Source organism: Nostoc foliaceum FACHB-393 (assembly GCF_014698505.1).
In the GTDB taxonomy this organism is placed as follows: domain Bacteria; phylum Cyanobacteriota; class Cyanobacteriia; order Cyanobacteriales; family Nostocaceae; genus Nostoc; species Nostoc foliaceum_A.
The window spans coordinates 57,672-170,014 of sequence record NZ_JACJTD010000013.1 but is presented as its reverse complement, the minus strand read 5'-3'; the positions used below and the strand labels follow the sequence as shown (position 1 = coordinate 170,014).

Below are 112,343 nucleotides of genomic sequence, written 5' to 3'. Positions count from 1 at the left end.
AGGTTTCTGGGACGTATTTACCGCCAAATTTTCCAAATCTGCCCAAAGAATCTGGTTGAACGGTTGCAGTTTTGATGTCTTGTATGCTTACCACTGGTTAAAATCCTTTTATGTTCAAATATTTTTTACTTTCGTTCTAAAAAGTTAGAACTTATGCCACAACTGAAATTATCTTTGCGTTTTCCTTTCCCAGGTTTCGTAGGTATAGCCCAGTTCCCTGTGATTCAAAACGTCTATAGGGCGCACCAAATCGTCAGAGTCAAAATTTGGTAATAGGGATAGTAAATCTCCTAACGCCGTAGCTTTGGGGGTAGACATACCGCCGTCCCAAGGCCACATTAGGTCTTTAAGATTGTGTCCGTAAGGCTGACCATCAACAGGATAAAAATCACTACCTTTGTGACCGTTTTCTTGCCATTCAGCCCAGAGGCGGTCTGCGTTCGCATGATGCAACCAAAACACTGGGTCATAGGGCGAACTTGGTATATTACTCATGGTACCCAGACCCTTAAACGTTATCGGTCTCGTGCTTGCGTCTATCTGTACCCCACCGACTAAACCATGAATGTAGTTGTGTAGGAATCCTCCTGGGGTGACTTTACCCTGCTCATCTACAGAGATAAATCCTTCCAAAGCAGGGCGAAATAGAGAATAGTTATTAAGGCGGAGGGTACGCTCAATATCTTTTTTGGGCAAAGGGTAATCACTGGCAGGAGGTGCTTGTAGAAAGCGGACAAGTGATGTACCTAAAGATGTTCCGGTATCTGGGTCAATGTTTAATACTGGATTAATAACCCAGCCATTTGCAGCAGAAAAAGCCCCAGGCACAGGGCCGCCTGTAAAATTTCCCTGATTTGGAGTTTTGATGGTTACTCCTTGACCGTTAGAACCAAGAAAGTCATCGTTAAAAATCACATCAAGCGCTTTGGCATCTGTCCAATCCCAGTATGGGAGAGTAACAGTTCGGTCTACTGCTTGCAGAGCCTGTTCAAATCTGCGGATATATTCTCGATGCCAAGGGAAAAATGCAGCATTTTCATGAGCCAGTTCTTGAACAGAAGCATTGGAATGCCCTTTATGGTTATGAATTAGGCGTGTTGCCCCTATATGTATGGCAACGAATTGATCGTAAATACTGAGCTTGCTACCTGCGGGTATTACAGTTTTTAAGGTTTTGATAGCTTTGACAAAGGCTGTTTTCTCTGCTGGTGTCAGGTCAGTTACGTTCTTTCTTACAGCTAATTGAGCGTATTGCCCTTGAAGATTTTCATACCTATAGTTTTTGTCTTGTCCGTAGTCAATGCGATCGTGGGCGAAGACTGTAAGTGCACAGGCGCTAACTACAAGTAAGCTATAAATTAATATTTTGACAGATTTCAGCAGGAGTTTCATTATCTTAATCAAAGTAGGGGGGCAGAGGAGCAGGAGGGCAGAAAGAGAAATAATTGATACTAATTCCCTACTTTCTATTCCCCACTCCCTAAGTCTGCGGGTGAATTTATCTCACCTCTTGAAGAGATGGACTTTCGTGCCGACTTTCTGTAATTGCTGCTTTGAGTTCCCGACAGAGTTGTTCTACAGCTTGTAATCCTTCAGTTGGGCTACCTTCAGCTAAACGTTTGACGAAGGCGCTACCAACAATCACTGCATCTGCTCCCCATTCCATTACTTGATGTGCTTGTTCTGGCCCTGAGATGCCAAAACCAACGCCGATGGGTTTATCGGTGACGCTTCGCAAGTCGGTAATTAAATCTTTTACACGGTCTTGGATTTGAGCACGGATACCTGTAACGCCTGTGACGCTTACTAGATAGATAAAACCTTGAGATTGACGAGCGATCGCTAAAATCCTATCTAGAGAACTGGTGGGAGCTACGAGCAAAATTACCTCAATTCCAAAAGATGCGGCGGTTTGGATTAATTCTTCTGCTTCTTCTAAGGGTAAGTCTGGTACTACCAATCCTTGTACCCCAGCAGCGGCAATTTGCGCCAAAAATGACTTAATACCCCGGTGCAAAATCGGATTGTAGTAAGTAAATAGAATGATTGGCGCTTTTATGCTAGGAATTACTGTGTGCAACATCTCTAGCACTTGCTCTAATTTGGTGCCTTTTTGCAAAGCGCGGGTTGCTGCTGCTTGAATTACAGGCCCATCTGCGAGAGGATCGGAATAGGGAATGCCCAACTCGATGAAGTCTGCACCGTTGCGATCTAAGATACGTATTGCCTCGGCGGTGGTTTCTAAGTCAGGATCGCCTGCTGTGATAAACGGGATTAAAGCACACTGTTGGCCAGCCTCCTGCACAGGAGCTTTGCTAACGCCTAAAGTTTTAAAGGAATCGGAGATAGAAGTCATGCTGAAAAATAGTTAATGATTGGTTAATAGTTCTGGAATAATCAACACTCAGTAATTAGCGATATCCCCGCTAGATTTTTTGTCGTCGAGTCTTTGATACTCGTGAACGAGTCTTTTATCTCCGTGAACGAGTCTTTTAGCTCCGTTAGCGAGTCTTTGATACTCGTGAACGAGTCTTTTAGCTCCGTTAGCGAGTCTTTGATACTCGTGAACGAGTCTTTTATCTCCGTTAGCGAGTCTTTGATACTCGTGAACGAGTCTTTTATCTCCGTTAGCGAGTCTTTGATACTCGTGAACGAGTCTTTTAGCTCCGTTAGCGAGTCTTTGATACTCGTGAACGAGTCTTTTAGCTCCGTTAACGAGTCTTTGATACTCGTGAATGAGTATCAGAGCTTCATTTTTTAGGTTTACCTCAGCACTCAGTACTCAAAAGACTGCGTACAGCTTGTTCTATATCGCTTTGTTTAACTAAAGACTCTCCTACTAAAACCGCACGCGCACCAGCTTCAGCGACAAGAGATAAATCAGCAGGTGTATACAGTCCAGACTCGCTGACGACAGTGATATCCAAACTTTGTAATTGTTGTTGACGCTCTGCTAAGAGTTGCTGTGTTGTTCCTAAATCAAGGGTAAAATCTTCTAAATTGCGATTGTTGATTCCGACTAAATGTAAATCCTCAAGCTTTAGCACTCGATCCAGTTCAGCCAAGGTATGAACTTCTACTAGCGCAGTCATGCCCAAATCATGAATCACTCGCAAAAAGTCTTGGAGTTCTTGGTCTGATAAAATGGCGGCAATCAACAACACTGCATCTGCGCCTGCTGTCCGTGCTAAATAAATTTGATAGGGGTCAATGATAAACTCCTTGCACAGTAGGGGTAATGCAACTTGCTGACGCACAGCCCGCAGATTATCAAAACTGCCCTGAAAAAACTTATGATCAGTGAGGACTGATAGACAAGCTGCACCACCTCTTTCATAAGCTTGAGCGATCGCTACTGGATCAAAATCTGCGCGGATAATCCCACGGCTAGGTGATGCCTTTTTTACCTCGGCAATTAAGCTAGGTTGGTTGGAGTTTTCTTGCAAAGCAGTCAAGAAATTTCGCACAGTCGGGGCTGCATTTAACCGTTGTCGCAAGGAAGATAAAGGCATTTCTTGCTGCATTTGTGCAACTTCTTGCCTTTTATGCAACACAATGTCTTCAAGAATATGGCGGGAAGTGGTAACTTGGTTAGTCATATCTTTTATTGAGCAGGGGGAGCAGGGAGCAGGGAGCAGGGAGCAGGGAGCAGGGGAAAAGAGTTTTCCCCTTTGCCCCCCGCACCCCGCCCCTCTGCCTCTTTTCAATGACCAATGACTAATGACTCTTTGGTTGTGTATGCACGCACCACATTTTTAATGATTTCCAGACCGACTTCTCCCGCTAGAGTCATGATTGATTCTGGATGAAACTGAACGGCGGCGATGGGAAGTGTCTGATGTTCAATGCCCATAATTACGTCGTCATCAGAAATCGCTGTTACTTTGAGTTCTTTTGGCAAATATTGCGGTAGGGCAAACAATGAATGGTATCTACCCACTGGAAAAGATTGTGGTAAATTCTTGAAGGTCACAGAATTAGAATCAGTGACAAAAATTCGTGAGGATTTACCATGTTGGGGATAGTTGAGAACTCCCAATTGTCCATCAAAAGCTTCGACAATGCCTTGCAGTCCCAGACAAACTCCGAAAATCGGAATTTTGCGATGAAGAAGGGCGCCGACTGTCTGGGGAACCCGAAAATCACTTGGTCTACCAGGGCCAGGAGATAAAACAACTAAGTCAGGGCGTTCTGTATCGAATAGCGATTCCGAGAAACCATGACGCAGTGTGGTGACGCTTGCACCAGTTTGGCGAATGTAATTGGCTAAGGTATGAACAAATGAGTCTTCATAGTCTATTAGTAAGATGCGTTTGCCAGTTGCCGCACTTGGGAGGATTTTAGTTGATTTTATGGAACTGGATTCATCAATTTTCTGACTCGTTTGCTTAACACGGCGAATTGTTTCAAATAAAGCAGCAGCTTTGGTGATTGTTTCTTGTTCTTCTGCTTGGGGTATGGAGTCATAAAGGACTGTAGCACCAACTCGTACTTCGGCGATGCAGTCTTTTAATCGGATTGTCCGCAGAATTAATCCAGTATTTAAATTGCCATTGAAATTTAAATAGCCGACTGCTCCACCATACCAACGGCGGGCGCTACGTTCATGCTGTTCGATAAAATCTATTGCGGCTTTTTTGGGTGCGCCGGTGACTGTAACTGCCCATGTATGCGAAAGAAAGGCATCTAAGGCATCAAATTGCGATCGCAGTGTCCCTTCAACATGATCTACTGTATGAATTAAATGGCTGTATAATTCAATTTGGCGACGACCAATCACTTGTACTGAACCAGGTTCGCAGATTCGGGATTTGTCATTGCGATCGACATCAGTACACATGGTCAACTCAGCTTCATCTTTGTGGGAGTTGAGTAACTGACGAATTTGCACCGCATCGTCAAGAGCATCTTGTCCCCGGCTAATAGTGCCACTAATTGGACAAGTTTCTACCCGTCTACCTTCAACCCGCACAAACATTTCGGGAGATGCACCAATCAAATATTCTCCACCTAAATTAAAAATAAATCCATAAGGGCTAGGATTTATTTCCTTTAAGGTGTTAAATAGTTTACTGGGTTGGTCTTCATAGCTTTCAAAAAAGTTTTGACTAGGAACCACTTCAAATAAATCGCCTCGGCGGAAATAATCGAGCGCACCCTCAACTTTTTTGGCATACTCGCCTACTTTATGGTCAGCAGTTTGATTTGGGAGAAGATGTTTTCCACGATAGTCTACAGACTCACCTGTTCGAGGAAGATTATTAGTGCTGCCATGAACTGTTTCAAATTCATATTCTAGACGAAATGCGCGTTGCTGATAGTAGTCAACAACTATCAATTCATCAGGCAGATAAAGCACTAAATCCCGCTGATCCTTAGGACGTTCTAGGCATTGGTTAATTGGTTCAAACTGAAAAACTAAGTCATAACCAAATGCACCATACAATCCTAAATGCTCGTCTTCTTGACTAGAAAAAGTATATAGAATTTCACGAATAACAGTAAACGCTGAAGGTTGTTTACTGCGTTCTTCTTCAGCAAATAGTTTTTTTGCAGGTTTAATAAAGCCGACAATATACTTCTCATCTTGGCTAATTTTCTCAAGTTGTTCTGACTGAGATAGCTGCTCTAATAGTAATGGTAAAAGAACTTCACCGCGTTCATTCAACGCTATCAAAGTAAAAGCATTTCCCTGTGTAGTCAATTCCAATGGTGGATTGACAAATCCGATCGCCCATCTCTTATATCTGCCTGGATATTCATAGCTGCTCCTTAGCAAACCTCCACGCTGAGAATTTAAGCGAAACAGAATATCTTCCAGGGCAATGTCCATCTTCACTTCGGTGATGGAGCGAGAAACACTTACACCGCCAGAGGTTTTGTAGGAACGGGAATCAAAAATCATGGGGAATTTCTCTGAAATATTTATTAGTCAAGAGCCATTAATCATTATTGATAACTATCTTCAAATTAAAAACAAATTTAGATAACTTTATGTCAAGTTAGTTCAAATTATCTAAATCTGTAGACTCGTTTATAAAGATGTAATGAAAAACTTTTCGCTTCTTATTTAAGAATACTAGATATCAAGCAAATAATACATTGAATAATTTTTCGATTAGGTGTCAATTTATTCGCTTTTTATACTGCTTTTTTAGTACATTTTCTGACAATACTGTTTGCAATTCTTCGCCTCCCTCAAAGGTAGTAGATAATCTCACAAGTTAGTAGTGAAAAATTGTCTCGCATCAAATCTACCCTGCGGGAAGGCGTACCCCTACGGGGAAGCAAGCTACGCGTAGCGTCTCCAAGAGTTGCGCCTATGCATTTAAAACTCGCGCAACAGCGATATTGCTTGCCTGTACAATAACAAATCCACCTTGTGAACTTCAATTGCTTTTCCAATGCGTTGTAAAAGCGTTAAAGTCAATTCTCCACCCAAGTGTTCGCGGAACTCGGTTAAACCCCGGAACAGACAATCAGGATGTTCCGGTTGTGATAACTTCTCAGCTAGTTCTGGCACATACAACGTAAAACCCAACGCTGATAAAGTATTTAATATCTGTTGCCACTCTGAACAATCAAGCAATCCTAATAAATAAGAATAGGTGCTATCCAAAGCAATACCGATCGCAACTGCTTCGCCATGACGCAAGCGATAATTTGTCAAATGCTCTAGTTTATGAGCCGCCCAATGTCCAAAATCCAGGGGACGAGACGAACCCATTTCAAAAGGATCGCCGCTATTGGCAATATGTTCTAAATGCAACTGGGCGCAACGATAGATAACCTGTTGCATAGTATCCATGTCTCGCCGCGCCAGGGCTGCGCTGTGAGAGTGGATAAAATCAAAAAAGTTAGCATCCTTAATTAGCGCCACTTTGACGGCTTCTGCAATCCCAGAACGCCAATCGCGATCGTCTAGAGTTGTCAAAAAGGCAGAATCATTTATAACAGCATAAGGTGGCGCAAATGTGCCGAGAAAGTTCTTTTTACCAAAGGCGTTGATGCCGTTTTTTACGCCAACCCCAGAATCATTTTGTGCTAACACTGTCGTCGGAATCCGAATTAGGCGAATTCCCCGGTGAGCAGTTGCAGCAGCATATCCTACCAAATCCAATACAGCCCCGCCCCCGATCGCTAATATGTAGGAGTGGCGACATAATCCGGCTGCTTCAATCTGCTGCTGGATTTGCTCTACTAAAGTGCGATCGTTTTTGGCAGCTTCTCCTCCTGAAATTATCATCGGTTCAGCTGCGATCGCTAGTATCTCTGCATAAAACTTGGTATACGCTACTAATTGCTTCACCAATTCCGGTTGATGCTGCAATATTCCTGCGTCTACTATCGCTACAACTTTCTTCGGCTTTGTCTCCCCATCCCCTGAAATCACTTGGGCTAAGGTAGGGTTTTTCAACTCAAATAAATTTTGGGTGAAGTAAACTTCATAGTTGAAAGTAACCGAAACACGCTGATGAATTGGTTGCAGACTGAATCTACTTTTTTGCTTAATGTCAACTACCATATTTTTGCTGATATATCTATAAGTGCGGCACGATTAAAAGCTTGAAGGAACATTTCTACCGAATGAGAACCATTTATCTTGACTTTATTATTGATGATGAAGAATGGCACACTATTGATACCATGCGGCCGAGCAAATATTGATTCAGCCACAAAGGCTTTAACCGCAGCATCATCACTCAATTGTAGTCGTAGTTCCCTAGAATCCATTTGGTAATATCTACCTATGGCAACAAGAACATCAATATCTCCGATGTTCAAACCGTCTTCAAAGTAAGCTTTATAAATGGCTTCTACGACATCGTTTTTTACCTTTGCGGGTGCAAGTGCAATCAGACGGTGCGAAAGCTTAGTATTGACAGCCAAACGGATTTTTTCAAAATCTAGCTTGACTCCAGCCGCCTCACCTGCATATTGCGTAGAATCAAACAGATATTGTAATTCTTCCGCTTTTAGTCCTTTTCTATTTAGCATAAAACTGCGAAATTCGTACCCGTCAGCAGGAACAGTATTATCGAGAATAAAAGGATGCCAGTGGATATCTACTTCTTTTTCTGGCCATTGTGCTAGTGCATCAAATAAATGCTTTTTTCCTATTCTGCACCAGGGGCAAACGGGATCGTGAAAAATGTCTATTAGCATAGTTTTTGTTCTTCAAAGGCTAATATTTATGTGCATCTGTGGTTTAAAATCTCGTTGGACTGTTGTATTTAAAGGTTGTAGAAAAGTGTTAATTTTTTGTTCAAAAAATCTTTGAGTATTTTCAAATTCTTGAATTAATGCGTCTCTATCTTTCCCCACTACCAGTTTTGCCAATCGGCTGTAAGTATTGGCTAAAAAGCTAATCGCATCACACCTTTCTTCTGTAGCTAGCATAATATCCACACATAAGTTAGAATTTTGAGAAAACAAACGTTTAACAATGTCAATTTCTTGACGGTAGTTAGGAGTTGACATTGTTAAACTCTGCTCTATATCCACTCTTGCTTGTGCTAAGAAAACGCCCAAGCTAAATCTACAGAAATGCTGCGTTGCTTGAATAATTACCATCATTTGATCATGTTCTTCAGGCGTGCAAACAATTAACTCTCCCCCTTTACTTTTGATTAAATCTAATAGCCATTGAAATGAATTATCATTTCTGCCTGGACATACCACCACCTTTTGTCCCAAAAACGATTTGATATTTGGCCCAAACATTGGATGTAAACCCATGACTGGGCCGGAATGGTATTCAAGCATTGCTTGAGTTGGCTGAGTTTTGATACTCGTTATGTCACACAAAGCTGTATTTGGGGTAAGGTACTTAGCTGCACGCTTGATAACATCAACTGTATGTTCAATAGGAACGCTGACTAATACTAATTCTGCTTGACTTAATAGTTGGTCTGCATACTCCCAATCTTCATGTTCGAGAATGCTAACATTGTGACCTACTAGCGAAAGCTGCTCTTTAAATAATCTTCCCATCCTGCCGCGTCCACCGATGATGGTAACTTGTCGGGGACTGACATGATTTATTGCAGATTTAGGAATTAGACTGACATGACAACTATTTATTACACCTGCCCAAACCGACTCAGGAATACCAGCTTGAGCGAGTAGGGGAGCGACATCAGCCAGTTGTTCATCTAAAGAAGGTTGTTCTGATGCTGCTAATAATGATATGCGATCGCTCAGTAGGGCGATTAAGCTTTCGTCGGTTTTTTTAAGCTGATCAGAATAAGAGGATTTCAAAGGCATTTTTCTTCCAATTTTCAAATATCAACAAGTGATTCCTTAGAACTCAATTCGGGCAAGATATCCAAAGTTGTTGCTTCTTTGGCAATTACATCAGAAAATAGTTCTTCATACCGATCTAGCGCTTGCTCAAAGGAATAATTTTCTACCGCAAACTTTCTTCCTTTGCGTCCTAATTGTGCTGCTAATTCCGGCTGATTATATAAATCCAACACCGCCGCAGCCAAAGCATCTGCTGACTCTGGCGCAACGATAATGCCGCCACCACTTTCTTTGATAGCTTTGGCAGCAGTACCAGCGGCGGGAACTGAACCGACAATTGGGCGACCACTGGCTAACAGCAGTGGTATTTTAGAAGGCATGTTGAAGGAAATTACATTGCTTTTTTGGACAATTAACCCGACATCTGCGGCTGCTAACATTTGCGGTAGTTTTTCTCGCGGTTGCAACGGTAGCAGCAAAACGTTATCTGCGCCACAAGCAAGACAATGTTTTTGCAACCTTTCGAGAGCTTGAGATTCACCTGCGATCGCAAAGACAATATCATTGATATGACGCAACCGCGATGCTGCTTCTATTACTGTCTCCAAACCTTGCGTCAGAGCAATATTACCTGAATAAAGCACTACAAATTTACCATCGAGTTGATGGGTAGCTCTCCAGGAGTTATTCTCCTTCGGTAAAGGGCGGATAAAATTTAGATTTACCCAATTTGGAATGCAGGCAATTTTATTAGCAGGTACACCTTTATTTATTAAATTATCTACAAAACCATCGGCAATCACGCTAATGGTATGTGCAGTTCGGTAGGCAAATTTTTCTAAAGCTTCCAGAGCTTGAATCATCAACTTATTTTTAATCAGCCCAACACGCACGGCAGCTTCAGGAAGGATATCTTGCACATTCAGCACTACTGGGCAGTTGTATAGCCAACCTATTAAGATTGCAGGTAAACAAACTAGTAACGGCGGCACTGTTAAAAGAATTACATCAGGTCGCTCACCCTTGAGCGCTTGTGGCAAACTTGTAAAAACAAAGCTCAACTCTAGCAGTAGTCTATCTATAAGGTTAGGTTTAGACTTAATCCGCAGGTAACTACGCTGAATGGTCACACCATTTTTTTGTTCAGTAACGTATAACTTACCTCGATACCCGTCGTAAATCTGACGCTGAGGATAGTTAGGCATACCTGTTATTACCCGCACTTGGTGCCCTCGCTTCACCAGCCCTTCTGCTAGTTCAGTCATCAAAGGTGCAATACCAATTGGTTCTGGATGATAGTTGTATGAATAAATCAGAATTTGCATGAACTCTTAATGTCCTGAAAGCACCTTGATCATGTTGGCTTTATTGTGTTATCCAGTTTTTATATCCCTAGTTCCGGATTTAATAACCTGAAATTTTTATAGGGTGTATTACCGCCGAGAGTACGCCACCGAGTTTATTGAGATGGTGCGCTAGCCAAGGGCATAACGCACCCTAAGAAACTTTTTAATTACGAATTAGGAATTATTTTGCAGTTCCTTCTGTAAACCGAAGACCGACTGTTGTTGCCCACGTTTTCGCAATGTGATAGTAGCAGCCCCAAGTCCAAGCAATGCTAAACCTAATGCTGAATTAGGTTCCGGCACTTGCTTTCTGCCCTCTATGTTTAGCACTTGGACACGACCTTGGAAGAAATCGCCCACATACAGCTTGTCATCTTTGAGGGTTGTACCACCCGTCCAGTTAAATCTGCCGGGAGTGAGGTCGAGGGGGTCGCCAAAAGGAGGACCAGTTAATGCTGGAGGCGGTACAAGGTTACCTGATGCATCGAGGGCTGGTTGACCGAAGGAAGTCAAGAAGTTACCGTTTTTATCGAATACCTGTACGCGGCTATTGATAGAATCAGCTACATAAATATTCTCTTGGTCGTCCACTTCGATGCCAATTGGCTGAAGAAGCTGTCCAGGTCCGCTACCTGCTGAACCAAATGCCAACAGAGGATTACCATTTGGATCGAGTACTTGAACGCGGTTGTTATACTGGTCAGCTACAAAGATATTTCCACTAACTGGGGAAATTCTTACACCTGCGACACCTTGGAATTGCCCAGGTGCAGTGCCCACACTGCCACCAATGACACCAATTGGCTGTCCGTCTGGTGTGAATTTAAGGATTCTTTCGCCGTTAAAATCACCTACGTAAACGTTGCCAGTTTTGTCAAATGTTAGACCAGATGGTCCAAAGAAAATCCTATCATTTACGCGAGGGGTAAAATCTCCGTTTGCAAAGGATCTAATAAAGTTACCCTGAGGATCGAATTGATTGATGCGGTTGTTGTAAACATCACCTGAATACAGATCCCCTGTTACGGGATTAAAGTCTACAGTTGTTGGCTCGTCAAACTGCCCAGGTCCTGTGCCGCCGGAGCCAATTGCTCCAATATACTGACCGGTTGGACTAAATTTTTCAATTTTGTTACCGAGGTTGTAGTTAGGAGTACCATCCGGGTTAACACCGCGTCCGTTAGCTATGAGGGTATTCCCTTGGCTATCCACTGCTATCCCTTGGGGTACAAACAGTTCTCCAGGGCCGAAGCCGGGGCTACCAATACTTCTGTCGTAAGTTAATGTTACAGCCTTGGCTTGGGCCGCTGTTGCCAACACGGTGAATCCGGTACCGAGAATAGCAAGTGACAAATTTTTGACTAATCCCATGAGTTTGAAGTCCTGGTTGTATGAGTTATACTCTTTCCTAGACTAATTTCGTTCCCAGTCCCAGTTTGGGAACCCTAAAATTCGGGCTGCTGCCTCTTGTTTGAAATGCAACTTTCTGTGTGAGGCAGCAGCCTATTCTGTAACCATGACCTGACTGACTGAGCCAGGTAATGAGGAGGAATTAGACTGTCTCTGCTTTGGCTAGCAACTCTTCACCCAACTTTTCTTGACGTTTGCGCTTGCCGATCGCAGCAGTTGCACCTACACTACCAAGTGCTAATAAGCCAAATATTGAAGTAGGTTCGGGGACTCTTTCTCTAACGACACCATCTACCCGAACAACCGACCCAAGTTCTGGGCCAACACCGCGCTTGGTGATGTATATATTTCCGTCAGGGCCAATATCGATTCCAGCAGACGATTCCAGCCCTTCACCGGCAGCAACCAGCGTTGTGCGAGTCAAATCTGGAGCAACTTGGATCAAAGAACCGGGAAGGAACCGCAAGTCACCCTGTAATTGAGACTCGTCGCCGAACTGCAAGACTAGTAAATTTCCTTGTTCATCAAAGGTTAAGTCAGTGATTTGTGTAAACCCATCCAGAAAAACCTCTGGGTTGCCATCTTCGCCGATGCGGAAGATCCGCGATTCACCTTCTGGATATGGAAAACCTGAATATTCAGCAACGTACAAGGCTCCATCGGGGCCAATTGTGCCACCTGTCGGTACTGATTGAATTGCGATGTTTCCTCCTGGAAGTACCTCTACTAACCCTGGAGGTAGTTCTTGTCCTGGTGGAAGGGGTGGTAATGTTGAGGCACTAAGGACTTTCTTGGGAATTGCAATTGCCTCAGACTCACTTCCGTCAAGTTTGATTTTGTAGGCGGTGTTTCCACCCCCATCAACCACATAAGCAGTATCACCACTAACGGTCAAATCAAAGGGATTGGTAACTACATCCCCACCGTCTGGGTTATTAGTAATTTCATACTTGCCGAAGTCGAAAATGCTGTCCAGTTTCCCAGTATCCAAGTCAACTTTGAAAAGTTGTGCTAAAAGCGGGGTATTTAGTACTTTATCTGGTGTGGATGGCGGGAAAGTAACAAGTTGCTGCTCTGGGATAGGGAAATTAGCACCAAGGTTAAGTGATTCTAGATCACGATTTCCTGGATAACCAGCAAACCCAGTTAGAAGATAAGCATTCCCCTGAGAGTCGAATTGTACGTCTTGAATACCAGCGCCTTGGTTGCCACTAGGTTGTTCTGCTATAGATTGAAAGTTAGTGAGGATGCGCTGTGGCTCACCACCTGGTGTAACTTTGACCAGGGAACCACTATTACCAGCACAGATAGGCTGAAACAGCGTACTCGGAGATGGTTGGCAATTTCCGTTACCTCCGATACCTGGCTCTGCTACGTAAAGTGTTCCGTCAGGGCCAAAGCTAACACCCCGTGCATTACTAATTCCATCGACAATTGTCGTTAGTGTTGCAGCTTGTACAGATGGTGTTCCACAAATAGCAGCAAAACAAAATGTTACAGATGTAAGAACAAATGACTTGAGTTTCATACCTTTAGACATTGAAAATTAAATAATTTGTTTGTGGAAACTTTTATCAAGGAAGGGGTCAACGCTCTCTTCTTGTGCAACCAAGCAATGCCTAAAACGCCGATCGCAAATACGCCTAAAGCAGAATCGGGTTCAGGGACGGATTTGGTATTCTCAATTCTGAGAACTTGTCCTTGTCCTGGGCGATCGCCTCGGTTTGTGACGTATACTGCACCGTCAGAACCAATTGTGAGGGCGCTAGGCGACTCTAATCCATTGCCACTCAGAAGAGTTGTGCGTGTCCCATCGGTAGCTATTTTGATTACAGAACCATCAAAATTACCCTTCCAGGCTGACTGATTTGCGTACTGCAAAGCATACAAATTGCCCTCAGTATCAAATTCCAAGTCTGTGAGTTGAGTAAAACCATCGGCGAAGACTGTTGGTAAGCCATCAGCGCCAACTCGATAGATTTTTGCCCCACCTTCAGGGAAGGGAAAACCTGTAAATTGGCTGACATAATAAGCACCATCAAGCCCTTTTGCCACACTTGAGGGGACTGCTTGAGCTGCAAACTGCGATTGAGGTGGTTCACCTTGAGATGGCACCTGTGACGGTTCAGTGGGTGGAGTGCCTGAAGGTGGAAAGACTGGATTAGTCAATATGTCTTGGGGAAACGCAACTATCGCCTGCACATCATTGTTTTCAGTATTAACACTTAGTAATGTGTTTGCACCTGCATCAACCGCAACTAAATTATTGCCATCTATTACAAAACCCAAGGGATTGCTACTGACATCACCACCATCGGGATTGTTGGCGAGTTCATAGTTAGCTATATCAGCAACACTCGTCCAGGAATTGGTATTAAAGTCTGGAGCGATGATTTTACCGAGGTCAGTGTAACCTAAATTGCGATCGCGAAAGACTGGATTAGCCCCATACCCAATCAGAACATAAGGTTTACCTTTAGCATCAAATTGAATATCACGAGGGCCACCGGCTCCAGTACCATTTGGTAATGCTAAGGAAGGAAGTCCTGTAAGTATCCGCTCGGTCTTACCATTCTCAATTTTGGTAACTGCGCCACTTTTGCCATAGCATAAAGCATCGCCTTGACCACTTGCTGGTGGAACACAAGCTCCACTTCCCCCTATTCCCGCCTCTGTAACATAGAGATTACCATCAGGGCCAAAGCTCAGACCACCGGCATTATATAGACCATCAGCGATTACCGAAAATGAAGCAGCTGAGGCAGCTTTCATTCCAGAAAAAGCAGTAACACAAAAGGTGAGGCAAGTAATAGTAAGTTGTTTGAGTTTCATGGTATGTCCTTTGTCATTTGTCCATTGCCTATTGTCCTTTGTTAGTTGACTAATAATCAATGACCAATGACTAATGACTAATGACTAGTGACTAGTGGTTCTTGATTTTTTGGCAAATAGCTCATTCCCCGATCAAATGATTTGAGATTGCCAGCTTTGGCTTCGAGCAAACGTTTGATGTTCATGCTCTCAGCCCCAAAGTCTTCAATCTGAAGTTTGCCGTGGGTGACAGTTCCATCTGTTTTCCAGAATGTGATTCTATGCAAGATAAAACCAGAAGCTTCGGGATCAGCAAAAGCGTAAGCGGTTGGGATAAGTAACGCTACAGAACGCTGATAATATTCGTAGTCTGGATAAAAGTGTTCTTGTTCAAGCAAGTAGTATTTACTTAGACTATGAACTCGCACAGAAACTTTTACTTTCTGGTCATATTCATCTTTGAATTCACCTGATTCAGAAGTAATATCACCATTTGGTCGCAGTAAATGTGCCCACTCATCTATGTTTTGTAAATCCTTTAAGTATTCAATGCCGATTTCAATAGGGGCATCAACATAAATGGTGTCAGTATCGATAAAGTGCCGTCCTTTTGCTGCTGCGGTAAGACCAGCCTTCCGTTCCAAGTTACCTTTGAGAGAACGACATTCGGAAGTGTGGACTGTATGAATTCCCTGCATAATCATCTGAGTCTGCCGTTTCGGATCGACAAAGCTCAACCAGTGAAAGTACACACCTTTTTCATCTGTCCCCGGCTCAATGTAGTCGGTAGGAAACAGCAAAACAGGGTAAACCTGAAAATATTTCTGATACTCTAAACCGCAGTGCCACTCAATGCCGTAGAAAAGCGGGTTTTCTAGTTTTTTAACGTGATAATAGAGATTTTTGTGATAACCGGATGCAGTTCCGAGCCAGGTATCTTCGTCAATTTGCTCTTTCATCCGGCTATAAAGCGTCCATTCGTCTAAGTTCTTTAAACTACAAAGGTAGTTAAAGGCGCTCTCTGGTGAAGTAGCAATGTAAGCTGATGTTGCAAAGGTATTTTTTTCCACTTTTTACTCCTTAAGTTAATAACAATTAAGCTGCGATCGCTTTGGTCTTGCTTCGTTTCCCATTCTGAATCCGGTCTTCTGCTAATCGTTTGGCAGCATCGTTGGTAGTAACTTCCTGCTGTTTAGCAATATCAAAAATTGCTAGTAGGGTGTCATAAATGTTATGCACTTGCTTGAAAGCTTTTTCTTCGTCATAGCCAATCATTTCGTTGTAAACATTGATTAGCCCTCCGGCATTAATTACATAATCAGGGCTGTAAAGAATTCCTTTTTTTGTAAGCATTTGGCTATGGAGTTGCTCATTCTCCAATTGATTATTAGCTGCACCAGCAATAATAGAAGCTTGTAGAAAAGGAATTGTATGACTATTAAGAATTCCTCCTAAAGCACAAGGAGAAAATATATCTACATCAAGAGCGTAAATTTCGGTTGGCTCTACAACAGTTGCGCCAAAAAGCCGTTTTGCTTCTTCCGTTTTGGCTGGATCTACATCGCTAACAAAAAGCTTGACATCATGCTCGTGTAAGTGACGGCAGAGGTTTTTACCTACATTTCCTAAGCCTTGAACTGCAACTTTCATGCCATCAAGTCTTTTGCTCTGCCAACGAGACTCTACAGCAGCTTTAATTCCGAGAAAAACTCCTAATGATGTTATGGGAGCAGGCCCACCAGATTTTTCTGATACCCCAACAACATGTTTAGTTTCTTGACTGATTGTGCGTACATCGTCAGGAGTAATATTAACATCTTGTCCGGTAATAAAACGTCCATTCAGGCTATCAACAAAACGTCCATAAGCTCTCAACAGATCATCTGTTTTATTTTCAGGATTAGCAATAATGACTGCCTTTCCGCCACCAGCCGGAATGTTTGCACAGGCAGCTTTATAGGTCATCCCTCGACTCAAACGAAGCGCATCTTTTAAAGCAGCTTCTTCGTTGACATAAGGCAAGATTCTTGTAGCTCCCATCGCTGGGCCCAATGTCGTGTCATGGATAGCAATAATTGCCTTAATTTCGGGATTTTTCCCATGACAAAAGAGAACTTGTTCGTGACCCATTTCTCTAACAGTTTCAAATAGCAGCATCTTGACCTCTCGATATTGTTTGGGATTGGTTAGAGAAAGTAATTAACATTACAAACTGTAAAGTTATAGACACAAAACTACTCTCGAATATTAAGATTAGATGGAGTTAAGAAAAGACTTAGGCTTCAAAAGTAAAAAGTTTGAAATTCCAGTTTTTTGGGTGTAGTTTTTAACTGGAATAAAGTTTTTATCGCTTCTAAATCATCCTTGATCTTTTACTGAATTGACTAATCCAAACTGCGTTGCAAATTCCGCTTTCTTGGAGTGTCTTAGTGTCTATAACAATTGAATGAGATTGCCAGCTTTTAAAATCAAACCATTGGAAATGAAACTTGCTTGGCTGAATTTTGAGCCGGACTTGATTTAACTCCTTGTGCAGCCAAACTTTTATTCCGTCCACCAGAGGGTGCTGGTCGATCAGCGTCAATCACTACATCAATGAGAAAGGGAACATTTGATGCGATCGCTTGTTCTAATGCTGCTTCGATATCTGATTCTCTGACGACTACGATCGCTTCTGCTCCCATACCACGAGCAATCATGGCGAAGTTTGTGGGTGGAAGTGTTGCATCTGCGCCCTTTAATCCCAAGATTTTCATCCCTTGATGGCACATGTTGTAACGCGCATCGTTGAGTACAATCCAGATGGCGGGAATTTTATATTTCACGGCTGTGCTGATTTCGTTATTCATCAGCATTGCTCCATCGCCGACAATCCCTACAGCCTTGCTATTGCTTGCTAGCGCTGCACCCAATACTCCTGTGACGGCGTGACCCATTGCGCCGACTCCGGTGCTGACTCGGTAACGATTGGCTTCGGAAAATTGGAGTAGATGAGTTGACCAAGTAAACGAGTTACCGCACTCTGCCATTATTACCGCATCGGTATCTTCAACAATTATCTTTTGAATTGCTGCCATCAATACTTCTGGCCGCACTGGATAATCTACGTCTGAAGCAGGTTCAATCGCTTTGTGTTCTGGACGAGGTAGCGGCAAAGTTGTGGAATCAGGTGCATCTGGTAATTGCTGCAACAACTCTTCCACAAAAGCTTTGATGTCAGACCGAACTCCGAAAGTTTCAACGTGTTGATAGGCTACACCTGGCACTTCCGGGTCAATATCTACATGGACAAAACCTCCTTTTGGAACTAGCGCCGAACTCCAGAAGGAAGTCGGTTCACCAAGGCGGGTTCCTAATACGAGTGTGCGTAGTGGAGGTTGCTGTTCCATATAAGTTAAGACGGAAGCATGACCACCTAAACCTGTAACACCGACAAACTGGGGATGATCTTCAGGGAAGATACCTTTACCACGAGGTGAACACATGACGGCTGCTCCGGTTTTTTCAGCGAGTTCAAGGATTTCCTCTGCTGCGTCACGCGCACCGAAACCAACCCAGATAGCAAAGGGGCCAGATGATAATAACTCTACAGATTTTGCGATCGCTTCTTTTGAAGCAGTCATCGGAAACGGAGTAACATCTAGTTGAGGCAAGGATATATTCTCAACTAAACTTGTCTGCACTGCGGTGGGAATACTCAAATGGGCAACAAATCCGCCTGGTTGCGCCATAGCCAAAGCCAATTTGCGGAAAATCTGCGGTAGTTGAGCCGCAGATTCAATGGTGATTGCATAGTTGAATAACGCTCCTGGGGTAAAAATTCCCCCACTGGGCAATGTGTAAGTGCTGGTTTCTTGAATTGCCCAACGTCCACGCTGCGGTGCTGAGGTGCAAGCCGACAGCAAAATCACTTTTGCACCTTCACCACGAGCCGCAAATAATCCGGTGAGAGCGTTAGTGATCCCCGGCCCTGCTGTGGTAAAAACGACAGCAGGACGACTATTGGCAAAGTAAGCTTCGGTTGCTGCAAATGCTGCTCCGGCTTCATGGCGGAAGTTCAATACCTCGATGCTGCTATTGGATAGCGCACCCCAAAGGCTGGCCATTGCGCCACCTGCGACACCAAAAGCGTAGTTTACTCCCAAATTTACCAACATTTGAGCGATCGCATCGGCAACTGAGAGCGTTGGGGGTGTTTCGTCATTTAAAAAAGGCTGAATTCCCCCGTTATTCTCCGATTCATCAAGCTGACGCGAAACGTCAGACACAGATTCTACATATCTGTTTGCTGGAAATTCCCTGTATGGCTCAGTGGTGATTAGAGGAGAGTTTGAACCAGTATAGTTTTGACTCATTGTTTCACGTAATTACATAAAGTTATACAAAAGCTTTCAGTTTACAATCACAGCAATCGCAATATTTTATACGGGCGACTCTGTTGCTTTTACAGCTATGACCTAGCCTGGTCGATTGTAGAAACGGTTAATCGCTGCTGATTGATGCTTGTGAGCGCACTACCAAAAATTTTTACCAAAAGCATACAGCAATCAAGACTGTGCTTCTTGTGACCAGAATAAAGGAGATGAAGATGGTTGTGCAATCAAAAATCCTTTGATGGGGGTGTCAAATTTTTCGCTTTTACTGTGATGATTACAGTGCTTAAGTAGGTTGGTAGGGAAAACTAAATCATCTAAAAGTATACAAATGAGTAACTAAAGCTTAATACAAGGACTTCTCATAAACTTTACAAAACTTAATTTAGTTAACTTTAATAATGCTGATTTACTTATTGAGCTACCTGGAGAGGTTCTTAACTTGTGATGATTACTATGATAAAAAGGTATCTGCAATGAAAAATATTTTGATGAAGGTGTCAATTCTTTCGCTTGTATCGTGATTGCGATATTTCTAATTTAGTCATTCTGAAAGATTGGTATGCTGCGATCGCTGGTAAGACAAATCGCCAAATTTACAATAGAAAATCTTTTGATCTGATTGTCAATTCTTTTGCTTTTCTTGCAAGTGGCTTTCCATGAGCGGGTGGCTGTTTTCTCTTTGATATGCTTTGCGTAGCAAGCTTTAAGAGTAGGACTTACGCATTGAAAACCTGAAACCTAGACCGCCAAACCCACGCCACTTGCTACAACGGGGAGGGAACTCCAAAAGCTCCCTATATTAATGAGATGGGATCATCTTTAGTGAGTAAGTAGGACGAGTGATTTAGCGTTACCCTGAAGGAGTCAACAGTCTAAAAAAAAGCTTGATTATTGATTCTTGACTCTTAAACTCGCCGTCACAAATTATCTAAATTAAAGCATCAGCTAAACTACAGACAAACTACAACTCTTTGGCGGTCTTTATATTGCCACCAAAAACTGATTGAGTCAATTATTTGTAACGATAAAGACATAGTTAGTTCAAAATTTTATCTTTCCTTTGAGAGATGACGAAAGACTAAGTACGTAATTGTTTAACAAAATTTATTGTTTTTGACGCATAATTTAATTATATTTACGTATATTTTCTGAATCAATGTTCTAGATGGGTCAAAGCTTCATAGTTTTGTACTTAAATCAACCGTGGTACTTATAATAAAAATGTATTTCTTAGGACGGATGACTAAGCATATTCATCTATAGTTAAATCCCTGAGAGAGTAGGTTAAGATAAATTAAGAAAATAAATTGATGAGTAAAATTTATTCATTTAAGTCAAGCCCAGCACTGAAAATTAATTTATGTTGAGAATCAAACGACTCTACACCAGTAGTTCGCCAAAGCCCTTGCTTAGAAAAAGGCTAAAGGAGAAAATTTTTTCTCCTTTAACCTTTCCCAGTAGAAGCTTGGCAATTTTAGGTTGGTGAACTATTACTTTGCTCTGGTGCAGAGCTAGTTTAAATGTAAAATATCTTTTCTACTTATAGTTAAGAGTTTTGAACTCTTATCTAATAAGATTGATTGACTAATTTGGATTTGATTAGTCTAAATTTCGTGTAGCTATAAAAAGCTGCTTAAGTCAATAATAAATAAATTTTAAATATTTAGTTTTTTTAGGAAAATCTGGTTTAATAATTTGCTCTTTATTGGTATGATAATTTTTGTTAACTTGATTAGTAATATTTTTTAATTTACTAACTAATTTTATTTTTCAAACAGCCAAACAGTGCGCCAAAGATTTTAGTAAGTTATGACTATTAACTCATTAATGGCTATGGTGATGATTGATTACCAGGAGGAATTATGAATATGAATTCTGGCGATTATACATTAGCTACATCAAACAATCAATGGGCGCTACAACCTGAAGTAGAGATGAAATTTGCTCACTTCCTCATAAATCACGCTGTAGATGCTGCCTTCTGCTTAGGATCAAACGCGCAGTTTCTCTACGTCAACGATGCCACTTGCCGAATGACTGAGTATTCCCGTGAGGAATTACTTTCCATGAGGCTGCATGATATAGACGTAGATTTTTCTCTACACAATTGGTCAGATATTAGCTCACAAGATTCCCTTACTTTTAAATCTCGCTACCGGACAAAAGGAGGCAGGATATTTCTGGTAGAAATATCCATTAGCTATGTAAAACAACAAGATATGGAATTTGGCTGTGCCTTTGCTCGTGAAATAAGTGATCAAATAGTAGAATTGAGCGTGCAAAAGTGGACTGATGAATTAAGGGATGCCAAAGATAATTTACAACAGGAATTTTCTCAACTCAAGGCAAAAGAAGTAGAACTAGAAAAATCTCTTTCTTTACTTCGTTCTACTCTCGAATCCACTGCCATTGGTATTGTTGCAGTTAACTTTGAGGGAGATATTCTGAGCTTGAATCAGAAGTTTATGGATATGTGGCAGATCCCAGAGTCCCTAATCTTATCTAAGAAATGCCCTCGATGCAAAGCCTTTTTTGAGAACCAACTTAAAGACCCACAAGCCTTTAGTCGGCTGATTTGGGAAGTGTCTAGCCAATCTGATTTCGAGAGCTACGACATTCTGGAGTTGAAAGATGGGAGAGTTTTTGCACACTACTCTAAGCCTCACTTGTTGGAAGGCACAATTATTGGTAGAGTCTGGAGTATTTGGGACATTACTGAATCTAAACAGACTGAAGAAGCATTACGGCTGAACGCAGCTAGATTTCGGACTTTAGCAGAAACGACAGATGCCAGCACTTTTCTGATTCAAGGCACGCGGCTTTGCTACATAAATCCAGCAGTAGAGCAACTGACTGGCTACACAAAAGAGGAACTGCTAACTGGCTTTGATCTTCGCCGACTGATTAAGAGCAAAAAACGCAGACAGATACGTAAGCAGAGTGAAGCAGCTAAGTTTGAATACCAAGAAATGAATATTCTGACAAAAAACGGCACGGAGCGCTGGCTAGCTTGCGCTGTTGTAATGCTGGATGGAGTAATGGATTTTGGTGGAAAACCAGTAGAAATGATTGCAGGCATTGATATTACCGATTACAAATATGCAGAATTAGGTCTTAACCAAGCTTTAGAACAAGCAAAACAACTTAGCGAACTTAGAGCACGTTTTCTTTCTATGGTTTGCCATCAATTCCGTACTCCGCTGAATATTGTTTCATTTTCTAATAGTTTACTAAAGGAAGAAGTAGACAAACGTACACAGAAGAAAATCCAACCACTACTGGATCACATTGAAAAAGCTACTGAACAACTCAGTCAAATGCTAGATGATATTTTGTTCTTCTCTAAGGCAGAAGCAGCAAAAATAAACTGTGAGCCAAAACCATTTGAGTTAGTTGAGTTCTGTAAAGATTTAATTGCACAAATGCAGATGAGCGTTAGGCAAATATCGATTAATTTTGTAAGTGAAGATAACTCCTTAATAGCCTGTATAGATAAAAAACTGTTGGAGCCGATTTTGAAGAATTTGCTCGATAATGCAATAAAGTATTCTCCCTCCCACATTGCAATTGATTTAAAACTTTTTTGCAAAAATGAGAAAGTAGTTTTTCAAGTCAAAGATAGGGGGATCGGTATTTCGGTACTAGATCAACAACGAATATTTGAGCCATTTTACCGTGGTAATAATATTGATAGTATCCCTGGTACTGGACTAGGACTATCAATTCTTAAAACCCTTGTAGATTTACATCACGGTCAAGTCTCTGTAGAAAGCCAAGTTGATGTGGGCACTACGTTTACTGTGATGTTGCCATTAATCAAATCAGAGTTTAGTAGTTCCGAGTTATGAATGTTGATATGAAGATAGTTATTAATTAATAGCTCAACAATCATAACTCTCGGAACGAAGTAATGAATCTCCTGACTATTTACAGACTCACCAAAGAGTCTAGTAAGCAGCTTCTACAAAAAGTTATGGTAAGACAAAATGATGCACGAATCGTCAAAGAAAATTCTCGTCATTGAAGATGATAACGTTACCCGCAATCTTTACTTAAAGGGTCTTGAGGCTAAAGGTTTTGCTACGATAGGTGCTAACAATGGTCTTGCTGGTATCCAACAAGCACAAGAGCGTATACCCGACTTAGTAATTTGCGATATCACGATGCCAGATATGGATGGTTATAGCGTTTTAACTACGTTACGCCAAGATCCCCTGACAGCAATTATTCCCTTCATTTTTCTGACTGGCAGTAGTACCAAAGCAGATGTTCGCAAAGCTATGGAATTAGGAGCAGATGACTATCTTACCAAACCCTCTACACTAGACGAATTGCTCAGAGCGATCGCTACTCGCTTGCAAAAGCAAGCTATTCTCCAATACTGGTGCACTATGAAATTCGATAAAGCTCCAAAATCAGTATTTGCAGATAATACTACTAATACTACCGCGATCGCTGGAGGTGTTGCCGTTGCTATTGAAAAAACCTCTGGTACAGAAGCCCCTGATAGAGAAGCCAACATTCCTTCTAAGTCAATCTTTCCCTGCATTCCCCAATTAAAAGAAGTTTTCGACTTTATCGAAGCCCATTATCATCAAGGAATTACTTTGTGTGATGTGGCTCTTGCTGTTGGTTACTCACCTGCTTACTTAACTAACCGAGTAGCAAGGCAGACAGGAGAGACTGTAAACTGCTGGATTGTCAAACGCCGGATGGAGGGCGCTCGTTTTTTACTCCAAAATAATAATCAGACAGTTGAGAAGATAGCGAAAGCATTGGGCTATCAAGATGTTTCTCACTTCTCCCGCCAATTTCGTCAACATCATGGTTTACCTCCCCAAGCTTGGCGCAAAGAGCATCAGCTTGGATCGCAAAAACAGGTAAAACTCTGGTGAAAGTAGATTTACAGCAATTTTCATGTAAACTACGACTGATATTATGTCCGCTTAATTAGTTATTATTCAGGGCATCTATGCAAAAATCTTAAAACTCTCTTTCCCCCTGCTCCCTGCCCCCAGCGAGAAATGCGGTCTTAATGATAAGTCTTTTACCGGACATGATATGAGATGGGTAGTAGGCTTCCGCCGAATGGGAGTAGTGTAGTTTAACAAGAAAAGTAGTATTCCTCCTGCCTCCTTCATACAAATAGTTGCGTAAACTCATATATCAAATCCACCCTGCCCTTACGTAACATGGCCGGATCTAATCTTTCAGTAGTGTTGCAAGTCATCAAGACAACTAACCGTTGCTGCATCTGAATACCAGACTCATCAATTACACTCTGATACAAAGTACCATCCAGTAAACTGAGAATGTGTTCGGTTTTGTTATTGTACTGCGCTACCTCGGAAGCACGATTTTGCGCGAGATTATCAGCTTCGTTAATAACGATACAAATACGCTCTATGTAAGTCGGTGGGACAAAGTTAGCGATCGCATCATGATCTAAAATGAAAATTACATACCCTAAAGGTACAAGAATTTCTTTTGCTACTGCCTGTGTCCACACTGTTTTACCTGTACCTGGTTGCCCATGTACAACAACCGCTAACTGGTTTTGATTCAGAATCGCTTGTTGTACAGAATCAGTAAAGTTTTGGATGTCTGCGGGAAATGTCCGAATAGAAAATTGACTATGAACTTTGCCTACACGACTTTGATATCCACTCAGCATAACTGCTAAGTCGTAAGTTGCTTTGTTAATTAGGGGCGCGAGATTTTTCGCCATTAAAGTATATTGTCGTCGCCCGCGATCGTAGGGATCAATTTGCAACCAAACGTCATACTTTGCCCAGTAAGCATAAACAGTATTGATAACGTCTAAGCGTTCCCAGCTAACAAATTTATCTATAGGAAAATAGAAATCTCTTTCTGAGTAATACTGAGTAATAATGTCAGGATTACCCAACACACCTAAAACTCGCAGTACAGTAATTTCTTGCAGTCGATTAAGAACATAATCAATGGGAATGCTACTACGACTGACAAATTGAACAATGGGCGTTTCCGTACTCAAAATATCTTTGTACCGATGATCTGGTGATTGAGGATCTGGCGTGATGTAATTCCAAAATTTTTCAACTTCGTAGCGGGTATTATCAGATACAATATTTAATAAATTAGCCCACCAAGCATAATTATTTCGTCCCAAAATATCAGCAACATTACTCGCTAAATTCAAACTTTTTTGAGTTAATTCGCGGGAGTCACTATACAACAGTTGCCACAAAAACCCCCAGTCTAATTCTCGATTAAACGGTCGCCAACCGCTAGAAAGCAAGCTTTGGCGGGTATTATTTGTAGGAGTGCCTTCATTGCTTCTAAAATAGTCAAAATCCATATTTGTTAGTTATGCAGCGTTAATCGACTTATTTTGTGTTAATTATGAGATTTTTAAAAAATTTTCTCGTAATATCAACTAATTGCGTACAAATGGTAATTTGATTTTCACCAAGGCGGCGGGAAGCCCACTTGCTTTTTGGGGTGTCCGGGATAGCCGCCCAGCCGCCGTTAACTGTTGACTGTTGACTGATGACTGTTAACCATCATCAGTATGCACGTGTTATCCCGTCCGCTTTTAAGGTTTGGAGTAGCTCAACTTACTGTACTAGTAAGGAAACCTTTTTAATCTAACTCATCTTTGTGTAATATACTGTACTACAAAAGCACTATTTGCGTCAACTTTTTTGGTAAAGCAATTGCTCGCTGGGAGTTTACTTTTAGTTTTTGATGTACCTGCACCATTTATCTATCTCTAGATGAAGATTAATATTGTCATCGTGTAACTACTAGTTTATAGTATAAATTATTACAATATTTTTAGAGAAGCCTAATACCTTTAAAAGTTCTGGAATCGCCGTTATTTCATCCGATTTATCATTCACTTTCACCTGTGCCAACACCAATCTATTTGTATTGCTCTCCCTTCTTCTAGCTAACTCTATCTTTAGAAGGTTGCGAAAAAGAAAATAATTTATATTTATAGCAGTAATCTTTAACTGTCTAATTAAACAGTTCTTCCTGGAATGGCTACTGTCTATTTACGGTTTGTTAGCAAAATGTTACTCTTGTTTACAATCAAATTGCTTATTTTTAAGCCAGCTTGATGTTAAGTTTATTGACTTGCTTGCTTATTATTCATAGCATTTTGATAAAAAAGTAATATAAAATAATCTTTTTTCAAATATTTTCTGTTTTTATTTCCTAATAATTACTACTAGCGATCGCTAGTGGTAATGTTGTACCGAAAGCCAATAAACAAGTTGCAAAAATTCATCCAAAAACGAAGTTATTTACATATAGGGGTTTTCCTAGCAACTCTTTTGAGCATTATATTGTTCAGTTGGGTAGCACTCTCGCAGCAACCAGTTATCCTCAATCTGTTAATGACTGCCCCTGATGCCCAACCTTGGAGGCAGGGTTTAATTAGAGACTTTGAGGCTGAGAACCCAGGTATTCGCATTAACCTAGTTGAAGGGCCGAATGCCACAAATTTGCTCGAAGACCTATATACCTCATCTTTTATCTTGGGTGAATCCCCTTATGACCTGATCAATATGGATGTGATCTGGACATCCAAGTTTGCTGCTGCTGGATGGTTGCTACCTTTAGGCGATCGCATTTCTAAAGAGGAGTTGGCAGCATTTTCATCCCAGGATGTAGAAGGGGGACGTTACCAAGACAAGCTGTACCGCATTCCAGTGCGTTCCGACGTAGGAATGCTCTACTACCGGGAAGATTTAATCAAACAAGCAGGATTGAAACCGCCAGAAACCTTTGATGATTTGATCCGAATTTCCCAAGTCTTGCAGAAGAAAGACGAGGTGAATTGGGGCTATGTTTGGCAGGGTCGCCAATATGAAGGACTTGTGGCGATGTTTGCAGAAGTCCTCGATGGCTTTGGTGGCTTCTGGGTTAATGCCGACACCCTCGAAGTTGGACTAGATCGACCAGAAACATTACGAGCCATTGAGTTTTTGCGTAGTACCGTTAAAGAAGGCGTTTCTCCTCCTGGAGTCACGACTTACCAGGAAGAAGATACCCGGCGCTTATTCCAAAGTGGTCAAGTAGCGTTTTTACGCAGTTGGCCTTATGCGTGGCCTTTAGCCCAGGCAGAAAATTCGCCAATCCGGGGCAAAATTGCGATTAAACCGATGGTTCACGCTCCTGGACAGACAGGAGCAGCTTGTCTAGGGGGCTGGGGTTTAGGGATTTCTAAAACCTCTAGACATCCCAAAGAGGCTTGGAAAGCAATTCAATATTTTACCAGTCGAGAAGCACAGCGCCGATTCATTTTGACCGCAGGCTATGTGCCAAGTCGCCGGGATTTGTTTACAGATCCAGAGATTGTTGCTAAATACCCACACTATCCGCAGTTATTGGAGGTCGTGGACAATGCAGTTTTACGTCCGCCGATCGCGCAATATGCCCAGACCTCAGATATTTTACAGCGTTATCTCAGCGCCGCCCTATCCGGTCGGATGAATTCTGAACGCGCAATGCAAGCTGCTGCTGCTGAAACGCGCCGACTGCTGGGAGCAGGGGGAAAGCAATTAAAAATTAAAAATTAAAAATTAAAAATTAAAAATTAAAAATTAAACAACTTGTGCTTTCTGCCTCCTCTTTGCCAATGCCCAATGACCAATGCCTTATGACAAATGACAAATTTAAATACACTCAGAAGTCGAGAACAACAGACAGCATGGATTTTATTAACACCCGCATTACTGCTGCTGTTGTTTGTATTTGCCTACCCGATTTTACGAGCATTTTGGTTAAGCGTATTTACTAGAAATCTGGGAACAGAGCTACAACCCGTATTCTCTGGTTTGGACAATTATGTGCGGATGGCGGGGGATGGTCGTTTTTGGCAGAGTTTGTGGGCGACAACCGTCTTCACAACAGCATCCGTAATCTCAGAACTACTGCTAGGACTGGGGGTTGCCCTAGTTCTCAACCAGGCGTTTTTTGGCCGGGGCATAGTGCGTACAACCGCGATTATACCTTGGGCTTTGCCTACCGCTCTAATTGGTCTGGCGTGGGCTTGGATTTTTAACGACCAGTTTGGGGTTGTGAACGATATTCTGCGGCGGTTGGGACTGATTGAAACTGGGATTAACTGGTTAGGAGATCCAACGCTGGCGATGATAGCAGTGGTTTTTGCTGATGTTTGGAAAACTACGCCATTTATCAGTATCCTGCTGCTAGCTGGCTTACAGTCGATATCACAAGACCTCTATGAAGCTTACTCGGTCGATGGGGCAACTGCTTGGCAAAGCTTCCGCAATATTACCCTGCCATTGCTGCTGCCGCAAATCTTAATTGCAGTGCTATTTCGGTTTGCTCAAGCTTTCGGAATTTTCGACTTGATTGCTGTGATGACTGGAGGTGGCCCTGGTGGCGCTACGGAAGTGGTGTCATTGTACATTTACTCGACGGTGATGCGCTACTTAGATTTTGGTTATGGAGCAGCCCTTGTAGTGGTGACATTTTTAATATTAATTGCTGCGGTGGCGATCGCTAGTTTCTTGCTTAACAAATACCGTGCCAAAACATCAGGAGCCATTTAACCCATGAGTGTAACTCCAGAAGCAGTTCCAACGATTCCAAAACGAACAGTGGGAAACAAGTTTTCTCTGAAAAAAATCTTGCTGTTCATCATAGTTGTATTAATAGTGCTATTCAGCCTAGCCCCAGCCTTATGGCAATTGCTGACCTCCTTTAAAGTGAATGAGGATATTGCCGCCGTTCCTACTGTCTATTTCCCGACACGATTCACTTTCAATCACTACATTGAATTATTCACCCGTCGTCCATTTTGGCGCTACATCTTCAACAGCGCCTTTGTGTCGATTACTTCCACAGCTGTATCTTTAGCGATCGGCGCACCTGCGGCTTATGCTCTGGCACGGTTACGCCCTTGGGGTGAAAGAGCTATCCTTGCCAGCATTCTAATTGTTACCTTATTTCCTGGAATTCTCTTGTTCTTAGGACTGTTAGAAATTATCCAGGCGCTTAGATTGGGCAACAATTATTTGGCGCTCATTATACCATATACTGCGATCAATTTACCGCTGACAATTTTGGTGCTTAGAAGCTTTTTCCAACAATTGCCAAAAGATTTGGAAGATTCCGCTAGGGTCGATGGCTACAATACTTTTCAACTACTATGGCAAATCGTTTTGCCTATGACCCTTCCCGCCTTGGTGACTACTGGAATTCTCACCTTTATTTTTGCTTGGAACGAGTTTATCTTCGCTCTCACGTTTATGACGCGTGAAGAGTTGAAGACAATTCCCGTTGCTGCGGCTCAGTTGGGTGGTGCGACAGTATTTGAAATTCCCTATGGTGCGATCGCTGCTGCAACTGTCGTGGGGACGTTACCCCTAATTTTACTAGTTTTGTTTTTCCAGCGCCGGATTGTCCAAGGTCTTACCGCTGGTGCTGTCAAAGGATAAAAATCAAAATGGCTAAACTCGAACTCAAAAACTTAAACAAAACCTATAATCCTAAAGTCGTCCCTGTCAAAGACGTTAGCTTAACTGTAGATAACGATGAGTTTCTCACTTTACTTGGCCCTTCTGGCTGTGGCAAATCCACCGTCCTACGAATGATTGCGGGTCTTGAAGAACCTACTCGCGGTCAGATCAAGATTGGGGATGTGGATGTCACCTATAAACGAGCAGCCGATCGCAATATTGCAATGGTATTTCAAAGCTATGCACTTTATCCCCACATGACGGTGTACGAAAACCTTGCTTCTGGACTCAAGCTGAAAAAAGTACCACCTACAGAAATTAAACATCGAGTGGCAGAAGTAGCAGAAGTTTTGGGATTAGCAGAGTTAATGAACCGTAAGCCTGGCCAAATGTCTGGAGGTCAACGCCAAAGGGTTGCTGTCGGTCGTGCTTTGGTGCGTAATGCCGATGTGTACCTGCTGGATGAACCTTTAAGTAACCTGGATGCACTTCTGCGGGAACGAGTCCGAGCCGATATCAAGCAAATTTTTGCAGCACAAAAAGTTCCGGTTGTCTACGTTACCCACGACCAAACCGAAGCGATGACGCTTTCCACGAAAGTTGCATTGCTCAACGATGGTTATGTCCAGCAACTTGACCCGCCTGAGCGCATCTATAACCATCCAGCTAATCTATTTGTGGCTGGATTTGTTGGTAGTCCGCAAATGAATTTGCTGACTCTACCTTGTAAGGGACAATATGCGATCGCCGGTAACTTCCAAGTACTTCTCCCCAATATACCAACAGTACCACCGCAGATTGTTTTAGGAATCCGCCCAGAAGATGTTCGCATTGCTCAACCAGGTGATACACAGACTATCCAAGGGCAAGTATTTTTAGTGGAAAACTTGGGTATGCACTATTTGGTCAGTGTTAAGATTCAGGGTTCACAAACGGAAGCGATTACGATACGTGCTTTGTTGCCAACAGACCAAAATTGGAGTGGCGAGGATATTACACTAGCATTGCCCCCTGAGGATATTCATTGGTTTGATGTTCAATCTGGCCATGCTCTTGTTAGGAGACAAATGTTAGGTATCAGGAGCGTGTAGATTAAACTAAGAATCTATTTCTGGCAACCATTGGCATCAATTGTCACAATACATCCAGACAATAATCTGGTTCTTCTTGTTAATCAAGTTGAGTATTTGCCATTAATTTCTATATAACCCTCTGAAAGATCACAACCCCATACAGTTGCAGAGGCTTCCCCAATATTGAGGCTAACATGAATATCTACTTTATCTTTGGACATAATTTGCCGCAACTGTTCTAGATTTTCATCAGTTAAGCTATTAGGATAAACTTTTACGTTATCAAAACTAATAACAACTCGTTCTGGATTTATCTGGTGTTCATTTTCGCATTTGCCTATAGCCATAGCAACTCGTCCCCAATTCGGATCTGCTCCATAAACGGCGGTTTTTACTAATGGTGAATTTACAATTGCTTTAGCTACTGTTTTAGCTTGTGTATAGTTAATCGCTGAATCTACAGTTTTTTCATTATTTTGCGTAATTCCTGTAATTATCTCATAGCATTTACAAAAATCTTTGCGACACATCAATCATCTATAGGGACGTGTCGATATACGCCTCTAGCAGCGTATATAGCGGTTCCCAATGCGGTACGTTATTATATCGCCAGGTGTAGGGGCACGGCAATGCCGTGCCCCTACGGGTGTACCTCACGTAAACGAGAACCGCTATATGTAGCAAAAATTCCATCAATTTTTAATAGAAGCTAAAAACCTATAAGTCAGTTAATGTGAGCGTGAATGTCGTCCATCCGTTACCGCTTTCTACTTGAATGTTTCCTTGCAGTTGTTCGACTAATTTCTGCACTATGGGTAAACCTAATCCCGAACCACCTTGATTCCAGATGTCTGCATTGGGGATGCGATAAAATTTCTCAAAGATTTGTGGTAACTCTGTTATCGGAATTTCTGCCGAATTACTGGTAGTAATAATAGTTTTTGCGGGCGTTTCCGAGGAATTGTGATGTACACTTAGGTTAATTTCACCACCCGCAGGTGTGTATTTACAGGCATTATTGAGCAATTCTACTAAGATCCGTTCCAAACTAATGCCATCTGAGAATAGCGGCGGGAGATTTGAAGGGAGATTTAGCTGTAAAGTTTGCTGATGTTCTTGAACACGGATTTGAAACGGCTCAATAACCCAAAGTATCCACTGTTGTAAGACTAACGCATCAGGTGTAATAACTGGATAGGATGAACTTTCCAGGCGTTGTAAGTCTAGTAAATCGTTAATTAATCCTAGTTCGCGATCGCACTCACTGTCCATCAGCTGTAGATAGCGTTGAGCTTCCTCAGTACCAGGAGATAATTGTATCATTTGAATCATCATCTTCATGTTACTCAGAGGCGATCGCAGTTCGTGGGAAACCAAATTCAAAAAATCATTTTTGAGTTGATTTATTTCCTCCCATTGGATCACAAGTTGCTCTTGCTCAATTTGCTTTTTACGCGCCTCAATCGCTCGTTTGTGCTCAGTAATATCTCGAAAAACTAACACAGCGCCTGTAATATTATCTTTATCATCTTTAATTGGTGCAGCGCTGTCATCAATTGGTCTTTCTGCACCATCTTTAGCAATCAAAATAGTTTCTGCTGGGAGACTGACTATAATACCATCTTGAAGAACTTTGATGATTGGGCTTTCAATAGGATTATGAGTTTCTGCATTGGCAATATTGAATACTTCTGATGAATTTCTGCCACAAGCTTCTTCTTGTTTCCATCCGGTTAGATTTTCAGCAACAGGATTCATAAAAATTACCAATTCTTTAAGATCGCTAGCAATCACACCATCACCGATACTTCTTAAAAGTGCATCTAGCCATTTTTGGTTGACTTTTAATTGCCTTTCTAAACCATGCTTTGTAAGAGTTATTTCAATATTTATTTGTAATTCTTTTTCTTTAAAATGTTTCAGAATGTAGCCAAACGGCTCAGTTATTTTGGCTCGTTCTAACGTCTTTTCATCTGCATAAGCAGTCAAATAAATTACTGGAATATCCAAACGCTTATAGATTTCTTGGGCAGCTTCTATCCCGTCCATTGAACCTTTTAGTTTAATATCCATTAGCACTATATCTGGGCATATTTCTACCGCTTTATTAATTGCTTCTTCTCCTGAAGAAGCGATAGCAGAAACCGTGTAACCAAATTTTATAAGTCGATGCTGTAAATCTTTAGCAACAATAGCTTCATCTTCCACAACTAAAATTTTTGCGTTTGTCATACTATAGTAATTTTATATTTAAATTAATGCAAACGTTAGATCACACTCTACTCCCCTAGCACCTTGGATATTGATATTTCCTCCAAGTTGATTGGTTAAAGCATCTACTAACTGCCAGCCTAAAGAAGCCATGTTTTTGAAATTAAAATTTGATGGTAAACCAATTCCATTATCGCTAACTACAAGTGTGGCTTCATATTCATTATTTTTTTTAATTCCGATATAAATTATACCATTTCTACCTGAAGGAAACGCATATTTCAATGAATTTGAGACAAGCTCATGGATGATTAAGCTACAAGGAATTGCTGTATCCAAGCCTAGAAATACATGATCATCGATATTTATTGTCAGAGCGATCGCATCTTCGTTTACTTCATATGCACTAAATAAACTTGCTACCAAATCTCGAATATATTCACCAAAATTAATTCTTGCCAAGTCTTGAGACTGATACAATTTTTCGTGAACTAAAGCCATTGATGCAATCCGCTGCTGGCTTTGTTTGAATATTATCAAATCGTGTTTATCTTTAATATAAGCAGATTGCAAGCTTAACAGACTAGAAATAACCTGTAAATTATTTTTGACACGATGGTAAATTTCTTTTAATAACACCTCTTTTTCTAAAAGTGATGCTTGGATTTGCTCTTCCCACTGCTTGCGATCGCGCTGCGCGGCTTGCCGTTCGCTAATGTCTTCGACCACAGAAATAAAATACTTTGGCTCCCCACTAAGTTCGCGCATTAAAGACACAGTGAGATTAACCCAAACTATGGAAGTATCTTTGCAGAAATAGCGCTTTTCCATCGAGTAAGTTTGAATATTATCTGCTAAAATATGGTCAATATATTTCAGGTCGGCGCTAAGATCATCTGGGTGAGTAATATCTTGGAAACTTAGCAACTGTAGTTCTTCGGGTGTGTAACCGAGAATATCACAAAGCCTCTGATTAACTAACAACCAACTTCCATCTATTGCTACATGGGCGATGCCAACAGCAGCTTGATGGAATGCAGCACGAAATCGCTGTTCGCTTTCTCGCAATGCTTGTTCCATTCGGTGGCGTTCAGTAATTTCTGCCTGTAGTGATTGATTAATTCTTGTTAACTCTGCTGTTCGTTGTTCAACTATGATTTCTAGTTGGTTAAGTAGATTACTCAGTGCCTCCTCTGCTTGCTTGCGCTCAGTTATGTCAGTATGTGAGCCAACCATCCGCACTACGTTACCGTCTTCATCCCACAGTGCTTGACCTCGATCCAAAATCCATTTGTAAGTGCCATCTTTACATAAAATTCGATACTCAATAGTGTAAAACGGTGTTTTCTGAGCAAAATGCTGTTGAATTGTTTGTGTCACCCAGTCAAGTTCGTCAGGATGCACTCGTGTCACGCATTCATCTAAATGGTTAGAAATTTCGTGGTCTTCATAACCAAGCATTTCCTTCCAGCGAATCGAGAAGAAAACTTCATTGGTTTTAACATTCCAGTCCCAAATTCCATCATTATTGCCACGCAAAGCTAATTGCCAGCGTTGTTCACTTTCTCTCAACACCTCCTCAGTCCGTATGCGTTCAGCAATTTCCTTTGCGAGTTGGTAGTTTGCAGCCTCTAGTTGGGCAGGACTAGGTAGAGTCAGTGCTTGTGGGATTAATGGCACAAGTTGTACAGCAGTTAATACGGAGACAAAAGCGGTGATAGCTTTGAGTAACCCTGATAGCCAATAAGTAGGATGCCAAAGCGTCCACACGTCCATCAAATGGGTTGTGCCACAAGCAACAATAAATGCGCCAAACATCAAGAATATCCAGCCGAAAGGCACATCTCGCCGTTTACGGACAAAATAAACCAACATCACTGGAATTGAATAATAAGCAAGTCCAGTTAACACATCTGAAACCAGATGCAACCACACCAATCCTGGTTTCCAGAGGTAGCAATGTCCGTGGGGAATAAACTGGCTAGTAGAGAAAAAATTATTTAAAAATTCCATCATAAAAATCTATACATTGTATAAGTCTTCACCAAAGCCCCAAAGAAGAGGTTTTTAGCCTCAAACGTCTGTAGACCCGCAGATGCCTAGAAAGTGCTTACTAGATTCGGTATTCCTCAGGGCTTTACCGTACTAGCCGTAGGCTATAATCGAGTAGCAGCTAGAGCTTCTACATTCTTTATCCGTCATCCTTTTTGAGTTTTTTAACCTGATAATGTAAGGTTTATTGAAATTAAAGTACCGCGATCGCTTTGATTTTTGTTACCGTAGATTCTCTGAAATGAACCATTTACATATATAAATGCCTTCGCTAAATCACGGTAATATTTCGCTTATATAATGTAATTCCTATAGATTCTACTAAGTAATTTTACTAAAAAAATTTTAAAATAATACAATTTTGATTATGTAGTATACAGGTACTCTCTTGACTACTGAGATTGCTGCTTGAGACTAGTATCAAGTTAAAGTATGCTAAATGTCATTGTTAGGTAAGCGATCGCTTTTAATTGGTTTTGATTGCTTCTAGAGATTAAATAGCGATCGTCACTGCACACCAAAGTAACCTAGAAGTTACGAGCAAATTAGATAAACATCAATTAATCAAAGCCGTTTTTGTCACAATTAGCTCTGAGATGTTTGAATAAACTCGGATGTCTTTGAGGCTTCAAACAAGTTTGTAAAGTTTTTCTTCAAACTGTTCCAACCATAGAGACCAATTTGCTTGGAGTATGGAGGGACGAGCCTGCTTGAGCATTTTTGCTTTAATATCTGGATTTTTAAGGATTGTTATAATCTGCTCGGCGAAATATATTGAGTTATTGGGTTCGGACAGGAAGGCGTTGAACTCAGGCAATACCTGCTTTATATTTCCTCCAGCACGAGCTGCTACAACAATGGTTGCAAATGCCAATGCCTACATAGTGCGGATCTTAGTGTATGGCATGTGAGCATAATTGGCCAACCAAGTGAAGTACCCATCAACTACCTATACTTCACTGAAAATATTACAGGAGTAGCAATAACCTGAATTGTTGTATGGATGTTGTATATATATAGACAATTATTTTTACTGAATGTTTAACTATTCATAGTCATTCTGAAAAGAAATTATATGCCTTTGTACTTTATTTCAGCAAATATCCAATAACGGAAAAATATTAATAAATCTACAGTAGAAAATAATTGTCTACTGGTTAAAAATGCATTGATGAGTATTGTTGTAAATTGCCTTATTGACATTATTTTTAGCTTATTTGTTGTGGTACATATAGCTATGTTAAGCAAGTTTTTTAAAAAACAAATAATTAGGTTTATTGTTTGTGGACTTTTTACAGCAGCTTTTAATATTTTAATTATCAATATCATTATTGAGTTTTTTAATATTGATAAACCTATATTTCGTAACATAGCTAATGTCATAACAATTGAAATATCTCTGCTGTTCAGTTTCGTTGTTTATCGTAATTGGGTTTGGTCAAAGGGTAATTGGACATTACAAGAAGTAGTGTGGCGACAAATTCCTCTATACCACTTATCATGTGCCTCGATTGTAGCAACGAGAAGCTTGATTTTATTTCCTGTATTAGATTGGCTGGGCATTAATTACTCAATTAATACCTTGCTGGGAATTTTAGTAGGTTCGTTCATTAATTATTTTATGAGCGATCGGTTAGTTTTTAAAGACAAATAAAAAAGTTGTTGGTATTTAGTAATACTATATCCAAGAGAGTAATTACAATGTCTACAGATAAAAAAAAATTAATTTCACAAAATAACGAGTATATAATTCCTCTGTTTGCTATAGTCTCCTTACTTATCTCATGTATCATTCTTTCTGAAAAAAAATATTTTTGGAACGATGAACTTTATTCATATTACTTCCTAGCTGACCAATCTTTTAGCCATATGATGGCTGCTTTCTCTGACAAAATTAATAACACACCGCCTTTGTATTTCCTGCTGGGATGGCTGTGGGCTAGAGTATTTGGTTCTACAGAAATATCACTACGCTTATTTTCTTCTTTAGGAATATGCATAGCTTATGTTCTTGTTTGGGTAACTTTACGCCGTACATATAATTTTTGGTCAACTAATATTGGCAGTTTATCTATATTTTTTACTTCAGAATTGATCATATCTCAAAATGCTGAGGCCCGAATGTATGGATTGTTCTTAGCAATTTGTGCATGGGCTTTCCTGCAATTTGATATTAATAATAGAAGTGAAAAAATTTCGTGGAGTATAATTATCTCAAATATTTGTATTCATGCAGCTTTAGTTAACACACATCTTTATGGTTTTTTCTACAGTGGAGCAATTATCTTTGCACAAATAGTTAGAGATAGATATTTTCAGATATTACGTCCGAAAATTTATTTATGTATTATTTTAAGCTGGGTATCAATTATTCCATATATTCCCGCTTTCCTTAACCAAGCTGATGCTGGCAAGCCCCGTGCATGGATTCCTATCCCTACTTTTCAAGATTTAATTAGTTTTCTCACTTTTTCTCGATCATGGTTTTCTAAGATTTTCATAATTTTGATTTTAATAATAATTTTTGTATGGCAATTTTTAATATATAAATCAGATAAAACTAGAGCTTATAAAGTTTCATTCAAAAATAATCAAAAGCTGAAGGCAGAGAAATCTCTGTTAATATTTGCCTATTCTTTTCTAGCAGTCCCTGTTCTAGTTTGGATAATTTCACAGAATTTTAAACCTATCTTTTGGGATAGGTATATGATACCTAATACCCTAAGTTGGTCAATATTACTGGCTCATTTAACTTCATGCATCTTTGTAAATTCAAAATCTAACCAAAAAAGAACTTATAAAAACTCAGTTTTCTTATTAACGCTAACTACAATATTGATTTTTACCCCCGTTATCTACGCTAAGGTTTTCCCAAAAGACCAGCTACCTGGGTTTAATGATAAAAAATATGGTCATAAAGATTTGCCTATAGTCACACAATTTTCTAATAATTTTCTTACTCGCTTACACTACTCTCCTGATCGAAATAGATATTTTTTTATTTTAGATCGGCAGGCTGCTTTAGATAAAGCTAGTGGACTGTTTGGTTCACAAGAGTATAAGCATCTAGATGCTCTGAAGCGTAACTATCCTGCATTATTTAATAACCAAATTTTAAAAAGTGAGGAATTCCTAAATATGTATAACCGTTTCTTAGTTTTAGATGATATAAATTATGACCAAAAATGCCCCTTAGAAGTAAAAGGCCTAGAAAAAGCTGATAAATGGGAGAACATGCATTGTCCAAGATGGGTAGAAATGAGGATCTTAAACAATCCTGATTACAAACTCACACATCTTGGTGATATTGATGCTAAAGCATTATTGCTAGTAGAAAAACAAAAGTTTTAAACGCACCCACCTTATAAATGCCAACAAGTCATCTTTACTAGATAACTAGGATATAAGTCAATGAGTAAAAAAGTTTTAGTTAAGAAACAACAGATACAATCTCTTGATAATACTCTGGCATTCCGTGAGCGGTATAGAGATCAGTACTGGCAAAAATGTGATTCAATCTATAAGAGTAGGTTGCTTTGGAGAGCACAATCTTTCCGGCACATAGTTCACCTTATTCCGCATCAAACAATTTTAGAAATTGGTTGCGGTCAATGTCTTTTTACTCAACAACTGCTTAAAATTTCTCGTGGCGAAAACCCTATTACTTCAGTAACATTTACTGATAATCTTCGACCCACAGACTTGCCTTCATCTGTAGAGTTTATCAATGCTTCTTCTATCGCAGATGCACTAGCAGGGAGGCATTTTGATTTTATCGTTGCAATGGATCTTTTAGACGAGCGCAATTCTCCTTGGTTGCTTCAAAATGTCTACGAATTGCTAAACCCCGGTGGTCAAGTTATTTTTTATGAAAGTAATCCTTGGAATATAGTTCTGAAAGTGCGTCGATTTATGTCGCATTATTTGGGACAAAAAGATCCACGAAGACTGCTGAATCGCTCGGAACTTTATGAGTTAATTTCTGAACTTGGTTTCATTAGGGTATTTGCAGTATACAACGATTTTGTATACGCACCACTCACACGAAACTTGATTTGGCTACTACGAAATGTCTCAATTCTATTAGAAAATGTACCAAAGATTCAAACCTTGGCTGGCTCAATTCTAATTCATGCTCAGAAGCCTCCTCGTGTGCTTGAGCGACCTCAAATTTCTTTATGTGAACATCAGCAGTTAAGAGGAGCTATTTCTGTTGTGATTCCTTGTCATAACGAAGAAATGAATATAGTACCTCTGATTACTCGGTTGAAGGAATTATTTGGTGAATATCTGCATGAAATTATCCCTATTGATGATAATAGTCGAGACAATACTCGTGAGGTAATTCAAAGACTAGCTAATGAAGATCCAATAATTAGACCTGTATTTCGTTCACCGCCAAACGGTGTTGGTAGAGCGATCGCAGATGGTTATCGAGTCGCTACAGGTCGCTATATTTTATCTATGGATTGTGATTTTCAGCATCTCTTGCCTGAAATTCGCGATTTGTTTGATGCAGCGGCAGAAGGATACGATGTTGTTGTTGGTAGCCGTTTCTCTCGTCATAGCGTGTTGCTTAATTATCCTTTTCAAAAAATATTTGTCAATCGCGGATTCCACCTTTTAGCTCAAATTTTGTTTTTACGCCACTTTCGAGATTTAACGAATAACCTGAAACTCATGCGCCGAGAAGTTGTAGAAAATCTGCAATTGACGCAACCAGGTTTTGCCGTCAATGCAGAAACAGGATTACAGCCGCTCTTGATGGGTTACTCAATAAAAGAAGTTCCGATATCGTGGATCAATCGAACTCCAGATATGGGGGTATCTTCATTCCGTTTGCTCAAAGTCGGGGGTGGTTATTGGCAGGTATTGCTTCAACTCTGGCTCAAAGTTGTATTTGGTATTGGGGGTAAATTCTCCAATACCAATTTGACTCAACCGAGGCCGCATAAATAATTTCGCTTATCTAGATTCCCGTGTGAAGACGGTAGAGTAATAGAAAATAACGGGGTGACAAGCATATGTCAGCTTGTACCATAATGCTTTTAATCCCTTTTACCTCAACACAATTTAGGTTTTATTGATACTTTGATTGAGTACTGTTTTACTAAAAATTCTCTGAATAATTTTGATTATAGATGTATCAATTGAATTCAGAAATCAATCATAACTATTGTCAAGAAACCTGCTAAGGTTGATACTTTGGCAAATAAACAAGGCTAAATTTATTGTATTACAAGACTTTAGCCTGCTTGTTATCCCGTCGCTTTTCTAAATATATCTAGTTAGTAATTTTGAAGAATGTTAAGTATCTTTCTAGGGAGAATATTTTATGAATAAAGTTGATACATATCTGAAAATACTTAAATATCATGATATTAAAAGTATAGGAATTAGTATAGCTCATCAGCTCACATCAGGGTTAATTGAATTCAATATCCGCTCAGTATTCTTGCGCTCCAGGGTGAAGCACCTGTATGGGCCACAAGAAATTGTCTATGCTCCCGACGAACTGCTTGTAATTTCTGTTGTACGCAATGGGGAACTGTATATCAAATCATTCATGGAACATTATCTCTCTATGGGGGTTAAGCACATTGTGTTCCTAGATAATGGTTCAAATGATCGTACAGTTGAGATGCTATGTTCATACGATAGGGTAACAGTGCTTCAAACCGATGCACCATATCAAAAGTATGAAAATACAATGAAAAGATATTTAGCTGAAAGGTTCTCTAAAAATAGGTGGAATCTCTGCGTTGATATTGATGAACTCTTCGATTATCCTGATTCCACAAGCCTGAGCCTACGCGATTTCCTTCAGTACCTCAATGAGAACCACTACACGGCAGTAATCGCGCAGATGCTAGATATGTTCTCAAACACACCACTAGCGGAATTGGAGAGTAACATCAACGATTCACTAAGAGAAAAATACCCTTATTACGATATCTCTGCAATATATAAGACAGAATACCTCTGGTCGAAACCGGAGAATGACAAAATCAAGATGCACTGGGGTGGAATACGTAAAACTCTGTTCGGCACGAATAACGGACTAACTAAAGCGGCACTCGTCATGATGGATAAAAAAGTGAAGACTTTTGTTGGCTGGCATCATGCTAAGAACGCTCGCATAGCGGACATTTCATGCGTTCTTAAGCACTATCCGTTCATCAGTTCCTTCTACACAAAAGTGCAAGATGCAGTACGAACGGGAAGATACGGAATGCTTACTACTGGAGAGTATCTAGCTTACTGGAACGGGCTAGAGCGTAATCCTAACCTTAACCTGAAGTTTGAAACAGCAAAGCGCTTATCAGGTATAGAGTCGTTAATTGATCAGGAGTTTCTTGCAGTATCTGACAAGTATAGGGAGTGGGTGAATACTCACACACAATTACTCCGCTCGTAGATTATAATACTAAAATTTTTAGGATTGTAGATTTAATAACTTGCAAATATTGAAGTAGTTTAGCACACTTATTAGTACAATAAAAGGCTAGGCTACTATTCAAAGTTCAGAGCTACTTTCTAAGATATAAGGGTGCATTTTTAATATGTAATGCACCCTTGCTAAAAAAATATTTTATTTAATCCACCTTCCTTAATTAAATGAATCAAAAGCGGTTACAGCTTATTTTATTATTTTTATTAAGGAAGATTTGGATTAAGATCAAAAACTAAAACTGTATGCTTCTATTTAGATCGGCTAATATTGTCTGCAAATATTTCTTTCAAAATATCTTTAATTGTGTAGTTTAGTTCCCAATTAGGATAGTGGTTCTTGAATTTCTGAATATCACTAATCCACCAGATATGGTCTCCAATACGATTAGATTCGACATAGCTCCAGTTCAGCTTTTTTTCAGCGATGGCTTCGCAATGTTGAATAGCTTCTAACATGGAACAATTACTAAAACGACTACCACCAATGTTATAAACTTCAGCTATTCGTGGAGCCTGATAAAAGTGGTAGAAAGCATTCACTAAATCGTAGCTGTGGATATTGTCACGAACCTGCTTACCTTTATAACCGTAAACTTGGTAATTGTTACCCATGATGGTACATTTCATCAAGTAAGATAAAAAGCCGTGTAGTTTAGTCCCGGAGTGACTAGGCCCAGTTAAGCATCCCCCTCGAAAACAAGCAGTTTTCATGTTGAAATAGCGACCGTATTCCTGTACCAATATATCCGCTGCAACTTTAGACGCACCAAACAACGAGTGCTTGCTGTTATCAATGCTCATAGTTTCATCAACTCCCTGGTAGTAGGGATGTTTCTGTTCAATTTCCCAGCGCTGTTCTTGCTCAACCAGTGGAAATAAATTGGGAGTATCTCCATAAACTTTGTTGGTTGAGCAAAATATAAAGACGGCTTCTGGACAATTTTGGCGGGTATTTTCAAGTAATACTAAAGTACCATTAGCATTGATGGTAAAGTCAGTATAAGGGGCGCTAGCTGCCCAATCATGGGAAGGTTGAGCGGCTGTATGAATAATTAGGCTAATATCCTTGTTATAAGTTTTAAAGATTTGGGAGATTGCCTCGTGATCACGAATATCAACGTTATGGTGTATATATTGCTCACCATATTCCTGTAAAAGGCGATCACGATTCCATTCTGTCGAGGCATCTTTACCAAAGAAAGCCTCGCGCATATTGTTATCAATACCAACAACTGTAAAGCCGCGTTCACAAAAAAATCTAACTGATTCAGAACCAATTAATCCTGCCGATCCAGTTACTAAAATGATGGACATAGTAATCTCTGAAGTTTATTTAGTAGTAGAAAAACTGAAATATCGCATTTTTAATGTCTATGATTGTGCAGCACAGTCCCTGGAAAGTAGCGCAAGTATTTAGACATGTGTGAAATAGGCGATAATTCAAATGAGCGGAACAAACGGAATTGTAAAAATGCTAGACATTCATCAAGTGCTCCAACAAAATCGTCTGCTGAACATCAGATGCAGATTTTAAATTACTTCTGGAGCTTAAATAGCGATCGCTTCCATAATAGATAGATGTGGGTTGGTTGGAAAGTAATCATTTAATCTGCGATCGCTATTGCTTTATACGTAGATTAAAAAAAACTAGTTGGTTGACGTAAAATTAGTATATTTACTAACCTCCTAACCTTGATTGAAACTGGTAATGGGTTTTATCAATTAGTAATTACCACCTATTATGGTAATAACTCAGATATTTTTACCAAAAAGCTTTTGCTTTGCTACCTTGTAGTATGTCAGGATTTTCTATGCTTCTCTTTCTGATTTGTCGCGAGGTTGAAAAGGCGATCGCTAAAATTTTTAATTTTCTAATTGCTGTATATAAATTAGCTTTTTCGTTTCCCATGACAATTTTCAGAAAATCAATGGCTTTAGTGACAGTAAACCAAGGAAAGCCGTCATGTGCTATCACTTTTATGTTATGTTCTCCATATAATAATTTCATTCCCTGATGGGTAGTATTCCATCTATAGACTTGTTCCATCCAAGCCTTTTTTGCCGGCTTATCCATTGTCATATCTGTAATACTGGGTGTTCTATTTGTAGCAACAACTTCTAGAAATATGTCACCTGTAAAGCCTGCATGTTTAGCTAAAATAGTGGTATAAGTGTCATCACTTTTAACACCTGGATAGCTTTCAGCAATAAATGCTAACAAGCTAATCATGACATCAGTTCTACCCACTGTACCTGCTGCCGGCTTACACCGAAAGCCGTTATATTTACCATACACAATATCCATAAACCATTGGATCGGTGGCAGTTCTTCACTGAAATCAGGTAGAAGAACTTCAATTCCATCTACCATACCTTTTTGGTAAACAGCAAATCTATTCCTTGTACCTAAAATATCTATTTGTGGCTGATTTTGCAGTTGGCTTACTATTAACTTTAAACCATTAGATTCTGATTCAATCTCTGAATAATTTTGCTCAACTAAAAACTGAGATTCAGCATCAAAGGCTACTAAAATGGCGGGTGGTATCCATCCATTTCCTATACTTTTCAGTAGTAATGAACCATAAATATCTCCCAAAACTCTAATTTTACCTGCTGCGTATTGCCCTTCTTTTTGATGAACAAAGAATATCCTGTGTCTGGATTCTTGAGGTTCGATGTTATTTAAATAACAGGGTTCACCTTGACACATCAGATTGTCATATATTGGCGCTGGGATATTGTTTGCCAGCTTTTCTCCAGTGTATAGATGAATGACTTGGACATTTGGCAGCAAAGTAAAACGAGCAATCACAGTCGGACATTCAAAACCATTATTCAGACCGATTACTATATCAGCCATCATCCCGATTTCAGATATTTGTTGAATGATTTTAGGGATAGTATAGGGTAAATAACTTTCGGCTCCTTTAGTAGTTGCTACTATTCCTAATATTCTGGTGTTATCCAAAGTATTATTAGTTTTAGCCTGAATCCAAGCTCTGTAATACAGAACAGAGCTTACATCTGCTTCCAAAGTTCTGTCTTGTTTTTCCCGTAATTCAACCTTTTCCTTTTTTAAAATCTTGCTGGGGCGATCAGATGTTGTTAATAAGTTATTCACAAACATTGCTTTGCTCCTTTCCAATGTTCAAATGTTCAGTTTTAACTTGGCCGTATTCCAGCTTGACAATCCGATCTGCTAGGTAAAAATATTGGTCGTCATGACTGATAACCAATACAGTTTTCCCTCTATTCTTTAGTTCTGCTAGAAGTTGAGTATAGAAAATTTCCTTGAAGACAGGATCTTGATCTGATGCCCACTCATCAAACATATAGATAGGACGGTCTTCTAAATAGGCAGTAACTAAAGCAAGGCGCTTACGTTGTCCTTGAGAAAGGTCGGTGGTAGAAAGCACTCCATTATTGACCTTAACTTTATGGTCTAGTTGCAATTGAACAAGGTACTTTCGAGTCTGAATATCCAAATCGCCACTATCCAAACCCAGGAAGCGATCAAAAAGATAAAAATCGGAAAAGACTACAGAAAACTGCTGGCGATACCACTCTAAATTATGATTATCGATGAGCTTGTCATCTAAACAAATGTTTCCTGTTTCAGGAATGTAAAGCCCAGTAATTAATTTAGCGAGTGTAGACTTACCACTACCGTTACCTCCTACTATAAAAACAATTTCTCCTGGATGGAATTTCAAGTTAATAGGCCCAAGGATAAAGTTGCTTTCTTCTCGCTCCTGATAATAGGTGTGGGTTACATTTACCAGTTCTAGGCAGTTCCAATATTTTTCTGATGCCAGCGAAACATTGTAACCAATATCGTTTGAGTAATTTGCTAATGAAAGCCCTAAAGAATCGACTTTTTTTAAAGCAACTAAGGCTCTAGTTATGCTAGGCATCATACTCATAATGTACTCTAAAGGAGATATTAAGTAGATGATAGTTAGAGCATAAGCAGATAGAATTGCAGGAGAAATTTTATTGATAGTAGGTATGATGAATAAAAGTAACCCGATAGCAACAAAAAATAGAATTTGTCCCCAACTAGCAGCAGCAGCAAAGATACTCATACCCACAACATTATGACGGCGGGATGATAAAGCAGTGGTATGAAAGTCTTCAGAGAGAAATGCTTGGCGTCGCCGACGATGCAGCTTGAGTTCCTTTGTACCTTGAGTTACGGTACGGAAATGCTTAAACAATCTATCTTCCTGCTCACGAGCCAATTTTAGAAAGGACATAGCTTTCTTCATTGGTAGTGAATAGCTGAATATTCCCAAGAACATAAAGCTAATACCTATAAGGAAGACAATTTTAGATAACCAGCTTAGATAAATCAGGCAGGCAATCACAATAGCAATGTTAATGCATACAAAAGGAACAGTAATAACTGTGTTAGAGATTGTTTGAATATCTTCAGTAAGAACGGCTAAAAGAGCATGAGCACCGATTTGCTCTAAGTGACGTAAGGGCGAGGCAAGAATACGACGAGTTAAAAGTATTCGCAGGTTAAGAATAGCTTTTTGTGAAAGCTGGATCAACAAAACTTGAGAAGTAAAATTAGCAATTAATCGCAATAAGCAAAGACAGACAAAACTCCAAATTAGTATACTTTTTGATGGCTGATTTTGACTCAAGGTCGTATTAATTAGGGCAATTAGACCAGCGGCAGTACCACCGCTGAGAATACCAGCTAAAATTGCAAAATAGAGGTGAAGAGAAGAAGTACGTAATAGCAGGCGGATTAAGTTCATAACGTAATTGATTAACAACCCACAGTATTCCGGGCACATTAGCTAGCTACTTGTCATTATTTGACTATCTGCTAACTACTGAACCAGCAGTTTTTACCTCTAGGTGCTTTGAGACTCCAACGTGTTGGTAGAGTTTATTTTCAAATTTTTCCATACATACCAACCAATCAAATTTTTGTATGTAGAGGCGAGCCTGTCGAGACATTTCTTCTTTGAGAGCCGGATTTTCTAAAATCGCAATCACCTTCATAGCGAAATCTTTGGGGTTGTTGGGTTCAGCTAGGAAGCCGTTACGACCAGAGAATATCTGCTCTGAAGTTGAAGGCGCAAGGGCTGCAACTACAGGGGTTCCAGAAGCCAGTGCTTCGTTAGTCGTGGTGCAAAAGTTTTCGGTGACGGAGGGATTGACAAATACATCTGCTCGTGCAAACCAACCCAAAAGTTCTGTGCCGTGGGACTCGCCCCAAATCGTAATACCAGATTCAAACTTCTGGGCACGCCGACGGATCTCCTTATCTTGGGGACCGCTACCAACAATCACTAGATGAACATCAGGAATTTTGGCAGCAATGTGCACAAATGCATCCAAGAGTTGCTTGATATTCTTTTCCGCACTAATGCGTCCGACAAACAACAGAGTGGGTCGTTGATCGCCAGGAATAGGGTCATAACAAATGTTTTGGGGATGAAATTTTTCGCAATCAACGCCTTGATAAGAGAGATATTCTGCACGCTGGGCTGTCATCAGTTTGTACTTAGTGAGTTGTTCTTGGGAAGAAAAGTAATTAACGTCATAAGCCTCACTAAATTGCTTAATTAGAGCGGGAATCATAGGACGAATAAATCTGAAGAACCAGTCTCCTATGTAATATCGAATATAAGCAACGATATCGGTATGGAATATAGATATTATTGGGGTACCTGTTCGCTTTGCATATTCGGTACCAATGGGGCGACCATAACCTTGCAAAAAAAGTGAGTAGTAACCGATCATTTCTGGCGCTTCTTCAACCACAATAATGTCAGGTTGAAAATTTAAGAGCAACTGGGTATCACTCCAATGCCGATGATGCAATGGTTCGGGATGAACCTTGTAGAATATCAGTGGTTTAGTTGGGTAAGCATAAGAGGAAAAGTTGGAGAAAGATTGAACTTCCTCCAGCCTTAACATGGGGCGATCGCGAACTTCTTTGGGGTATAGCTCATTGACTTCAGGATGGATCAGAAAGACTTCATGTCCCTGCTGTAGCAACCAGCGAACCCGCTGGTGTACTCCCATAGAAACCCCCGACATGAACGGAGCATATAATGCTGTAAAAATCGCAATACGAAGAGGTTGTTTATTCATGGTCAAACACTTGATATCTATGGATAATGGTTTAACAATTGATATTTATGGATGATGGTTTAACACTTGATATCTATAGATGATGGTCTAACACTTGATATTTATGGATGATGGTCTAACACTTGATTTCTATGGATGATACTTTAACACTTGGTATGAAAACTTTCTAAATCAACTACGGTGATTCAATTATCTTTTGGATGTCTGTTTTTCTCAGCCATTCCTGTATGCGCTGCATCCCCTCTTGCAAACCAATTTTTGGTTTATAATCCAAAATTGTTTCTGCTTTAGCAATAGAATAAGCATAGGGACGAGTGATGAAATCTATAGATTCTGGCAGAATATCGGCTTTCTTGCCAAATAGTTTCTGTCCTTGAGAACGTAGTTTTATCAGAAGTTTAAGTTCATCTTTTGGCAGAGAATTAGGTGTAGGTACACCTGCTATGTCTACCAAATGAGTAAAATATTCTTTCCAAGATGTTTCTTGTCCATCAGTGATATTAAATATTTCACCGTAGGTTTCTTTTTCAATCGCCAAAAAGATAGCATCAATCAAGTTATCTACGTATACATGATTGATAACTCCCCTCCCATCGTTGGCATAGACAAATTCTTTTTGGCGCATCATCAGAATGGGTCGGACTATCCAGGGAATACTTCCTGGACCATAAACATCACCTGCTCTAATGATAATGATGCCAAAATCTGGCGGGGAATTTAGTTGTAATATTGCTTCTTCAGCTTCTATTTTTGTCTGACAGTAAGGATTATTTTCGCCAGACAACGGCCCAGATTCTGTGATGCGATCGCAATAGTTGAAACCATAGACCATACCACTCGAAAGATGCACAAAGTTTTTGACACCAGCATTCTTAGCAGCTTTAGCTATATTGACAGTGCCCCTAACATTTACCTCACGAAAATGGTCAATTGACCCACCTTCTTTAGCTAGTTCAGCCGTATGTGCAACAACATCTACTCCCTGACAAGCCATTTGGGCAGTAGCTGGATTAATAACACTACCAACAATCACCTCAACACCGAGTTTTTGCGCTTTTTTAGCTTTATCTGGGGAATTTTGCAGTCCACGGACTTTCATTCCCTTTGCTATAGCTAACTCAGCAAAACGCAAGCCGATAAATCCATTAATTTCTGTGATGAGAAGAGTTTGGTTTTCGATGTTCACAGATTTAATCTACCACTGTACTATTGGTACAAATTCAGGTGTTTTATCCACTTATTACATATAGTCAAAGTGGTTTTAATACTACCTATAAATCTCATTCGCTTGTGATTTATAAGCATATTATGACAGCAAGATACTCAATTGCAACTCAAATGCAACTCATACGCAACTTGATCAATACTTGAGTAATTTTTTGTAAAAATCAAAAAGTCATCCGTATAAAAATGCTAGAGCGTTATTTCTAGCATTTTTATGCGAATGACCTAAGCTTATTAGTGATTAGATGCTTCAGCTTTGCTGTCTCATGCCCTACTCTTAAAGCTTGCTACGCGCACGTGTTCCGCAGCAAAGAGAATCATGCTTTCCAATTCTTGGTTAAACAGTGAGAATTAAAAGCCTCTTTCACAAATTTAGATTTTGCATTCTTCTAGCTTCGATTTCAGAGAAGCGAAATGTTTTCCACCTAGTTCAACTTGTCCATCTGTACACCCGGCTTTCAATCTTTCGACTAGATAATCCAAGTCATTAGCTATAAAATTTGTCCCATGATCTGGTTCTATCAAACTAACTAGAGATATGTTTCTTGCTTGTTGTTCAGCCAAACTAGAAATACCTAGAAAGTTGAATACACCAGATTCATAGGTTCCACAAGGTACTGAAGGATTATTTACCCCAACACAGTATTCATTTGGTTTAAACCAATCAAATGCTGGGTAGCCGTGGAAATGAACAATTGGCGCACCATCTTTAATTAATTCTGGTGTATATAAAGCCGCAGAAAGGCTAATCGCAAGCATGACATAAATATCATAAGAAGGTTTCATATCTGCTAATTCCGAACGAATCACTTTAGGTAGTTGCAGATATAGCTTTTCTTTCAAACCAATTCTGATAATATCGTCAGCGATATTCAAGTCTGTTTTATTTGACCCTGAACGAGAACTTACAAGCCAAATATCTGGTATTTGCCTAAATACATACTTTTCTAGGATTTTGATTTTGGCATAGCGTCTACCTTTTTCATTTTGACGAAGTTCGTTACTACTAAATCCTTTAACAGGTAATAGACCTTCCCACTCATTTTTAGTTACTTCTATATCTCCAAAATATTGTGGAGGTTCAACATAAGCAACAAAACCATAAGAGACACCTGTTCTACCATTTATGATGACGCTGACAATATCTCTATGGGATTTTCTTTTAATCACTTCATCCAACTTAAAGCCAGGAGGGAATAAGCCTGTGGATGCCAATTCCTGCCCCAATTTCACTAATTTTGCAGCATAGCTAGATTCTTGCGGATTATACTGTCCTATCTCAAATCTACTCAATAAAAGTGGAGCAATCGGCACAAAAACTTTAGGAATTAGTGATTTCAGAACAAACCGTTCTATCTCATTTTTGGAGAAAATAGAGTCTGAAAGATTCATGTTTAATATAGAAATTTTATCAGATGATACTCCAATAACAATTTCTGAGAACGTTCTGATTAAAGTGTTTAAGCCAATATTGATTTTTTGTTTATACGGAATCAAAGGGTTGATAAAGTCATGGTCTATTTCAGTAAGTACAATTACTTGGGTTTTACTAGGATTGTCAACGTACTTAGCTGCATGATCCTCAGCCCAACTGCTCAATCGAGCCATTTTTATAACAGGTATTTTTCGACCATTTAAAACAAATTTAGAATAAAATTGATAGAGAAGCTCTGCTGTAAAAATACCAAGTTTTCTTAGAATAGAGGGAGGTATTTCTACATCAATAATTGCATTAACTTCTGATTTAACTCCTTTAAATTTGAATTTTTTATTTTTGTTAATTATCGGAATTGTTAAGTCATAGTTGAATTCTGCGATCGCTTCCTCCCAAGATAAAACTTTGACCCCATAATCTCTCAACTTAACTTCCAATTCTTGGCGAAATTTCCGAATCTCTTGATTTTTGTAGCTATTAGGCAAAGGTTTAAATGTAACTATCAGCTTTTGAGCCATAACTTTAGGATCGATAATTGGCGGCTTATACTCTACAGCTGATTGCTCTGAAAATCCCCCAATTAGACGACCAATAGTCTGTAAATTGAGTCCTTGACTTAAAGGGACAGACTCTAAATCAGTAGCGACATCCATCTCGTGCAAAAATGCCACAATCTCCGCTTTGCAAGCAACTATTTCTGCTTGCATTTCTAATGTGATTATGCCTTTGGGTGAGCGAATCTTTAATTTGTCGTTATCAACCCACAAATGAACACCCTGTTGAGTAAGGTTTGCTATAATTTCTGATGCGTTCATAGTTTCAAAATCTCCTAATTGTTTCAAAATATTGATTTTTCAGAATATCAAATGAGCAATAAATATGCCTATTTTTACGTTAAAGAAGAGTTTAAATCCAAATTGCAAATTTCATGAATATAAGACATAACATTGTTCACAAGAAGCTCCATAGTATTTGGACTAATTGAAGGTTGAGAAAAAACAAAATTTAACAGCATTTTTCCTTGAAAATTTGATGCATGGATAACAAAAACACCTGCATACAAAGCATGGGAACCAGCGAAACTAATTTCTTCTAGTTCAAATTCACCGTAATGTTTGGGAATATTTACTTTACCAACATTAGAAACAGATACTGTGGCAGCTACTTGCTTGGGATAAATAAAACAAAAATCTATGAGATGCTTGGCAATCAAAATCATTTTAAAGAGATCACCGGATTTTTTACTAACTTCAAGTTTTTGTTTCACCTCACGGGCTAATTTCCAAAAAGAAGTGTTTCTCCCTATAGTATGAAATGCCATAATAGAGGAGGCTAATACAGCCATCTGATCATCACTGATTTTTGGTTCCAGATGTCTCCTCAAATCAAAATATGATAGGCAGTTAACTCGTACTTTTTTTCTATTACCTTTAATTATTTTTGTCCCTATTGTAAACATCAGCACAGCACACAAAGCACTATGCACTGTTGTATTTTCTTGCCGACAATGATTTACAAACTTTTGGGTTAGGTCTTGGTCAAGTTGTCTGTGAATAATATTGCAACTACGCTTTGCAATGGATACGTACTTTTCAAAACCTAATGTTTTTGGCCGATTCCAGATTTTTTGCAACCCAAGCTGCAATAAAAAGATCATGCTATTTATCCTACCCCTGAATCCCTTAGTCCATTGGGGCATTAGTTCTTCGATGGCTGGAAGTGGAGTTAAGCTAACAAATGGATTAATTGGTTCACCGGACACAATTTTTTGACAACAAGTCAATATTTCTGAGTGAAGTTGGATGGATGATAAACCATCTGCGATCGCATGGTGTATTGTTGTAATTAGATAACTTATATGTTCATGACCCAAGAGATGAACAAGAACAACTCGCAGCAAACCTTTGCTACTATCAATTCCGTTGTTCATTTCTTCATCAACTACTTCTTGCCACTGCTCATTGTCTAACTTTTTGACAACGCGTAAGGCAATAGTTGCTGTTTTTTGACTTTGAAAGATCAGACTATTATTATATCTGACAATTCGAGAATTTAGACGAGGGTGGCGACATTGAATCACGTCTAAAGCCTGTGTCAGAGTTTCTTCACAGATATAGCCCTTGATGCGACTAATAGTTACTATGTTCCAGGTTTTAGCACGGCTATTTAAGATTTCCATAGCTTGCTCAAGGTGTCCCAGCTTTCTGTTGTAAATCATATTTACTTTTGGTTCCCTCTAATGACTGATTATTTGCAAGCTTAGTTCTTGATTTAGGTTGTAATTATTGTTCGATAACCTGCAAAATCTTTTGATTAAGCCTTGCTAAAAACCTGGATATATTCATAGTTTCAAACTATCAAAATCTTGTGTTGCGAACTATTCAATAACAGCTTTGTTGTTCAAATCTCAAAAATCTCTGATTGCGAAGCTTTAGATTCTTCGGCTAAACGCTGGGATAGCGTTTCAATAGTGGGGTAATGCCACAATAAGATTGGAGATAGTTCAAAACCAAACAACTTCTCCGCTTTGCTAACAAGAAACATTGCCTGCGCTGACTCTAAACCGTAGCTGTCTAAAGGCTGACTAACATCTATATCCTTGGGTTCAACTCCTAGCTGCTCTGCAATATGAGATACTAGCCACGCTTGAATTTCTTCTGCGGTATAAGACTGCTTTTTAGTTGCCTCAGGAGTAGACTGACTCATTTACACACCTCTGAAGTGAAAGGAATAAGATATATGGCATTCCTAAATAGGATATGAACAGGCTATAATTTTTGTTCACAGCCTAGATAGGATTGCTGTACTGGCTAAAATTTTGAAAAGTTTAAGGTAGGAGATATTAGAAAAAAGTTTTAACTTTTGCTACTGCTGCATATCTCCTAAGCGTATATCGAGCTACGTGACATTTATCAATTAATCAGCCACCCGAATGCGAATATCACCCTGAACTACGCATTGACAGGCTAGGCGAACATTGGGATTATCTGGAGCCAACACATCAAGTAAAATCTGCTCCTCATCCATCACAGGAGTTAGATTTTCTATCCCACTTACAACTTCTATAAGACAGGTTCCGCAAGCAACACAACGACAACCAAATAAAATTGAACTAGGATGTTCATCACAAATCTTAGTTAAGCGTTGGTTTGCTTCGACTTGAAGTGTTTTTTGGTCGTCTTCAAAATGAATAGATACTATCATTTCTAAACTCACTAGTGTCAAGAAAGAGGGTTAGCAGATTTAGCAACCCTTAGGCTACTTCAACAACTTTTTGAATTTCCTTAATTGCCAAAGCATCCTTGTAACGCTCATAGCGATTACCTAGCTTACTTGTATTTAACTCCAATCCCAGTGCCTTTATCAGACGCTCTAGCTGCTGAGATTTGTATTGCCAACTCTTTTGTTCCATGTAACCAATTATATTGCGCCACTTTGAACTTACCTGTCTCCAAGAATTAACTAATTGATTTATATCTACTTGCTTATCAGCTAATTCAGGATGGTGCAGAGACATACTTAGTGAGTTCAGCCCAACTCTAATATCAGTTAGCATGATTCCTTGCACAGTGAGGTCTAATTTCTCCAAATAAGTAGTGTAACTAGCACTAATATAGTCTTCCACAATTAGCTGCATGAAATATCGAACGAAATCTTGAGCCTCTGGAGGAGCTACCCTATACAGTTCTACTCCTAAATCAAAAGATGTTGTGTAATGACGTGCTTCATCTGTTAAGTGGCCTTGATTCAATTCAAAAGCTAATGGTTCATAATCAAACTTTTCAGGTGAATCAAATAAATAGGCTTCGCTTTTTTTTAACTCCACGTTAGCCATGTACCGATACAGCAGAGTTAAGCTACCCAAGCCACTTTCTTGAACTTTTTCGGCGGGTAGCATCCTCATGGCATCCCCAATCATGAACCTTAAATTTCGGTATGTAAAATTTTGGCCTCGTTGCTGTGTCTGTTCTACAATCTTTTTAAGAAAGCTTTTCCCCTTTTGAAGATTCAACAGAGTTTCATTTAAATCTTCATCAAAAGTAAAACGGGTATCGAAACTGTCAAAATCTGATTGAGGTATTGCACCAACAGAACCATAGAAAAAACCAGGCTCATCAAAGGAGCTTTGAATTCCTATTTCTCGGCAGACCATACTATATACGGTTCTAAAAGACCAAATATGATCCATTTCTTCATTAGTTTCCTGGTGAAGAATCATAAATTCGTCCGAGTAGGAAGCAAAAACTTTTTCAGCAATACTCATATTGGACATGAGAGACTGATATTCGCTATTGGCAACATACTTGTAGAAGTTAGCAAAAAATGTCGCAGATAAAATTGACATTTGACGAGCATTAAAGGAAAGTAAATACTCACAAATCGGTACCGGTAAGGGAAGCATTCCCGGATGAGAGTAGAGTTTTTCTCCTTTAATTCCCTGCTTGCTCATGGCGATAGCGACAGGCTTTAATTCTAAAGAATGAGTATGTGCCTGCTCGAAAAGCTTATTTTGAATTTTGGGAATTCGGTTATCAATTTTAACAGTATTCATGTGATTTTCCTCCATTAATTAAAATGTAGCTGGGCGATATTCGCTGTAATAAGCGGGCATTTGTAAGCCTTGAATTTTCAAACTTTGTATCCGGTATAAAAATGCCGCTCCGGTCATAATATGGTTAGCAACATCAACAACCTGACGATTATTTGATTCAGATAAGTAAGAACCTCTAACCCAGTCATTGAAACTGCCCATAGCAGGACCACACCAGATTTGATAATCCATTTCTCTGCCTTTTTCCCCAAAGTTAGACCAACGGGATGATAATCCCAGATACCAGCGGAAAATTAGAGCCATCTTCAGTTTGGGGTTGTTAATAGCTTTAGTTAATTTATCGGGATTGCGTTGAGATAAATAAGTAACTGTCTCTTCCCAAACTGCTTCTAAGCTCTTTCTCAAAACTTGTTTTTCTAATTTCTCTCTTTCTGCTAGTGGAATATTTTCAATTGAGTCATAGTTTTTGTATAACTCAAACAATTTTTGTGCTCGTAAAGGAAAGAGAGTTCCTCTTTTGAGAACTTGGAGTTTTACCCCCATTTCAAACATATCTGCCGCCGGAGCCATCATCACATCAGCCATCTCGGCTTGAGCTAGCAACTGTTTAGTATGTTGAGAAGTTCCGGCTTCAATACAAGACTGGTTAATTGAGCCGGTTACAACATAAGCAGCCCCCATCATAAAGGCAGCTAATGCTGATTGTGGCGTAGCAATTCCTCCTGCTACTCCGACTCTGACAGGTTTTTCATAAGAAAATTTTCTTTGAATTTCATCTCTTAATTCCAAGATAGAAGGCAAAAGACAAACCAAAGGACGATTATCTGTATGACCTCCAGAATCTGCTTCGACAGTAATATCGTCAGCTACAGGAATTTTTTCAGCGAGGGTTGCTTGTAATTCGCTAATCAGACCTTGCTCAACTAATTGTTTCAAAATTTTGGTGGGAGCAGGTTGCAGAAATTTGATTGCAACTTCCCTCCGAGAAATTTTGGCAATAATTTTATTTTTGATTTCGATTTGATTCGCTGCATTTAAACCAAGTCCAGCAGCGCGGTAGTAAACAATGTTGTCAGTCAAATCGAGAAAGGCGGAAGCTTCGATTGTTCTTACCTGATATTTAAGATACAAATCAACAACACCGCGTTCAATAGCAGGTTCACTGGGACTGTGCAGTAAGTTAAATGCGTAAGGCCCTTGGGGTAAAGCTTGTTGAATACGGTTAATGGCTGCTTCGACGCGAGCAGGAGATAAGCCACCAGCACCAAATGAACTTAAGATTCTCTCTTTTCCAAGGGCAATTACCAGTTCTTCAGAAGCAATCCCTTGAGCCATTGCGCCCGTCGCATAAGCATATTTTACACCATGAAAGTTAAGAAAACTTGGATCGCCTAATTGTCTAATTGACAATGGTGGAACAGCTATTAATATTTCTGCCTGTCCAGTTATTTCTTGGTTGTAAGGATATAAATAACCTTCGTTTGTTGCACCTATTCTTCCTTCAACTCTAATAATATAACAAGGTTTTTCTAAATTTAGCAACTTAGATTTTATACCTTTTTCGTTAAATGAAACAGAATCTAAAGCACCTTGCCAAACTTGATTTTGGTGGTAAATAAAGTCTGACACTTTCAGGTAACTACCATTGTTATTTAGTATATTATCTGCGCCAATCATATTTTTAAACCTCCAGTTATATAGAAGGGTTTACCAGATAATGTTTGAATAATTTACAGGCGAATTTCTATCGTTTCCCTGTGAGGTTGCTTCTGAACAAGGGGATTTTGTCGTTACAAAGAAAATGAGATACTTGTCATTGGGCTGCGGCCTCCAGAATTAGAGGCGGCAGCCCCCCTAGTATGGATTCTCAGCCTGAGGTGAGGAACGAGCTTATGTCTACACCAGTAATTATTTGTTCAAATAATCTGGGTAGTTTGCTGCTTTAAATGATTATTATTCAAATAACTTTTGATAACAAGCTATTTGCAACTGAATTATGGCGCTAATTTGCTTTAGCGACTCCTGTCGCGCTTGTAAAAAAACAGCATGGGTTTTGGTCATGCGGGCAGCGTTCTCACTTAGCTTTTGATAGTAAGGGCTGTGTAAATTGAGAAAATAGGGTTCGTCAACAACACTGCCAGTTGTCAAACTAGGAGTCAGAACGAATTGATTATTTTCCTGTTCTGTTGCCCAAGTTTCATTAACTTGTGTTTCTACAGTTTCATTGCGCTCTTGTAGCAATAACTGAGTAGGTTCGCTGCCATTTATGAAGTTAACTTGCTCTTGGAGAGTCTCTAGATTTATGGAGGTATTTTCAAGGCTTTTGGTTGGATTTGGGAGCAAAGAAGAATTCATTTGTGCAAATTCCTTTAATTCTGATAGTTGATATTGCTTCTGATTAACAGGTTTGATGGGATCTCCAAAAGATATATCTTGAAGTATTTCTGGTTTTTTCTTCTTTAAAGGTGTGTAACTAATCTTGCTATTTTGCAAGGTTATAGTTCTCACATTAGACTGGCTTTCATTGGAAACTTCTGGTTCTTGAGAATATAATGGTGATAAATCTAGTTCAACTCTATGGCTGAGGAGTTTTGCTAAGGCTTTGATAATAGAAGCATGATCGTCTACACCTCTTTTATTAAGGGATACTGTGATCTGTTCTTTTGCCTTGAGGGTTTTATCAATCCATCTGGAACAGTTACTACCAGCACCTACTTCGAGAAATATTTTGAAGCCATCTTCATAGACACGGTTAATTAGCTGAGGAAAATTAAGCTGTTGACAGAGATTTTGAGCAATATTGTGAGCAATAGAATGGCTATCGAGGTCAATGGGTTTATACTCGGCTGCGGAATAGAAAATAGTCTCTGGTATGTTTCGAGTAGGTAATGTATTTAATCTCACCAGTTCACCGTATTCAGAACGCATTGCCTCGCAATGAATTACATGGGTGAAGGGAGCAGAAAAAGCATCACAATTTAGGTTGGCAATTACCCGTTGACAGGCTTGGATATCACCAGCGATCGCAACTTCTTCTGTAGTATTAATTAAGGGTAAATAAACGTGTTCTTCATCTTTGATGGCTTCCTGAACACGAGATACTGGACACATCAGAATATAGTTGCGCCAAAAATCTTCGCCTTGTTCATTCTGTCCTTGAGGTAATCCCCAATACTCGCGCACAGCGTTTTTAGGGCCAGATAGCCTTGTCTTCAGCAGAGATGATGAGTTAAAACCCTCACTACCTTCTTGAAACTGAGTCCAGATACCTTGAGCCAACATCATACTAATTTCGCCCAAGCTATAACCAAAAGCACATTGCGGTTTGATTTGAAAATAATTTTTCAGAATTGCTGTCATGAGTCCAGCACAGGCCATTTCTGATTCGAGTACTGCTACTGAATCTTTGAGAAATTGCTGTTCAAGGGCTTCTAATTGCCTGTTTGACAGTTTTTCTAAGCTTCGGGGATAAATAAGTTTTTCTACGTTGGCAACACGATTGTAGATGCTTCTGATGAACGGATCATCGTAAAGTTGAGGAAACAAGCGAAACAGATTTCGACCTAATCCGATATAAGCACTAAAGGCACCTGGGTAAACGAAAGCAACTTTACCTTTTTGCCCCAGCGGTTTTGCCGTAAAATAGCTACCGAGAGGACTTTGCCAGTCTTTCCCTGTCTCGAAGGCATTGGCAATACCCTTGAGGGAGTGCTGAATTTCTCGCAGCAATTCATCTTGATTGTGTCCGAGAATTGCTACTGCATAAGTTGCCTGTTGACGCTGTTGAAAAGCTGTAAAAGTCTGCCTAGCAGCGGCAGATAGCGAAGAACAATCTGCGATAGTTTCTTGAAGATTGCGGATTTCGTCTAATAGAGTTGATTGATCATCAGCTGCGATCGCAAATACATAATAACGCATTTGCTCTAAATATCTGCTGCTGTGATCTTGCTGATATAGTTCCTCTGACAAAATTAAATGTGCATAACTTCCATCTATCTCCATCCCGTTAATCGCAGCTATTCTTCTAGTGGCTCCTTTTTCTAAAAACCAGGGTTTTGATTCAGAAGCCACATAAAAAGGGCTATCTTTCCAAATTTCTGGTATTTTGGGGCCAGACCACTGGGGAACTGCGGGGATGTAACGGTGATATAGGCAAAGCGCTGCTTTAACCAGACTAACTATCCCCGATGCAGCATAAGTATGACCGATATTGGCTTTGACACTACCGATCGCACAAGTGAAATTTGGTTCAGATGTACGATAAGCTGTGAGCAAGCCTTGAATTTCTGACTCATCTTGCTGAGGAATTCCACTACCAACAACTTCCAAATAGTTGATATCTCTTGGTTTGATATCTGCTAATTGAAAAGCCTGTTGACAAACTTGTGTTACCGCTTCAGAATTTGAAGCTGTAGCAGAGTGAATTTCAGATTTAGAATTTTCCACAAGACTAAGAGCATCAATCGTTGCATATATGCGATTGTTCTCTCGTTTTGCTGTGTCGTGAAGCTTCAATACTACAGCCGCCGCACCCTCGCCTACTATCCAGCCATTGGCATTCTGGTCATAACTGAGAGTATTCACACCTGTGTTAATTTTTGCTATTTGATTTCGTTGTGAAATACTAGCGCCATCTCCAGCAAGCTCCATTGCACCAACCAAAACGGCATCTACTTCTCTGATTGCGAGTAGCTTTTGTCCAAGTTCCAAGGCTTTGAAAACAGAATTTTGTTCGGCAATTAATGTGAATGTCGGGCCAGCAAAATTCCACAGTTTGGAAATATAATCAGCCAGACTATTTTGGATGTAGGTGGGATATTCCTTGTCTTCTAGTTGCTCTTTTTCTTGATGTAGAGTTAGTTCTTTACTAGCAGCAATTATTATTGCTATTCTCGTCCCTTGATGAAGTGCTGCATCTTTCAGAGCATTATCAGCTACCTGAAGCATCAACAGTTCTTGGGGGTTAAAATTGTCTACTTCTTCTGGTGGTATTTCCAAACGGAAAGCATCAATTTCAAAATCTTTAATGTATCCACCTAATGGTGCTACCGTAGGCGTAGCCCAACCTAGGCATCGCTGAGGAGGTATGGAAATAAAATGCTGAGTTCCCTCATAAATACTGCGTTCAAAGGCATCCAATCCCTTGCAGCCGCCAGCCAAATAGCAGTCCATCCCTACAACCGCTATTTTAGGAATTTTCTTTTGTGCAAATTCTTCCATCACCTACCTCCTCAAGCTGATATATACATTTTTCAGTTGCTGATTCTCTGACTTTTCACGGTATCTGGAAAACCTCTCTCTAAATCTCTCTCCTAAAAGGAGAGAGACTTTGACTTTGTTCGCTGTGGGGTAGGAGGCTTTTCTACATGACATGAAAAGTCAGACTAATTCCTACTTAAATTTCATCTAATTGCTTGGGTAAAATAGTTCCCTTGGCACCAAGCATTCGGGTATATATCTTTCCTTGCGAATTATGGGCGATGACATCAACAAGTAAACTCGATTCTGTCTTTGATTTTATTTCGCAAGAAACGTAAAATGTTTCATCAAAGGGGACAGCTTCAAACTGTTCAAAAGTTTTGATTTCTGAAGGTAAACAAGCTACCTGATAAAAATGCTGTGCCCAAATCCAAAATGCATGAATCTGCACATCTGCAATGTAGGGATTAAATGTTTGGACTGGGAATTGTCCTTGTTGTTTTTCTCCAGGCTCTGGCAAATAGCATTCTATAGTTATCTTGTCCAGAGTAGTATTTAAGACGGATTTTACACCTTGAAAAGTAAATCCGTGAAACAAGCTAGCAGCCCCGTTTTGATAAAGTGATGAAGTCGTAGCAGTGATTATATGATCCTGGGTTAAGTTCAGAAATTCGTGTGTAGGGGAATTAGGAAGTTGCCGCTTCAGTTTCATCTGGCTACTAAAATGATAGCGGATTTTACCTTCTGGAGTTTTACTCCAAATTTTGGCATCAAAATCTATTTCAGAGATATCGTGTTTAGCAACTTCTTGCAATTCTAAAGTGTATTCAGTTGGCAAATTTTCATCAAAAATTAGTCCTTTCAAAACCTTATAATTTGTACAACTGAAGGCTTTGTAACCAGGATAGATTTGTTCGCAGGCGTTAGCAATCCATAATAGCCCACAAGTTGCTGGTAGAACTGGATACCCAGCAATTACATGGTCTTGTAAAAAGGGATTATCTGCTAATCTTAGTTGCCGCTGGATACGAAAATTTCTCAACTCGCTTGGTAACTTTTCTGGGATATACACCAGGGGGCTACCAATCACAACTTGCACAGTTTCTTGATTTGCACTAGCTAATTCATTAACTAACATTTCAGTGCCAATCTCAATCGGAATAGTTTCGATATTTCGTTCAGCAAAAGCTTGTTTTAATTCAGGAGAGACCATACCACTGTCCCAAGGGCCCCAATTAATCGCTACTACATGAGAATGGGGATGGTTCCGTTTGACAAGGTGGGCTGATTTGTTGAGAATTTCATTAGCGATCGCATAATCCGACTGTCCCACATTTCCGTAGAAACCAACTACAGAAGAAAACAGGACTAAATAATTCAATTGACTCGGTGATACACACCGCAACAGGTTTTCTAAACCTTTAACTTTGGCTGTGTAAACTGTTTCAAAATCTTGGACTGATTTTTTCTCAATCCGCTTATCAGCCAGATTACCAGCCCCGTGAATAATTCCTGTCACCGGGCCAAAACGCTTCACCGCATTAGCAACTTGTTCCTTAAGTGCGATCGCATCAGTCACATCGACATTCAAATATTCAGCTTGTCCACCCGCCTGCTTGATAGCTTGTAAGGTTGTGGCAATTTCTCGACTAGATGAAATAGCGTTAAACTTTTTCTGCACCATTGCAGGTGTGGGTTTTTCGCCTTTGGCGAAGAAATCCTCCATAATCCGCTTTTTCAAATCTGCTTCACTCAAGTAACCTTCAGTCCACACGGGTTCTGGATCGGCGGCGGAACGACCTACCAAGATAAATTTGCATTGATAACGTTGCGCTAATTTGATCACGCACTGAGCCGTTATCCCTTTGGCACCGCCACTTACGAGAAAAACCTGAGATTGGGGATTGGAGAGCGCAGACTGGGGAGTGGGAAGTAATCTCTCTAATTCATGTTCACACACTAGGGTTACTCGCCCTTGTGAACTATGTCCCACTTCAACAACTAATAGATTTGGATCGTGAAGTTCGGCGAGGATATGCTGTGCTGATGTTTCGGCATCTAAATCAGGGCTGAGGTCGATCGCTCGGCAAAATACAGATTCCCATTCCTGGTTCAAAGTTTTGGTGAGTCCAAATAATCCAGCGCCAATTGCACCAAAGTTAGTTTTTTGTCCGAGTCCGAATTCGCCATCCAGACGAGCCACAGTTACAAAACTACTACGTCCTTGAAGTGCTGCTTGATTGAGTGGTTCTTTGAGATATTTGGCGATGAGAAAGACATGGCGAAGGATAGCTTTTTCTGATTCCAAATAGCGGACATTATTGCTGGTATCTTCGTGAGTGGAGGGATTCAGATGGATAAACGCAGCGATTGGGCCATGGTTAGTAGCGATCGCTCCTAACTGTTCTTGCAAATGCTCCTCGCTCAAATCTGCAAGCACGATGCGACTAATCCCTTCAGGTAAAGCAGATTGCTTTGGAATCACGGTTGAGGGAAAAGTTAAGACAACGGTTTTCCAGCCGCGCTTTAACAGAGTTTCAGCTAGTTTCGTCGTGGCGAGAGAACCATCATCGGTAAGCAAGGCGATATGCTTATCGGGTAAGTTGAAATCTAAAAAATCAGGTTCAGGAAGATATTTGAGTCTGACAGGAGAGCGAAGAATTGAGGATTGGGGATTAGGTATTGAGTCTCCCCTGCTCCCTGCTCCCTGCTCCCCTGCTTCTTCCCCACTCCCTTGTCCCTTTTCTATATATGCAACAATTTGTCCGAGGGTAAGTAGTTGAGCTAATACTTCTGGATTTGGTTTGGGCAAATCAGGGTATAGTTCTAGCAACGCTCCTAGAATTTCCACAAGTTTGACACCATCAATTCCCAAATCTGTCTCAATATCCATTGACAAATCTAACATCGTCGTTGAATAGCCTGTCTTTTCACTAACGACGTTGAGCACAATGTTAGTAAGCTCTGGAGATGAAGGGGATGAGGGGGATATTACTGTTACTCCCCCATCTCCCTGCTCCCTGCCCCCTGCCTCATTCACCGGAGCGTTAACAAAACCCGCCGCAGGAATCGCTGCTGAGATTTCTGATGCAATTTTCCCCATATACTCAGCTATTTGACCGAGGGTGCGTAGCTGTCCCACTTCTTCTGGATTTGGCTTGGGCAAATCTGGGTATAGTTCTAGCAATGCTCCTAGAATTTCTACGCGTTTGATGGAATCAATCCCCAAATCTGCCTCAATATCCATCGTCAGCTCTAACATCTCCGTTGGATAACCTGTTTTATCACTAACAACGTTAATTAGAGTTTGGCTCAGGGCTGCTTGATCAATGATTACTGGCGCGGGTACGGGTGCTAATGGTGGTGCCGATACAATCGCTACAGTTGCAGTATTATTCTCCTTTGGTGGAGTAATATCTAGAACTGCTGTTTTTTGATGATGTACACCATTTCCATTACCATTTGTGCCATTACCATTAGTTGAAACTGGCTCAGGCTTAGTGGCAGAGCCGTTACTCGGTAAAGCAACCGGTGCAGTCTCCAGAACAGGGTTATCCTCTTGGGGTGGTGCAGCTACTGGACTAGATTGATAGCTGACTGGCGGTATCAGATTCTGTGGAGTGGTATTGCTAGAAGGCGATAGTTGATAATGTCGCTGGAGTAATTGGAAAAAGTTGTTAGTGTATTCTTGCTGATGGTTCAGATATTGCTCATGGATGCGGAGACTGTCAGTTTGATGTTCGTGAAACCGCATGATGCTGCGTTCTGAACTGGAAACTACGAGCTGCTGTGTTTGTGTTTGTGGCTCGCTGAATTTACCATTTCCCCACAACGCATGTTGTTGCTGCATGAGTTGGAAGAAAGTTTTGGTATATTCTGTCTGATGGTTCAAAGATTGTTCATGAACCTGCAAGATATCATGTTGATGGCGATTGAATTCTATTAGAGTGCACTCTAAGTTGTCTATAGCTCTTAGGTAACTCAGAGGAAGTTCTGGACTAGGTTGCAAAGACTTGATATCTAGTTGATCTGATTGTCCGTTCTGCACAGATTTTACTCCACCATTAACTGCTACCTTCTCTGCTGGATGAGAGGGATTAGCTTTATTGCCGTTAGTAATAGTAGATTGACCGTTAACTGCTACCTTCTCTACTGAATGAGATGGGTTAGCTTTATTACCATTTCCAACAAGAGATTGACCATTAACTGCTACCTTCTCTACTGAATGAGATGGGTTAGCTTTATTGCCATTTCCAACGAGAGATTGACCGTTAACTGCTACCTTCTCTGTTGAATGAGAGAAGTTAGGTTTATTGCCGTTCGCAACGGGAGATTGACCGTTAACTGCTACTTTCTCTACTGAATGATATGGGTTAGGTTTATTACCGTTTGCAGCAGTGGACTTGACTTGATGTCCATTTTGCATAGCTTTTTCAAAGGACTGCTTGGTTTTTTCTGATATATAATTGGTGCTATTTAAGCGGACATTCAAGAGTTTATTGGGAGAAGCTTCTGGGATTTTGTACTCCAGTTGATAGGGGTCTAAGTTTTGCAAAGGTAATCCAGCAACGCGCAACTGGATAACAGCTTGCCGCAAAGTGCGATCGCTATCCTTGAGATGACTGGTATTTAAAGCTACAGCTAAATGGGGGCGATCGCTAAGAATATCTTTTACTAAATTGGTGAGAACGCTTCGCGGGCCAAATTCAATGAAGCAGTAACCACCTTCAGCATAAATATTTTCAATTTCCTGCTTAAACAGCACCTGATTTTTCAGGTGTTCTTTGAGGACTTTTTGAATAACTTCCGGTTCATTTGGGTAACGCTTTCCGGTCACATTGGTGTAAACCGGGAATTGTGGCTCATTGAAAGTGACTTTCTCAATTGCTCTAGCAAAAGGTTGTTGTGCATAATCCACTAGTGGAGTGTGAAAGGCTGCGGAAACTCCCAGCAAGATGGTAGAAAATCCTTGAGTTTTCAGAGCCTCTTCTACAGTGGCAATTTCAGCTTTCGTCCCTGCTAACACCATCTGATGTGGAGAATTCAAGTTAGCAATGGTGACTTGCGGGAAATTCTGTATTAGTTCTGTAACCTGATTGACATCCCCTTTCACCGCCAGCATGGCTCCGGCATCAATCAGGGGATCTTCTGGTGCAGCCATAGCTTGACCCCTAGCTTTGACCAAGAAAAAGTAATCTTTCTCACTCAAAACCCCAGCAGCCCAAAGTGCGGTAAGTTCTCCAAAGCTATGTCCGGCGACAAAATCTGGCTTGAACCCAGCTTGTTGCAATATCTTGTACAGACCAGTGCTAAAAGCTCCAATTGCCGGCTGTGCATATTCTGTTTGCTGCAACACTTTCATCTGGGCAGTCTTTTGATCCAAATCAAACACAGGGTTAGGGAAAACAACCTCCGAAAGAGGCTGCAAACCGTCTTGGCGTAAAAGGCTGTCAATTTCAGCATAAGTCTGACCCAAGGAAGGGAAGTTAATTACGAGTTCCCGACCCATCTCTAAATATTGCGAACCTTGCCCAGAAAATAGGGCAACTACCTTCCCCTCTGTTGCTATGCCGTTTTTGCGGTAGTAAATTCCTTGGGGATGCTCCCAGGATTCTGCTTGCAGCTTGTTTCTCAGCAACTCAATACTTGTTTGCAACAAGTCGCAAGCTTGGGTGAGTGAATCAGCAACAAACCCAAGTCTGGCATTTGCGATCGGAATTTCTAAAGATTGAGAAGCCGAAATCAATTCTGTATAAAGCTGCTCTCCCGTATCGGATTGCAATTGCTGTCCAATTTCTTGAGCACGCGACAACAATTCTTCAGGCGTTGACGCAAACAGCAACACTGGCTGGGAAGGTTTGTGTAAACGATAAGGTTGCTGATGTTGACTTGTGTATTCTTCCAAAACAACGTGATAATTTGTGCCGCCAAAACCAAAAGAACTTACCCCTGCACGTCTTGGCTGGTCATCGCCGCTAATCCAAGGTCTGGTTTCGGTATTTAAATAAAATGGCGAACTATCAATATCTAATTTAGGATGCGGTTTGGTGACGTTAATCGTGGCTGGTAATACTTTGTGGTGCAAAGCCAAAGCCGTTTTAATTAAACTGGCTGCACCCGCAGCAGCTTTTGTATGTCCAATCTGTGATTTGACAGTTCCAAGGGCAATATGTTGTTTTTTGGGATTGTTTTCGCCAAAAACTTCTTTTATAGATGAGAATTCGGCTGGATCTCCAGCCATAGTGCCTGTGCCGTGTGCTTCAATCAAACCGACACTCGTAGGCGAAAATCCGGCATCTTCGTAAGCACGATGTAAGGCTCTGACTTGACCTTCTGGACGTGGTGCATAGATGCTTTTATAGCGTCCATCGCTAGAAGTACCAATGCCTTTGATGACTGCATAGATTCGGTCATTATCTCGCTGGGCATCCTCAAGGCGCTTCAGGACTAACATTCCCACACCTTCACCCAGCATCATCCCATCAGATTCGGCATCGAAAGGTTTGACATTCTCACCTTGGGAAACAGCAGGAGTTTTGCTGAAACACATGTAAGCCATAATTGAGTTGTCGGTGTCAACTCCGCCAGTGATCATCATATCGGCTCGATGCTCAATTAGCTCACTAATTGCCATTTTGAGGGCACCCAATGAACTCGCACAGGCGGCATCTACGACACAGTTAGTCCCGCCCAAATCCAGACGGTTGGCAATTCTTCCTGTAACTACATTTGCCAGCATACCGGGGAAGGCGTTCTCATCCCACTGCACATATGCACTCTTGATTTTCTCGATGATTTTTTGCGTATCCTCATCGGATAAGCCACTACCTTTAAGGACTTTTTCCCAAACCGGGTACTGCATTCTTGCAGTCAATGGAACCGCCAATTGTCTACCTAGTGCCACACCTAAGATTACGCCGGTGCGGTCGCGGCTAAACTGTCGAGATTCGCTGTAACCTGCATCTTCCATTGCTGCTTTCGCAACAATCAAACCTAGCAATTGCGAAATGTCTGTGACTTCTAGGCTGTTAGGTGGCAGTCCAAATTCCATCGGATTAAAATTGACATCCGGGATAAATCCGCCTCTTTTACAGTAGGTTTTATCAGATGCTCTGGGGTTAGGATCGTAATAATCTTCCACATTCCAACGCGAAGAGGGAATATCAGTAATACAATCAACTTTGCGAATAATTGTTTCCCAATATTCCTGTAAATTTTGCGATTGGGGAAATATAGAAGCCATCCCGATAATGGCAATATCGGTTTTTTGCTGAGGTCTATTTATTTCGCTGGTTAGTGGTGCATTCTCAACCATAACTTTTTTAACCTGTATGAGCTTGAGTAGAGCCTGTTCACAGTTGCTCACTTCTTCTTGCAACTGTGCTAAAACAGCTTCAATTCTAGAAGCAGTCATGACTTTTTCTTTACTATTAGATTCTGGAAATGTAGAGATGATGATAAATTTATTGTCTCTACAAATAGGAGGAAACCCAATTAGTTTTTAATTAAAAACTAAGGGCTATTGATGCTAAGTGATATACTTTTACTTGAAGAACAAGGAGCCATAAAAAAGACTTCAAGAGATTGTAGAGAGGATATTTTGAAGTCTAAATACAGAATTCAGACTTTTTTAATGGAGTATTTCACGCATCTAAAGAATCGCTCTAAATTAGAGATTAGCTTCAACCTTGCAACATAAGTTGTTGAGCTAGTAAGAACTTGGATAGTTTTATTCAGAAAACTTATCCTACTCCGTGTTATTTTATCAACTTGTCGCTTTACTTAATATTAGACTGTTTAATTCTCCATTACAATTGATATGCAACTTATATACAACGAGATAAGTCTTGCTAAATGAAATCTTGTTGATCATAAATTTTTAGGCAGTTGCAAATTAAGGATACTAGATTTTTGGTTGCACATTTGCGGAATATAATTAGGTAATTGAATCAGAATCTACATATAAACTTATACAGAATCTTCTTCTGAATCAGGATTGTTATTTCCTTTATTCGTTATTACCTGATGTTGAGCAGCATCTAATAGCTTTTGCTCAAGTCTACTAATACTAATCCCAAGCTCAGAAGCTTTTTTGCTTTTCCACTCTTCTAGCTCACAATCATGTTGATTGAGCCATTCACGCACCGCAACGCGGGCCATCTCAGCTTTGCGAAGAGTCTGGCGAGCTGAATGAAAAATCAGTCGCTGGTTATCAAAGCTTGGCAATGAGAGCATGAATCGCTGTAGTTTCATTTTATCTTGGGTCTTTGGGGGGCGATCGCTGTCACTCACATAACTATTAAAACTCATTTCAATTAGTATGTCATATAGCAAAAACACATTGCTAAAATTGCATACAAATTGCATATATGTTTGTTTGATTACTTATTACACATTCGATAAACTAATAAAAAAATGATTTTTAGCTAATGATGAGTTGTCCTGCTAGCCTCAACTCCAACCTCCATATATCAATACCCGGATGAGAAAATAAATAATCTCTTGATAAACCCTGTAGAGACATGCTAGTCGGCAAGAAGTGAAATTTCCCTTGATGACAGCGATTTAGATCAGGTGGGTTTAGTCATGGATAAATCTATCAGTATTTCTCCCAATATCATTGAGTTAAAAATAATTGTCGGTTGCAGAGCAACTTGCATAGGCGGGAAATACACTGGCGTTAAAGATTCAGCGAATAGTGACTCAAGCAATTTTAATTTTGGATACAAGTACGTATAATAAAATATTAAGTTCTGAGGCATTGATTTTGCTAGCTAGCTTTTACATCTATCGCTAAGTTGATTTATTTTAAAAAAGAATATGTATTAATCAATCAGTTATTTTGTTTAATTTTTATTCCAAAAGAAGGAATTCTGTTGGCAATGTAACAATAACCACTAGCAACTATATCTTAAGAATGAAAGATTCTGGCAAACAACAGATCCATTACCAAGCAAATACTTATTTTAAAATGCTGAGTAACAGCAAGGACATAATACTTTTCAAAAATTATAGGCAATTGAAATTATTGCCTATAATTTATATCGAGCATGTCGCTAGTTATTTAGCATCAAAAATGTTGCATATGGGTTGCAATTGAGTATCAATCCGTTTATCGTAAATGATTAAATAATGTAATTCAATACTGTTTGTTTAAGAAGGCGGAGAGATACATCAATAGGGAGAATATAAATATTAAATTCACCTGATTACCTGGTCACTCCATAGATTCATAAACGTACAGTATGACAATGCAATTTAATGCGATGACCCGTATTGTATGAAGCGTTCTGCATAATTGGACTGTCACGAAAATATAAGGGCTTGCTGGCATGAGACTATCTGAGCTAGATCCACTCATCCCGCTAATTGAGTTAAGAGAAGAACTCCTGAAGTTACCAAAAGGCTACTCGTTTTATGAAGAGGAACTGGTAGATTTCTTATCCCGACGAAGATGGCCTGAAAGTAATCGCCGCATTGATCGGACAACTTTCTGGCGGTGGAGGAACGATAACGGAATTGAGCATCAAAAAGTATTTAGTCGATTAGATATTTTGAAACTCTGTCAGATATGCGATCACTATCGCATAGATGGAACTCGTAGCGAATACTTAGCGATCGTTAAAAGTAAAAGAGAGGTAGTGCTAAACAAATAAAGCTTCCTCTGGCTAGATGCATAAAGTACCAAATGGATTTACAAAAAGCTGATTCTACCAACAGATTGATGGAACATCAATACGATTGAATCTGGCTTCGGAAGATCCCCCTAACCCCCCTTCTTAAGGGGGGCAAAAACCTCTTAAAGTCTCCCTGTTGTTAAGGGGATTTAGGAGGATCTACAACGATGTTGGTTTTTCACAGGGATGTGTGTAAACCGTAGCTTCAAAAGAGGGGTTTAATTCCCTCATTTGAATTAGAGTGTTCATCCAAACATGATGTAAGGTCTATTTTCATCTCTGCTGTTTCTGAATAATTCGGAAGCGCCTTGTCTTTAGACATCGCTAAATTGGAAGAGATAATTATGGTACAAAAACAAAAACAGTCATTCATAAAACCTGTAGGTTGGTGGACGGTTGTGTTAGCAACTACTATGACTGTAGCTACTGGTGCAGTCTCTTTCTATACCTTTTCACGATTTCAATCGGCCTCAAAAGTGGAGCCTATTCCAAGTAGTCCTCCTAAAATTACTGCTATTGCAGCCTTAGGACGTTTAGAACCTCAAGGAGAGGTTATTCGTCTGTCGGCCCCAGAGTCGCAAGGGGGTGTAAGAGTCACAAAACTCATGGTAAAAAAAGGAGACAAGGTGCGACAGGGGCAAGTAGTTGCAATTCTTGACAGTTACTTTCCTCGTCTTGCAGCCCTAGAAAAAGCCCAACAACAAGTCCTAGTTGCCCAAGCTAGTCTTAACCAAGTAAAAGCTGGCGCAAAAGCCGGAGATATCTCTGCACAAAAAGCAACCATTGCTCGTTTGGAAGCTGAGTTGCGTGGGGAAACTTCTGCTCAACAAGCAACGATCGCTCGCTTAGAGGCCGAGTGGCGTAATGCTGAAAGCGAAAATCAGCGATATCAGCAGTTATACAAAGACGGTGCGATTTCAGCCTCTGATTCAGATACTAGGCGTTTGCGAGTAGATACAGTTCAACAGCAACTCAATGAAGCTAAAGCTTCTCTCAACCGCACTATGGAAACTCTTCAAAAGCAGTTAACTGAGGCCAAAGCCAGACTAAAGAGTATTTCTGAGATTCGTCCTACCGATATAGCAGCAGCACAAGCTGATGTCGAAAGTGCAGTAGCTTCAGTTAATCAGGCTAAGGCAGAGTTGGATTTAAGTGTTGTGCGATCGCCTATAACCGGGCAAATCATGAAAATTAATGCTTGGCCTGGAGAAGTTATCGGCACTACGGGAATAGCTGATTTAGGTCGCACACAACAGATGTATGTGGTAGCAGAAGTCTATGAAACTGATATTAAAAAAGTGCGTATAGGTCAGTCGGCCATTATTACTAGTGATGCTTTACCAGGTAAATTACGAGGAAAAGTTGCAGATATTGGTTTGCAAGTTGGCAAACAAAATATCTTTAATAACAATCCTCAAGCAGACACAGATAACAAAATAGTTGATGTAAAAATTCGTATTGATAATCTAGAAGATAACCAGCGAGTGGCTGGTTTTACTGATTTACAAGTGGAGGTTATTATTAATATTTGAAAATTTTAAAGATAGCTTTGTTAACTCACTAAAAATCCTTGTAGTACTTAATACTATTCCTGAATTGGCTAACTTTTTCTTCTCTACCAGATGCTACGCGATCGCTAATTAGGAAGTACCTATAGATTCTTGATTTCAACAAAGCATTCTTTTTTAATTTAATCTAATTTATATCTTTGAGGTTTACTAAATGATTCTCAATATTCCCCTAGCTTGGCTACAACTAGTCCGGCAAAAAATTCGCTTTATTGTAGCTTTAGCTGGGATTGCTTTTGTTGCAGTTTTAATGTTTATGCAAATTGGTTTTCAAGCTGCCCTCTATGACAGTGCTACGCAATTGCATAAGAATCTAGATGGAGACTTATTTTTAATTAGTGCTCAATATAAATCTCTAACTTCAAATCAAAGCTTTTATCGTTCAAACTTGTATCAAATATTAGGTTTTGATAGTGTAGAATCAGTTAGTCCTTTATATGTGCAATTCGCAAAGTTTAAAAATCCTAATAACGGTCTGAAGTTCCCACTATATGTCCTAGGCTTTGATCCAGTTAAATCAATCTTTAAATTCCCTAATATCGAAGAAAAACTCAACTTAATCAGAATCCCTAATATCGTTTTATTCGACCGCGATTCTCGACCAGAATTTGGAGCGATCGCTAAAGATTTTGAGCAAGGCAAAAACATAAAAGTTGAAATATTCAGCTACACTGGATTAGTTGGCTATAAAGTTAAAATTGGTGGTTTATTTACTTTAGGGCCTTCCTTTGGAGTTGATGGTAATTTAATCGTTAGTTCTTCAACTTTCCTCCGAATATTTCAAGATCGTCCAGTACAAAAAATAGATATAGGATTAATTAAGCTCAAGCCTAATGCAAACCCCGAAAAAGTTTTGGCAGATTTATCAGCCAAGCTCCCCAAAGATGTAAAAGTAATTAGCCGCAAAGACTTTATCGCTATGGAAAAAAGCTATTGGTCTCTCAGAACACCCATTGGGTTTGTATTTAATCTGATGGTGTTAATGGGGTTTGTTGTTGGTGTGATCGTTGTTTATCAAATTCTTTATAGTAATATTTCTAGTCATTTAACTGAATATGCAACCTTAAAAGCAATGGGATTTAAAAACAAGTACCTATTAAGTGTAGTTTTTCAACAAGCTTTAATCTTAGCATCTTTAGGTTATGTTCCGGGTTTAGCTATATCTATAGCCCTATATGATGTGTCAAAAAATGCTACTAAGTTACCAGTTATCATGAGCACCGATAAAGCAATTTTAGTATTAATTTCAGCAACATTAATGTGCTTAACTTCTGGCTTTTTATCTACGAATAAACTCCGAAATGTAGATCCAGCAGATATTTTTTAATTTGACAATATTTTATACAATCATGAAAACAAAATTTATTGTTAGCATAAATGATCTGAATCATTACTTCGGCGAAAAAAAAGTACGGAGTCAAATATTATTTGATATTAATTTCAATATCAGATTTGGAGAAATTGTGATTATGACTGGGCCATCAGGTTCAGGAAAAACAACTTTACTGACTTTAATTGGTGGGTTACGCTCTGTCCAAGAAGGAAGCCTTAAATTTTTAGGTCAAGAGCTTTCTGGAGCTACTAATGAGCAATTAGTTAAAGTCCGCCGCCATATTGGCTATATTTTTCAAGCTCATAACTTATTGGATTTCTTAACAGCTAGACAGAATGTCCAAATGTCACTTGAACTGCATAAAAATATTCCTGAATCGGAAGCTCGCAGCAAAGCCGAAGCTATGCTCAATGCCGTTAATTTGGAGAATAGAGTTAATTATTACCCATCTGATCTCTCAGGTGGACAAAAACAACGGGTAGCCATTGCTCGTGCTTTAGTAAGTCATCCGAAATTAGTTTTAGCTGATGAACCTACAGCTGCTTTAGACAGTAAGACAGGTCGAGATGTTGTCACCCTGATGCAGAAACTAGCTAAAGATCAGAATTGTGCTATCTTAATGGTCACTCACGACAACAGAATTTTAGATATTGCAGATCGCATAATTCATATGGAAGATGGTTATCTGGTCAAAGAAGTTTCGTGATATACCAAATGGGTGAGAACTAAATGCTTATATATTGTAAATATATCCTTAGGAATACCATTTTAGTTTAATTTTGGTATATATTTCCAGCGGATAAGGAGAGAGAAAAGAATTTGTATCAGTAAGTTAAATCAGATAACAAACTAACTGACAATAAACATATTCCTTAAGTCTAATGTCAAAACACACCTGGAGTATGAAGTTATAAGTTTTCAGGTGAAATAGGATTGTAGAGTATTCTTAATCTAGTTTCAACCGCTAGCAGCATCTGGCTGCTTAAAATTTTTAGTAGATTTATATCTTACTAACTAAAATCTAATGCCAATAAAGTAATTAGATTTATTGAGATCAAAATCCTGTTTAACTTAGCGATCGCTTCTACTTATCAAGTAGGCAGGTGTGAATAAATAAAAGGTTTATATTGTCTCTCTTTGGGTAAGCAAGCTATGCGTCAAGTATCCTAGAGTTGGTTTTATGCCTTATTATAAACTACCTATTATGATTAGGTATTATATAATTTATTACTGCCTCCTTCGTTAATACATCTAAATAAGTAAATCAAAAATTGTGGTTTTCATTATAGATGGATAAATAGTAGGAAATTGTATGGTTGAAGATATTGTTTTTTGTCTACAAGAAGCAGCTTTATACTTGATATCAAAAAAATACCGGACACATAAAGATCCTTCTGAATGTTTTGTGAACCCTCCTTGTGGATGTGCCAATCCTGGGCATACTTTACAGTGTGAAGATTGCACTTATCTTGAAGCCTGTTTGTCTGATTGCAAGCTCCAAAAAACTTCATTATCTTCACGTTCATAAAGTAAGTTTAATGCCAAATTAATTCCTACGATAGAATTGGTTTTACCCCTATGGTAGAAGTCTGGGAAAAAACTAGCTGCTATCCTGAATAAGAATTACAAAATAATTCACAATAAGTAATTAAAAATCATAATTTAACAAGTGAATGTAATTTTTATTATAAATATTAATTATTATTCCTTGGATGTTGTGAACAAGCGGCTTTGAACCTGGGTTCCCAATTATGAATTAGTAATTACTGATTATGAATTAGTTTGATTCTGATGAATAGAAAATTGTTGTGGGAGCTTAAAATGCTTTCAATTTTTCTAAAACGAAACTAGGTAAAAGACTCCTCAATCTGTCTTGTCAAAATTTATCTGATTTAGCAGTGGATTGAGTAGGCAATATTGGTTTTGAAAATCAACCACAGAAATCTAAAACATAAAAGGAACCATAACCATGAAGCCTTTTGATTTATCTAAAGCTGTTTTGGCTACTGTCTTTGCCATCAGTTTCGCTTCTTTCTCCTTACCACCTTCTGTTTATGCCCAAAGCGGAGGCTCCGGCAGCGGAGGTTCCAGTGGTGGAACTACAGGTACTGGCACTACAGGCACTGGAACTACAGGTACTGGCACTACAGGTACTGGAACCACAGGAATTGGAACCACAGGCAGTGGAACCACAGGCACTGGAACTACAGGTACTGGAACCACAGGAATTGGAACCACAGGCACTGGAACCACAGGCACTGGAACCACAGGCACTGGAACCACAGGCACTGATCCCGCAGGAATTGGAACCACAGGTACTGGAACTACAGGCACTGGAACCACAGGCACTGGAACCACAGGCACTGGAACCACAGGCACTGATCCCGCAGGAATTGGAACCACAGGTACTGGAACTACAGGCACTGGAACCACAGGTACTGGCACTACAGGTACTGGCACTACAAGTACTGATCCCACAGGCATTGGAACCACAGGTACTGGCACTACAGGTACTGATCCCGCAGGTATTGGAACTACAGGTGATCCCACAGGCACTGGAACCACAGGCACTGATCCTACAGGCGCTGGAACTACAGGTACTAACAGGAATACAGGAATCACAACTTACCAACAAACTAGCGATCGCGGTTTCGATTGGGGATGGCTAGGTTTACTTGGTCTAGGCGGTTTAGCGGGTCTGGCTCGTAATCGTCAAAAAGTCCGGGCTTATAGGGATCCTAATGAAGTGACAAGTTCTCGTTCACTTTAGGCAATCAGGTATTAGGCATTGGCAACTAGTCACATTTTATTAGTGAGCGTGGGCTTTGCTCAGTGTCCACGCTCATTTTGGACTTTTCTAAGGAGATAGGTTTGTGCAATGTCCTAAAATTACTGATTATGCGTTGAAAATTTTCCATGCTATTTGATGCGTTTAAAAATCGTAAATCTCCTAAAATCGGATTCATCAAGACTGACCCAACCTGGCGCGTAGCTTGGGGAACAGTTGATGCAAATTATGAAAATATCGCTTGGCGAGATGAAAAAATTTCTGTAATTCTACCACGCACAGATTTTGGATTTATAACAGATAAATTAGCAATCAGTTCTGGAGAACGATTTGTTGTTGTTGGTGATGTTTGGTTAACTAACCAAGTGCAGTTGCTGCAAAAGTTAGGAATTGAACCGGATAACTTTAAAGGAAGTTCTCTGCAACTAATTGCCAAGCTTTGGGAACGATGGGGTAATGAAAGTCTTAGCCAACTTGTGGGGATATTTGCGCTAGTGGTTTGGGATAGAGAAAAACAGGTGTTGCAGTTAGTCCGCGATCGCATCGGTGTTCGTACCCTCTATTACACTACCAGTGGTTCGGTTCGTTGGATTGCGCCTCAACTGAGAACTTTATCACCCTATCGTTCATCCGATTTAGACTTGGTGGCGTTGCGAGATTATCTTTGTTGTGCCTTTGTTCCAGGAGAACGAACGCTTTGGGAACAGGTGCGGGAACTGCGACCTGGAACCGTTTTAGAATTTCCTGACTACAAAATTAAAGCATATTGGCAACTTCAAGAAAAGATTATAGGGATAGATCAACCCTTAGCATGGCATGGCGATCGCTTGCGAGAATTACTAGAGCAAGTTGTTCAAGAATATTTACCACCAGCCAATCAACCCGTCGGCGTTTTTCTTTCTGGTGGTTTGGATTCTAGCGTTATCACTGCTTTAGTAGCAAAATTCCACAAAGCACCAGTTCACACCTTCTCGATTCATTTTGGTTCTGAATGTCCCAATGAATTAGAATTTTCTAGTCTCGTCGCATCCCATTGTCAGACGCAGCACCACATTTTGGAAATTAGTTTTAAGGATATGTGGGAACGCTTACCGGAAACAATGGCCTATTTAGATGACCCCATTGGCGACCCACTGACTGTTCCCAACCTTTTGCTGGGACAACTGGCAAGAGAAAGCGTAGAAGTAGTTTTAAATGGTGAAGGTGGCGACCCCTGTTTTGGTGGCCCAAAAAATCAGCCAATGCTAATAAATAGTTTATATGGATCTGTTACCAATCAAGATGCATTGCAAGCTTATTTAATTTCCTTCCAAAAGTGCGCTGTTGACTTACCGCAACTTTTAAAACCAGAAGTTTGGACAGCAGTACAAACAGCACCTTGGGTTTTTGAAGAAGATTTATATTCCCAAGCCAACTATCTCAATCGTTTGATGGCAATGAACATCAAATTTAAAGGCGCTGACCAAATTCTGACGAAAGTCAGTAACTTAACTCAAGCCGCCCTTTTGAACGGTCGTTCTCCTCTGTTTGACCAACGAGTAGTAGACTTAAGCATGGAAATCCCTCCAGAGTATAAGCTTTCTGGGGTAGAAGAAAAGGCAGTCTTAAAACAAGCGATTACCTACGGTACGTCTTCTCTACGAAATGCTGCGCAAACGACGAACACAGATATTTTACCAGACGCAATTATTCATCGTCCCAAAAGTGGCATGATGGTGCCAGTACAGTTAGGATTTCGGAAATATTGGCAGCAAGAAGCCAAAGATTTATTGCTCAATCGAAATGCGGCTATCACTCCTTATTTGAACCAGTTGCCAATTCGCAATTGGTTAAACTATCAAGGAGATACTTGGAGTCGTTATGGTGTGAAGCTGTGGTTACTTGTGAGTTTAGAAATTTGGTTACAGGTGAATAAAAAATAATAGTACTGAAAGCAAGAAAATAATACATGTTAACTAGTTCAAGAAGGCAGAATTCAAGATAGGTTTTAACTTTTTTTAACTGGATAGTTATCGGCTGACCTGAGAGGAAGTTTGAAAAGTTATTTGTGATGTATTAAAGACTTGTAGATCCTCCTAATACCATTTCACTAAAACCCTGATACATATGATTTCGCGTAGGGGCACGGCATTGCCCATTGGTGTCAACTTAAGCTAAAAGCCTTTTCAAATCTCGTTTCCAGCAAGAGGCTGGAAATGCACTTCAATTGCGGCTCTGCCGCCAGCAAAGGAGGCGGCAGCCCCTAGGACAGCATTCCCAGTCTCCGACTGGGAACAAGACAACGAGACAATATCTAAAAGCTGCTTCTAGGATTGGTTTCACCTTAAGTTGACACGTATGGGCATTGCCGTGCCCCTACCAACCAACGTATTTGTATCATAATTAAAGTCAAACAGTATAAATCCCCCGAAAAACTGGGGGACTTTGATTCCATCCCCCCTTTTTAAGGAGAGTTAGGGGGGATCAATAAGTGTCTAAAAATACAAGCAACTACTCTTCAAACAACCTCTAAGTATTTTTATCATGTCTTTACCTAATCTTTAATTTATCAATCAGTAATCCTAGGTAAGATGTATTGAGTAAAACGCAATTTCATCTTATAGAGGCATGTAAAAAAAGTTCAATAACTAACTTGAAAATACAAAAATTGCGTGGATAGCCTAGACATAAGAGGATGTTTAAAAAGTTTTTAGCTTTAGGCTCCGTTTTATAACCAACAATAGGACTTTTACAATATCCTCTAAATATATATAAAAAATTCCAACTTGATTACGCAAGCTGTTTAAAATCTAGCTGTAATATTAAGTTTAAAAAAGTGTTTTTTAACAAAAATTGCTTTTTATTACCAATTTATATAGCTACCATGAATAATCTAGTTTATTAAAAAATATCAGCCAAATTGGAGAGAAATATAAGATGAAGAATACTTGGAGGCATTGGATTGCGATCGTTAACCTAGCTGCGATATCTACGACGGGCTACGCCTACGCACTAATGCCAACGCTAGTATTTTTAGCATTCTCTCATCGGGCAATTGCTGACGATCCAGGAGCATGTTACATGGTAACCTCCTCTGGTAAAACTGTTGGATTGGAAAGGCTTTGTGGCAATATAGCCGCTCCTTCACCTTCAGATAATAAAGTTTTTCGAGTCTCAATCAAACGCCGCTTTGGTGGAACTCCTGTAATTGATGTTACCTTCGATGACAAAAAAACCTTTGAAATGATTGTAGATACAGGTGCTAGTGGAACCGTTATCACTCAAGATATGGCGAATACACTTAAACTCCAGGCTACAGGTACAATGCAAGCCCAAATTGCCGATGGTAGCGAAGTAGAATTCCCGACCAGTAAGGTAAAATCTATTGCAGCAGGTGGAGTTACAGCCAATAATCTTCAGGTTGCGATCGCACCAAAAGCAAGCATCGGCTTACTGGGCCACGATTTCTTTGGCAGCTATGATATTAAGATTCTAGAGAAAGAGGTCGAATTTCATCACCGCTAATGTTCGCAGCTAAAAACGTAGTATCCTACATTTTGGTATCTAAAAATAAGTCCAAAATCATGAGGAGAAATCCCATCGGGTTACTAGTTAGCGGAGTGATTGTCAACTCATGACTAAGCTGATTGAATACGAAGAAGCCAGCGACGAAGTACGTGCAGTATATGACGACATCCGCGCCACACGCCAGAATGACTATATCAATAACTTTTGGAAAGCTATAGCCAATCATCCCCCTACCTTGCAACTAACTTGGCAAGCAGTGAAGGAAGTGATGACTAGCCCTGGCGAGATTGATCCACTGATGCGCGAACTAATTTACATCGCCGTGAGTGCGACGAATGGCTGTGAGTACTGCATCGCCTCGCACACAGCAGGGGCACGTGCCAAAGGTATGAATGATACCATGTTCGGGGAACTAATGGCGATCGCAGCCACTGCCAACATGACCAATCGCCTCGCCAACGGCTACCAAATTCCGGTGGACGAAAGATTTAAGACGTAGGAATGTAGGCTTGTCTCTCCCTGCTTAAAAATAAGGTTTAGTAGAATTATTGACTATGCCAAAAGTTCAGATTAACGGGATTGATTTGTTCTACGACATTAAGGGAAAGGGTGAGCCTTTGCTACTAATAGCTGGCTTCCTTTGCGATCATGCCTATTGGTCGCTGCTTATGCCATCGCTGGTTTCGCAGTATCAAGTTATTCGCTTAGACAACCGAGGTATGGGGCGAAGTTCTGCTCCTGAAAGCCAGTATAGTCTCAAACAAATGGCTAGTGACGTTGCAGCACTGCTCGACCACATTGCGATCGATAAGGTGCATCTAGCAGGTCATTCAATGGGTGGTCAGATAGCCCAAGAGTTAGTGTTAGCACATCCTGAAAAGGTACAAAGTCTGATGCTACTTTCATCCTTGGCTAAGGGTGATAGATTGTTTAACAGCATCATTGAGACTTGGAGCGAACTCTGCGGTAATGTAGACCTGAAACTTTATGAAAAAGTCGTATTACCCTGGATATTTACAGATACGTTCTACTCGATTCCTGGGATGATCGAAGGACTGATCGAATTTGCAATCAGATATCCTTTCCCGCCTGCGACTCATTCACTCAATCATCATAGCCAAGCCATGCTTGACTTTGACACAACAGATCGCCTTCAACAAATTCATTGTCCTACCCTAGTTCTAGTCGGTAAACAAGACATTCTCACCCCGCTAAAGTTTTCCCAGCAACTTGCTCAAGGCATTCCCAATGCTGAACTTTTAGTCCTCAACGGTGGAGGTCATGGCTTCTTAATTGAGTCGCCGGATACTGTGGTTTCAGCCATGCTAAACTTCTTGGGGAAGTTGAAGCCAGCTTACATAAGATAGCCTTCTACATAGCTGAAAATTTTGTAAAAATTTCGTAGTCTTTACTCAATCTACGATACCAATTAAACCAACCAAAACTACGTTCGACAACCCAACCTTTTGGCAAAAGAACAAAGCCTCTAGTATTAGCCGGACGACGTACAACCTCCAAAATCCGTTGATAAGTATCCATCACCCATCTCATAAAGCCTTCGCCTTCATACCCAGCATCAACCCAAATTAGCGCCAAACGACGCTAATTCTGTTCTTCGCTTGGGTGAATAATTTTCTTGCCCCTGCTTTGTCGGATTCATAAGCAGAGGTGACTACAACCATCAAAACCAATCCTAGAGTGTCAACTAAAAAATGCCGTTTACGTCCCTTAACGAGTTTCCCAGAATCAAAACCGACAGCAAGCGATACCATTGTTCCATTCTCTACAGATTGACAATCTACAATTGCCGCACTTGGGTTTGGTTCATGGTCTTCCAGCACATGTAGCCACTATGGCACTAATCACCGCATGTAGATCAACGCCACGGGGACGACACCCTGTATTTTCGGGAGAGATAATTATCTTTTACTAGCAGCAATTAATCTAATTTTATTCCTTAAGATAGATGACTTTTTTAATTAAAATATTGTTTTGTGAACACAGTTTTCAATTATAAATTTAATACTATTTTTATTATTTCCATAATTTTTTTCAATACCTAAAGCTCTAGTGTTAAACAGCAAATAAGATTACAATAGATTCTTAATTGCTGGTTGTAGCAATTTGTACTTGATTAAATTTGAAAGTTATTAAGTTAGGTAAACCGAAAAGTTTAAGTATGTCCTGTACCTTTTCGCTTTACCTTACCCAATAAACTTGGCGAACTATTAGGTAACAAGGAATAATGTTGAAACGTCGCGTAATACTAGTTGGTTTAAGTGTACTTAGCTTAACGTTAGCTGTGACTACTAAAGTATATGGACAGTCCACAACTGGGCCAGATGCTTGGGAGACTGTCTACAATGATGCGGTTGCTGGAGCAACAACGACAATTTCAGTGCCGCTTTTAGGCTTTTTATTATCAGCTGTCTTACGAATATTCTTCAATTTGGCAGGTTTTTGGGGCGGTTAATTATTTGTCTCATACTTAAAAAGAGTCTCAATAGAGGCTGTTGCAGTGCAATTTTTGGTAATTTATCAACCTACGTAGACGCTCTACGTCTTGTTGCCAGAAATCGCCTGAATAAATCTCTCATTCATTAACGCAGATTATCCCATAGCTAAATATTCCATAACCCGTGAGGACTTTTCTTTCTATGTTCAAACCTCGCACAATTTTTAGTGCCTTAGCTGCAATTATCCTAGCATTTGCCATCAGCACACAGATATATATACAACCCGCAGTAGCTGCTGGAGGAACGTGTAATCCAACTGTGGGAAACCTACCTATATGCCCAAGTACCGCACCTTCCGAATCAGCTAGTTTTGTTGACCCAACAGCAATAATCACCAATCCCACAAATATTATTTTGGGCGAAAAAGTCTACGTTGCTCCATTTGCTCAGTTAGATGCTACTAATGCTCCTATTAGTATTGCAGCAGATTCTAATGCTCAAGACCAAGTGAAAATCACAGCTTCAGGAACGGGAGTGCAGATTGGCGAGCGTGTCATTATGGCACACATGGCCGTTGTCAAAGGTGCAGCCAAAATTGGTACTCAAGGTTTAAGCGGACCTTTTAGTGACCCAGTGAACAATACTCAGTTCAGCAACACTATTCCAGAGACATTTCTCGCCTTCAACTGTGAAATCGATGATGCAACTGTAGAAAAAAACACAGTAGTCAACTTTCTCGCGCGAGTTGGACCTGGTGTTACCTTACCCTCTGGTAAAGTTGTCCTGCCTGGTAAAAACGTCACAACTAACCTACAAGCTACTAGCGGCAGTTTGGGGAAAGTAGTCAACCTGACACAAGCAGACGTTGCATTAATGGAAGGTATCATTGAAGTCAATGAAACATTTGCCAAAGGTTATACAGACTTAGCCAGAGCAGACTTGACAAGCGTACAAGGGATAAATTATGCTCCTGCCACCTCTTTTAACTCTGGAGGTCAGCCGAATATAGGTGGAATTCTGACTAGTGAGCCAAACTTTCGTAACCGCATTATCGGCAACATCACTTTCCAAGATTCTTTAACAACACTCAACAACAAAATAGGTAGCAGAATTTCGCTGCGTGCTGATGAGGGTGAACCTTTTAATGTTGGGTCAATTGCTGGGATGGCAAACGATGTTGTCTTTCACGCTTTAGAAACAACTAGTTTGACTCTTGGTAATGGAATTGGTTATGGGCCTCGCGCTCTGGTTCATGGCGGTAGGCAGGTTGTCAATGGTGTTGCTAATGGCCCTGAAACCAGCGTAGGTGATAACGTCGGGCTAGGCCCAAACTCCGTTATATTCCGCGCCAGCATCGGCAACAACTCAGCACTTGGGCAAAGAAGCGCAGTCTTCAACTCTACAGTAGCTCCCAGAACGCATATCCGTTCTCGCACAATCTATGCCGACAACGGCAGCCTGATTTTACCTGTGGAGTGGTAAGCAACTGACTTTTGCATCATGATGAATCGGAAAATATTGTCGGTGCAATTACAATGCCTACGATTGATTGTGCTGTTCACTTTGATATTCGGATTGATACTAGGTGTTGATGACAGTTCATCTATAGCTGCTGAAATCACCTCAAACCAGCCTCAAGTTGTACAACCTTCAGTCACCGGACTTGTCTCTACATTGTCGGATGAAGTCGAGGAATTACCCTCAGACTTAATTCGCTGGTCAACTTACTGGCAATTTTGCTGGGAACCATATCCTGAAGCTAAAGAGTACGAACTACAAACAGTGCTTGTGGAAGGGAAATCTCCAAAGTTGAAACGTCAAAGCGATCGCTGTTTTCGTATCCAAGCTGCATCTAATGAAAACCAAAAATCACAAGGATTACTCAACCGTGATTTGATCTTGCTAATGCATAAAATTCAGCTTGGTTATCGAGTGCGAGCCGTTTTAGATAACAACCGCGTCAGTGAATGGTCTCAAGTAATGGCAGTCGGTGCAACTACTACCTCTGAATTGAATGGTACTTAGAACACCTGTAATAGCTTTTGTGATACCAACGATAGCACTGAGAGTGAGTTTTTCTAATGTTTGTGGTGCAATCCCAGCGCGAACCTACCGTAGTAAAGGTGCTTGTCCTTCATAAAAGAGAGATTTTCTCTGATGAGAATAGCTTTTGCTATTTGGGAGCGCAATGGATCAATGAGATTTGCGACACTTTGCCTATCCATTCAGTTGAATAGTGGGATTTTAGCTTTTAAACTCATCATGAAAAACGAGAAGATTGATAAGAGTCCCTTGAATTAGTTCGTCACATATACTGGTGTCGTTAGTACATACACCATGAATACCTAACTCAATATACAAATCTGAGACAGTAATAGTCATGCTTCCCCTTGAACCATTGTTTTGTCCTTGTTGTACTCCAGCCATATTACATTTGCTGACTCAATCCGACCTGACTCAGCACCTACTTCAATTAAAAACGGGGTCAGTTTCTGCGGCTATCAGAAGGAATCAAAAACAGTAGCAGCGATCTCTCTATCCGTAGCAGGGAAAACGTCCAGAATGGATGGTCAAAATATCAGCACGTAAATGAAAAGCCCTCGTGGTTTGTCGTCAGTGTCACGAGAAAATCCAATACGGACGCTACGATGGTGAAGCTCTCAAACGTTTTGATTACTGGAAAGCTACGTGATACGGAAACGGTCATGCGTAGTTTGGAGGGGGGTGGTTGGAAAAGTGCCAATAATAATGGTAACTAGCTGGCTACCTACCCTACTTCATGCACGGTTTCCGATGGGAGGGGGAAACATTACTGTTACCCCTCGACCTATCTAAATATCAAACTCTATTTTAAAAACCTCGTCTTCATCACTCAAAACATCAAAAATAAAAGCGATCGCTCCTTTAAACTAAAGAGCGATGCCTGCGGTGGGCTGCGCCTACGCTAATTTTTAGATTACAAAATACAGCTTAAACAGCAACAGGTTCCAACAATTTGATATCAGAGAAGATAAATTCCTGAATAGATACTTGGCCTGCTGTCTCAGTGCGAATCTCGCGACGATTTAGGATGAAATAGTCACCAACTTTTTCATACTCATCTGTAAATTCGCTTCTACCGCCCTTTTGTTCCCCAGTCTTGGGGTCATGGTACACAGAGTCATAGCGGTGGGATAGGTAACCTTCCCCAGTGTCGTGACTGCTGAAGGTGTCAATGGTCACGAAAGTACCGTGGATTAGACGGTGAACATGGCATACTTCATTATTGCGGACTTTATATTTATCGCCCTCAGCCTTACCACCAATTAAAAGCTCAACTGCACCAGTTTCGTCAGTTTTGCCATAACTAAACGTATTGGCGCTGTGGGTGTCTTCAAAGCTGCGGCGGACGCGGTGAATTGCTATCTCCCATGCTTGACCATGAATTGCCTTCTGGGCTGGCTCATCACCTACATCTAAAACTTCGGCTTTGAGATTAGCACTGATGATTACTTTGCCTGTAAACACCTTATCATCATGCTTAAAGGTAATATTTGCAGTATAACCGGGGAAATTCTTGTCCCAAGTATAGCGGTTTTCATAAGCAGCCCGGAAAAGTTCCTGAGCAGAGAGTTGTGTAACTGTCATGTGCTTCTCCTAGTCGCTACTGTAATTAGCGTTTTAGTTTTATTGGTATTAGCATAGAAGTAATTGTTGAGGCTTGGATAGTCCCCAACTGGGTACACTTATGGTTAATTCTCTCCACGCCGTATTTCATGCGATCGCCAATGTCCAAAATGAGCAAGAATTAAGACTAGCTCTCACGGATAAAATTGGTAAGCATTTTGGTGTGCAAAATTGGGGTATTTATCTTCTAGATGAGCAACCAACGGCCCAAATCGATGTTCAGGGTATTCCGGCAGTATGCTTAGAAAGCAATCCAGTCGGGCGCTACGTGGTTGAGCGTCATGCTCCCGCCCATGAGCAGTTATTATTATCACCAGGAGACTGGAAGCATTTTTGCTCGCGTTCCGATCACGAACACGTAATGACCGGGCCGATAGTTTGCGATGGTCGTCTTGTCGGAACGCTCAACTTGGCTCGTGACAAGGGAAATCCTGCTTTTAATGGCAACGATTTAGCTGATTTGAGTGCCTTATGCATTCATTTATCAGCGAAAATGGCAACTCTACGGGCAAAACCAAAAATATCCAATTCCTTTTTAGTAAGCCCTCTAACAACGCGTGAGTTAGAAATTGCCGAGTTAGTGGCGCAGGGGTTGACGAATGCGGAAATTGGGGAAAAACTTTGGATTACGCAAAATTCCGTCAAACAAGCTTTGAAGAGGATGTTTCGTAAGCTGAAGGTTTCGGCGCGTGCAGAAATGGTAGCAAGGCTGCAAGATATACACGTTTCTTGAAGAAGAATGCAGCAATCTTTTAATGAGGGATTCAAACCCGCCACTTTCTTGTTGACCATTAAATCTGCATATTTAGTGGTTTCACTTTGTTTAACGCTACCTGTATTGGTTGCTGATACCAATTCACGAAAATCCTCATATATATCAATACAGTTCAGTTAAGCATTTCTTTCTTCTCTTTGCGTCCTTTGCGTCCTTGGCGGTTCGTTAAAAAAATTGACTTTGACAAAGAGTTTTAGCCTTAACTGAACCGTATTGTCATATATATAGATTTCTCGTCAGGACATAGTAATGCCCCTACCAGCGTATTTGTATCATTTTTAAAGTGAAATGATATGACTCCTGAATTCTTTCTTGGTAAAAGGTAATCCAGAGAAGCATAAAACGACGTATTTTTCTTAATTTGAACGATTAGAAATTTTTAGAGTACCCAAGTCCTAAAATCACTAGGGGCTTGGCAACTAAGAGGATTAAATATCTAGTTAATGCTTAAGCCTGGATTCTATTTGTTGCAATCAATCTCTTAACTGTCTTATCTGTCATTGCATTTTCTTGGTAGTGGCGAGAAAATACGAACTTGACAGGAAAAAACATTTGTCAACAATCCAATTATCTCAAGAAAGTCTATTATTTGTGAGGAGGAAAATTAATGAGTTCACTTGATCAAACCCAGACCCATATCTTAACGCAAGGTCAAGACATTCAACTGTCTGGTAATCCTCTTCAAACTAAAAATTTTTCTATTCAAAAAACCCTACGTAATGGGGGAAAAATCCGCTTCAGAATCCGTTATTCCGCCGAAATAAAGGGTTTCTGCCTGCTGGAAGTTTTTCTGATGAGAGCAGAGAATAGAACACAAATTGCTAGCATGACTATCCCCAATGGTGGTTCGACAGCTACCGCTCAAGAACAAGAGGGAGAATTTAGTATTTGGGAGCCAGGAGATTATTACTTCTTTTTCAAAATGTCTTCCAATAATGGGAAATTTACTATAGAGAATTATCAACTTTATTGGTCAGTTAGTTAATTATTTTTCGTTGATAGCAACAAAAATGTTAGTTAAACTAACAAGAATAAGCTCGATTAACGGAAATCAATATACCTGCGATCGCCTTCCTAAATCAGCCAATCTTAAATTAATCAGAATGGCGTTCAAACAATAAAGTTTGATTAGATAGTCATTGGTAATTGGTCATTAGTCATTGGTGCATACCCCGTCTCTTTTGGGCGGAAAAACTTTTTATAACGGACTAATTCAAACCACGTTAAAGAGTGAGCGTGGTATCTCAAAGACTAATGACTAATGACTAATCACTCTCGCGTTGCGGTTTGATTGACAGACTACTTTTGGCGCATCAACCCGCAGACTCATCTGCTCACAACGCACAGTTAACCAAGGCTGACCTAAACCTATTCCAGAAAAAGGACTTTCGGCGGGGATTTCTAATTTAGAACCAATCAAACCCAACAGAGACTCAAATTCAGCAGGGAATATCAGCAAATCAGCACCCTTGGCGCTGAAACCAGAGGCACTTAACCCCTGTTTCCATGCCAAGCTTTGCCGATTATATTTAAGACTACACAACTTCCGGTTTCCCTGATGCGCAGTGACATGCTTTCCTTGTTCCCAGGTAAACTCAGCTAGTTCCTTTGGTAGTCCCCAAATTTCTCGACCGCCAGCCACCGAATCAGCATTATCTACATAAATATGGGAAACCCAACCACCAATTTTTCTTTGATAATTAACCAAGGCGGGGGCAACAATTAACTCACTATACTCCAGTACCGAACCTGACCCGTAATTAGATAAATACACACTACCAAGGGTTTTACCAGGCCATACAGAAATAATTTCTAACTCTAAGGGAATCAAAGGGCGCACTCGGTCAATATTCACTAAATGCAGAGTTTGGATAGCGTAGCCTTGAAGTGTCCAAGGTGCTTGGGGATATGGCATAAGAGAGTTAGGAGTTAATAGTGAGGAGTTAGGAATAAAGTTAAGAATTAAGATTAAGAGTTACTAATATTAGTTTTACTCAAACTTCAAACTCCTGTACAGACACGATTAATCGCGTCTCTACTCCTAACTCTAACTTCAAACTCCTAACTTTTAATTCATAACTCCTAAAAAAAAATCCCCACCCAGGCATTTGCTTAGGTGGGTAATATGAGGTGGGACAAAATAATCTTCCCAAAAGAAGTAGGGAATTACTTGCTCTCTGTAAAGTCAGCGTCAATTACATCGTCGCCGCTACCAGAGCTAGATGTGGAACCACCATCTTGGGGTTCAGCACCAGGTGTAGCACCGCCACCAGCTTGTTGATAGATGTTGCTACCAACAGCGAATAGCGCTTGTTGCAATTCTGGGGTGAGCTTCTTGATTTGCTCATCATCTTCTTTAGCAACTGCTTCGCGCAGTTCTTTCACTAAGCCTTCGACTTTGGTCTTGTCAGCATCGGGAACTTTATCGCCCAATTCTTGTAGCTGCTTTTCAGCTTGGTATGCCAAGGAGTCGGCTTGGTTCTTGCGTTCAATCTTCTCACGCCGTTCTTTGTCAGATGAAGCGTTTTGTTCAGCTTCTCTCACCATCCGGTCAACATCATTTTTATCCAGGGTGGAAGCGCCAGTTATGCTGATGGACTGTTCTTTACCAGTACCTTTATCCTTAGCGGTGACGTTAAGGATACCGTTAGCATCAATATCGAACACCACTTCAATTTGAGGAACGCCACGTGGCGCAGGAGGAATACCATCGAGGCGGAAGGTTCCCAAGCTCTTGTTATCGTTAGAGAATTCGCGTTCACCTTGGAGGACGTGAATTTCTACGTTGGTTTGTCCATCCACAGCAGTGGAGAAGACTTCTGATTTCTTGGTGGGAATTGTTGTGTTGCGGGGGATAATTTTGGTCATCACGCCGCCCAATGTTTCAACACCCAAAGATAGCGGTGTCACGTCTAACAGCAAGATGCCAGTTACATCACCAGCTAGTACCCCGGCTTGAATAGCTGCACCAACTGCTACGACTTCATCAGGGTTGACGGTTTGGTTAGGGTCTTTACCCAATACCTGCTTCACAATTTGTTGCACAGCAGGAATGCGGGTAGAACCACCAACTAACACCACTTCATCAATATCACCTTTGTTTAACTTGGCATCCCGAAGGGCGTTTTCCACAGGAATACGGCAACGGTCGATTAAGTCAGAGCAAAGTTCTTCAAACTGAGCGCGAGTCAGGGTTGTATCTAGGTGCTTCGGCCCATCCTGGGTAGCGGTGATAAATGGTAAGTTGATTTCTGCTTGGGTAACGCTAGAAAGCTCAATTTTGGCTTTTTCTGCGGCTTCAGTCAGACGTTGTAAAGCTTGCTTGTCTTTCCGTAGCTCAATGCCTTCGGCTTTTTTGAACTTCTCAGCTAAGAAGTCAACTATTTTTTTATCAAAGTCGTCACCACCGAGGTGAGTATCACCAGATGTGGCTAGTACTTCAAAAACTCCATCTCCTACTTCCAGCACGGATACGTCGAAGGTACCACCACCAAGGTCAAACACGAGAATGGTTTCGTTACTCTTCTTGTCAAATCCGTATGCTAGAGAAGCAGCAGTAGGCTCGTTGATAATCCGTAGAACTTCAATACCTGCAATTTTGCCAGCGTCTTTTGTCGCTTGCCGCTGGGAGTCGTTGAAGTACGCGGGAACGGTAATTACAGCTTGGGTTACAGTTTCACCCAGGTATTTGCTGGCGTCTTCAACTAGTTTGCGAAGAACTTTTGCAGAAATTTCTTCAGGAGCAAACGGTTTACCAGCTATCGGACAATCTAATTTGACATTGCCGTTGCTGCTGAGGACTTTGTAAGAAACTTCCGTAGCTTCGTTACTCACTTCCTCGAAGCGGCGTCCGATAAAGCGTTTGACTGAGTAAAACGTATTTTCGGGGTTCATCACCGCTTGGCGCTTGGCGATTTGACCAACCAAGTTGTCGCCATTTTTCGCAAATGCGACTACTGATGGCGTTGTCCGAAAACCTTCAGCATTAGCAATTACTGTGGGTTTACCACCTTCCATCACTGCCACGCAGGAGTTCGTTGTTCCTAAGTCAATTCCAACTACTTTTGCCATTTTAGGTGCTGGCTCCGTATAACTACAAATGAATGAATGAGAATATAAAGGACTAAATTTTGAACCAATAGGGTCAATAAATCAGCCAGTTCAGCATGAATACCTTTGGTTTGGCTTTCCTGGGGTTAAAACTCCAGATATGCTGATATATATACTGAAGCTTAGTGTTAGCCAGTCCATGAAGGGTGGTTTCCCGAACCTTGCTTAGGACGGTTAAACTAACTAAATAGTTTTTTTAGTTGTTTCATGGATTGATTTGCCTTCACTCTGTCTAATGTATGAGAATTAATACTTTCAGTAATTAGGGTGAACCGTAACGGTAGAGTGGTGTTTGCCGTCTTTAGAGGTAATAAATTACAGAAACACTGAGGATAGAACAAAATTAAAAGGCGCGTAGGCTAGCAAGAACCGCAGGCATCGCTTCCGTAATTCCGTATATTCAGCAATATTTAGTATTTTTCGTGGTCGTAAATTTGCTGCCATTTTGAATCCACGGTGTGGATGACACAATCGCTGCTGCAATTACCTAGTACAACACGCCGGAAATAAACTAATCATTCCAAATCAACGAAACTCTTATGTTGTATTCATTTTTAATTTTTAATTTTTAATTCCGCATTGCGGTGGTAGCTCTTGCAACCGAAAGTTGTTGGGGATAAATGGGGAGGAGGTAAAATTTATGATTAATGCGAGGAAAAAAGAGTTTCCCAGTCAATCACAGGTGGTCTTTTTCCTTGGTTAACAATTTCAAAAATTTTCCTAGAACTACTTGGCTGGAAAAGGCATTCCACACAAGCGTTTGCTACGTCAATCCGGCTGGTATCACCCGAAAGTGTATCGCCAGTACCTACGACTACACCGTATTTACCCCCTGTTTTTGCCTTGAGGAGGGTGTTGAGGTCGTATGAAGTATAAGGTCCGTCAATGAGTCGTCCTGGGCGGATGATGGTGTGGGGTAATCCTGAATTAATAATGGACTCCTCGCCCTTCTGTTTGGCATCTAAGACACCAAAAGCATTAAGAATACTAAAAGGAAACTGATTTTTACGGAGAATTCCACAGGAAGAGACGAAAACGAATCGCTGCAAATTTCTGGGTGCTGCTGTAACTAGGTTGCTGACACCTTGGGCATCGACCTTTGCTGGGCTATTCTTTGCTTTTGCTTCACTAGATTGAGGGTTCAGGAAAGTGATTCCCCATTCAATCAAGTTCGGGGATTGGTCAAACTCCCATCGCGCAGAGGGAAAGGCGGTGGTTCCAGTACAGCAGATAATGTGGGTGACATTTTGTGTTGCGGCTGGGAGTGTAGCTGGCTGGCGGATGTCACCAACGGCAATTTCCACTCTCTGGTTGAACATTTCTTCGGCTTTTGCGGCATTGCGTGTCAGAACACGAACTTTCAAACCCTTTTCCAGTAATTTGCCTACCACTAATTGCCCTACTCCACCAGTAGCACCAGCAACTAGTACCAAATCTTCAACTGAATCAAAAGAATTCATAAACTGCCTTTGAGATGGTCTATTGTTAATCTACTCAAAAAAATGCGATCGCAATTCCTATCGGTAAAAATCAGCGCGAGTGTTTTTCAATTCATAACTGCGTAGGCGTAGCCCGTCGTAGACATCGCAGTTAGAGGGGAAATTGCGCCCGAATTGTTCGGTTCTACCCCTGTCATCAGTACACAAATAGCTATAACCTCTTAGGTAGTAGTGAGATGTCTACCCTAGACGCTGTTAGTCACTCTTGAATTAAGGGGTGAAAGCCTGTGTACAAATGGATGTTGCCAAGCCTGAGCGAAATCTTGGCTGAAAATCAATCAAGTGTGGCTGAATGTTCACCTGCTAAAGCAGAGCGGCAGTGGCGTGTCAGCCTAGCAGCGACAGAACATTTGCTATTAAATACTTTAGCAGCTGCTTCAAGAGACACAACCCAAGGATTAGTTTTAGCTGCACCAGCACCCTTATTTAGTCAGCCAAAACTAACTCAAAGCTTACAAACAGTAACTTTTACGGCAAAACCATTTAACCCCTTGGCGCTGATGCCATTTCAGATGCCAGATGCAATCGCCTCTGTCAATGAAGAAATCGCTCCCCATGAATCGGTACTTCCCTTATTACCTGCCGATCCGCTGGGGACAGAACAGTTTTGCTTAGTTTTTACAGATAAATTTAGATTAGTACTGGTTTTAGAAACCCACAAAAACGGTAAAAAAACCTTTTCATTTTCTTTTGAGCCAGAGGTAGTGCAGCAGGCTTGGCGATCGCTAGGAGCAAGGGTAATGCTGGTTAATCCAGAATTTTTTGCCCGCCTGGATGCATTGGTACAACAATATTCTCCGGTAGCACCAGACTGCCGCATCATGGTTCAGTTTAGCCAGTTGTTGCTTCAAGAATTAACAGAAGCAGAAGAGACTAAGGACTCTTTACTAGGAACTGGAGACAAGGAGGACAAAGAAAATAACTCATGCCCAATCCCCAAAGCCCAATCCCCAAATCCTGATGTAGAATTGCTCCAAGCTTTCGCTCACGAAGTCCGCACACCTTTAACAACTATTCGCACCATGACTCGCCTACTGCTGAAGCGGCGAGATTTAGATGCCAGCGTGATCCATCGCTTAAAAATTATCGATCACGAGTGTACTGAGCAAATTGACCGTATGGAGTTGCTTTTTAAGGCAGCAGAATTAGAAACTACTGCCTCGGCAAAATCGTCAAAAGCTCAACTCACACCGATGTCTTTAGATCAAGTGTTGCAGCAGAGCATTCCCCGTTGGGAACAAGCAGCGCATCGGCGGAACTTAACTTTAAATGTTGTTTTACCCCAACAACTACCAACAGTGGTAAGCAATCCCATGATGTTGGATCAGGTACTCACTGGTTTGATAGAGAATTTTACTCGCAGCTTACCTGCTGGTAGCCATATTCAAGTACAAGTTATCCCGGCGGGAGATCAATTAAAGTTACAATTATCGCCCCAATTCGGGTGCAAAGATTCAAGTAAAGCCGCCATCCCTGCAACGCCACCAATTCGCAAAGCTCTAGGCCAATTGCTGATGTTCCAACCAGAAACGGGTACGATTAGTTTGAATATCGCCGCAACCAAGCATTTGTTTCAGGCGATAGGTGGCAAACTGATTGTGCGCCAGCGTCCACACTATGGGGAAGTTTTGACGATTTTCCTCCCCTTAGAAGTTAGCAGTAAGCAGAAGTCAGGAGTTAAATGTTAGATGTCAATAGTCATTAACTATTTTTCAAAATTATAAATATTCACTCTAAATTAACGTGAGTTCAACAAACCTCTCGCTGCCTTAAACTAAAGTTCAAGTCTGTCCCTCCCGCTCGTTCCAGAGGGACAGTTTTTACTTAGTAAAACGTTTTATATTTAGAGGTTTTTTATTTGACTAAGGGACTTCCAGTTAAAACCCGTCGAACTCAGGTTAAATTAAATAGTCAGTACACAGCAGTTTGCAAATAAACACAAATAATCTATTTTCAGCAAATACACTTTTTTTAGAAATTTGTTTAAATTTTTCTGACTTGCCATCTGTAAAAATAGATGCCAAAAATGTATATAAATTCTGGCTAAGAGCCAAGTATACATTTCTACAAAAATCAAAAGGAAAATTATGGCAAGTTTTGAAATAATCGAAAAAGAAAGCTTACGTTTAGTCAAGGTAACTTTGCAAAACGAAACAGTACGGACTGAATCTGGTGCTATGTACTATATACGTGGCAACATTCAGATGCAATCTAAAGCCCCTTCAGCAGGCGGTTTTTTAAAATCCCTAGCCACGGGAGAAAACATTTTCCGTCCTACATATACAGGTACAGGTGAATTATATTTAGAACCTTCTTTATCGGGATATCACATCCTAGAATTAGACAGTAGTGAATGGATTTTAGATAGTGGTGCTTATTGGGCTAGTGATGGCACTGTAGAAGTAGGAATTGAACGAAACAAACTTGTATCAGGTTTAATGGGTGGCGAGGGCTTGTTTCAAACAAAAGTCAAAGGCAAGGGTACAGTGGTAATGGCGGCACAAGGCCCTGTAGAAGTAATAAATTTACGCAATGACCGATTAGTTGTCGATGGAAATTTTGCGTAGGCGTAGCCCGCCGCAGGCATCGCTCGCACAAGTACTTTAAATTATCGCGTTGAGAAAGCTACCAAATCTCTTTTAGGTTCGATGTCTTCTGGTGAGTTTCTCGTCAATACTTTTGAAGGAAATGGTACTGTATTGCTGGCTCCTATACCTTATTGGCAAGTCATGATGCTCCGCCAAATTACCGCCGCGATACCAAAAACTTCTAGCTAAGAATCATCAGTAAACTGGAAAAATTAAGGAATTAAAAACTAATTATTCCCAGTTCAAATAATCAGCTGTTTATTAAAATTTTAATTCCTTTTATTAACTTTATAAAGCAGATAGATTATGCCTAAATTTGTGATGTTGAACAAAGGCAAAATTGTATAGCACCACAAAGTTAACTTAGGGGATAATCATAACTCATCACTCATGTTCTGTAGCGATCGCTCTTGGGGTATCGCCAACGCTTGGCAGTTGCACTGTAAATGTGGAACCTTCATATAATTTACTTTTCACAGAAATAGAACCGCCACAGCGCACCAGCAATTGCTGTACAATTGTTAACCCCAACCCAGCACCACCATAATCTTCAGTTGCTGCTGTACGCACACGATAAAACCGATCAAAGATTTTAGAAATCTCGCTTTCGGCAATACCGATACCTGTGTCGCGGAATTCTAATTGGACATGATCGCCTTGAATTCGGGCACGTACCCATACTTCACCCCCATTCGGGGTAAACTTAATGCTGTTGTGCAGCAGATTAATCACAATCTGCCTCAGCCCACCGCTCACACACAAAATAGATGGAAGTTCAGTAGGTACGGTGTAGGCTAGCATAATCCCTTTTTCTTGGGCTACAGGTTGGTAGGTGCTGACTACTCCAGGCACAATATCTGAGAGCCGCACCGACTCCAAAGTTGTTCCCTCTAAATTACGTTCCAACTGCACTAGTTCCAACAAACCAGTAATCAGGGAATTTTGCTGATCGCACTGGGTATTTAACATCTGTAAATAACGTTGTCGCTGCGGGGGTTTAAGATTAGGGGAATTCAATAACGAAAGTGCTGTCTTCATATGAGTCAGGGGTGTACGCAGTTCCTGACATAGATTCTTCAAATATTCATCTTGGAGTTGCTCTTTGTTGTGCAATTCTTGATTTAGCTGCTGCAACTTGGTGGTGCGGACTGTGATGATTTGACGATTAATCTCATCTTGTCGCAGGAGTTGTTTTGCGAACAGCTGATTCATCAGTGCGGCTTGGGGCGCAGTTGGACAAGTAAAATCAACAGGTATTGCGGATGATTCTGGCGCAATCGCCTGTTGGATACCATCTAATACTTGCTGAATTATTCTCCCCTCAACAGTACTTATAATCAGTAACGGCTGGCTTTTATTAGTATTTACCTTCACCGATGTCTGATTTTTGCGTTTTTTAAGTGGTCGATGAGCCAAAACTAAACTGCAAAACTGGGGCGATAACACCATCAGAAAGTTTTCCCGTCGCAGTTGGCTATCTGGTGCTAAGTGAACAGGAACATAATGAGCGGATGAAGAAGATGAGGGAGATGAGGAAGATGAGGGGGTATTTTCTTCCCCTGCTTCCCCTGCTCCTTCATCTCCCCCTTTCCCACTCTCGTCAATCTGGCAAGTATAAATCAGACTAGATGCACCTACCGAGGATTGATAACGCGCTAATTCTGATTGCCAAATTTTTTCTGGTGGTAGCTTTACCCATAAAGTGGCTGCAATTTGCTGCTCAATTAGTAAGTCAATTTGCGCTCTCACCAGTGATAGCAGAGTAGCAGGACTGAGGGACAATGGTTTAGGAGGCGCTTGCACACCCATAACCAGTTGATAAACAGACAGATCCTTAGCCAGAGAAACATTCATGAGTCAAGCACAACAAGGATGAAGCAAGAAATAATTCTGTCTTCGATTTTCACCTTTATGTGTGCATTTTTTACAAAATCCCCACGGAAATAAATATTAACTATGAATTATGGGCGATTTTAGTTGTCTAGAGTACATATTTTAGGGGCGTACAGATGTGCGCCCCTAGTTGGAATTAGGCTTGTAAGTAAGTCGGCACAATAAAACCAAACTGAGTGAAGAAAAGTAAACAAGGCTCAAACCCTTTCTCGCCCAGCCCCCTGCCCCCTGCCCCCTGCCTTTTTCCAACGATAATTATTTACGCCAACCTACTTATGTTCAGCCTTTGGTGTAAAGCGTCGCGTGCGTGTTCTCGATCATCAAAATGGATTTTTTCAGTACCAAGAATTTGGTAGTCTTCGTGACCTTTACCAGCAAGCAACACTCCATCACCGGGTTGTGCTTGTAAAATAGCGGTACGAATAGCAGTAGCCCGATCGCAAATTACAGTTGGCTGAACTGTGTCAGCAATTCCCGCTAAAATATCTTGCAAAATCCGTTCTGGATCTTCAGTCCGGGGATTATCCGATGTCACCACTGCCACATCAGCTAACTCAGCAGCAATTTTACCCATTTTTGGGCGCTTAGTGCGATCGCGATCGCCTCCACAACCAAACACGCAAATCACCTTACCAGGTATAAAGGGGCGTGCAGCTTTCAGCAAATTTTCCAAACTATCAGGTGTGTGGGCATAATCCACGATCACGCTAATATCTTGGTTAGGTAGAATCTGTACCCGTTCCATTCGTCCGGGGACTCCTGGGAACTCAGGTATCACAGACGCTACTAACTGCAAATCTAGCCCTAACTGTAAAACTGCTCCTACGGCTGCTAGAAGATTTTCTAAATTATATTGTCCGACTAAAGGCGATCGAAAAGCTACGTCACCTTTTGGTGTATGTAATGTACCACTGACACCATTCGGCTGGTAACTTAAATCACTCATCCATAAATCAGCGCTGTTGTCGTTGACACTGTAACTCCAAACGCGCTCAGAATCTAACGAGGCAATTAACCGCTTTCCGTAAGAATCATCAGCATTAATTATTGCTCGTCCCTTGAGATAATCAGGGCTAAATAACAACGCTTTGGCGGCAAAGTAATCTTCCATATCGGTGTGATAATCGAGATGGTCTTGAGTAAGATTACTGAACACCGCCACATCAAATTCACAACCTAAGACTCTACCTTGGGCCAAAGCGTGGGAACTTACTTCCATCACCCCAAACTCACTACCAGCATTTACAGCCTCTGCTAGTTGCTGTTGCAGTTCCACCGCAAAGGGCGTAGTGTGGGCAGCAGTTTGCTCAAAACCTGCCCAACGAGTGTAGAGAGTTCCCATCAAAGCTGTAGCTAGATTAGCTTTGATGAGCAGAAATTCAATCAGATGAGTTGTTGTAGTTTTGCCATTTGTACCAGTCACACCCACTAGCTTGAGTTTTCGCCCTGGATAACCATAAAAAGCACTGGCTATCTGGGCACAAGCTTGAGTTATGTTACTTGCACTAATGACTACAGCCTCATTTGTGGGAGGATTTTTTTGTGCAGCTTCGGGAGAAACGATCGCAGCTACAGCCCCGGATGCGATCGCACTTTGCCAAAATTCCCCACCATCAACCCGCGTTCCTGGCATCCCAATAAACAAATCTCCCACACCACAAGCATGGGAATTGGTCTTCAAACCCCTAACTTCCACATCCTCCAAAGTCGGATGGCTAGGCAATTGTTCAACACTATCTACCGCCGTTAGTAATTCCCGCAATTTCATTTTGTGAACCTCGTCACCTTCTTGATCTTGCGCTTATTCTGCATTATTTTTTTCTAATTGGCTAAATACTTACGCAACATTTGCTCCAACTGCTGCACACTAGCACGAGGAGAAGGACGCGGCAATGGTGCTTCTATAATTTCTCCCTCCGCGCCCTTGGCGGCTTGGCGGTTCGATAAATAAAGTACCGGCACCTCATACTCATACGCCGCGAACCAATCTTCACGAGTCGTAATATCCCTAACTTCCAACTCAAAACTAAGATTTTGGATTTGTTCTAGCTTTTCTTGCAAGCCTTCACATAAATGACAGCCGGGTTTACTGTATAAAATTAATCGCATTAGTTAATTACTATGAACATTATTCTACATATCACCAAACGCGAACAATGGGAACAAGCAAAAATCCTCGGAACCTATCGGGGTGATACGTTAGACTCGGAAGGATTTATCCACTGTTCGACAGCAGCACAAGTTATCTGGGTTGCTAATCGTTTTTTTGTCAATCAAAAGGGTTTGGTAATTCTTTGCATTGATTCTGAACAAGTTAAAGCTGAAATTCGTTATGAAGCTGCGGAGGTAGATAATTTATTTCCTCATATTTATGGTGAGTTAAATATTGATGCTGTGTTTCAGGTTGTTGATTTTGAATCGGGGAAGGATGGATTTTTTATGTTGCCGAAAGAGGTTATAAGTTTAGAATAATACCAATTTGAAAAAAGAATGCGACAAATAGACCATTTGTAGAGACGCGATTCATCGCGTCTTTACCTTTACCCAAGGATGTGTTGCAATCATTAATTGAATTGGAAGGACACAAAGAAGAGATGGAAGGTTTTAATGTGGGTGAATATGTTGATCAAATGGCGTTGTTGTTAAATTTGCAGCTAAGAGATGAGTATCGAGATGGTGTGGTGGCAAATTTTGAGAGAATTAGTACGATCGCTAATCTTGTAAATTCTTTTCCTCTAGCGGAGGATATTGAAGTTGCACCAGTTTTTGAACCATGAATGATGCTGTATCAATCGCTGCTGCTGTGCGTGAAGGCAAAGTTAGCGCAGTGGAAGTTACTAAGGCTGCGATCGCACGAATAGCAGCGCGAGATCATCAACTCAACTGTTTTACGGCTGTGACTGCTGAAGCAGCTTTAACAGATGCAGCCCGCATTGATAGGGAAATTGCCCAAGGTAATAATCCCGGAACGCTTGCTGGTGTGCCTTTTGCGGTGAAAAATCTCTTTGATATCGCTGGTTTAACGACTCTGGCGGGATCGAAAATTAATGCAGAGAACCCAGCAGCTAGTCAAGATGCAACAGCAGTAGCGAAGCTGAAACAAGCGGGTGCTGTGCTGATTGGCGCTTTGAATATGGATGAGTACGCCTATGGATTTGTAACGGAAAATTCGCATTACGGTGCTACTCATAACCCCCATGATTTACAGCGAGTTGCTGGTGGTTCATCGGGTGGTTCGGCGGCGGCTGTTGCTGCTGGGTTAGTACCGTTGACGTTGGGTTCTGATACAAATGGTTCAATTCGCGTTCCGGCGGCGTTGTGTGGCGTTTTTGGTTTAAAGCCGACTTACGGAAGGTTATCTCGTGCTGGGGTAGCTTTATTTTCTAGCAGTTTTGACCACATTGGCCCTTTTGCGCGTTCGGTGCAGGATATCGCTACGGTGTTTGATGTGCTTCAGGGAGAAGACGATCGCGATCCAATTTGTACTAAGCGTCCGCCTGAATTATGTTTACCACAACTTAAACAAGATATTTCTGATATAAGAATTGCGCTCGCTGCTGATTATTTCACCAAAGGCGCAGAACCGGAAGCTTTAGCGGCAGTCCAAAAGGTAGCTGATGCAATAGAAGTCACTGAATACGTAACCATACCAGAAGCACACCGCGCCCGTGCTGCGGCGTTTGTGATTACAGCTAGCGAGGGCGCAAATCTGCATTTGGATAAATTGCGATCGCGTCCTCAAGATTTTGATTCAGCAACACGCGATCGCTTTTTGGCTGGGGCGTTAATTCCAAGTCACTGGTATCTGCAAGCACAACGCTTTAGAAAATGGTATCGCGATCGCGTTCGGGAAGTCTTTCAAAATGTGGATGTAATTCTTGCCCCAACTACACCAATTTCCGCACCGCTAATTGGTCAACAAACCATGATTTTGGATGGGGAAGAAATTCTTGTCCGTCCCCATTTAGGATTATTTACTCAACCATTATCTTTCATCGGTTTACCAGTTTTATCAGTACCAATTCAGCGCCAAAATGCTTTACCATTAGGTGTGCAATTGATAGCAGCACCATATAATGAAGCGTTAATTTTACGGGTTGCAGCTGCGTTAGAAGACAAAGGTGTAGTTTCAGCACCAGTGATTTTTAATGGCTAATTGGCAAATTGCGCTCTAAAGTTTCTTACTTTTCAAGGCTTTTAAGTTAGGGCAGAAAATTGTAAATATCTACGCAGGAATAATACTATACTCCATCAAAAGCAGCTGGATAAACAACCTTACCTTTATACTTTTCTTGATAGCCTTGCAGCGGTTTAACCATGAAGACATCCTCTGGTACTGGAAAAGGAGACTCAATTTCATAAACAACAGAAGGCTGAAAGCCAAAACGAGTATAGAAGTGCGGATGACCAAGGACAATCACTATGGCTTCTTTCTTTGCCTCTGCTATTTCTAACCCTGCTTTTATTAGTGCGCTGCCAATACCCTGTCTTTGAAACTGTGGATGAACTGCCAAAGGTGCTAAACCGAGTACTTGTAGTGTTTCTTCACCCACTAAATCAATGTAGCTGAATAAAATATGACCGACTACAACATTTTCAACCTCTGCAACCAGAGAAAGTTCTGGAATATAGCAGTCAGAACGGCGAATTTCCTCCACAAGTTTAGCCTCATTTTCCTGCCCAAAGGCTAATGTATTCACCTCAGCTATTACTGTGTAGTCAGGTAGAGTTTCACAACGGATATTGATCATTGGCAATGATTAAGCCCTCTAGGGCAAAGCTATTCAACTTTTTCATACCAGATACCTACTCTCTCAAAAGCACTATAAGCAAGCTTCAGAAAATTGATTACTCTCTGTCGCCCAATTATGCCAAATTCTTTATACTCTCTTGCCTCCGCAAAAGTCAGGCGATTTTGGTCAATTATGTTTCTTTCTCTATATGCTAACTTCGGAAAATCTATAACTTTTATCTTATATTTACTTGCTATTTTCTGAAAGTTTGAGTCGGACTCTATATGCTCCCAATCATCGCACAGCCCTAAATTCCTTACCAGAATATGAGGGATTTTCTCACCATAGGTATTCACTGACTGAGCAAACAGGTTCATGCTGTCGTATCCTCCTGTTGATACAAACCATTTGCAAAACATCACTCCCTGCAAATTCCCTAGTTCCATTAATTGATTAGAATCAATCCACCCTTGTACTGCTCTATGCGATTGTGCGGGTAAATTCACAATTACTGGCTTCTCTACCGCCCACTCAAATATTTTATCTGCCTTATCTGCCTGTCGTTCATTCTCACTAAACACAGCATACTTACATATCTCCTTATACACCTCTGCTACATCTGGATTCGACCTATCTGTGTCCACTGGTACAAACGGGATTTTCTTATCCAGACAATACTGAATCATTGTTCTGGTAAAGAGAGATTTTCCTACCCCGCCTTTTTCACCATCTACCAAATGAATTGTCGGCATTACAGCCACCTCTAATACTTATTCAAGTCTGATACATCTTTCCCTGGCTGAGAACTTTTTGGCAGTTGCCGCCTAAGCAACTTGCCCTGTATAAAAGCTACATAGAGTTTACATCCAAGATTCAACACATGATACTCTTACTTGCTGAATCGGCAAAGTATTCCCAAAACAGTTTCTGTATATGAAATTTATGTTCGTCAGTCTCTACCTGCATAATTTTAAGCAAAGTTTATGCCTTTGCTAGGTAATTGAATAAAAATCGGTATAAAGATAATTTACTTATAAGTTAATTGGTGCTAATTACAACTAGCTAATGAAATTATACCCAAGGGTGAAAGACATTATACATCATAAATTTCTGTTGCAATTAGTGCAGGGTAGAGGTAGCGTAAAGTGGGTAATTTGACAATCTTTAATACTCAAACTACTTGGCGTATAGTCATAATCTGTCCGCACGCAACAAGAACGCAAGACACTTAATATATGGTTCGAGAGCTAGAAAGAAAACGCCAGAGTGCAAAGTTTCCTGAAACTGCACCGGCTGCTAATCCCGTATTTTTTAGAACCTATAGCCGCCGCACAAAGGCAGGGTTAAGGGAAACATGGGATGAGGTATGCGATCGCACTCTCCTCGGCTTAGTCGAGTTGGGAAAGCTCACTCAAGAAGAAGCTGCCATACTGGATAAGATGCAGCGCAACTTGAAAGCTATGCCCAGTGGACGCTGGCTATGGGTTGGTGGTACAGACTGGATAACCAAGCCAAAGAATTTTTCGGGGGCATATAATTGCACCTCTACTAATCTCGAAGACTGGAGTGCCTTCGGATTAATGATGGATCTGGCAATGATGGGCTGTGGTACTGGAGCCGTCCTAGAACCACAATTTATTAACCAGTTGCCCCCCATCCGTAACCAACTGAATGTCACTGTACAAGGTGAAATTGGCAGCACTCCTGTGCAACAGCGACGTGAATATACTCAAACTCATATAGAAGGCAATAACGTCACTATTCACGTTGGAGATAGCCGTGAAGGTTGGGTTGAATCATATCAAGCCCTATTAGAACTCTCTACTGATGAACAATTTTCAGCAGAAGTTGAAGTATTAGTTGATATCAGCGATGTCCGAAAAGCGGGAGAAACTCTCAACGGCTTTGGAGGAGTTGCTAATCCTGTAAAATTGCCCGGACTTTATCAGCGTTGTGCATCTATCCTGAATAAAGCTATAGGACGACAATTAAGTTCAGTTGAATGTTGTTTATTAATCGATCAAGCTGCTGTAACAATAGTTGCAGGAAATATCCGAAGAAGTGCGGGGATGCGTCAGTTTATTGCTGACGATGAACAAGGAGCTACCGCTAAAGATAACTTATGGCAGCAAGATGAAAATGGCAACTGGCGAATCGATCCAGAGCGTGATGCACTCAGAATGGCAAACCATACCAGAGTTTTTCATCGCAAACCAACCTTAGAAGAATGTCTTAATGCCGTTCGCAAACAGTATTATAGCGGCGAGGGAGCGATTCAATGGGCTGGTGAAGCCGTAGCGCGATCGAATATTGATTTGCTGCCAACACAAGCTCTAAAAGTTGAGTTTTTACAAGCTTATGAACAAGGAACAGCAAAACAGTGGTTAGAAGAACGTTATTCAAATCTTGATGCTAATGAGTTAGAACATCGTTTAGCTCGCTATGGGCTAAATCCGTGTGGTAAGTGATTTTGCCTCACGTTAAAAACCTCGCAAAAACGGGGAAAGCTGAGATGCTAATCCCGTGGTAACCAAAGGAATTAAAAAGTCTTTGACACTGTACAGCGTAGAGAGTGAAACTAGATGACATCAGAAATTTGTGTCTAGAATATAATCTCTCCAAGAGTGCGGGGGTGGATGTGAAAAACACTTTTATTATCTGAAGTCACATCTGCAAAAGGTACGCGGAGCTACTGCAAATAATCAAGCAGTAGAACTAGGGGATAAAAAGCCTCTAGGGTAACAAAGAAAGGAAATCATCGGTAGTAACTTCCACTGCAATTTGTCTGAGGTTCACCTTAATCAAATCGACCCATATAACTACAAAGAACAAGAGGAAGCTTTCACTGCTGGGGCGTTATCTGTAGCAGCACTTTTAAATCACAAATTCCTGGAACCACGCTATCAATACAGTCGTGAATTAGACCCGATTGTAGGAGTTTCTTTTACAGGTTTATTTGATTTCTTTGTCCATGCTTTTGGTGTTGATTGGCTGCGCTGGTGGGAAGCCGGAAGACCTGCAACTCCACAAGGATTAGCTTTCAAGCGTGAGGAAGAAAAATATCTAAGTTCTTGGAGAGATATTGTACATCGTGTAGTTTGGGATTATTGCGATCGCCATAATTTCAAACGTCCAAATCGCTGTACTACAGTCCAACCCAGTGGCACGAAAGCATTATTAACTAATGCTAGTTCAGGATGGCATCCTCCAAAAGCGCAAAGATTTATTCGCCGCATCACCTTCGGCAAAAATGACCCAGTAGCCTTAGCTTGTATTGACTATGGTTACAATGTCATTCCTTCTCAATCAGACAAAGATGAACAGGGCAATTTGCTCAATGATCCCTTTGATTCACGGGTGAGTGAATGGTTAGTAGAAATCCCTGTCTCTGTATCTTGGGCTGATTTACCAGGGGCTGATGAAATTGATGTTTCTAAGTTTTCAGTCTTAGCTCAATTTGATTTTGTCCTCCAGGTTCAACGTTGGTATGTGACTCACAACACATCAGCTACTTTAGAACTTCGCTCTGATGAAATCGAACCTTTAGGACAGCGGATCTACGAAACTATCCAAAATGATGAAGGATATATTTCAGCAGCCCTTTTAGCGCGTTTTGACGATTTGCAATCATTCCCACGTTTGCCATTTGAACCAATAGACAAAATAACTTACGAGCGCTTGAATAGAGACGTGAAAGCACGGCGTAAAACAGATGATTTCTGTGCAGTCTTAAGCCGCTACGATTTAGGCGAAATGGCAGAGGCTGGCCCTAGTGGTTGTGACTCTGATAAGTGTATGTTTCCCGATCAGCAACCAAGCTCATAAGGCAAAATGACTATCAACCTGACTTTTCATGGTATCTGAAAAACCTCACTTCTATTTCTCTCTCCTAAAAGGCTACGGTTTACACACAAGTCTTCTAGAGTTGCGCCATCAGCTTTTGATCCCCCCAACCCCCCTTAAAAAGGGGGGCAAAAAGCTCTCAAAGTCACCATTTTTAAGGGGGATTTAGGGGGATCAATACACATTTTTAGATGATACTGTAGGGGCACAGCATTGCTGTTCCCTTACGAAAGATGTGGTTTTTAACCTTAATACATATTTGGTTTTTCTTGTCAATGTGTAAGTCCTAATTAAACCACTGCTTTTTCTATGAAAGCTTACGAAATCCAAAGCAACGCCGGGATTGATGCCCTCAGGTTAGCCGATCGCACTGAACCAAAACCAACTGCGGGACAAGTTCTCATTCAAGTCAAAGCAACATCCCTAAATTACCGTGATCTGCTTGTCATTGAAGGAGCTTACGGTTCTGGACAGAAATATCCTTTAATTCCCCTGTCTGACGGTGCAGGGGAAGTCGTGGCGGTGGGGGAAGGTGTGACACGCGTAAAAATAGGCGATCGCGTCGCTGGTATTTTCTTCCAAGACTGGATTTATGGCTCTTTAACCAAAGAGAAAATGAAATCCGATTTAGGAGGCGGTATTAATGGAATGCTGGCTGAGTATGTCGTATTACACCAAGATGGTTTAGTGATATTACCTGACCACCTATCTTACATTGAAGGGGCTACCTTGCCCTGTGCAGCAGTCACAGCTTGGCATGGACTGGTGACAAAAGGCAATATTCGCGCAGGTGATAGTATTTTATTACTCGGTACTGGAGGAGTTTCTATTTTTGCTCTCCAGTTTGCCAAAATACATGGTGCAAGAGCGATTATTACTTCCAGCAGTGATGAGAAATTGGTACTAGCTCAACAGCTTGGTGCTGACGAAACAATTAACTATAAAACAACGCCAGATTGGGAAAAGCAAGTTTACCAATTAACCAATCGAACGGGTGTAGATCATGTAGTTGAGGTAGGCGGTGCAGGAACTCTGCCAAAATCACTACAAGCAGTCCGCATTGGGGGACGTATTAGCTTGATTGGCGTATTATCAGGCAGAGGAAATGAAATTGACCCCATGCCAATACTTTTTAAGAGTTTAACAGTTCAGGGAATTTATGTTGGCAGCCGGGAAATGTTTGAGGCGATGAATCAGGCGATGCAACAGCATCAAATCAAACCGATTATTGATCGAGTTTTCCCATTCTCTGAAGCGCGAGAAGCTTATCATTACCTCAAAAGTGCGGCTCACTTTGGTAAAGTCGTAATTCGTAATTCGTAATTTTAAAGAGTTTAATTTATGTTTCGATTGGGGTTTAAATTTCCACTTAAAACATAATTATCAATTACGTTTAAACAGGAGAGAGAGTAGGCGCTAGGTGTTTATATAGTTCCTATTTCAACACCCTAGATAAATTCACATCTTAAGACCATGTTAATGATAGTTACAACTATGTATAGTTGAAAACTATCAAAACAAAAGACTACCACTTTGTAACCGCAAATTATATGAGTAACTTTGTTAGCAGTTCAGTTGAAGCTTTGGATAACCTGACTGTAACTTGGGAACGCTTGATTCCCCAGCGCATGGGTAAGGATTCGGCTAGTCGCAAGATCATGGAGCTACATCTTGGACGCTACGAAACTGCAACCAAGTACGTCTTAGGAAAAAGAGTTCTAGACATCGCGTGCGGCAGTGGATATGGTAGCCAAATGCTTCGTGTTGCAGGCGCAAGCAGTGTAGTTGGAGTCGATATATGCTCACAGATTGTGGAATATGCTAAGAAACACTACCAAATTCCCGGAATAAACTTCATTTGCGCTGATGCAGAGCAATTTGAGTGTTCGGAGCCTTTTGACGTTATTATCTCGTTTGAGACGATAGAACATTTAAAAAATCCGACCAATTTTTTAAAACAACTTAGTAATTATTTAACTAGCAATGGTGTATTGATGTTGTCTGTACCACTAGGGGAGACGCGTCATTTTGATCCATACCACCTTCATGCCTTCACTCACGAGCAAATATTTACGCTTCTGGAAACAACAGGTTTTTCTGTAGATTATTACCGTTGTGACCAGTGTTTTTTGAGTCGTAGTGAGTTGCTTTACTGGAAACAATTATACTCAGAATCCAGCCCATCGTTTTGGAAATTGCTGTTTACTCGTAAGGGATGGCAGGTAATACATGACCTTGTGTTTCAGGGTGGTTTTGATGCTCCTCAACTGTTGGTTACTGCTTATAAAAAATAGATAGATACACCAATACTGAGCAATATAATCTCTGATTTAGATGGGGTGCGTTCAAGCGTCATTATTTGACTAAGTTTGAGGAAGACCTTGTTTAGCTAAAACGTAAGTATTACGAGCATTTACACCCTTAAGCCTTAGGACTTCATTCTTTAGGTACTCGTAAGTCAGTGGCAGAATTTGTTTAAATTAAAAAATAGCTCAAAACATGCAACAGTTAGTAAATTTAGTTAATGACCGTAATCGAGTTTCAAAATTCACCTAATACACAACAGTATCAAAAAAGTATACTGCCCAACCTAGGGCTAGTTTGTATCACCTCTGACAAACAAGTGCGCTTTCGGACAATGACGCGCACACGATACTTAAAACTTTCCCTTAGCGATCGCAAAAGCGCCCTGAGTGAACTGTATCGGCATAACTTACATCGCTTGCATGATGCCCTCTCATTTTGCCAGCAGAATAAAATTCAGCTGTATCGGATGTCTTCTTCTTTATTTCCCCTAAGTGACTTAGAAGACAAAATCGGCGCAAGTATACTAGAGGCAATGAGCGCTGATTTAGCAACAATCGGTCAACGAGCAAATGCATTAAGCATAAGAATGGTGTTGCATCCAGATCAATATGTAGTGCTAAGTTCTGATTCTCCCGAAGTGGTACAAGCAAGTATCAATAATCTAGCAGGACATTCCCGTATACTTGACTTACTGGGCTTACCGCGTAGACGCGAAGCGGCTTGTCGTCAGACATCGCCTTGGTCATTGATGAATATTCATGGTGGCAAATCTCAACGTCCTGAACAACTAGTAAAAGTAATTTCCGAACTACCAGAAAATATCATTTGCCGCTTGACTTTAGAAAACGATGAATACGCCTATAGCGCCGATGAAATTTTAGCAGTATGTCAGCAAGCTGGCGTGCCGATGGTGTTTGATGCCCATCACCATATTTGCCACGAAAATTTAGATAGCTACGATCATCCGAGTGTCGCATCCATGTTTTACGCAGCGCGAGAAACTTGGGCCAATCCAGATTGGCAATTAGTCCATATTTCCAATGGTGAGCAAGCTTTCAATGACAGAAAACACAGCGACTTGATTACCGATATGCCCAAAGTTTACCACCAAGCACCGTGGATTGAAGTCGAAGCCAAACAAAAAGAAGAAGCGATCGCCCACTTGCGCTCTTGGTGGCTGATGAAAAATGATTGTATTTAAACTGTAATATGTTAGTCAACGATGGCTAATGTTACTCTCGCTTCTTATACGTTGGTTTCTATTTTGGTAATTGCTTCTTGAGGTGAGGCATCATCATCAATTACTAATAAAATCCCTGGTAGGTATTCATCCATCATGGTGACGTTAGTGTAAACCAAATTTTTGATTAAAGCAAAACTGAGGCGATCGCCTGCAATATCAATACTAGTTTTATAGCGAATTTCACCATCGCTAAAGTCAAGTTCAAAGTTGCCAATCATCATGGCGTAGTTGGCACGAGTGAGGAATTCAGCAATGGCTTGTCTTTTGTCTTCAGGTGCGGTGATGGGGCAAAGAGAGTAAAAGATAAATTGCTTATTTTCTTCTATGGCTTTGGCGTAACAGTTCCATTTGCCATTTTTGCCTCCGAATGCGACTTGTAAGACAGATTCTCCCTGCAATTTTCTAAAGTTCCAGTCGTCTTCAGTAAAGAAGTTAAGCATTTCCTGAAGAATTGTTCTGTCACCTGAAAAGGGTTTCCAATCTTTTGTAACTTGCTGATCAATATTTTTGACAAGTTTTTTCAATTCATCCAGATTGAAATCGGCCAAATCTCTGAAAAAATGAGCAATTCCATCAACAACTTCAGCAGTGGCTTGTTCAGTCACCGCAGATAGGTTATTCTGCGTCCAATTTTTGAAGAAGGTTCCTAGTGCATCAGAGATTGGATTAGCTGAACCGGATGCAGCAGCTTTGCTAAGGGTGGCTGGACTGAGGTAATCCCAAAGGGTACGGTAGCCAACATCACTGGATGTTTGCGGTTGTATGGCTGATACCAACAGCCAATTTTCAGTCGCAAATAGGGGATTATCAGGTTGTTCTTGGTTTAGCTTAATGAAATTACTTGATATCTCATCTAGACTGGCAATGTGTTCACTCAGATTTGGGAGAAAATCTGGCTGTAAACTAATCTCAATTTCGATATCTGTTTCAGATAAAAAATCTTCACTGGAAAGCGGGACACGAATTTCTGGTTTGAGATTGAATAGGGCTTCAGTTTCGATGCGTCGGTGAAGTTCTGCATTGATTTGAAACCTGAGACGACATTCAATCAAATCCTCTTCTAGTTTTGTCAAAGCTAGAGCTAGAGCGTGGATGGGTAAGGGGGAGATGGTGCGATCGCATAAGATTAGCTCTGCATCTAATTGATATTGATAATCTTCAGCCTTAGTTCCCATAGAGAACTTTATCCTATAAGGTCATTAATTTTTTACTGCCAAATGTTCTGGTTATCTTTATTAAAAATTGCTTCAATTATATCTTCATTGACAATAACTAGATACCCAGGTGGTAAAGCAAGAATTGGCATAAGAGCAGGACGTTGATTTAGCAGTTGGTACACATAAATAGCTTCAAAGTTATCATCAGTTTGTTCGGGCTTGTCTTCTGTAAATTCTCCGATATACCAACCTGAGTTATGGGTGTTAGCCTCAGGTGATTTACGTTCAAGATAGATATGGTTTGCCTGGAGAGACCCTTTGGCAATTACTACTTTATCTTGAAAACTTGCAGTGACTCCTTCTACGCCAACACGATTTAATAACTCTATTTGTTCAGTAATCACTCTTAGAGTGTCATCAACTACTGGTAGATAGTTTTGAAATGGATCATCACTGAAATATGGTTCACAAACGACAAGTTCATCTTCATTGCCACGCAGAGTTAAAATAGACCAACCGAACTCAACTTTAGTCCCATCTTTAAGGTTAGATTTCTGCTGATTAATCTCAGCAAGTTTATCTAATAGTGCTTGAGCTTGATGCTCAAGATCGTCAGGACAATGAGCAACTACGTTGAATGCTCCTATTTGACGTTTAAATTTCATTACGGTAATCTTGCCTCAATCGCTTTTTCTAATGCTGCTCTTGCATCTTTTTCTGCCTGAATTAGTTTTGCTTGAACTTTTGGATCAATCGCACCAAATTCTGAGTGTCCTTTAAATACTGTCCAAGAGGTATCTTGTTTTGCTGAATTCACACGGGGATCTATACCCATAATATTTTCTCTCAAGTTTGCAACCTCTAGCTGCTGTTGATATGTCAGCTTATTGAAACCTGGCATTTGTTTTATTTCCTCCAAAGGAACAATGTGATCGGGAGAAAGCCTATCCACTGGCCTTCCATAAACAGGATCGATTGGCTTGCCAGTTACAGGATCAAACTTGACTTGAGGATTGCTGGAATCATTAACCCATTTACGCAATTCATCATTGGGACTATTGTCACGAAGTTTTTTAGCAATTTCTGGTGGAACTGCTCTAGAAGCTCGAATTTCTGCTTGTATTTGTTCTTCTATGTTTTTAATCTGAGTGTTTAGCTTCGCTTTCTCTCCTGATTTCTCTGAAAGTTTATTACTAATCTTGTCCCGCCTTTTTTGCAGTTGATCTAGCTCATTTTCAGCAAGCTTTCTTTCCGCCCCTCTTTTGTCAGGGATCTTCTTAGAAGCTTCATCAACTTTCTTCTGGGCTTTTGCCGCTTCTGTTCTTAACTCATCAATTTCTTTATCTAAAGCAGCACGGTCTCCTTGAAGTTTAACTTTCTGATTTGTAAGTGCTTCTTGTTTCACTAGAGATGCTTCTTCTCTAGCGATCGCTTCAATTTGTCTAGCTTCAGTTTCCTCTAGGCTAGCCTTAGCTTTGGCCTCCTCTAAGGCTTGAAATTCTTTCTTGGCTTGCTCTGCTTGTTGCCTAGCCTTGAGTACCTCTTGTTTAGCTTGCCCTGCTTCTTGTTTAGCCTTGAGCAATTCTTGTTTGGCTTGAGCTGCTTCTTCCGTGGTACCCTCCGCATTCTTAGCTCTTGCTTCTGCTGCTTGGGCTTCTATTTCTGCCTGTTGAACTTTGGCCTCAGCCGCTTTTGCTTCTGCCTCCGTTGCTTTGACATGACTTGTCGCTTCATCAGCAGTTTTTCTGGCCTCAACTGCCTTGGCTTCTGCTTCTCTGGTTTTTGCTGATGCTTCTTTTAGCTGGGCTTCAAATTCTTTGGCTTGTGACTCCAGTTTTTTAATCTCATCAGTACTGTAGTCTGAGTCAATTTCATGGTCACTAGCAATCATATGAATAGAGTAATGGCCCGGCCGCTTTGGACGCGCTTCAAACCCCTTAATCCAAGAATACTGAGGTTTAACAGTTGATGTTAGGATTCCAAGCAGGATCGGAGCTGGTGTATCTGCGATATCATTAGTTTCCGTGATTGATTTCGCCTTAGCGATCGCAGCAGGCAATTCAGCAGCCTTTTTAGCTGTATCATCGGTTGTCTCTTTCGCACCTTTCTCGCCGCTTTCCTCAGTTCCCTCCTTCGCGCCTTTCTCAGCACCTTCTTCAAATGTCTCTTTAGTAGCTTTTTCACCAGCTTCTTCAACTACCTCCTTAGCAGCTTTTTCAGCCCCTTCTTCAGCGACCTCACTAGCTGCTCCTTTTGCTGCTCTGCCAAGCAATTCGTCAGCAAAGGTAATCAGTTTTTGCCCAATTTCACCCAGAGCATCTAGGATGACTTTTGCCGCACCACCCGCCTTACCCAAAAGCTTGCCTAATCCCTTAATACCATCCAGGATAAAGCCACCAACTTTAGCCAAGCCCTTAAATGCCAACCCCATTACCTCGCCTGTCCAGTCGAGAATCTTGGCAAAGAGCTTGAGTCCTTTCATCGCACCCTTAGCGGCTGTCCAGGAACCTGCGGTTAGAATGCCAAGAACTACTTCAAAGGCGATCGTTCCGGCTAACCAACCGACCGTTTCGCCCATCTCGCCTTCAGCACTATCCTGCAACATGAATTGACACACTTTATCCGCGAGGGTGCCGCCTGCATTCATCAGCGCCGTCTCAACACTACCCCAGGCATCACCAAGCTTCTGCATCAATTGCTCGAAGGACATAGCACCGCCGCCACTGAATACCTCCTGCACGGCTGGCATAAAGCCCTGGCTTACCTGCTCTACAGGTGGTTGCAGTTCTCCAGCCATTTGCTGCATCCGTTCACCCATTTCCACGTTGTTATTAGCAGTGGTTGCTGGCGATGCTGCTCCTTCCTGGGCTGATGCTGGCTGATCTGTCGGTGTGGGAGAAAGTGCTTGGTTCGCCACATCGTTAAGCCAGGTAACTAGATTGCCCAATCCCTTGATGGCTTCATATATCAGCACAAATGGGTCAGTGAGACCTTCCCAGATGCCCTTGAGTAAACCCTTGACAAATCCAACAATAAATGCAGGGCTGCCACCGCTAATGATTTTAGCCAACTTGTTGGCGATCGCAACCTTTTCGTGATCTGGCTTACCCTTAACTCCTTGAAGGAAACCAAGGACACCTGCCTTGATTATTGGCCAGAGCAACCCAAACATGGGTAACGACGGCGCAGCCTGCAACAGGCCAATAACAATGTC

77 protein-coding genes and 5 pseudogenes (1 of these 82 only partly in view) are annotated in these 112,343 nt (G+C 40.7%); 34 read left to right on the top strand and 48 right to left on the bottom strand.

All coding sequences use genetic code 11. From position 1 onward, the window contains the following. Positions 1-168 precede the first annotated feature (168 nt). The 14 genes from H6G92_RS13625 to scyA all read right to left on the bottom strand — a co-directional run bounded on the left by H6G92_RS13625 (position 169) and on the right by scyA (position 19,168). Entirely contained in the window at positions 169-1,392 is a 1,224-nt protein-coding gene (locus tag H6G92_RS13625; RefSeq protein WP_190894208.1) for a tyrosinase family protein, read from the bottom strand. A gap of 106 nt (positions 1,393-1,498) precedes the next feature. After that, positions 1,499-2,356, bottom strand: coding sequence for a tryptophan synthase subunit alpha (gene trpA / locus H6G92_RS13620; RefSeq protein ID WP_190894207.1), 858 nt, complete (start codon positions 2,354-2,356; stop codon positions 1,499-1,501). Between the two features lie 412 nt (positions 2,357-2,768). Beyond that, positions 2,769-3,599, bottom strand: coding sequence for an indole-3-glycerol phosphate synthase TrpC (gene trpC / locus H6G92_RS13615; protein ID WP_190894206.1), 831 nt, complete (start codon positions 3,597-3,599; stop codon positions 2,769-2,771). Between the two features lie 104 nt (positions 3,600-3,703). Next, on the bottom strand, positions 3,704-5,905 hold the full coding sequence (locus H6G92_RS13610) for an anthranilate synthase (RefSeq protein ID WP_190894205.1): 2,202 nt from the start codon (positions 5,903-5,905) through the stop codon (positions 3,704-3,706). Between the two features lie 423 nt (positions 5,906-6,328). Beyond that, a complete protein-coding gene (locus tag H6G92_RS13605) occupies positions 6,329-7,525 on the bottom strand; it encodes a 3-dehydroquinate synthase (protein ID WP_190894204.1) in 1,197 nt (398 codons plus the stop codon). Next, positions 7,519-8,166 carry a DsbA family oxidoreductase gene (locus H6G92_RS13600; RefSeq protein ID WP_190894203.1) on the bottom strand — a complete coding sequence of 216 codons (648 nt, stop codon included), beginning with the start codon at positions 8,164-8,166 and terminating at the stop codon, positions 7,519-7,521. The genes H6G92_RS13605 and H6G92_RS13600 overlap by 7 nt, the downstream gene beginning before the upstream one ends. Before the next feature lie 12 nt (positions 8,167-8,178). Further along, positions 8,179-9,267, bottom strand: a complete 1,089-nt coding sequence (tyrA, locus tag H6G92_RS13595; RefSeq protein WP_190894202.1) for a bifunctional chorismate mutase/prephenate dehydrogenase — start codon at positions 9,265-9,267, stop codon at positions 8,179-8,181. Between the two features lie 14 nt (positions 9,268-9,281). Beyond that, positions 9,282-10,571, bottom strand: coding sequence for a glycosyltransferase family 4 protein (locus H6G92_RS13590; protein ID WP_190894201.1), 1,290 nt, complete (start codon positions 10,569-10,571; stop codon positions 9,282-9,284). A gap of 195 nt (positions 10,572-10,766) precedes the next feature. Continuing rightward, positions 10,767-11,963: a scytonemin biosynthesis PEP-CTERM protein ScyF gene (gene scyF / locus H6G92_RS13585; RefSeq protein ID WP_190894200.1), complete on the bottom strand. Its 1,197-nt coding sequence runs from the start codon at positions 11,961-11,963 to the stop codon at positions 10,767-10,769. Between the two features lie 181 nt (positions 11,964-12,144). Then, entirely contained in the window at positions 12,145-13,542 is a 1,398-nt protein-coding gene (locus tag H6G92_RS13580; RefSeq protein WP_190894199.1) for a ScyD/ScyE family protein, read from the bottom strand. Beyond that, positions 13,527-14,834: a ScyD/ScyE family protein gene (locus tag H6G92_RS13575; protein WP_190894198.1), complete on the bottom strand. Its 1,308-nt coding sequence runs from the start codon at positions 14,832-14,834 to the stop codon at positions 13,527-13,529. Before H6G92_RS13575 ends, H6G92_RS13580 begins: the two co-directional genes overlap by 16 nt. A 77-nt stretch (positions 14,835-14,911) precedes the next feature. After that, entirely contained in the window at positions 14,912-15,883 is a 972-nt protein-coding gene (scyC, locus tag H6G92_RS13570; protein ID WP_190894197.1) for a scytonemin biosynthesis cyclase/decarboxylase ScyC, read from the bottom strand. Positions 15,884-15,908: 25 nt separating this feature from the next. After that, complete coding sequence (gene scyB / locus H6G92_RS13565; protein ID WP_190894196.1) at positions 15,909-16,970, bottom strand: tryptophan dehydrogenase ScyB; 1,062 nt, start codon at positions 16,968-16,970, stop codon at positions 15,909-15,911. Positions 16,971-17,281: 311 nt separating this feature from the next. Beyond that, the gene (gene scyA / locus H6G92_RS13560; protein WP_190894195.1) at positions 17,282-19,168 is read right to left on the bottom strand and encodes a scytonemin biosynthesis protein ScyA; all 1,887 of its coding nucleotides are present in this window, start codon (positions 19,166-19,168) and stop codon (positions 17,282-17,284) included. 1,889 nt (positions 19,169-21,057) lie between these two features. Between scyA and H6G92_RS13555 the strand changes: the two genes are divergently transcribed. Next, the gene (locus H6G92_RS13555; RefSeq protein ID WP_190894215.1) at positions 21,058-23,037 is read left to right on the top strand and encodes a scytonemin biosynthesis sensor histidine kinase; all 1,980 of its coding nucleotides are present in this window, start codon (positions 21,058-21,060) and stop codon (positions 23,035-23,037) included. Between the two features lie 138 nt (positions 23,038-23,175). After that, the gene (locus H6G92_RS13550) at positions 23,176-24,084 is read left to right on the top strand and encodes a response regulator transcription factor (RefSeq protein WP_190894194.1); all 909 of its coding nucleotides are present in this window, start codon (positions 23,176-23,178) and stop codon (positions 24,082-24,084) included. A gap of 242 nt (positions 24,085-24,326) precedes the next feature. On the opposite strand, the gene H6G92_RS13545 is transcribed toward H6G92_RS13550, so the two are convergent. Together H6G92_RS13545 and H6G92_RS41320 are read right to left on the bottom strand one after the other, a co-directional pair. Beyond that, positions 24,327-25,529: an AAA family ATPase gene (locus H6G92_RS13545; protein ID WP_190894193.1), complete on the bottom strand. Its 1,203-nt coding sequence runs from the start codon at positions 25,527-25,529 to the stop codon at positions 24,327-24,329. A gap of 463 nt (positions 25,530-25,992) precedes the next feature. Continuing rightward, a pseudogene (locus H6G92_RS41320) lies at positions 25,993-26,109 on the bottom strand (ISAs1-like element ISPto5 family transposase); the annotation flags it as partial. Between the two features lie 315 nt (positions 26,110-26,424). Here H6G92_RS41320 and H6G92_RS13540 point away from each other — a divergent pair. The 4 genes from H6G92_RS13540 (at position 26,425) to H6G92_RS13525 (ending at position 30,758) form a co-directional block, all read left to right on the top strand. After that, positions 26,425-27,759, top strand: a complete 1,335-nt coding sequence (locus tag H6G92_RS13540; protein WP_190894192.1) for an ABC transporter substrate-binding protein — start codon at positions 26,425-26,427, stop codon at positions 27,757-27,759. An 87-nt stretch (positions 27,760-27,846) separates the two neighbouring features. Beyond that, positions 27,847-28,758, top strand: a complete 912-nt coding sequence (locus H6G92_RS13535; protein ID WP_190894191.1) for a carbohydrate ABC transporter permease — start codon at positions 27,847-27,849, stop codon at positions 28,756-28,758. Positions 28,759-28,761: 3 nt separating this feature from the next. Further along, the gene (locus H6G92_RS13530) at positions 28,762-29,646 is read left to right on the top strand and encodes a carbohydrate ABC transporter permease (protein ID WP_190894190.1); all 885 of its coding nucleotides are present in this window, start codon (positions 28,762-28,764) and stop codon (positions 29,644-29,646) included. 8 nt (positions 29,647-29,654) lie between these two features. Continuing rightward, on the top strand, positions 29,655-30,758 hold the full coding sequence (locus H6G92_RS13525; protein WP_190894189.1) for an ABC transporter ATP-binding protein: 1,104 nt from the start codon (positions 29,655-29,657) through the stop codon (positions 30,756-30,758). Positions 30,759-30,841: 83 nt separating this feature from the next. Here H6G92_RS13525 and H6G92_RS13520 read toward each other — a convergent pair. The 4 genes and pseudogenes from H6G92_RS13520 to H6G92_RS13505 form a co-directional block, all read right to left on the bottom strand. Beyond that, positions 30,842-31,228 (bottom strand): annotated as a pseudogene (locus H6G92_RS13520) (bifunctional ornithine acetyltransferase/N-acetylglutamate synthase); the annotation flags it as partial. A gap of 229 nt (positions 31,229-31,457) precedes the next feature. Further along, positions 31,458-32,972, bottom strand: a complete 1,515-nt coding sequence (locus H6G92_RS13515; protein ID WP_190894187.1) for a hybrid sensor histidine kinase/response regulator — start codon at positions 32,970-32,972, stop codon at positions 31,458-31,460. Positions 32,973-32,990: 18 nt separating this feature from the next. Then, complete coding sequence (locus tag H6G92_RS13510) at positions 32,991-34,967, bottom strand: PAS domain S-box protein (RefSeq protein ID WP_190894186.1); 1,977 nt, start codon at positions 34,965-34,967, stop codon at positions 32,991-32,993. A 664-nt stretch (positions 34,968-35,631) separates the two neighbouring features. After that, positions 35,632-35,877 (bottom strand): glycosyltransferase, encoded by a 246-nt coding sequence (locus tag H6G92_RS13505; protein WP_190894185.1) that lies wholly within the window; start codon positions 35,875-35,877, stop codon positions 35,632-35,634. Between the two features lie 297 nt (positions 35,878-36,174). Here H6G92_RS13505 and H6G92_RS13500 point away from each other — a divergent pair, with 297 nt between their 5' ends. From H6G92_RS13500 to H6G92_RS13485, 4 genes are all read left to right on the top strand, one after another. Continuing rightward, positions 36,175-36,657 carry a GtrA family protein gene (locus H6G92_RS13500; RefSeq protein WP_199344808.1) on the top strand — a complete coding sequence of 161 codons (483 nt, stop codon included), beginning with the start codon at positions 36,175-36,177 and terminating at the stop codon, positions 36,655-36,657. A 47-nt stretch (positions 36,658-36,704) separates the two neighbouring features. Next, positions 36,705-38,354 (top strand): glycosyltransferase family 39 protein, encoded by a 1,650-nt coding sequence (locus tag H6G92_RS13495; RefSeq protein ID WP_190894184.1) that lies wholly within the window; start codon positions 36,705-36,707, stop codon positions 38,352-38,354. A 60-nt stretch (positions 38,355-38,414) separates the two neighbouring features. Beyond that, positions 38,415-39,962 carry a bifunctional class I SAM-dependent methyltransferase/glycosyltransferase family 2 protein gene (locus H6G92_RS13490; protein ID WP_190894183.1) on the top strand — a complete coding sequence of 516 codons (1,548 nt, stop codon included), beginning with the start codon at positions 38,415-38,417 and terminating at the stop codon, positions 39,960-39,962. Between the two features lie 376 nt (positions 39,963-40,338). Continuing rightward, the gene (locus H6G92_RS13485) at positions 40,339-41,421 is read left to right on the top strand and encodes a glycosyltransferase family 2 protein (protein WP_190894182.1); all 1,083 of its coding nucleotides are present in this window, start codon (positions 40,339-40,341) and stop codon (positions 41,419-41,421) included. Between the two features lie 284 nt (positions 41,422-41,705). Here the strand turns inward: H6G92_RS13485 and H6G92_RS13480 are convergent, their stop codons facing one another. The 14 genes from H6G92_RS13480 to H6G92_RS13415 form a co-directional block, all read right to left on the bottom strand. Continuing rightward, positions 41,706-42,770 carry an NAD-dependent epimerase/dehydratase family protein gene (locus H6G92_RS13480; RefSeq protein ID WP_190894181.1) on the bottom strand — a complete coding sequence of 355 codons (1,065 nt, stop codon included), beginning with the start codon at positions 42,768-42,770 and terminating at the stop codon, positions 41,706-41,708. 448 nt (positions 42,771-43,218) lie between these two features. Continuing rightward, positions 43,219-44,586: a hypothetical protein gene (locus tag H6G92_RS13475; protein WP_190894180.1), complete on the bottom strand. Its 1,368-nt coding sequence runs from the start codon at positions 44,584-44,586 to the stop codon at positions 43,219-43,221. After that, positions 44,573-46,228, bottom strand: coding sequence for a cyclic peptide export ABC transporter (locus H6G92_RS13470; RefSeq protein ID WP_190894179.1), 1,656 nt, complete (start codon positions 46,226-46,228; stop codon positions 44,573-44,575). Before H6G92_RS13470 ends, H6G92_RS13475 begins: the two co-directional genes overlap by 14 nt. Before the next feature lie 64 nt (positions 46,229-46,292). Next, positions 46,293-47,576: a glycosyltransferase gene (locus tag H6G92_RS13465; protein WP_190894178.1), complete on the bottom strand. Its 1,284-nt coding sequence runs from the start codon at positions 47,574-47,576 to the stop codon at positions 46,293-46,295. 175 nt (positions 47,577-47,751) lie between these two features. Next, entirely contained in the window at positions 47,752-48,762 is a 1,011-nt protein-coding gene (locus tag H6G92_RS13460; RefSeq protein ID WP_190894177.1) for an NAD-dependent epimerase/dehydratase family protein, read from the bottom strand. Between the two features lie 410 nt (positions 48,763-49,172). After that, positions 49,173-51,050 carry a TubC N-terminal docking domain-related protein gene (locus H6G92_RS13455; protein ID WP_190894176.1) on the bottom strand — a complete coding sequence of 626 codons (1,878 nt, stop codon included), beginning with the start codon at positions 51,048-51,050 and terminating at the stop codon, positions 49,173-49,175. 74 nt (positions 51,051-51,124) lie between these two features. Next, positions 51,125-52,453, bottom strand: coding sequence for a phthiocerol/phthiodiolone dimycocerosyl transferase family protein (locus tag H6G92_RS13450; RefSeq protein ID WP_190894175.1), 1,329 nt, complete (start codon positions 52,451-52,453; stop codon positions 51,125-51,127). 182 nt (positions 52,454-52,635) lie between these two features. Further along, the gene (locus H6G92_RS13445) at positions 52,636-52,941 is read right to left on the bottom strand and encodes a phosphopantetheine-binding protein (protein WP_114080668.1); all 306 of its coding nucleotides are present in this window, start codon (positions 52,939-52,941) and stop codon (positions 52,636-52,638) included. 210 nt (positions 52,942-53,151) lie between these two features. Continuing rightward, complete coding sequence (locus H6G92_RS13440; protein ID WP_012408027.1) at positions 53,152-53,439, bottom strand: 2Fe-2S iron-sulfur cluster-binding protein; 288 nt, start codon at positions 53,437-53,439, stop codon at positions 53,152-53,154. A gap of 49 nt (positions 53,440-53,488) precedes the next feature. Further along, the gene (locus H6G92_RS13435) at positions 53,489-54,787 is read right to left on the bottom strand and encodes a hypothetical protein (protein ID WP_190894174.1); all 1,299 of its coding nucleotides are present in this window, start codon (positions 54,785-54,787) and stop codon (positions 53,489-53,491) included. Positions 54,788-54,805: 18 nt separating this feature from the next. Beyond that, complete coding sequence (locus tag H6G92_RS13430) at positions 54,806-56,464, bottom strand: PfaD family polyunsaturated fatty acid/polyketide biosynthesis protein (protein ID WP_190894173.1); 1,659 nt, start codon at positions 56,462-56,464, stop codon at positions 54,806-54,808. A gap of 276 nt (positions 56,465-56,740) precedes the next feature. Then, positions 56,741-60,007, bottom strand: a complete 3,267-nt coding sequence (locus H6G92_RS13425; protein ID WP_190894172.1) for a PfaB family protein — start codon at positions 60,005-60,007, stop codon at positions 56,741-56,743. 175 nt (positions 60,008-60,182) lie between these two features. Beyond that, the gene (locus H6G92_RS13420; protein WP_190894171.1) at positions 60,183-67,400 is read right to left on the bottom strand and encodes a type I polyketide synthase; all 7,218 of its coding nucleotides are present in this window, start codon (positions 67,398-67,400) and stop codon (positions 60,183-60,185) included. A gap of 554 nt (positions 67,401-67,954) precedes the next feature. Further along, positions 67,955-68,353, bottom strand: coding sequence for a hypothetical protein (locus H6G92_RS13415; RefSeq protein WP_390665765.1), 399 nt, complete (start codon positions 68,351-68,353; stop codon positions 67,955-67,957). A 965-nt stretch (positions 68,354-69,318) separates the two neighbouring features. Here H6G92_RS13415 and H6G92_RS13410 point away from each other — a divergent pair. The 9 genes from H6G92_RS13410 to H6G92_RS13370 all read left to right on the top strand — a co-directional run bounded on the left by H6G92_RS13410 (position 69,319) and on the right by H6G92_RS13370 (position 80,226). Further along, entirely contained in the window at positions 69,319-69,642 is a 324-nt protein-coding gene (locus H6G92_RS13410; RefSeq protein ID WP_190894170.1) for a hypothetical protein, read from the top strand. Positions 69,643-70,007: 365 nt separating this feature from the next. After that, positions 70,008-71,195: an ABC exporter membrane fusion protein gene (locus H6G92_RS13405; protein ID WP_190894169.1), complete on the top strand. Its 1,188-nt coding sequence runs from the start codon at positions 70,008-70,010 to the stop codon at positions 71,193-71,195. Between the two features lie 190 nt (positions 71,196-71,385). Then, positions 71,386-72,558: an ABC transporter permease DevC gene (gene devC / locus H6G92_RS13400; protein ID WP_190894168.1), complete on the top strand. Its 1,173-nt coding sequence runs from the start codon at positions 71,386-71,388 to the stop codon at positions 72,556-72,558. Positions 72,559-72,580: 22 nt separating this feature from the next. Then, on the top strand, positions 72,581-73,270 hold the full coding sequence (locus tag H6G92_RS13395; RefSeq protein WP_199344807.1) for a DevA family ABC transporter ATP-binding protein: 690 nt from the start codon (positions 72,581-72,583) through the stop codon (positions 73,268-73,270). Positions 73,271-74,533: 1,263 nt separating this feature from the next. Then, positions 74,534-75,334 (top strand): WGxxGxxG-CTERM domain-containing protein, encoded by an 801-nt coding sequence (locus tag H6G92_RS41115; protein WP_190894167.1) that lies wholly within the window; start codon positions 74,534-74,536, stop codon positions 75,332-75,334. 146 nt (positions 75,335-75,480) lie between these two features. Then, positions 75,481-77,274: an asparagine synthetase B family protein gene (locus tag H6G92_RS13385; RefSeq protein ID WP_190894166.1), complete on the top strand. Its 1,794-nt coding sequence runs from the start codon at positions 75,481-75,483 to the stop codon at positions 77,272-77,274. Between the two features lie 994 nt (positions 77,275-78,268). Continuing rightward, a complete protein-coding gene (locus H6G92_RS13380) occupies positions 78,269-78,856 on the top strand; it encodes a retropepsin-like aspartic protease family protein (RefSeq protein ID WP_190894165.1) in 588 nt (195 codons plus the stop codon). 109 nt (positions 78,857-78,965) lie between these two features. Next, positions 78,966-79,358, top strand: coding sequence for a carboxymuconolactone decarboxylase family protein (locus H6G92_RS13375; protein ID WP_190894164.1), 393 nt, complete (start codon positions 78,966-78,968; stop codon positions 79,356-79,358). Positions 79,359-79,413: 55 nt separating this feature from the next. Then, complete coding sequence (locus H6G92_RS13370; RefSeq protein ID WP_190894163.1) at positions 79,414-80,226, top strand: alpha/beta fold hydrolase; 813 nt, start codon at positions 79,414-79,416, stop codon at positions 80,224-80,226. A gap of 4 nt (positions 80,227-80,230) precedes the next feature. Here the strand turns inward: H6G92_RS13370 and H6G92_RS13365 are convergent, their stop codons facing one another. Together H6G92_RS13365 and H6G92_RS13360 are read right to left on the bottom strand one after the other, a co-directional pair. Beyond that, positions 80,231-80,455 (bottom strand): transposase, encoded by a 225-nt coding sequence (locus tag H6G92_RS13365; RefSeq protein WP_190894162.1) that lies wholly within the window; start codon positions 80,453-80,455, stop codon positions 80,231-80,233. Further along, positions 80,446-80,700 carry a transposase gene (locus tag H6G92_RS13360; RefSeq protein ID WP_190894161.1) on the bottom strand — a complete coding sequence of 85 codons (255 nt, stop codon included), beginning with the start codon at positions 80,698-80,700 and terminating at the stop codon, positions 80,446-80,448. Before H6G92_RS13360 ends, H6G92_RS13365 begins: the two co-directional genes overlap by 10 nt. 404 nt (positions 80,701-81,104) lie before the next feature. On the opposite strand from H6G92_RS13360, the gene H6G92_RS13355 reads away from it, so the two are divergent. From H6G92_RS13355 to H6G92_RS13345, 3 genes are all read left to right on the top strand, one after another. After that, positions 81,105-81,332 carry a hypothetical protein gene (locus tag H6G92_RS13355; RefSeq protein WP_190894160.1) on the top strand — a complete coding sequence of 76 codons (228 nt, stop codon included), beginning with the start codon at positions 81,105-81,107 and terminating at the stop codon, positions 81,330-81,332. 184 nt (positions 81,333-81,516) lie between these two features. Further along, positions 81,517-82,797, top strand: coding sequence for an acetyltransferase (locus H6G92_RS13350; RefSeq protein ID WP_190894159.1), 1,281 nt, complete (start codon positions 81,517-81,519; stop codon positions 82,795-82,797). An 18-nt stretch (positions 82,798-82,815) separates the two neighbouring features. Next, positions 82,816-83,340 carry a hypothetical protein gene (locus H6G92_RS13345; protein ID WP_242059119.1) on the top strand — a complete coding sequence of 175 codons (525 nt, stop codon included), beginning with the start codon at positions 82,816-82,818 and terminating at the stop codon, positions 83,338-83,340. Between the two features lie 945 nt (positions 83,341-84,285). On the opposite strand, the gene H6G92_RS13340 is transcribed toward H6G92_RS13345, so the two are convergent. Beyond that, positions 84,286-84,942, bottom strand: coding sequence for a DUF3386 domain-containing protein (locus tag H6G92_RS13340; protein ID WP_190894158.1), 657 nt, complete (start codon positions 84,940-84,942; stop codon positions 84,286-84,288). A 100-nt stretch (positions 84,943-85,042) separates the two neighbouring features. Here H6G92_RS13340 and H6G92_RS13335 point away from each other — a divergent pair, with 100 nt between their 5' ends. Then, positions 85,043-85,714 carry a LuxR C-terminal-related transcriptional regulator gene (locus H6G92_RS13335; protein ID WP_190894157.1) on the top strand — a complete coding sequence of 224 codons (672 nt, stop codon included), beginning with the start codon at positions 85,043-85,045 and terminating at the stop codon, positions 85,712-85,714. Positions 85,715-86,363: 649 nt separating this feature from the next. Beyond that, positions 86,364-86,741 carry a hypothetical protein gene (locus H6G92_RS13330; protein WP_190894156.1) on the top strand — a complete coding sequence of 126 codons (378 nt, stop codon included), beginning with the start codon at positions 86,364-86,366 and terminating at the stop codon, positions 86,739-86,741. A 273-nt stretch (positions 86,742-87,014) separates the two neighbouring features. On the opposite strand, the gene H6G92_RS13325 is transcribed toward H6G92_RS13330, so the two are convergent. The 3 genes from H6G92_RS13325 to H6G92_RS13315 all read right to left on the bottom strand — a co-directional run bounded on the left by H6G92_RS13325 (position 87,015) and on the right by H6G92_RS13315 (position 91,326). Continuing rightward, the gene (locus H6G92_RS13325) at positions 87,015-87,671 is read right to left on the bottom strand and encodes an acetoacetate decarboxylase family protein (RefSeq protein WP_190894155.1); all 657 of its coding nucleotides are present in this window, start codon (positions 87,669-87,671) and stop codon (positions 87,015-87,017) included. Positions 87,672-87,922: 251 nt separating this feature from the next. Then, on the bottom strand, positions 87,923-89,827 hold the full coding sequence (gene dnaK, locus H6G92_RS13320) for a molecular chaperone DnaK (protein WP_190894154.1): 1,905 nt from the start codon (positions 89,825-89,827) through the stop codon (positions 87,923-87,925). Between the two features lie 683 nt (positions 89,828-90,510). After that, positions 90,511-91,326, bottom strand: a complete 816-nt coding sequence (locus H6G92_RS13315; protein ID WP_190894153.1) for an SDR family oxidoreductase — start codon at positions 91,324-91,326, stop codon at positions 90,511-90,513. Positions 91,327-91,592: 266 nt separating this feature from the next. Between H6G92_RS13315 and H6G92_RS13310 the strand changes: the two genes are divergently transcribed. Together H6G92_RS13310 and H6G92_RS13305 are read left to right on the top strand one after the other, a co-directional pair. After that, on the top strand, positions 91,593-93,053 hold the full coding sequence (locus tag H6G92_RS13310; protein WP_190894152.1) for a sensor histidine kinase: 1,461 nt from the start codon (positions 91,593-91,595) through the stop codon (positions 93,051-93,053). A 399-nt stretch (positions 93,054-93,452) separates the two neighbouring features. After that, positions 93,453-94,142: pseudogene (locus H6G92_RS13305) on the top strand (AIM24 family protein). 195 nt (positions 94,143-94,337) lie between these two features. Here H6G92_RS13305 and H6G92_RS13300 read toward each other — a convergent pair. The 3 genes from H6G92_RS13300 to H6G92_RS13290 all read right to left on the bottom strand — a co-directional run bounded on the left by H6G92_RS13300 (position 94,338) and on the right by H6G92_RS13290 (position 97,955). Continuing rightward, positions 94,338-95,807 carry a DICT sensory domain-containing protein gene (locus H6G92_RS13300; RefSeq protein ID WP_190894151.1) on the bottom strand — a complete coding sequence of 490 codons (1,470 nt, stop codon included), beginning with the start codon at positions 95,805-95,807 and terminating at the stop codon, positions 94,338-94,340. 298 nt (positions 95,808-96,105) lie between these two features. Next, a complete protein-coding gene (locus H6G92_RS13295) occupies positions 96,106-97,614 on the bottom strand; it encodes a UDP-N-acetylmuramoyl-L-alanyl-D-glutamate--2,6-diaminopimelate ligase (RefSeq protein ID WP_190894150.1) in 1,509 nt (502 codons plus the stop codon). A 53-nt stretch (positions 97,615-97,667) separates the two neighbouring features. After that, positions 97,668-97,955, bottom strand: a complete 288-nt coding sequence (locus H6G92_RS13290) for a glutaredoxin family protein (protein WP_190894149.1) — start codon at positions 97,953-97,955, stop codon at positions 97,668-97,670. Between the two features lie 12 nt (positions 97,956-97,967). Here H6G92_RS13290 and H6G92_RS13285 point away from each other — a divergent pair, with 12 nt between their 5' ends. From H6G92_RS13285 to H6G92_RS13275, 3 genes are all read left to right on the top strand, one after another. Beyond that, a complete protein-coding gene (locus H6G92_RS13285) occupies positions 97,968-98,318 on the top strand; it encodes a DUF952 domain-containing protein (protein ID WP_190894148.1) in 351 nt (116 codons plus the stop codon). Positions 98,319-98,440: 122 nt separating this feature from the next. Then, the gene (locus H6G92_RS13280) at positions 98,441-98,623 is read left to right on the top strand and encodes a DUF4089 domain-containing protein (RefSeq protein WP_190894210.1); all 183 of its coding nucleotides are present in this window, start codon (positions 98,441-98,443) and stop codon (positions 98,621-98,623) included. Continuing rightward, on the top strand, positions 98,620-100,002 hold the full coding sequence (locus H6G92_RS13275; protein WP_190894147.1) for an AtzE family amidohydrolase: 1,383 nt from the start codon (positions 98,620-98,622) through the stop codon (positions 100,000-100,002). Before H6G92_RS13280 ends, H6G92_RS13275 begins: the two co-directional genes overlap by 4 nt. An 85-nt stretch (positions 100,003-100,087) precedes the next feature. Here H6G92_RS13275 and H6G92_RS13270 read toward each other — a convergent pair whose 3' ends face one another. Beyond that, positions 100,088-100,597, bottom strand: a complete 510-nt coding sequence (locus H6G92_RS13270) for a GNAT family N-acetyltransferase (RefSeq protein WP_190894146.1) — start codon at positions 100,595-100,597, stop codon at positions 100,088-100,090. A 29-nt stretch (positions 100,598-100,626) separates the two neighbouring features. Continuing rightward, positions 100,627-101,331, bottom strand: a complete 705-nt coding sequence (locus H6G92_RS13265; protein WP_190894145.1) for a mobilization protein — start codon at positions 101,329-101,331, stop codon at positions 100,627-100,629. Positions 101,332-101,814: 483 nt separating this feature from the next. Between H6G92_RS13265 and nrdJ (H6G92_RS13260) the strand changes: the two are divergent. The 5 genes and pseudogenes from nrdJ (H6G92_RS13260) to uvsE form a co-directional block, all read left to right on the top strand. Next, positions 101,815-103,044 (top strand): annotated as a pseudogene (gene nrdJ, locus H6G92_RS13260) (ribonucleoside-triphosphate reductase, adenosylcobalamin-dependent); the annotation flags it as partial. Positions 103,045-103,330: 286 nt separating this feature from the next. Further along, positions 103,331-104,404 (top strand): annotated as a pseudogene (gene nrdJ / locus H6G92_RS13255) (ribonucleoside-triphosphate reductase, adenosylcobalamin-dependent); the annotation flags it as partial. Between the two features lie 327 nt (positions 104,405-104,731). Then, positions 104,732-105,745: a zinc-dependent alcohol dehydrogenase family protein gene (locus H6G92_RS13250; protein ID WP_190894144.1), complete on the top strand. Its 1,014-nt coding sequence runs from the start codon at positions 104,732-104,734 to the stop codon at positions 105,743-105,745. 227 nt (positions 105,746-105,972) lie between these two features. Then, positions 105,973-106,716 (top strand): class I SAM-dependent methyltransferase, encoded by a 744-nt coding sequence (locus tag H6G92_RS13245; protein ID WP_190894143.1) that lies wholly within the window; start codon positions 105,973-105,975, stop codon positions 106,714-106,716. A 230-nt stretch (positions 106,717-106,946) separates the two neighbouring features. Then, positions 106,947-107,930 (top strand): UV DNA damage repair endonuclease UvsE, encoded by a 984-nt coding sequence (gene uvsE, locus H6G92_RS13240; protein WP_190894142.1) that lies wholly within the window; start codon positions 106,947-106,949, stop codon positions 107,928-107,930. A 44-nt stretch (positions 107,931-107,974) separates the two neighbouring features. Here the strand turns inward: uvsE and H6G92_RS13235 are convergent, their stop codons facing one another. The 3 genes in view from H6G92_RS13235 to H6G92_RS13225 are tightly spaced (at most 32 nt apart) and all read right to left on the bottom strand, a layout consistent with a single transcriptional unit that may run on beyond the window. Next, entirely contained in the window at positions 107,975-109,147 is a 1,173-nt protein-coding gene (locus H6G92_RS13235) for a type III secretion system chaperone family protein (RefSeq protein ID WP_190894141.1), read from the bottom strand. Positions 109,148-109,179: 32 nt separating this feature from the next. Further along, positions 109,180-109,794 carry an immunity protein Imm33 domain-containing protein gene (locus H6G92_RS13230; RefSeq protein WP_190894140.1) on the bottom strand — a complete coding sequence of 205 codons (615 nt, stop codon included), beginning with the start codon at positions 109,792-109,794 and terminating at the stop codon, positions 109,180-109,182. Beyond that, positions 109,794-112,343, bottom strand: the end of a protein-coding gene (locus H6G92_RS13225; protein ID WP_190894139.1) for an eCIS core domain-containing protein. 2,907 nt of this gene lie beyond the right edge of the window; 2,550 of the gene's 5,457 nt are visible here — the last part of the coding sequence; the start codon falls outside the window, past its right edge — the gene reads right to left on this strand; its stop codon occupies positions 109,794-109,796. The genes H6G92_RS13230 and H6G92_RS13225 overlap by 1 nt, the downstream gene beginning before the upstream one ends.

Coding starts and splice junctions, on each gene's coding strand:
- H6G92_RS13405 (WP_190894169.1), top strand. CDS start 70,008: ATGGTACAAAAACAAAAACAGTCATTCATAAAACCTGTAGGTTGGTGG.
- H6G92_RS13340 (WP_190894158.1), bottom strand. CDS start 84,942: ATGACAGTTACACAACTCTCTGCTCAGGAACTTTTCCGGGCTGCTTAT.
- H6G92_RS13245 (WP_190894143.1), top strand. CDS start 105,973: ATGAGTAACTTTGTTAGCAGTTCAGTTGAAGCTTTGGATAACCTGACT.
- H6G92_RS13490 (WP_190894183.1), top strand. CDS start 38,415: ATGAGTAAAAAAGTTTTAGTTAAGAAACAACAGATACAATCTCTTGAT.
- trpC (WP_190894206.1), bottom strand. CDS start 3,599: ATGACTAACCAAGTTACCACTTCCCGCCATATTCTTGAAGACATTGTG.
- H6G92_RS13410 (WP_190894170.1), top strand. CDS start 69,319: ATGAGACTATCTGAGCTAGATCCACTCATCCCGCTAATTGAGTTAAGA.
- H6G92_RS13475 (WP_190894180.1), bottom strand. CDS start 44,586: ATGTTTGTGAATAACTTATTAACAACATCTGATCGCCCCAGCAAGATT.
- H6G92_RS13375 (WP_190894164.1), top strand. CDS start 78,966: ATGACTAAGCTGATTGAATACGAAGAAGCCAGCGACGAAGTACGTGCA.
- H6G92_RS13330 (WP_190894156.1), top strand. CDS start 86,364: ATGAGTTCACTTGATCAAACCCAGACCCATATCTTAACGCAAGGTCAA.
- H6G92_RS13515 (WP_190894187.1), bottom strand. CDS start 32,972: ATGACAAACGCAAAAATTTTAGTTGTGGAAGATGAAGCTATTGTTGCT.
- H6G92_RS13395 (WP_199344807.1), top strand. CDS start 72,581: ATGAAAACAAAATTTATTGTTAGCATAAATGATCTGAATCATTACTTC.
- H6G92_RS13295 (WP_190894150.1), bottom strand. CDS start 97,614: ATGAAATTGCGGGAATTACTAACGGCGGTAGATAGTGTTGAACAATTG.
- scyB (WP_190894196.1), bottom strand. CDS start 16,970: ATGCTGCTATTTGAAACTGTTAGAGAAATGGGTCACGAACAAGTTCTC.
- H6G92_RS13605 (WP_190894204.1), bottom strand. CDS start 7,525: ATGGTAGTTGACATTAAGCAAAAAAGTAGATTCAGTCTGCAACCAATT.
- H6G92_RS13425 (WP_190894172.1), bottom strand. CDS start 60,007: ATGGAAGAATTTGCACAAAAGAAAATTCCTAAAATAGCGGTTGTAGGG.
- H6G92_RS13280 (WP_190894210.1), top strand. CDS start 98,441: ATGGAAGGTTTTAATGTGGGTGAATATGTTGATCAAATGGCGTTGTTG.
- H6G92_RS13230 (WP_190894140.1), bottom strand. CDS start 109,794: ATGAAATTTAAACGTCAAATAGGAGCATTCAACGTAGTTGCTCATTGT.
- H6G92_RS13290 (WP_190894149.1), bottom strand. CDS start 97,955: ATGCGATTAATTTTATACAGTAAACCCGGCTGTCATTTATGTGAAGGC.
- H6G92_RS13530 (WP_190894190.1), top strand. CDS start 28,762: ATGAGTGTAACTCCAGAAGCAGTTCCAACGATTCCAAAACGAACAGTG.
- H6G92_RS13610 (WP_190894205.1), bottom strand. CDS start 5,905: ATGATTTTTGATTCCCGTTCCTACAAAACCTCTGGCGGTGTAAGTGTT.
- H6G92_RS13580 (WP_190894199.1), bottom strand. CDS start 13,542: ATGTCTAAAGGTATGAAACTCAAGTCATTTGTTCTTACATCTGTAACA.
- H6G92_RS13545 (WP_190894193.1), bottom strand. CDS start 25,529: ATGGATTTTGACTATTTTAGAAGCAATGAAGGCACTCCTACAAATAAT.
- H6G92_RS13355 (WP_190894160.1), top strand. CDS start 81,105: ATGTTGAAACGTCGCGTAATACTAGTTGGTTTAAGTGTACTTAGCTTA.
- H6G92_RS13335 (WP_190894157.1), top strand. CDS start 85,043: ATGGTTAATTCTCTCCACGCCGTATTTCATGCGATCGCCAATGTCCAA.
- trpA (WP_190894207.1), bottom strand. CDS start 2,356: ATGACTTCTATCTCCGATTCCTTTAAAACTTTAGGCGTTAGCAAAGCT.
- H6G92_RS13370 (WP_190894163.1), top strand. CDS start 79,414: ATGCCAAAAGTTCAGATTAACGGGATTGATTTGTTCTACGACATTAAG.
- tyrA (WP_190894202.1), bottom strand. CDS start 9,267: ATGCCTTTGAAATCCTCTTATTCTGATCAGCTTAAAAAAACCGACGAA.
- devC (WP_190894168.1), top strand. CDS start 71,386: ATGATTCTCAATATTCCCCTAGCTTGGCTACAACTAGTCCGGCAAAAA.
- H6G92_RS13470 (WP_190894179.1), bottom strand. CDS start 46,228: ATGAACTTAATCCGCCTGCTATTACGTACTTCTTCTCTTCACCTCTAT.
- H6G92_RS13450 (WP_190894175.1), bottom strand. CDS start 52,453: ATGATTTACAACAGAAAGCTGGGACACCTTGAGCAAGCTATGGAAATC.
- H6G92_RS13550 (WP_190894194.1), top strand. CDS start 23,176: ATGATGCACGAATCGTCAAAGAAAATTCTCGTCATTGAAGATGATAAC.
- H6G92_RS13600 (WP_190894203.1), bottom strand. CDS start 8,166: ATGCTAATAGACATTTTTCACGATCCCGTTTGCCCCTGGTGCAGAATA.
- H6G92_RS13540 (WP_190894192.1), top strand. CDS start 26,425: ATGTTGTACCGAAAGCCAATAAACAAGTTGCAAAAATTCATCCAAAAA.
- H6G92_RS13485 (WP_190894182.1), top strand. CDS start 40,339: ATGAATAAAGTTGATACATATCTGAAAATACTTAAATATCATGATATT.
- H6G92_RS13350 (WP_190894159.1), top strand. CDS start 81,517: ATGTTCAAACCTCGCACAATTTTTAGTGCCTTAGCTGCAATTATCCTA.
- H6G92_RS13535 (WP_190894191.1), top strand. CDS start 27,847: ATGACAAATTTAAATACACTCAGAAGTCGAGAACAACAGACAGCATGG.
- H6G92_RS13265 (WP_190894145.1), bottom strand. CDS start 101,331: ATGCCGACAATTCATTTGGTAGATGGTGAAAAAGGCGGGGTAGGAAAA.
- H6G92_RS13415 (WP_390665765.1), bottom strand. CDS start 68,353: ATGCAATTTGTATGCAATTTTAGCAATGTGTTTTTGCTATATGACATA.
- H6G92_RS13385 (WP_190894166.1), top strand. CDS start 75,481: ATGCTATTTGATGCGTTTAAAAATCGTAAATCTCCTAAAATCGGATTC.
- H6G92_RS13270 (WP_190894146.1), bottom strand. CDS start 100,597: ATGATCAATATCCGTTGTGAAACTCTACCTGACTACACAGTAATAGCT.
- H6G92_RS13500 (WP_199344808.1), top strand. CDS start 36,175: ATGAGTATTGTTGTAAATTGCCTTATTGACATTATTTTTAGCTTATTT.
- H6G92_RS13345 (WP_242059119.1), top strand. CDS start 82,816: ATGATGAATCGGAAAATATTGTCGGTGCAATTACAATGCCTACGATTG.
- H6G92_RS13315 (WP_190894153.1), bottom strand. CDS start 91,326: ATGAATTCTTTTGATTCAGTTGAAGATTTGGTACTAGTTGCTGGTGCT.
- H6G92_RS13430 (WP_190894173.1), bottom strand. CDS start 56,464: ATGATTGGCGCAGATAATATACTAAATAACAATGGTAGTTACCTGAAA.
- H6G92_RS13235 (WP_190894141.1), bottom strand. CDS start 109,147: ATGGGAACTAAGGCTGAAGATTATCAATATCAATTAGATGCAGAGCTA.
- H6G92_RS13480 (WP_190894181.1), bottom strand. CDS start 42,770: ATGTCCATCATTTTAGTAACTGGATCGGCAGGATTAATTGGTTCTGAA.
- H6G92_RS13285 (WP_190894148.1), top strand. CDS start 97,968: ATGAACATTATTCTACATATCACCAAACGCGAACAATGGGAACAAGCA.
- H6G92_RS13250 (WP_190894144.1), top strand. CDS start 104,732: ATGAAAGCTTACGAAATCCAAAGCAACGCCGGGATTGATGCCCTCAGG.
- H6G92_RS13495 (WP_190894184.1), top strand. CDS start 36,705: ATGTCTACAGATAAAAAAAAATTAATTTCACAAAATAACGAGTATATA.
- scyF (WP_190894200.1), bottom strand. CDS start 11,963: ATGGGATTAGTCAAAAATTTGTCACTTGCTATTCTCGGTACCGGATTC.
- H6G92_RS13455 (WP_190894176.1), bottom strand. CDS start 51,050: ATGAACGCATCAGAAATTATAGCAAACCTTACTCAACAGGGTGTTCAT.
- H6G92_RS13575 (WP_190894198.1), bottom strand. CDS start 14,834: ATGAAACTCAAACAACTTACTATTACTTGCCTCACCTTTTGTGTTACT.
- H6G92_RS13465 (WP_190894178.1), bottom strand. CDS start 47,576: ATGAATAAACAACCTCTTCGTATTGCGATTTTTACAGCATTATATGCT.
- H6G92_RS13435 (WP_190894174.1), bottom strand. CDS start 54,787: ATGAATACTGTTAAAATTGATAACCGAATTCCCAAAATTCAAAATAAG.
- H6G92_RS13525 (WP_190894189.1), top strand. CDS start 29,655: ATGGCTAAACTCGAACTCAAAAACTTAAACAAAACCTATAATCCTAAA.
- uvsE (WP_190894142.1), top strand. CDS start 106,947: ATGACCGTAATCGAGTTTCAAAATTCACCTAATACACAACAGTATCAA.
- H6G92_RS13555 (WP_190894215.1), top strand. CDS start 21,058: ATGAATTCTGGCGATTATACATTAGCTACATCAAACAATCAATGGGCG.
- H6G92_RS13625 (WP_190894208.1), bottom strand. CDS start 1,392: ATGAAACTCCTGCTGAAATCTGTCAAAATATTAATTTATAGCTTACTT.
- H6G92_RS13325 (WP_190894155.1), bottom strand. CDS start 87,671: ATGCCATATCCCCAAGCACCTTGGACACTTCAAGGCTACGCTATCCAA.
- H6G92_RS13590 (WP_190894201.1), bottom strand. CDS start 10,571: ATGCAAATTCTGATTTATTCATACAACTATCATCCAGAACCAATTGGT.
- H6G92_RS13380 (WP_190894165.1), top strand. CDS start 78,269: ATGAAGAATACTTGGAGGCATTGGATTGCGATCGTTAACCTAGCTGCG.
- H6G92_RS13445 (WP_114080668.1), bottom strand. CDS start 52,941: ATGAGTCAGTCTACTCCTGAGGCAACTAAAAAGCAGTCTTATACCGCA.
- scyA (WP_190894195.1), bottom strand. CDS start 19,168: ATGAGTCAAAACTATACTGGTTCAAACTCTCCTCTAATCACCACTGAG.
- H6G92_RS13300 (WP_190894151.1), bottom strand. CDS start 95,807: ATGAATGTTTCTCTGGCTAAGGATCTGTCTGTTTATCAACTGGTTATG.
- H6G92_RS13275 (WP_190894147.1), top strand. CDS start 98,620: ATGAATGATGCTGTATCAATCGCTGCTGCTGTGCGTGAAGGCAAAGTT.
- H6G92_RS41115 (WP_190894167.1), top strand. CDS start 74,534: ATGAAGCCTTTTGATTTATCTAAAGCTGTTTTGGCTACTGTCTTTGCC.
- H6G92_RS13440 (WP_012408027.1), bottom strand. CDS start 53,439: ATGATAGTATCTATTCATTTTGAAGACGACCAAAAAACACTTCAAGTC.
- dnaK (WP_190894154.1), bottom strand. CDS start 89,827: ATGGCAAAAGTAGTTGGAATTGACTTAGGAACAACGAACTCCTGCGTG.
- H6G92_RS13510 (WP_190894186.1), bottom strand. CDS start 34,967: ATGATGGAATTTTTAAATAATTTTTTCTCTACTAGCCAGTTTATTCCC.
- H6G92_RS13420 (WP_190894171.1), bottom strand. CDS start 67,400: ATGACTGCTTCTAGAATTGAAGCTGTTTTAGCACAGTTGCAAGAAGAA.